The organism is Streptomyces sp. I05A-00742, from assembly GCF_013055795.1.
In the GTDB taxonomy this organism is placed as follows: domain Bacteria; phylum Actinomycetota; class Actinomycetes; order Streptomycetales; family Streptomycetaceae; genus Streptomyces.
In genome coordinates this window covers 1-101,400 of sequence record NZ_JABETO010000023.1, presented here as the reverse complement: position 1 = coordinate 101,400, position 101,400 = coordinate 1, and the positions used below count along the sequence as shown (strand labels likewise).

General features: G+C 72.4%; 85 protein-coding genes and 1 pseudogene. 46 read left to right on the top strand and 40 right to left on the bottom strand.

Annotated elements, in window-relative coordinates; translation table 11 throughout:
* Positions 1-180 (bottom strand): annotated as a pseudogene (locus HN013_RS32430) (hypothetical protein); the annotation flags it as partial.
* 2,254 nt (positions 181-2,434) lie between these two features.
* Here HN013_RS32430 and HN013_RS21425 point away from each other — a divergent pair.
* From HN013_RS21425 to HN013_RS21415, 3 genes are all read left to right on the top strand, one after another.
* Positions 2,435-3,421 carry a carboxymuconolactone decarboxylase family protein gene (locus tag HN013_RS21425; RefSeq protein WP_171168644.1) on the top strand — a complete coding sequence of 329 codons (987 nt, stop codon included), beginning with the start codon at positions 2,435-2,437 and terminating at the stop codon, positions 3,419-3,421.
* 21 nt (positions 3,422-3,442) lie between these two features.
* A complete protein-coding gene (locus tag HN013_RS21420) occupies positions 3,443-4,087 on the top strand; it encodes an MBL fold metallo-hydrolase (RefSeq protein WP_171168650.1) in 645 nt (214 codons plus the stop codon).
* A gap of 73 nt (positions 4,088-4,160) precedes the next feature.
* A complete protein-coding gene (locus tag HN013_RS21415; RefSeq protein ID WP_171168642.1) occupies positions 4,161-4,940 on the top strand; it encodes an exodeoxyribonuclease III in 780 nt (259 codons plus the stop codon).
* A 57-nt stretch (positions 4,941-4,997) separates the two neighbouring features.
* Here HN013_RS21415 and HN013_RS21410 read toward each other — a convergent pair whose 3' ends face one another.
* Positions 4,998-6,863 (bottom strand): SGNH/GDSL hydrolase family protein, encoded by a 1,866-nt coding sequence (locus tag HN013_RS21410; protein WP_171168640.1) that lies wholly within the window; start codon positions 6,861-6,863, stop codon positions 4,998-5,000.
* A 149-nt stretch (positions 6,864-7,012) separates the two neighbouring features.
* Here HN013_RS21410 and HN013_RS21405 point away from each other — a divergent pair, with 149 nt between their 5' ends.
* Complete coding sequence (locus HN013_RS21405) at positions 7,013-7,453, top strand: DUF6278 family protein (protein ID WP_171168638.1); 441 nt, start codon at positions 7,013-7,015, stop codon at positions 7,451-7,453.
* An 87-nt stretch (positions 7,454-7,540) separates the two neighbouring features.
* On the opposite strand, the gene HN013_RS21400 is transcribed toward HN013_RS21405, so the two are convergent.
* Positions 7,541-8,323: a GntR family transcriptional regulator gene (locus HN013_RS21400; RefSeq protein WP_171168636.1), complete on the bottom strand. Its 783-nt coding sequence runs from the start codon at positions 8,321-8,323 to the stop codon at positions 7,541-7,543.
* Between the two features lie 220 nt (positions 8,324-8,543).
* Between HN013_RS21400 and HN013_RS21395 the strand changes: the two genes are divergently transcribed.
* Genes HN013_RS21395 through HN013_RS21380 form a run of 4 tightly spaced genes read left to right on the top strand, consistent with a single transcriptional unit; the run spans position 8,544 to position 11,729 of the window.
* On the top strand, positions 8,544-9,287 hold the full coding sequence (locus tag HN013_RS21395; RefSeq protein WP_171168635.1) for an amino acid ABC transporter ATP-binding protein: 744 nt from the start codon (positions 8,544-8,546) through the stop codon (positions 9,285-9,287).
* A 14-nt stretch (positions 9,288-9,301) separates the two neighbouring features.
* The gene (locus HN013_RS21390) at positions 9,302-10,219 is read left to right on the top strand and encodes a glutamate ABC transporter substrate-binding protein (protein WP_171168633.1); all 918 of its coding nucleotides are present in this window, start codon (positions 9,302-9,304) and stop codon (positions 10,217-10,219) included.
* Positions 10,216-10,860, top strand: a complete 645-nt coding sequence (locus HN013_RS21385; protein WP_171168631.1) for an amino acid ABC transporter permease — start codon at positions 10,216-10,218, stop codon at positions 10,858-10,860. The genes HN013_RS21390 and HN013_RS21385 overlap by 4 nt, the downstream gene beginning before the upstream one ends.
* Positions 10,857-11,729 carry an amino acid ABC transporter permease gene (locus tag HN013_RS21380; RefSeq protein ID WP_171168629.1) on the top strand — a complete coding sequence of 291 codons (873 nt, stop codon included), beginning with the start codon at positions 10,857-10,859 and terminating at the stop codon, positions 11,727-11,729. Before HN013_RS21385 ends, HN013_RS21380 begins: the two co-directional genes overlap by 4 nt.
* Before the next feature lie 27 nt (positions 11,730-11,756).
* Here the strand turns inward: HN013_RS21380 and HN013_RS21375 are convergent, their stop codons facing one another.
* The 4 genes from HN013_RS21375 to HN013_RS21360 all read right to left on the bottom strand — a co-directional run bounded on the left by HN013_RS21375 (position 11,757) and on the right by HN013_RS21360 (position 15,829).
* The gene (locus HN013_RS21375) at positions 11,757-12,947 is read right to left on the bottom strand and encodes a globin domain-containing protein (protein WP_171168627.1); all 1,191 of its coding nucleotides are present in this window, start codon (positions 12,945-12,947) and stop codon (positions 11,757-11,759) included.
* Between the two features lie 147 nt (positions 12,948-13,094).
* Complete coding sequence (locus HN013_RS21370) at positions 13,095-13,544, bottom strand: Rrf2 family transcriptional regulator (protein WP_171168625.1); 450 nt, start codon at positions 13,542-13,544, stop codon at positions 13,095-13,097.
* A gap of 78 nt (positions 13,545-13,622) precedes the next feature.
* Positions 13,623-15,161 (bottom strand): glycosyltransferase family 39 protein, encoded by a 1,539-nt coding sequence (locus HN013_RS21365; protein ID WP_171168623.1) that lies wholly within the window; start codon positions 15,159-15,161, stop codon positions 13,623-13,625.
* 203 nt (positions 15,162-15,364) lie between these two features.
* Entirely contained in the window at positions 15,365-15,829 is a 465-nt protein-coding gene (locus tag HN013_RS21360) for a hypothetical protein (protein WP_171168621.1), read from the bottom strand.
* A gap of 85 nt (positions 15,830-15,914) precedes the next feature.
* Between HN013_RS21360 and HN013_RS21355 the strand changes: the two genes are divergently transcribed.
* The 3 genes from HN013_RS21355 (at position 15,915) to ggt (ending at position 19,354) form a co-directional block, all read left to right on the top strand.
* Positions 15,915-16,139 (top strand): hypothetical protein, encoded by a 225-nt coding sequence (locus HN013_RS21355; protein WP_171168619.1) that lies wholly within the window; start codon positions 15,915-15,917, stop codon positions 16,137-16,139.
* Positions 16,140-16,564: 425 nt separating this feature from the next.
* The gene (locus tag HN013_RS21350) at positions 16,565-17,455 is read left to right on the top strand and encodes an SGNH/GDSL hydrolase family protein (protein ID WP_171168617.1); all 891 of its coding nucleotides are present in this window, start codon (positions 16,565-16,567) and stop codon (positions 17,453-17,455) included.
* 81 nt (positions 17,456-17,536) lie between these two features.
* Positions 17,537-19,354, top strand: a complete 1,818-nt coding sequence (ggt, locus tag HN013_RS21345) for a gamma-glutamyltransferase (RefSeq protein ID WP_171168615.1) — start codon at positions 17,537-17,539, stop codon at positions 19,352-19,354.
* A 101-nt stretch (positions 19,355-19,455) separates the two neighbouring features.
* Here the strand turns inward: ggt and HN013_RS21340 are convergent, their stop codons facing one another.
* Positions 19,456-20,007: an isochorismatase family protein gene (locus HN013_RS21340; protein WP_171168613.1), complete on the bottom strand. Its 552-nt coding sequence runs from the start codon at positions 20,005-20,007 to the stop codon at positions 19,456-19,458.
* A 169-nt stretch (positions 20,008-20,176) separates the two neighbouring features.
* Here HN013_RS21340 and HN013_RS21335 point away from each other — a divergent pair, with 169 nt between their 5' ends.
* From HN013_RS21335 to HN013_RS21320, 4 genes are read left to right on the top strand one after another with little or no spacing between them, the layout of a single operon-like run.
* Positions 20,177-21,019 (top strand): nitrilase-related carbon-nitrogen hydrolase, encoded by an 843-nt coding sequence (locus tag HN013_RS21335; RefSeq protein WP_171168611.1) that lies wholly within the window; start codon positions 20,177-20,179, stop codon positions 21,017-21,019.
* Entirely contained in the window at positions 21,016-22,344 is a 1,329-nt protein-coding gene (locus HN013_RS21330) for an aspartate aminotransferase family protein (RefSeq protein WP_171168609.1), read from the top strand. Before HN013_RS21335 ends, HN013_RS21330 begins: the two co-directional genes overlap by 4 nt.
* Positions 22,341-23,741 (top strand): dihydropyrimidinase, encoded by a 1,401-nt coding sequence (hydA, locus tag HN013_RS21325; RefSeq protein ID WP_171168607.1) that lies wholly within the window; start codon positions 22,341-22,343, stop codon positions 23,739-23,741. The genes HN013_RS21330 and hydA overlap by 4 nt, the downstream gene beginning before the upstream one ends.
* Before the next feature lie 28 nt (positions 23,742-23,769).
* The gene (locus tag HN013_RS21320) at positions 23,770-24,771 is read left to right on the top strand and encodes a TIGR03842 family LLM class F420-dependent oxidoreductase (protein ID WP_171168605.1); all 1,002 of its coding nucleotides are present in this window, start codon (positions 23,770-23,772) and stop codon (positions 24,769-24,771) included.
* Positions 24,772-24,836: 65 nt separating this feature from the next.
* On the opposite strand, the gene HN013_RS21315 is transcribed toward HN013_RS21320, so the two are convergent.
* From HN013_RS21315 to HN013_RS21285, 7 genes are all read right to left on the bottom strand, one after another.
* Positions 24,837-25,547 carry a hypothetical protein gene (locus HN013_RS21315; protein WP_171168604.1) on the bottom strand — a complete coding sequence of 237 codons (711 nt, stop codon included), beginning with the start codon at positions 25,545-25,547 and terminating at the stop codon, positions 24,837-24,839.
* Positions 25,548-25,598: 51 nt separating this feature from the next.
* The gene (locus HN013_RS21310; protein ID WP_171168602.1) at positions 25,599-26,309 is read right to left on the bottom strand and encodes a type I-E CRISPR-associated protein Cas6/Cse3/CasE; all 711 of its coding nucleotides are present in this window, start codon (positions 26,307-26,309) and stop codon (positions 25,599-25,601) included.
* A complete protein-coding gene (cas5, locus tag HN013_RS21305; RefSeq protein WP_212764637.1) occupies positions 26,306-27,163 on the bottom strand; it encodes a CRISPR-associated protein Cas5 in 858 nt (285 codons plus the stop codon). Before cas5 ends, HN013_RS21310 begins: the two co-directional genes overlap by 4 nt.
* 47 nt (positions 27,164-27,210) lie before the next feature.
* A complete protein-coding gene (locus tag HN013_RS21300; RefSeq protein ID WP_171168598.1) occupies positions 27,211-28,575 on the bottom strand; it encodes a type I-E CRISPR-associated protein Cas7/Cse4/CasC in 1,365 nt (454 codons plus the stop codon).
* Positions 28,572-29,165, bottom strand: coding sequence for a type I-E CRISPR-associated protein Cse2/CasB (casB, locus tag HN013_RS21295; RefSeq protein ID WP_171168596.1), 594 nt, complete (start codon positions 29,163-29,165; stop codon positions 28,572-28,574). Before casB ends, HN013_RS21300 begins: the two co-directional genes overlap by 4 nt.
* Positions 29,162-30,757: a type I-E CRISPR-associated protein Cse1/CasA gene (locus tag HN013_RS21290; RefSeq protein ID WP_171168594.1), complete on the bottom strand. Its 1,596-nt coding sequence runs from the start codon at positions 30,755-30,757 to the stop codon at positions 29,162-29,164. Before HN013_RS21290 ends, casB begins: the two co-directional genes overlap by 4 nt.
* Positions 30,758-31,353: 596 nt before the next feature.
* On the bottom strand, positions 31,354-31,524 hold the full coding sequence (locus HN013_RS21285; RefSeq protein ID WP_171168592.1) for a hypothetical protein: 171 nt from the start codon (positions 31,522-31,524) through the stop codon (positions 31,354-31,356).
* A 202-nt stretch (positions 31,525-31,726) separates the two neighbouring features.
* Between HN013_RS21285 and HN013_RS21280 the strand changes: the two genes are divergently transcribed.
* Positions 31,727-35,107, top strand: coding sequence for a hypothetical protein (locus HN013_RS21280; RefSeq protein ID WP_171168590.1), 3,381 nt, complete (start codon positions 31,727-31,729; stop codon positions 35,105-35,107).
* A 576-nt stretch (positions 35,108-35,683) separates the two neighbouring features.
* Here HN013_RS21280 and HN013_RS21275 read toward each other — a convergent pair.
* Complete coding sequence (locus HN013_RS21275) at positions 35,684-36,697, bottom strand: ABC transporter substrate-binding protein (protein ID WP_171168588.1); 1,014 nt, start codon at positions 36,695-36,697, stop codon at positions 35,684-35,686.
* Between the two features lie 136 nt (positions 36,698-36,833).
* On the opposite strand from HN013_RS21275, the gene HN013_RS21270 reads away from it, so the two are divergent.
* The 3 genes from HN013_RS21270 to HN013_RS21260 are packed head-to-tail and all read left to right on the top strand — an operon-like array spanning position 36,834 to position 39,752.
* A complete protein-coding gene (locus tag HN013_RS21270) occupies positions 36,834-37,898 on the top strand; it encodes an iron ABC transporter permease (RefSeq protein ID WP_171168586.1) in 1,065 nt (354 codons plus the stop codon).
* Positions 37,895-38,950, top strand: a complete 1,056-nt coding sequence (locus tag HN013_RS21265) for an iron chelate uptake ABC transporter family permease subunit (protein ID WP_171168584.1) — start codon at positions 37,895-37,897, stop codon at positions 38,948-38,950. Before HN013_RS21270 ends, HN013_RS21265 begins: the two co-directional genes overlap by 4 nt.
* Position 38,951: 1 nt before the next feature.
* Positions 38,952-39,752, top strand: coding sequence for an ABC transporter ATP-binding protein (locus HN013_RS21260; RefSeq protein ID WP_171168582.1), 801 nt, complete (start codon positions 38,952-38,954; stop codon positions 39,750-39,752).
* A gap of 91 nt (positions 39,753-39,843) precedes the next feature.
* On the opposite strand, the gene HN013_RS21255 is transcribed toward HN013_RS21260, so the two are convergent.
* Positions 39,844-40,899: a biotin/lipoate A/B protein ligase family protein gene (locus tag HN013_RS21255; RefSeq protein WP_171168580.1), complete on the bottom strand. Its 1,056-nt coding sequence runs from the start codon at positions 40,897-40,899 to the stop codon at positions 39,844-39,846.
* A 216-nt stretch (positions 40,900-41,115) separates the two neighbouring features.
* Here HN013_RS21255 and HN013_RS21250 point away from each other — a divergent pair, with 216 nt between their 5' ends.
* From HN013_RS21250 to HN013_RS21240, 3 genes are all read left to right on the top strand, one after another.
* Positions 41,116-41,937, top strand: a complete 822-nt coding sequence (locus HN013_RS21250) for an inositol monophosphatase family protein (RefSeq protein WP_171168578.1) — start codon at positions 41,116-41,118, stop codon at positions 41,935-41,937.
* Positions 41,938-42,021: 84 nt separating this feature from the next.
* Positions 42,022-43,500, top strand: a complete 1,479-nt coding sequence (locus HN013_RS21245) for an NAD(P)/FAD-dependent oxidoreductase (RefSeq protein ID WP_171168576.1) — start codon at positions 42,022-42,024, stop codon at positions 43,498-43,500.
* Between the two features lie 142 nt (positions 43,501-43,642).
* Entirely contained in the window at positions 43,643-44,101 is a 459-nt protein-coding gene (locus HN013_RS21240) for an RICIN domain-containing protein (RefSeq protein WP_171168574.1), read from the top strand.
* A gap of 138 nt (positions 44,102-44,239) precedes the next feature.
* On the opposite strand, the gene HN013_RS34185 is transcribed toward HN013_RS21240, so the two are convergent.
* Complete coding sequence (locus HN013_RS34185) at positions 44,240-44,818, bottom strand: Clp protease N-terminal domain-containing protein (RefSeq protein WP_171168571.1); 579 nt, start codon at positions 44,816-44,818, stop codon at positions 44,240-44,242.
* A gap of 5 nt (positions 44,819-44,823) precedes the next feature.
* On the bottom strand, positions 44,824-45,048 hold the full coding sequence (locus HN013_RS21230) for a hypothetical protein (protein ID WP_171168569.1): 225 nt from the start codon (positions 45,046-45,048) through the stop codon (positions 44,824-44,826).
* A gap of 114 nt (positions 45,049-45,162) precedes the next feature.
* On the opposite strand from HN013_RS21230, the gene HN013_RS21225 reads away from it, so the two are divergent.
* Both HN013_RS21225 and HN013_RS21220 read left to right on the top strand, forming a co-directional pair.
* Positions 45,163-46,635 (top strand): AlkA N-terminal domain-containing protein, encoded by a 1,473-nt coding sequence (locus HN013_RS21225; RefSeq protein WP_171168567.1) that lies wholly within the window; start codon positions 45,163-45,165, stop codon positions 46,633-46,635.
* A 577-nt stretch (positions 46,636-47,212) separates the two neighbouring features.
* Entirely contained in the window at positions 47,213-47,755 is a 543-nt protein-coding gene (locus HN013_RS21220) for a methylated-DNA--[protein]-cysteine S-methyltransferase (RefSeq protein ID WP_171168564.1), read from the top strand.
* A gap of 7 nt (positions 47,756-47,762) precedes the next feature.
* Here the strand turns inward: HN013_RS21220 and HN013_RS21215 are convergent, their stop codons facing one another.
* From HN013_RS21215 to HN013_RS21205, 3 genes are all read right to left on the bottom strand, one after another.
* Positions 47,763-48,494: a Sir2 family NAD-dependent protein deacetylase gene (locus tag HN013_RS21215; RefSeq protein ID WP_171168563.1), complete on the bottom strand. Its 732-nt coding sequence runs from the start codon at positions 48,492-48,494 to the stop codon at positions 47,763-47,765.
* 77 nt (positions 48,495-48,571) lie between these two features.
* A complete protein-coding gene (locus tag HN013_RS21210; RefSeq protein ID WP_171168561.1) occupies positions 48,572-49,882 on the bottom strand; it encodes a radical SAM protein in 1,311 nt (436 codons plus the stop codon).
* Positions 49,883-50,107: 225 nt separating this feature from the next.
* Positions 50,108-51,052: a MerR family transcriptional regulator gene (locus tag HN013_RS21205; RefSeq protein ID WP_171168559.1), complete on the bottom strand. Its 945-nt coding sequence runs from the start codon at positions 51,050-51,052 to the stop codon at positions 50,108-50,110.
* Positions 51,053-51,185: 133 nt separating this feature from the next.
* Here HN013_RS21205 and HN013_RS21200 point away from each other — a divergent pair, with 133 nt between their 5' ends.
* Positions 51,186-51,686 (top strand): hypothetical protein, encoded by a 501-nt coding sequence (locus HN013_RS21200; RefSeq protein WP_171168556.1) that lies wholly within the window; start codon positions 51,186-51,188, stop codon positions 51,684-51,686.
* A 30-nt stretch (positions 51,687-51,716) separates the two neighbouring features.
* Here the strand turns inward: HN013_RS21200 and HN013_RS21195 are convergent, their stop codons facing one another.
* Complete coding sequence (locus tag HN013_RS21195; RefSeq protein ID WP_171168554.1) at positions 51,717-53,411, bottom strand: BCCT family transporter; 1,695 nt, start codon at positions 53,409-53,411, stop codon at positions 51,717-51,719.
* Positions 53,412-53,551: 140 nt separating this feature from the next.
* Here HN013_RS21195 and HN013_RS21190 point away from each other — a divergent pair, with 140 nt between their 5' ends.
* Positions 53,552-54,676: a glycerate kinase gene (locus tag HN013_RS21190; RefSeq protein WP_171168552.1), complete on the top strand. Its 1,125-nt coding sequence runs from the start codon at positions 53,552-53,554 to the stop codon at positions 54,674-54,676.
* 256 nt (positions 54,677-54,932) lie between these two features.
* Here the strand turns inward: HN013_RS21190 and pssA are convergent, their stop codons facing one another.
* The 7 genes from pssA to ccrA all read right to left on the bottom strand — a co-directional run bounded on the left by pssA (position 54,933) and on the right by ccrA (position 62,700).
* On the bottom strand, positions 54,933-55,787 hold the full coding sequence (pssA, locus tag HN013_RS21185; RefSeq protein WP_171168550.1) for a CDP-diacylglycerol--serine O-phosphatidyltransferase: 855 nt from the start codon (positions 55,785-55,787) through the stop codon (positions 54,933-54,935).
* Positions 55,774-56,430: a phosphatidylserine decarboxylase gene (locus HN013_RS21180; RefSeq protein WP_171168548.1), complete on the bottom strand. Its 657-nt coding sequence runs from the start codon at positions 56,428-56,430 to the stop codon at positions 55,774-55,776. The genes pssA and HN013_RS21180 overlap by 14 nt, the downstream gene beginning before the upstream one ends.
* A gap of 191 nt (positions 56,431-56,621) precedes the next feature.
* The gene (locus tag HN013_RS21175) at positions 56,622-57,827 is read right to left on the bottom strand and encodes an acyl-CoA dehydrogenase family protein (RefSeq protein WP_171168547.1); all 1,206 of its coding nucleotides are present in this window, start codon (positions 57,825-57,827) and stop codon (positions 56,622-56,624) included.
* Position 57,828: 1 nt separating this feature from the next.
* Complete coding sequence (locus HN013_RS21170; protein WP_171168648.1) at positions 57,829-58,341, bottom strand: MaoC family dehydratase; 513 nt, start codon at positions 58,339-58,341, stop codon at positions 57,829-57,831.
* Positions 58,342-58,346: 5 nt separating this feature from the next.
* Positions 58,347-59,339 (bottom strand): CoA ester lyase, encoded by a 993-nt coding sequence (locus HN013_RS21165; RefSeq protein ID WP_171168544.1) that lies wholly within the window; start codon positions 59,337-59,339, stop codon positions 58,347-58,349.
* On the bottom strand, positions 59,336-61,363 hold the full coding sequence (locus HN013_RS21160; protein ID WP_171168542.1) for a protein meaA: 2,028 nt from the start codon (positions 61,361-61,363) through the stop codon (positions 59,336-59,338). The genes HN013_RS21165 and HN013_RS21160 overlap by 4 nt, the downstream gene beginning before the upstream one ends.
* On the bottom strand, positions 61,363-62,700 hold the full coding sequence (gene ccrA / locus HN013_RS21155; RefSeq protein ID WP_171168540.1) for a crotonyl-CoA carboxylase/reductase: 1,338 nt from the start codon (positions 62,698-62,700) through the stop codon (positions 61,363-61,365). The genes HN013_RS21160 and ccrA overlap by 1 nt, the downstream gene beginning before the upstream one ends.
* Before the next feature lie 417 nt (positions 62,701-63,117).
* Here ccrA and HN013_RS21150 point away from each other — a divergent pair, with 417 nt between their 5' ends.
* On the top strand, positions 63,118-63,546 hold the full coding sequence (locus HN013_RS21150) for an Rrf2 family transcriptional regulator (protein WP_171168538.1): 429 nt from the start codon (positions 63,118-63,120) through the stop codon (positions 63,544-63,546).
* 106 nt (positions 63,547-63,652) lie between these two features.
* Positions 63,653-64,849: an MFS transporter gene (locus tag HN013_RS21145; protein WP_171168536.1), complete on the top strand. Its 1,197-nt coding sequence runs from the start codon at positions 63,653-63,655 to the stop codon at positions 64,847-64,849.
* Between the two features lie 88 nt (positions 64,850-64,937).
* Here HN013_RS21145 and HN013_RS21140 read toward each other — a convergent pair whose 3' ends face one another.
* The 7 genes from HN013_RS21140 to HN013_RS21110 all read right to left on the bottom strand — a co-directional run bounded on the left by HN013_RS21140 (position 64,938) and on the right by HN013_RS21110 (position 72,189).
* Complete coding sequence (locus HN013_RS21140) at positions 64,938-66,587, bottom strand: TlrC/CarA/OleB/SrmB family ABC-F type ribosomal protection protein (protein ID WP_171168534.1); 1,650 nt, start codon at positions 66,585-66,587, stop codon at positions 64,938-64,940.
* A 263-nt stretch (positions 66,588-66,850) separates the two neighbouring features.
* Positions 66,851-67,126: a hypothetical protein gene (locus HN013_RS21135; protein ID WP_171168532.1), complete on the bottom strand. Its 276-nt coding sequence runs from the start codon at positions 67,124-67,126 to the stop codon at positions 66,851-66,853.
* A 93-nt stretch (positions 67,127-67,219) separates the two neighbouring features.
* The gene (locus HN013_RS21130; protein ID WP_171168530.1) at positions 67,220-67,954 is read right to left on the bottom strand and encodes a hypothetical protein; all 735 of its coding nucleotides are present in this window, start codon (positions 67,952-67,954) and stop codon (positions 67,220-67,222) included.
* Positions 67,955-67,966: 12 nt separating this feature from the next.
* Entirely contained in the window at positions 67,967-68,272 is a 306-nt protein-coding gene (locus HN013_RS21125) for a hypothetical protein (protein WP_171168528.1), read from the bottom strand.
* Positions 68,273-68,290: 18 nt separating this feature from the next.
* Positions 68,291-69,118: a hypothetical protein gene (locus tag HN013_RS21120; RefSeq protein ID WP_171168526.1), complete on the bottom strand. Its 828-nt coding sequence runs from the start codon at positions 69,116-69,118 to the stop codon at positions 68,291-68,293.
* Between the two features lie 250 nt (positions 69,119-69,368).
* Positions 69,369-70,226 carry a TetR family transcriptional regulator gene (locus HN013_RS21115; protein ID WP_171168524.1) on the bottom strand — a complete coding sequence of 286 codons (858 nt, stop codon included), beginning with the start codon at positions 70,224-70,226 and terminating at the stop codon, positions 69,369-69,371.
* Between the two features lie 121 nt (positions 70,227-70,347).
* A complete protein-coding gene (locus tag HN013_RS21110; RefSeq protein WP_171168522.1) occupies positions 70,348-72,189 on the bottom strand; it encodes a 3-hydroxyacyl-CoA dehydrogenase family protein in 1,842 nt (613 codons plus the stop codon).
* A 373-nt stretch (positions 72,190-72,562) separates the two neighbouring features.
* Here HN013_RS21110 and HN013_RS21105 point away from each other — a divergent pair, with 373 nt between their 5' ends.
* Positions 72,563-73,198, top strand: a complete 636-nt coding sequence (locus HN013_RS21105) for a HEAT repeat domain-containing protein (protein WP_171168520.1) — start codon at positions 72,563-72,565, stop codon at positions 73,196-73,198.
* Here HN013_RS21105 and HN013_RS21100 read toward each other — a convergent pair.
* Positions 73,168-73,692 (bottom strand): GNAT family N-acetyltransferase, encoded by a 525-nt coding sequence (locus HN013_RS21100; RefSeq protein WP_171168518.1) that lies wholly within the window; start codon positions 73,690-73,692, stop codon positions 73,168-73,170. The genes HN013_RS21105 and HN013_RS21100 overlap by 31 nt on opposite strands.
* 162 nt (positions 73,693-73,854) lie before the next feature.
* On the opposite strand from HN013_RS21100, the gene HN013_RS21095 reads away from it, so the two are divergent.
* Complete coding sequence (locus HN013_RS21095) at positions 73,855-74,322, top strand: SRPBCC family protein (RefSeq protein WP_171168516.1); 468 nt, start codon at positions 73,855-73,857, stop codon at positions 74,320-74,322.
* Between the two features lie 190 nt (positions 74,323-74,512).
* On the top strand, positions 74,513-76,972 hold the full coding sequence (locus HN013_RS21090; protein WP_398980436.1) for an MFS transporter: 2,460 nt from the start codon (positions 74,513-74,515) through the stop codon (positions 76,970-76,972).
* 107 nt (positions 76,973-77,079) lie between these two features.
* Here the strand turns inward: HN013_RS21090 and HN013_RS21085 are convergent, their stop codons facing one another.
* Positions 77,080-77,784 (bottom strand): TetR/AcrR family transcriptional regulator, encoded by a 705-nt coding sequence (locus HN013_RS21085; protein WP_171168512.1) that lies wholly within the window; start codon positions 77,782-77,784, stop codon positions 77,080-77,082.
* A 167-nt stretch (positions 77,785-77,951) separates the two neighbouring features.
* Between HN013_RS21085 and HN013_RS21080 the strand changes: the two genes are divergently transcribed.
* The 4 genes from HN013_RS21080 to HN013_RS21065 all read left to right on the top strand — a co-directional run bounded on the left by HN013_RS21080 (position 77,952) and on the right by HN013_RS21065 (position 86,680).
* Entirely contained in the window at positions 77,952-79,736 is a 1,785-nt protein-coding gene (locus HN013_RS21080; RefSeq protein ID WP_171168509.1) for an ABC transporter ATP-binding protein, read from the top strand.
* The gene (locus HN013_RS21075) at positions 79,733-81,496 is read left to right on the top strand and encodes an ABC transporter ATP-binding protein (protein ID WP_171168507.1); all 1,764 of its coding nucleotides are present in this window, start codon (positions 79,733-79,735) and stop codon (positions 81,494-81,496) included. The genes HN013_RS21080 and HN013_RS21075 overlap by 4 nt, the downstream gene beginning before the upstream one ends.
* Before the next feature lie 85 nt (positions 81,497-81,581).
* A complete protein-coding gene (locus HN013_RS21070) occupies positions 81,582-83,114 on the top strand; it encodes an MFS transporter (protein WP_212764626.1) in 1,533 nt (510 codons plus the stop codon).
* A 908-nt stretch (positions 83,115-84,022) separates the two neighbouring features.
* Positions 84,023-86,680 carry a LuxR C-terminal-related transcriptional regulator gene (locus HN013_RS21065; protein WP_171168503.1) on the top strand — a complete coding sequence of 886 codons (2,658 nt, stop codon included), beginning with the start codon at positions 84,023-84,025 and terminating at the stop codon, positions 86,678-86,680.
* A 219-nt stretch (positions 86,681-86,899) separates the two neighbouring features.
* Here the strand turns inward: HN013_RS21065 and HN013_RS21060 are convergent, their stop codons facing one another.
* Positions 86,900-88,201: a phenylacetate--CoA ligase family protein gene (locus tag HN013_RS21060; protein WP_171168501.1), complete on the bottom strand. Its 1,302-nt coding sequence runs from the start codon at positions 88,199-88,201 to the stop codon at positions 86,900-86,902.
* A 359-nt stretch (positions 88,202-88,560) separates the two neighbouring features.
* On the opposite strand from HN013_RS21060, the gene HN013_RS21055 reads away from it, so the two are divergent.
* The 11 genes from HN013_RS21055 to aroA are packed head-to-tail and all read left to right on the top strand — an operon-like array spanning position 88,561 to position 101,277.
* The gene (locus tag HN013_RS21055) at positions 88,561-89,895 is read left to right on the top strand and encodes a salicylate synthase (RefSeq protein WP_171168499.1); all 1,335 of its coding nucleotides are present in this window, start codon (positions 88,561-88,563) and stop codon (positions 89,893-89,895) included.
* Between the two features lie 58 nt (positions 89,896-89,953).
* A complete protein-coding gene (locus HN013_RS21050) occupies positions 89,954-90,973 on the top strand; it encodes a ketoacyl-ACP synthase III family protein (RefSeq protein ID WP_171168497.1) in 1,020 nt (339 codons plus the stop codon).
* On the top strand, positions 90,970-92,631 hold the full coding sequence (locus tag HN013_RS21045) for a (2,3-dihydroxybenzoyl)adenylate synthase (protein ID WP_171168495.1): 1,662 nt from the start codon (positions 90,970-90,972) through the stop codon (positions 92,629-92,631). The genes HN013_RS21050 and HN013_RS21045 overlap by 4 nt, the downstream gene beginning before the upstream one ends.
* Before the next feature lie 20 nt (positions 92,632-92,651).
* Entirely contained in the window at positions 92,652-92,951 is a 300-nt protein-coding gene (locus tag HN013_RS21040) for a phosphopantetheine-binding protein (RefSeq protein ID WP_171168494.1), read from the top strand.
* Positions 92,948-94,450, top strand: coding sequence for an amidohydrolase family protein (locus HN013_RS21035; RefSeq protein ID WP_171168492.1), 1,503 nt, complete (start codon positions 92,948-92,950; stop codon positions 94,448-94,450). Before HN013_RS21040 ends, HN013_RS21035 begins: the two co-directional genes overlap by 4 nt.
* Positions 94,447-95,235 (top strand): 2,3-dihydro-2,3-dihydroxybenzoate dehydrogenase, encoded by a 789-nt coding sequence (locus tag HN013_RS21030; RefSeq protein ID WP_171168485.1) that lies wholly within the window; start codon positions 94,447-94,449, stop codon positions 95,233-95,235. Before HN013_RS21035 ends, HN013_RS21030 begins: the two co-directional genes overlap by 4 nt.
* A 42-nt stretch (positions 95,236-95,277) precedes the next feature.
* Positions 95,278-95,928 (top strand): isochorismatase family protein, encoded by a 651-nt coding sequence (locus tag HN013_RS21025; protein ID WP_171168483.1) that lies wholly within the window; start codon positions 95,278-95,280, stop codon positions 95,926-95,928.
* A complete protein-coding gene (locus HN013_RS21020) occupies positions 95,925-97,892 on the top strand; it encodes an anthranilate synthase family protein (protein ID WP_171168481.1) in 1,968 nt (655 codons plus the stop codon). Before HN013_RS21025 ends, HN013_RS21020 begins: the two co-directional genes overlap by 4 nt.
* Positions 97,889-99,337, top strand: a complete 1,449-nt coding sequence (locus HN013_RS21015; RefSeq protein ID WP_171168478.1) for a class II 3-deoxy-7-phosphoheptulonate synthase — start codon at positions 97,889-97,891, stop codon at positions 99,335-99,337. Before HN013_RS21020 ends, HN013_RS21015 begins: the two co-directional genes overlap by 4 nt.
* A 24-nt stretch (positions 99,338-99,361) precedes the next feature.
* A complete protein-coding gene (locus HN013_RS21010; RefSeq protein ID WP_171168476.1) occupies positions 99,362-99,991 on the top strand; it encodes a transketolase-like TK C-terminal-containing protein in 630 nt (209 codons plus the stop codon).
* Positions 99,991-101,277 (top strand): 3-phosphoshikimate 1-carboxyvinyltransferase, encoded by a 1,287-nt coding sequence (aroA, locus tag HN013_RS21005; RefSeq protein ID WP_312018674.1) that lies wholly within the window; start codon positions 99,991-99,993, stop codon positions 101,275-101,277. The genes HN013_RS21010 and aroA overlap by 1 nt, the downstream gene beginning before the upstream one ends.
* Positions 101,278-101,400 lie beyond the last annotated feature (123 nt).

Genomic DNA, 101,400 nt, shown 5'->3' with positions numbered 1-101,400 from the left:
CGCCACCCCGCCCCCGCTGCCCGACCCGGCCGTCGGCGACGCCCCGACGGCGCTGCTCCCGCCGATCCTGGGGGACGGACCCGTACCGTCCGCCACCCCCGCCGCGGCACTGGCCGAAGGCCCGCCCGCCGGCTGGCCCCCGCCCCAGGGCGTCTTCGGCCCGCCCCCCGGCGACGGCATACCGGCCTCCTCCACCCCCGACCTGCCCCCCTTCGGCGCCCCGCCCGAACCCTTCGCCACCGACACTCCCCAGCGGACCGGACCCTTCCCGGCGCCCGGCGGCCCTCTGTTCCCCGGCCCGGACGCGATGGTCCGCAACGGAACCGTCAGGGCCGACGTCTTCGGCCCGGTCCCCTCGCCCGTCAACAGCCCCTACGCGGACGCCGCGCCGGGCGCGCGGCCGGATGGTGAGGGTACGGCGGCGCCGGCCGGCGCGGATGTCCCAGGGGCGGACGCCCTGGCTGTGGAAGGAACCGGCACGGGGGCCGGAGCGACCGCCGGCTCGGCGCCGCACGGGGGTGCCGTCGGCGGGGACACCTTCCGTATCGGCGCCGCCCGGGACTCCGGCTCCGGCGCGGGGCCCGTCGCCGGGACCGGCGCGCCCGTGGGGCGGGCCCCGGACCCCGCCGGTCCGGGGCGCGGCGACGACGCCGCGCGTCCGACGCCGGTTTCCGGGTCCGGCACGCCCGACGCGGACGCGCTTCCGGGGCGGGCCCCTGCCGCCCCCGCGCCCGGTATCGGGCGCGCGACCCCGGATATGGCCCAAGTCCCGTCCAAAGCCGGACAGTTCGGAGCCGCGACCGTCTCCGGTCCGTTCCCCACCGGCACCGCTTCCACGGCGGGGGCACCTTCCGTGCGGGAGCCCCGCGAGGGTGGGCCTGCCGCGCCCGGCCCTGTCAACGCCCCGCGCCCGGGGGCCGGTTCCTTCGCCGAGGAGGGTCCGAGCCGAGCCCGGGTGGACGTGCCGACGACCGACATGTCGGCGGTGAGCGCTCCCGGTTCAGTGGCAGGTTCCGGTGTGGAGGCGCGGCCGTCTTCCGTGCCGGGCGGTGGCGGGTCCGCCGCTGGTGTGGCGCGTGTGGATGTGCCGACGACGGACATGGCGGCCGTGAACGCCCCTGGAGCGGCGGCAGGTTCCGCTGGGGAGACGCATCCGTCCTCCGTGCCGGGCGGTGGTGTGCCTGATGCCGGTGCGGTGCGTGCGGATGTTCCGACCACGGACATGACGGCTGTGAGCGTGCCTGGTTCGGCGGCGGGGTCCAGTGCGGAGGCGCGTCGGGTCCCCCCGCCCGACGCCGGTGAGCCGACCCCCGACATGTCGGCGGTGCACGTGTCTGCTCCACTGGCAGATTCCGGTGCGGAGGCCCGCCCGCCCTCCGTGCCGGACGGTGGCGAGCCCGCCGCCGGTCCGGTCCGTGCGGACGTGCCGACCACCGACATGACGGCCGTGAACGTGCCTGGCCCGGTGTCCGGGTCCGGGTCCGCGTCCGGTGCGGGTGCCCGCCAGGTTGCTGTGCCGGGCGGTGGCGGGTCCGCCGCTGGTGCGGTGCGTGTGGATGTGCCGACGACGGATATGTCGGCGGTGAACGCCCCTGGAGTGGCGGTAGGTTCCGGTGCGGAGGCGCATCCGTCCTTCGCGCAGGGCGGTGGTACGCCTGCCGCTGATGCGGCGCGCGCGGATGTCCCGATCACGGACATGTCGGCGGTCAACGTGCCTGGCCCGGTGTCCGGGTCCGGTGCGGGTGCCCGCCAGGTTGCTGTGCCGCGCGTCGACGCGTCTGCCGATGGTGCGGTGCGTGCGGATGTGCCGACGACGGATATGTCGGCGGTGAACGCCCGGGGAACAGCGGTAGGTTCCGGTGCGGAGGCGCATTCGTCCTTTGCGCCGGGCGGTGGTACGCCTGCTGCCGGTGCGGTGCGTGCGGATGTGCCGACGACGGATATGTCGGCGGTGAACGCCCGGGGAACAGCGGTAGGTTCCGGTGCGGAGGCGCATCCGTCCTTTGCGCCGGGCGGTGGTACGCCTGATGCCGGTGCGGTGCGTGCGGATGTCCCGACGACGGATATGTCGGCGGTGAACGCCCGGGGAACAGCGGTAGGTTCCGGTGCGGAGGCGCATCCGTCCTTTGCGCCGGGCGGTGGTACGCCTGATGCCGGTGCGGTGCGTGCGGGTGTCCCAATCACGGACATGTCGGTCGTGGATGTGCCTGGTTCGGCGGCAGTTCCCAGTGCGGAGGCGCGTCAGGTCTCCGTCCCCGCCGCCGGCGCGGCCGGCGCGGATGTGCCGGCCACTGACACCTCGCCGGTGAACGTCCCTCACCCGGCGCCCGGTGCCGGAAGCGGCGCGGGAACTCCCGTCGGCGGTGCGGCCGGTGCGGGTACGCCCCCGCCGTCCGCCCCGGGCGACGGCAAGCCGGCCGCTGGTGCGCCGCGTGTGGACGTGCCGTCCCCCGGCACGTCGTCCGGCGCCCCCGGCAGGCCGGGCATCGGCGTGGGCGTGGGCCGTGAGGCGGCCTTCGGGGCGGGGGCGCGTCGGGTGCGGGAGGAGGCCGAGGGGGTGCGGTCGCAGGGCGGTGGGGCGAAGGGTCCGGTGGACGTGCCGACCGCGGACATGGTGGCGGTGTCGGCGGCGGCCCGTGCGGAGGCCGGTGCGCGGGGGCGCCGGCAGGAGGAGCGTCCGGCCGGGGCCGTCGGCCCGGGCACTGCGGATGATGGGGAGCCGGAGGCCTGGCCCGGAGGCACTGCCCCTTCAGGCACGGGCGCCGACGGCCCGTCCCCGGAGGAGCGCACCGGCCGGGGCGACGTCGAGCGCAGGGCCGTCCCGCCCGTCGGCGCGGCGCCGCTGACGGCCGTCCGTCCCGACACCCGCCCCGCGGCGGCCGCCCACGGGACGTCGCGGGCCCGGCACCGGGCGGGCGGGGCGTACTCCGCGGACGCGCTGACCGTGGTCGGCCCGGTGCCGGGCGCCGACGGGGTCCCGTCGGGACAACTGGACGTCCGGCGGCGGGTGCTCGGGGAGGCCCACGGCGAGACGGCAGGGGCGGATCCGTTCACGCGGGAGTTCGAGGACTTCGCGACCCGCGTCACGTGGGACGAGGCGTGGTCCCGCCCGGGGCTGGATCCGCGGACGCGGGCGCTGCTCACCCTGACGGCGCTCACGGTGGGCGGGCACCTGCGGGAACTGCCCGCGCACGCCAGGGCGGCCCTGCGGCTGGGGGTGACCCCGGGCGAGATCCAGGAGACGCTGCGGCAGACGGCCCTCTACGCCGGGCTGCCGGCCGCGAGGGCCGCCTTCGCGGCGGTCCGGCCCGTGGTGACGGGCCACCCGGACGAGCCGGACCAACCGGACCACAAGGACCAACAGGACCGCACCGCGGAGGGCCACGAGGGCGCGCCCGGTGCGCCCGAGGCGCACCCGTAGCACCATGGAGACATGGGGATCATGAAACTCACCAAGTACGGTCACGCCTGCGTCCGCCTGGAGAAGGAGGGCCGCACCCTCGTCATCGACCCCGGCGGGTTCAGCGAGGAGGACGCGGCCGTCGGGGCGGACGCGGTGCTCGTCACGCACGAGCACCCGGACCACTTCGACGGGAACCGGCTGCGGGCGGCCCTGGAGGCCAACCCGGCGGCAGAGCTGTGGACGCTGCGCAGCGTCGCCGAGCAGGTGTCGGCGGCCTTCCCCGGCCGGGTGCACACCGTCGGCGAGGGGGACGCGTTCACGGCGGCGGGCTTCGAGGTGGAGGTGCACGGGCAGTTGCACGCAGTGATCCACCCGGACATCGCGCGGATCACCAACGTCGGCTACTTCGTGGACGGCACGGTCTTCCACCCGGGCGACGCCCTCACCCTCCCCGGCCGGCCGGTGGACACGCTGATGGTGCCGGTGATGGCGCCGTGGAGCAGGGTCGGCGACGTCATCGACTACCTCCGCGAGGTGGCCCCGCGCCGGGCGATCGACGTCCACGACGCGCTCCTCACGGACCTGGCGCGGCCCGTCTACGACCGGATGCTGGGCCCGGACGGGCCGGGTGTCGGAGGGGCGGAGCACTCCCGGCTGGCGGCGGGGGAGAGCGTCGAGCTCTGACGCCGGCCGCCCCCCGCCGCCGCCCCCGCCGGAGGACGGGGCGTTGTCGGACCCTCCCGTTAGGGTGGGCCGCATGCGCATCGCCACCTGGAACGTGAACTCGATCACCGCCCGTCTGCCCCGGCTGCTGGCCTGGCTGGAGAGCAGCGGTCCGGACGTGCTCTGCCTCCAGGAGGTCAAGTGCGCCGAGGACGCGTTCCCGTACGAGGAGCTGCGCGGCCTCGGCTACGAGGCCGCGGTCAACGCCACCGGCCGGTGGAACGGCGTGGCCGTGCTCTCCCGCGTCGGCCTCGCGGACGTGGTGACGGGCCTGCCCGGCGGCCCCGACTTCGAGGGTGCGCAGGAGCCCCGGGCGATCTCCGCCACCTGCGGGGCCGCCCGCGTCTGGTCGGTCTACGTGCCCAACGGCCGGGACGTCGAGCACGACCACTACGGCTACAAGCTCCGCTGGTTCGAGGCCCTGCGCGACGCCGTGGCCGCCGACGCGACGGGCGGCCGCCCGTTCGCCGTCCTCGGCGACTACAACGTCGCGCCCACCGACGAGGACGTCTACGATCCGGCCGTCTTCGAGGGCGCCACCCACGTCACCCCGGCCGAGCGCGCAGCCCTCGCAGCCCTCCGCGACACGGGCCTGTCGGACGTCGTGCCCCGCCCGCTCAAGTACGACCGCCCGTACACCTACTGGGACTACCGGCAGCTGTGCTTCCCTAAGAACCGGGGCATGCGCATCGACCTCGTCTACGGCAACGCGGCGTTCGCCGGAGCGGTCAAGGACGCGTACGTCGACCGGGAGGAGCGCAAGGGCAAGGGCGCCTCGGACCACGCACCGGTCGTCGTCGACCTGGACGTCTAGCCGCCCGGCCGGGCCGGGGATGTCCCATCAGGGCGTCCCCGGCCCGGTCCCGCCGCGTCAGCCCAGCTGCCGCAGATCCACCGCGTCCGAGAACGCCTTCATCCCGGCGTCGTTCGGATGCAGATGGTCGCCGCCGTCGAAGCGCGGCAGCATCCGCTCGGGGTGCTCCGGGTCCCGGATCGCCGCGTCGAAGTCGAAGACCGCGTCGTACACCCCGCCGTTCTCCCGGATGTGCCGGTTGATCGCGGCCCGATGGGCCTCCGCCGTCGCCGTGCAGTCGTGGAAGCCGCCGCACGGCGCGATGGTCGCCGCGACGACCCGCAGACCGCGCTCGTGCGCCCGCTCCGCGATGGACCGCAACGCGGCGATCACCTGGGTGGCCGTGGTGCCGGAGCGGATGTCGTTGACGCCCTCGAAGACGATGACCGTCCGGGCCGAGGTTTGCGCCAGCACATCGCGTTCCAGCCGGTGGCCGGCGCTGACGCCGCTGAGGGTGGTGCTCGGCCCGCTGCCCTGGTAGCGGTCGTCCACCACGCGGTTGCCGGAGATCCCGCTGTTGAGCACGCCGTACGCCGGCACGGCCTGCTGGGCGCGCAGCCGCCGCGCCAGCAGGTCGGGCCAGCGCCCGTTGGTCTCGGGCGTGGACCGTTCGCCGTCGGTGATCGAGTCGCCGAGGGCCACCACCGACCCCGGCCCGCCGGCGACGTCGACGCCGGTCAGCAGCGGCCAGGTGGCGAGCGTCCCGGTGTACGCCCCCTCCGCCTTGTCGGCGGTGCGGTCACCGCTGCCGTCGGCGGTCAGGAACGAACGCTGGTTGGTGTAGTTGTGCACCGGCAACGCCCGTACGGTGCCGGGCAGATGGATGCTCACCAGCAGGCTGGTGTCCGGCGGCACCCGGAACCCCAGCGGATCGCTGAACTGCTGCGCCCCCGCCGGGACATCGGCCGCCTGCCGTCCCCCGAACGTGAGCGTCCGGGGGCTGCCCGCGGCCGCCGCGCCCTTCCGCTGCACGGCGACGGTCGCGTGCCCGATCCGCACCGGCTCGGCCGCGAACGTGTTCTCCAGACGGATCCGGGTCAGCGGACCGCCCGCGCTGCTGTGCACCACGAGCCGCAGGGTCCGGTCCTTCCACGGCCCGACCGCGGTGTACCCGGAGGGAGGAGCCGCCCAGCTGCCGGTCCACCCGTTCGAGGGAGCGCGCAGTGCCATGGAGAAGACGTGCAGCTGGACGGCCGCGCGGGCCGACTGCGGCAGGACGACGGACTCCACCTCCCGCCCGCGGGCCACCGGAACGGTCACGGCGTGCAACCGGGTGGTTTCCGTGCGGCGCCCGGTGTGGGTGTTGAGGTGGGGGAGGGCGACGGCCTTGGTGGTCAGCAGGCCGCGCCGCCAGTCCGGGGCGGTCAGCCGGTACGTGGTGCGCGAGCCGTCGCGGTAGCGGACGGTCCCCGTGCCGCTGACGTCGCCGCCCGGGCCGGAGACGGCGCTGCCGGCGACCAGGAAGGAGAGCGCGTCGCCCGTGCCGCGCAGCCGGACCACCTGTCCGGCGGCACGGACGTTGTCCGGTTTGCCCGGCGCCGAGCGCGGCCAGCGCAGCCGGGAGCCGTCGATCGCGAGCTCGCGGCCGGGCGTCCAGCCCGCCGCCGCGAGGTCCTGGGCGGAGAAGGAGCCGCCCGCCCCGTCGAAGTCCGCCTCCCGGGGCCGGGCGTCGTCGCTGACGGCCGTATTGTCGAAGAGCCGCTCCAGGGGGAGCGGCTCCTTCGCGGCCGGTGCCGCGGGCCCGGCGAGCGCCGGGGCGTTCGCGAGCGTGACGGTGCAGACCGCCCCCGCCACGACGGCTCCCGCCGCTCTCCACCGTCTGTGACGCCGTTCGGGTCTGTGACGCCGTTCCGTGAGTGCCGTGCCGTGCGATGTCCGGAGCATGCTTCTCATGCCTCCCGTGATTCCCCACGCTGAATGTGGCGGGATGAAGCTAGGGAGACGGCCGGGCAACGTCAAGGAGGCCACCGGGTCACGTCGTCCCGCCGCGTGCGGGTGGTGGGGCCATCTGCACGAGTGCGATCCTTGCCGGTATGAACATTCCCTTTTTGGACGGCTGGCGCAGGCGGCACGACGCGGCACGCGGGGTCGCCGTGCACAGTACGGCCGACTGGGACCCCGAGGGCCTGGCCGAGCTGCTGTCGGAGTGCGAACTGCTGCGCGCCCAGGCGGAGTCGGCGGGCGTGGCGCTCGACGACGGGCCGTCCTCCCTGGAGGAGCTCGACCAGCTGCAGCCGCGCTGGCGCGGGGACGAGGACCTCCAGTCCTGGCTGGGCAACGACGCGGGGCTGTACCTCGGCACGGTGCTGGTCCGCACGGTCACCGGCGCGGCCTGGCACATCCGGCCCGACGGCCAGCCGGTGGTCCGGCTCGCCGGCGGCCGCGAGGTGGACGTGGTCGAGACCGGCCACGCCTGGGCGGAGGACGGCGCTCCGGAGCTCTCCCAGGTGTACGCCGAGCTGTCCGAGAACTGACCCCCGCGCGGGCCCGGGAGTGCGGCGGCTCTCAAGCGGGAGCTCTCAAGCGGGAGCTCTCAAGCCGCGACTCTCAAGCGTCGACTCTCAACTCGTGAACGGGATGGTGTACTCCAGCCGCCAGCGGTCCGCGCGCACCACGATGTCCGAGGTCTCCACCGCCCGGTCGTCCCCGTCGAAGTGGGTGCGCTCGACGACCGTGACGCACTGCCCCGCCGTACAGCCGAGCGCCTCCGCCTCTGGCGTCGTGGCCGGCCGGGAGCCGACGAGCTCGCGGGCCCGGACGACCCGGACGCCGATGGCCGCCAGCCGCCCCCGCACCCCCCGGCGGGCGTACGGCCCGCGCTCGGGGTGGACGACGTCGGTGCCGGCCGTGACGGTCAGCGGCTCCCAGCTGGTGGCGAGCTGCACCGGGTGGCGGTCGGCCAGGTACTCGTACTCGGTACGCAGGACGGGCTCGCCCGGGGCGATGCCGAGCCGCTCGGCGATCGGCGCCGGCGCGGGCGTCTCGCCGGCGGACGCCTCCCAGGTCAGGCTGGTCCCTCCGGAGGGGCGGCCGCACGGCAGGCCGTTCCCCCGGGCGGTGTGGATCTCCGCCGCGAAGGGTGTGTCGACCGCGCCCGTGGTGCGCAGCAGCGTGCCCAGCGGCGCCCGGTCGGTGACGAACACCCCGCGCCCGAACTGCCCTTCGGCGTACCCCGCGGCCTTCAGCACCCGTACCGCCCGGTCGACGGTCTGGTCGCTGGCCGCGTAGACCCGTTTGAGCTCGGAGCGGGAGGGGATCCGGGCGCCGACGGTCAGGAATCCGTCGTCGATACGCCGCCGCAGGTCGTCCGCGATACGCAGATATACGGGCCTGCTGTCGCCCACACCGGGCTCCCTTCCCCCTGGTTCCCCCATCCGGACCCACAGGCTAGGTACCCAGGCTGAGTCTGTGTACCTAGGAACACCCAGGTGGACGGCCGGGCCCAGGGGGAAATGTCGCTCAAGTCGCCCCTTGCACGCGTGTCGCCGGTGAAGTCCGTGATGCCCTGGATAGGTTGCTCCGACTGGCCGGTCCGGGACAGGGCGAGAGTGAGTTGGGCAGAGCATGGCCGTCGATCCGTTGATCGAGCTGCGGGGCGTCAACAAGCACTACGGGGCGTTGCACGTCCTCCGGGACATCGACCTCACGGTCGGCCGGGGGGAGGTGGTGGTGATCATCGGCCCCTCGGGATCCGGGAAGTCCACGCTGTGCCGGGCGATCAACCGGCTGGAGCCCGTCGAGTCCGGGACCATCACCCTGGCCGGACAGCCGCTGCCCGACGAGGGCCGGCCCCTCGCCAAGCTGCGGGCCGAGGTGGGCATGGTCTTCCAGTCCTTCAACCTCTTCGCCCACAAGACGGTGCTCGCCAACGTCTCCCTCGCCCAGACGAAGGTCCGCGGCCGCGGCCGGGAGGAGGCGGACCGGCGCTCCCGCGAGCTGCTGGAACGGGTGGGGCTGCTGGCCCACGCGGAGAAGTACCCGGCTCAGCTCTCGGGCGGTCAGCAGCAGCGGGTGGCCATCGCCCGGGCGCTGGCCATGGATCCCAAGGTGATGCTCTTCGACGAGCCGACCTCGGCCCTGGACCCGGAGATGATCAACGAGGTGCTGGAAGTGATGCAGCAGCTCGCCCGGGACGGCATGACGATGGTCGTCGTCACCCATGAGATGGGCTTCGCCCGCTCCGCCGCCAACCGCGTGGTCTTCATGGCCGACGGCCGCATCGTCGAGGACCGCACCCCCGAGGAGTTCTTCACGGCCCCCGAGAGCGACCGGGCCAAGGACTTCCTCTCCAAGATCCTCAAGCACTGAGCGGGGTGACGCACATGGCACGCCGTATCGCCGCCCTGGCCCTCGCCGCCCTGGCCCTGCTCGCCGCCGGCTGCGGCAAGGAAGGCAGCCCGCCGGTCAAGGGGCCCAAGCCCGGGGACCTCCCCGCCTACCACGTCGCCACCGGCTTCGACCTGCCGGCCTCGCCCACCTGGCGGGCGGCCAAGGGCCGCGGCCACCTCACCGTGGGCGTCAAGGAGGACCAGCCCTACCTGGGCGAGAAGGACCCCGCGACGGGCGTCTACTCCGGCTTCGACATCGAGATCGCCCGGATGATGTCCGCCTCCCTCGGCTTCGACCCGAAGACCCTCGCCTTCCGGACCATCGCCTCCGCCAACCGCGAGACGGCCCTCCAGAACGGCCAGATCGACTACTACGTGGGCACCTACACCATCAACGACCTGCGCAAGAAGCAGGTGGGCTTCGCCGGCCCGTACTACATCGCCGGGCAGTCGCTGCTGGTGCGCAAGGACGAGGACGACATCCACGGCCCCCAGGACCTCGACGGCAAGCGGGTCTGCTCGGTCGCCGGGTCGACCCCCCTCCAGCGCATCCAGCGCGAGTTCCCCAAGGCCCAGGCCGTCGCCTACGACACGTACTCCATCTGCGTCGACAACCTCCTCAGCCTCCAGGTGGACGCCGTCACCACCGACGACACCATCCTCATGGGCTTCGCCGCCAAGGCACCGGACGAACTGAAGGTCGTCGGGAAGCCGTTCTCCAAGGAGCCCTACGGCATCGGCGTCCCGCGCGGCGACACCGCGCTGCGCCTGGCGCTCGACGACGCCATCGAGGAGCACGAGCGGAACGGCGACTGGAAGAAGGCGTACGACGCGACCCTCGGCCGGTCCGGCGTCCCCGCGCCGCAGCCGCCCGCCGTCGACCGCTACGGCACCGGGAGGTCCGCACCGTGAACGTCCTGACCGACAACCTCTCGCTCTACGGCGAGGGACTGCTCGGCACCGTCGAACTCACCGTCTACGCCTCGCTGCTGGCCCTCGTCCTTGGCTTCCTGATGGCGTCCTTCCGCGTCGCGCCCGTCGCCTCGCTGCGCGCCTTCGGCACCGTATGGGTGACGGTCCTGCGCAACACCCCGTTGACGCTGCTGTTCTTCGCGGTGCTGCTGGGCCTGCCGCGCTTCGGCGTCGTCCTGCCCTTCCAGGTCTTCGCGGTCCTCGCGCTCGGCTGCTACACCTCGGCCTTCATCTGCGAGGCCGTGCGCTCGGGCATCAACACCGTGCCCGTCGGCCAGGGCGAGGCCGCGCGCAGCCTGGGCATGACCTTCGGCCAGACGCTCGGCGTGGTGATCCTGCCGCAGGCGTTCCGCTCGGTCATCCCGCCGATCGGCTCCACCCTGATCGCCCTCGCCAAGAACTCGGCCATCGCCGGCTCCTTCAGCGTCACCGAACTGCTCGGCACCTACAAGACGCTCAACGAGCTCGGCTACAGCATCATCTGGACCTTCGTCTGGATCGCCGTCGGCTACCTGATCGTGACCCTGTCCATCAGCGCGGTCTTCAACGTGCTGGAGAAGCGCTATGGAGTGGCCCGTTGACCGGCACCGCCCTGTACGACGTCCCCGGCCCGCACGCCCGGCGGCGCCACCGCCTCTACGGGATCCTCGCGACCGCCGCGATCCTGGCCCTGATCGCCTTGGTCGTCCATCTCCTCTTCGCCACCCACCAGTTCACCGCCCAGAAGTGGACGCCCTTCGAGTACCAGGGCATCCAGGAGATGCTGCTGCGCGGCCTCGGCAACACGCTCCGGGCCTTCGGCTACGCCGCCGTCCTCTCGCTCGCCCTCGGCGGGGTGCTCGCGGCCGGACGGCTCTCCGACCACCGGCCGGTGCGCTGGGTGGCCACCCTGGTCGTGGAGTTCTTCCGTGCCATGCCCGTGCTGGTGATGATCTTCTTCGTCTTCGTCGCCCTCAAGGTGCAGCCCCTCCCCGCCCTCGTCACCGGCCTCACCCTCTACAACGGCTCGGTGCTGGCGGAGGTCTTCCGCACCGGCGTCGACTCCGTCGAGCGCGGCCAGCGGGAGGCCGCCTACGCGCTGGGCATGCACAAGACGCAGGTCATGACGTACGTCCTCGTCCCGCAGGCGGTCCGCGCCATGCTGCCGACAATCATCAGCCAGCTCGTCGTCGCCCTCAAGGACACCTCGCTGGGCTTCCTCATCACCTACGAGGAGTTCCTGCACGCGGGCAAGCTGATCGCGGGCAACCTGGACTACGGGCTGCCGTTCATTCCCGTCGTCATGATCATCTCGCCCGTGTACATCGGGATGTGCATGCTGCTGTCCTGGCTGGCGACCTGGGTCGCCAAGCGCCAGCGGCGCAGCGTGAAGACGGAGGCGGTGGAGGTGGCTCCGGCGGAGCCGGGGACGCTGCTGCCGGGGCCGGCCGGGCACCACCAGGCGCCGTAGCGCCCGGCCGGCCCCCGCGGGCCGTCGTCAGGCGTCCGCGCCCAGCCACAGGTCGGGGCCGAACACCTCGTAGTGGATGTCCGCCGGGGCCACCCCCGCGTTGAGCAGCTGCGCCCGGACCGCCCGCATGAAGGGCAGCGGCCCGCACAGGTACGCCACGGCGTCCGCCGGGACGTCGATCGCGGACAGGTCCGCGAACCCGGTCCGCTCCACCGGCCAGGCGCCCGCGGGCCGTTCGTACCAGACGTGCGCCTCCGCGGCGGGCAGCTTGGCGACGAGCTGCCGCAGGTCCTCGCGGAAGGCGTGGTCAGCCTCACTGCGGTCGGCGTGGACGGCGATCACGCGACGGGCCGAACCGGTGGCCGCCAGGTGGGCGAGCATGCCGGTCATGGGGGTGCAGCCGATGCCGGCGGACGCGAGCAGGACCGGCCGGTCGCCGTCGTCCAGGACCACGTCGCCGAAGGGCAGGCTCACCATGAGCTCCGTGCCGGCGTCCACGTGGTCGTGCAGGTGGTGGGAGACCTCGCCGGCCGGGTCGCCGGCGACGCGCTTGACGGAGAACTGGAGGGCGTCGTCGGGCCGCCCGGAGAGGCTGTACTGGCGGATCTGGCGGGCGCCGTCGGGGAGGGCGACCTGAACGGAGACGTACTGGCCGGGCCGGGCCGCGGGGAGCGGCCGGCCGTCGAGCGGGCGGACGACGAACGTGGCGACGTCGGCGGTCTCGCGGTGGCGGGCGACGACGCGGCAGGGGACGAAGACCTCGCCGGCCGGGACGCCCGCCCCCGCGTAGAGGCGGGCCTCCAGGGCGATCAGCGCGTTGGCCATCAGCCAGTAGACCTCGTCCCAGGCGGCGGCGACCTCGGGGGTCACGGCCTCGCCCAGCACCTCGGCCATCGCGGCGAAGAGATGACGCCTGACCAGTTCGTACTGCTCCGCGGTGACGCCCAGCGCGGCGTGCTTGTGCGCGATGCGGGAGAGCATCGCGTCCGGCCGTACGTCCGGGTGGTCCACGAGCGCCGTGGCGAACGCGGCGATGGCGCCCGCGAGGGCCTGGCGCTGGGAGCCGTTGGCCTGGTTGCCGCGGTTGAACAGGTCCCGCAGCAGCTCCGGGCGGTCGGCGAACAGCTTGTCGTAGAAGAGCGGGGTGATCTCACCGATGGCCCCGCCCACGGCGGGCAGGGTGGCACGGACGGTCTCGGTCGACTTCGGGGACAGCATCGGCGACTCCTTGCGGTCGTGCCCCGGACGGAAAACTTGCATCCAGGACTCGTATTTCAGGGTGTGGCGTCGCCCTCGCGGGCGGCACCGGTGGTGTCGGTCCGCGGGCCGTGGCGTCGGTCCTCGGGGCGTGGCGTCGGTCTGGTGTCAGTCTTGGGGGCGGGCGGTCAGGCCCAGCAGGACCGGTCCCGTCGGCCGTTCGACCAGGTCCTGCACGGTGATCGGGTCGAGGGACGCGAAGAACGCCTCCTGCGCGTCACGCAGCGCGCCCCGCAGCCGGCAGGCGCCGCGCAGCGGGCACGGCGGCTCGTCCTCACACCCGACGACGTCCCCCGCGCCCTCCAGCGCCCGCACCAGCCGGCCGACCGACCCGGTCAGCCCCGCGGACGTGAGCGCCAGTCCGCCGCCGCGGCCCCTGCGGGTCTCGACGACGCCCAGGTGCGTCATGCGGCTGACCACCTTGGCCGCGTGCGTGTACGGCACGCCCACCGCGGCCGCCACCTCGCGGGTGGTGGGAGCGGCGGGTTCGGTGCCGGAGGTCACGGCCAGGCGCATGGCGATGCGCAGGGCGATGTCGGTGCTCTTGGTCAGTCGCACACCAGTACCTTAGCTAATTGGATTTCTGGAGTCCGATTAGGGGGTGGGTTGTGCGGGCCGAGGCTGTGACGCGCTGCTTCAGTCGGCGGGGCGTTGTTCGATGGTGATGTCCATGCCGCGGGCCTTGTGGTGGTGGATCGGGGAGAAGCCGGCGCGGGCGAGGGCCTCTTTCTGGGCCGCGGCGGTGCGGGTCGCGGCCTGGCGGGCGTCGCCGGAGAGGTGGGTGCAGGTGATGTGCCAGACGCGGCGCGTGTGGGCCAGCCGCTGCCGCAGGAGGTCCGGGTCGGCGGGCAGGTTGTCCAGGGCGCCGGCTTCGGCGGCCGTCCGGGTCCTGCCCACGTCGGGGCGGTTCGTGAACGCCAGCTCGAAGGCGTTGGCGATCAGTCCGCACCGGGCGCCGCTGAAGAGGACGGCGTCGCCGGGGGCGTCGCGGGTGCTCAGGGACCAGATCACGGCGTGGGTGTCCCACGGGCGGCTGTCCGGCTGGCGGATGGCGAGGTGGGACGCGACGAGAGGGACGGCCGGCAGGACGACGAGCAGCAGGCGCAGGGGCGAGGGGACGACGGTGAAGGCCGTCGCGAGCAGCAGGGCCAGGGCCGGCAGGCAGAACAGCAGGTAGCGGTAGGCGAAGAGGGGGTGGCCCAGGGAGACGGCCATCAGGAGCAGCGGCGGGACGGCCAGCCAGGGCACGCCGACGGCGAGGGCCAGGGACGGGGCCCTGTGCCGGCGCATCACGAGGAGGGCGAGGGCCGCGAGGGCGGTGAGGATGAGCAGGAGTTTCGGTGCGGTGGGGAGGGTGTCCTGGCCGGGGGTGAGGAGCCAGGTGAAGTAGTTGAGCGGCGTTCCGGCGGTGACCGGCGCGGCCTCGCCCACGGCGGAGCTCTGGCGGGAGCCGAGGATCAGCAGCGGGACGACGGCGGCGATGCCCGCGGCCTGGGCCGCCAGCAGATGGATGGTGACGCGGCGGCCGGGGCGCAGGAGGGCCACGGTGACGGCGTGGGCGGCCACCAGCAGCAGTCCCAGCACGTTGAACCAGCCCAGCAGGGCGATCAGTACCGCGTGGGCCACCAGCCACCTGCCCCGCGTCCGGCTGGACAGGACCTTCACCAGCGTGCCCGTGGCGAGCACCGCCACCGCCATGACGAAGGCGAACGAGCGCGCCTCCTGCGCGTACCGTGCCGCGGTCGGCAGAACGGCGAGCAGCAGCCCCGCGCACAGCCCGAGCCGCGGCCCGCCGAGCAGCCGTCCCAGCCAGGTCAGTCCGGCCACCGCGACGGCCACCGCCACCGCGGAGGGCACCCGCGCCGTGTACTCGTTGAGCCCTCCGAACGCCTGCCCGACCAGGTGCATCAGTACGTAGTGCAGGCCGTGCACCGCGTCGACCTGCCCCAGCAGCTCGAACATCTGCGGCCAGGACCGCCGCGCCACGTCGATGGTGACGATCTCGTCGGTCCACGCGGAGGGTTCCCTGTTCCCCCATATCCCGAGGCCGAGCCCGACGGCCGGCGACACCCACCCGGCCGCGCGCAGCAGGCGGTCACGGCCGGCGGACGCGCCGGGTGTGACGGGCGTGGCGGACGTGCCGGACGTGGCGGGCTGGGGCGAGGTGGCTGTCACGGTGCTGCTTTCGTCGCTGGCACTCCCGCACCGGGCGGTGCTGGGACAGGCGGTGCTGGGACGGGCGGTGAACAGCGTCGTGTGTGATACAGAGCAGGATCCACCCCCCACGTTCGGAACATTATGTGCAATACGGACTTGTGGCCAAAAGGGTGGCGTCCCTGAGCGCGGACTCGGCCGGGTGGGCCGGACAAAGCACTCGGTCACGGCCCGCTTCCGGCGCGACGTCGTGCGTCGAGGGCCGCGGCTCCCGCGCATACGGCGGTGGCCAGCGCGAACCCCAGCGCGGCCGGGTTGACGTAGCCGGGGACGGACTCCGGGTCGTAGCTCCCGCCGCCCGTCGTCTCGCAGAGGAACCGGAGGGGCAGGTAGTCGACGCCGTAGCCGACGACGGCCGAGGCCCGCTCCTCCTGTCCCGGCGTCCGGCAGGACGGGGATGGGGACGAGCCGGCGCCATGGTCCTCCGCGTCCCAGACCGCTACGGCGACATGGAGCAGGCCCCACGTGTACAGGGCCACCGCGCCGGCTCCCAGGACGGCGGTGCCGCTCCGGAGCCATCTCCCGCGGTCGGCACTGCGGAGACCGGCCTGGCCGAGGGTACCGAGGCCGTAGCCGGCGAGGGCGAAGACGAAGATCAGCCCGGCCGGGACGAGGAAGAGGAGCGCCATCTGCCGAGCCCATCAGGAGGTGATGGCGGCAGCTGTGGCGGAGGCCACAATTCCTGCAACGGAGGAGCCACGAACAACCGCGGGGGTGTCCGTCCGTGACCGCCGCGCCGCCGCGGCCGGTGGGGCCGCGCAGGGGAGGCGGCCGGGCAGGGACGCGTACAAGGAACGGACGTCCCTCGCCGGTGAGTTGGAGGACGACGGCCGCGACGCGGCCGGCCGTCCCGCCGGCATCGGGGCTCGGGTCCCGGCGTCGTTGACGGACGTGGTGTCGCTGACGGACGTAATGTCGTCCGCCCGGCGCGGCCGGTGATCCGGGCTGTGGCGCCGGGTGGTTCGTCGTCCCGGCCGCCGCCGGCCGGGGACCGCCGGGGACGGTTCCGGATCCTGGTCCGGGGTGCGGAGGGCCGTGGGGCCCTCCGCCCGTGGGGAGTCGCTGTTCCGACGCCACGGGAGACGGCCGGACCCGGGGGGNGGGGGGGGGGGGGGGGGGGGGGGGGGGGGGGGGGGGGGGGGGGGCGGCACAGTGCCACGACCCGATGCGCCAACAGCCCGGACAACCCCGGTCGATGCCCTCCGGCGAGTGACGTCTGGTGCCAGTGATACGGGGAATGAGCCGTGAGATTGACAGACGGTCATCACGCGGCGAGTCTGGCAGCCGTGATCGACAGCGACCGGTGACATGACCCGGGACGCGGTCGGCCGAACCGAACCATCCCCGACACTCCGGAGGCAGTAGTGGCAGACGCAGGCGCACACGGCGGGCGGTACGGCAAGGTGCTGGCGGCGATCGGCGCGGCCACGGCCCTGGCGGCGGGTGCCGCCGCCCCCGCGACCGCCGCCGCCCCGGCCCGCGCAGGCGAGCGCTACGTCGCCCTCGGCGACTCGTACACCTCCGCACCGGGCGTGCCGCAGCAGAGCGGCGGGGACTGCGCGCGGTCGAGCGTCAACTACCCGGCGCTCACCGCGAAGGCGCTGCACGTGAAGTCCTTCAAGGACGTCAGCTGCAGCGGCGCCAAGACCGACGACATGTGGCGCGCGCAGGGGGCCAACGGCCCGCAGCTGAACGCCCTCGGCAAGAAGACCAGGCTGGTCACCGTCGGCATCGGCGGCAACGACATCGGCTTCGGCGAGATCATCGGCACCTGCGCCAAGCTGTCCGTCTCCGACCCGGCCGGCGCCCCCTGCCGCAAGCAGTACACCGCGGCCGACGGCGGCGACCTGCTGAACAAGCGCATCGCCGACGCCGCGCCCAAGGTCGCCCGCGTCCTCAAGGCCGTGCACCAGCGGGCCCCGCACGCCCGCGTCGTCCTGGTCGGCTACCCGGCGATCATGCCGGACAACGGCGTGGGCTGCTTCCCGTCCGTGCCGATCGCCGCCGGGGACACCCCCTACCTGCGCGACACCGAGAAGAAGCTCAACACGATGCTCCGGCAGCAGGCGCGGAAGGCGCACGTCCGGTACGCCGACACCTACCGCGCGACCGTCGGCCACGACGTCTGCCGCCCGGAGGCCGACCGCTGGATCGAGGGCGCCCAGCCCACGCGTCCGGCCGCGCCCTTCCACCCGAACGCCGACGGCGAGCGGGCGATGGCCAAGCCGGTGATCACCCAGTCGCGGGGGCGCTGAGCCGCAGTCGTCTGGCGCCCTGTCGGCGGACCTGTCCTGCGAGTAGGGTCCGGGGCCTCTCAGCCGACAGGGAGGTAACCCATGTCAAGGTCACCAGGACACCGGCGAACCACCGTGCTCTGTGCGACGGCCGCGCTCGTGGCGGGGCTCGGGATCGTGCCGGCCGCCGCCCAGGGCGCGGCCGGCGCGGACCGGGCCCCCGCCAAGACCCCGCTGGCCGTCGGCCGCGGCGGGGCTGTGTCGAGCGTCGACGCCGACGCGTCCGCCGCCGGCATCGAGGTGCTCAAGGGCGGTGGCAACGCCGTGGACGCGGCGGTGGCCACCGCCGCCGCCCTCGGCGTCACCGAGCCGTACTCCGGCGGCATCGGCGGTGGCGGCTACTTCGTGTACTACAACGCGAAGGCCCGCAAGGTCTTCACCATCGACGGCCGGGAGCGGGCGCCGCTCAGCGCCGGCAAGGACCTGTTCGTCGAGAAGGGGCAGGCGATCCCCTTCGACGAGGCGATGACCAGCGGACGGAGCGTCGGCGTCCCCGGCGCGCCCGCCACCTGGGACGCGGCGCTGCGCTCCTGGGGCAGCAGATCGCTCGGCCAGGTGCTGAAGCCCGCCGAGCGCCTGGCCCGCAAGGGCTTCACCGTCGACGAGACCTTCCGGCAGCAGACCGCCGACAACGAGAAGCGCTTCCGCGACTTCCCCGCCACGGCGAGGCTGTACCTGCCGGGCGGCAAGCTCCCGGCCGTTGGAGCGACGCTCAGGAACCCCGACCTCGCCCGCACCTACGAACTGGTGGGGAAGCGGGGCGTCGGCGCGATGTACGGCGGCGAGCTCGGCCGGGACGTGGTCCGCACCGTCCGCAAGCCGCCCGTCGCCCCCGGCACGCACCGGGTGGTCCGCAGCGGCGACCTCACCGACCGTGACCTGCGGGCGTACGCGGTCAAGCGGCCGGGCCCGACGCACACCACCTACCGCGGGCTCGACGTCTACGGGATGGGCCCCTCGGCCTCCGGCGGCATCGCCGTCGCCGAGGCGCTGAACATCCTGGGCCGGAGCGACCTCCGCAAGCTCGACCAGAAGACCTATCTGCACCGCTACCTGGAGGCGAGCCGGATCGCGTTCGCCGACCGCAACCGGTGGATCGGCGACCCGGCGCAGGAGAAGGTGCCCACCGCTGCCCTGACGTCGAAGCGGTTCGCCGACTCGCGGGCCTGCCTCATCAAGGACAGCCGGGCCCTGACCAGCCCGCTCGCCCCCGGTGACCCGCTGCACCCCAAGCCCTGTGCGACGACGGGCCGTTCCGCGCCCACGCCGTACGAGGGGCAGCAGACCACCCATATGACGGTGGCCGACAAGTGGGGGAACGTCGTCGCGTACACCTTCACCATCGAGCAGACCGGCGGCAGCGGCATCACCGTGCCCGGGCGCGGCTTCCTGCTCAACAACGAGCTGACCGACTTCTCGTTCACCCCCGTCACCCCGGGCGTCCACGACCCGAACCTGCCCGGTCCCGGCAAGCGTCCGCGGTCGTCGATCTCGCCGACGGTGGTCCTCGACCACGGCCGGCTGAAGTTCGCGCTCGGCTCGCCGGGCGGGGCGACGATCATCACCACCGTGCTCCAGACGCTGCTCAACCACGTGGACCGCGGCATGCCGCTGGTCGACGCGATCGCGGCGCCGCGTGCCAGCCAGCGCAACGGCGCCACGACGGACGTGGAACGGGCGCTGTGGGACAGCGAGGTCCGCGGCCAACTGGAGGCCAAGGGCCACGCGTTCAAGCTGAACCCGTCCTTCATCGGGGCGGCGACCGGCGTCGAACGGCTGCCCGACGGGCGGTGGCTGGCCGCCGCGGAGAAGGTGCGGCGCGGTGGCGGTTCCGCGATGGTGGTCCGGCCGGGGCGGTGAGCGTGGTGTGGGGCGCCGTACGGGCTCGTGCCCGGTACGGCGCCCCACACGTCGGTGCAGGGCGGGCGCCGCGGCCGGCCGGTCAGCCGGTCATCGGCCGCTCAGCCGAGCAGGCGGATGATCGCCTCTGTGGTGTCCGTCTCCGCCAGCCGGGGGAACACCTTCTCCACACAGTTCCGGTGCACCTCCGGGTCGAGGTCCGTGACCGCGTCCGTCGCCACGGTCACGTGGTACCCGTGCTCGTGCGCGGCGCGGGCCGTCGACTCCACGCCCATGCCGGTGGCGACGCCGCCGAGGACGATCTGCGTCACGCCCCGGCGGCGCAGCTGGAGGTCGAGGTCGGTGCCGTGGAAGGCGCCCCAGGTGTGCTTGGTGACCACGATGTCGCCGTCCCGGCGGCCGAGTTCGGGCCGCAGGTCCGCGAAGTCGGCGGGGGTCTCGCCACCGCGGTGCCGGGCCTCCGTGCGGCCGGGCGCCGAGCCGACGACGCGCACCAGGACGACCGGGAGCCCCCGGGCGCGGAAGGCGTCGGCCAGCTCGGCCCCGCGGGCGACGATCCCGTCCATGGGGTGGACGGAGGGGAGGGCCGTGATGCCCTTCTGGAGGTCGACGAGGACGAGCGCGGTCTGCGGATCGAGTGTGGTGGCAGGCATGGCGGCAGCCTAGCGAAAGCACAGTGAAACTTGCAAGCTTTCCTGTTTATTGGATCCGGCATCGGATCGCCGCGTCGGTCTTGCCTCAGCGGATGGCGGGTCATACGGTCGCAGGCACACGCGGATCTTCGCGCGTAGCCCGGCACACGCCCCGGCAGAGGAGCAGCTCATGGCCAATGTTGTGCGCGCCGCACTGGTCCAGGCCAGCTGGACCGGTGACACCGAGTCGATGATCGCCAAGCATGAGGAGCACGCCCGCGCCGCCGCCGCGCAGGGCGCCAAGGTGATCGGCTTCCAGGAAGTCTTCAACGCCCCCTACTTCTGCCAGGTCCAGGAGAGCGAGCACTACCGCTGGGCCGAGCCCGTCCCCGACGGGCCCACCGTGCGCAGGATGCGCGAACTCGCCCGGGAGACGGGCATGGTGATCGTCGTGCCGGTCTTCGAGGTCGAGCAGTCCGGCTTCTACTACAACACCGCCGCCGTCATCGACGCCGACGGCAGCTACCTGGGCAAGTACCGCAAGCACCACATCCCCCAGGTCAAGGGCTTCTGGGAGAAGTACTACTTCAAGCCCGGCAACGTCGGCTGGCCCGTCTTCGACACCGCCGTCGGCCGGGTCGGCGTCTACATCTGCTACGACCGCCACTTCCCGGAGGGCTGGCGGCAGCTCGGCCTCGCCGGCGCCCAGCTCGTCTACAACCCCTCCGCCACCTCGCGCGGCCTCTCCGCGCACCTCTGGAAGCTCGAACAGCCCGCCGCCGCCGTCGCCAACGAGTACTTCGTCGCCGCGATCAACCGCGTCGGGCAGGAGGAGTACGGCGACAACGACTTCTACGGCACGTCGTACTTCGTCGACCCCCGCGGACAGTTCGTCGGCGACGTCGCGAGCGACACCAAGGAGGAACTCGTCGTCCGCGACCTGGACTTCTCCCTCATCGACGAGGTCCGGCAGCAGTGGGCGTTCTACCGGGACCGGCGCCCCGACGCCTACGAAGAGCTGGTCCGGCCGTGACCGGCCGGCTGCACGCCCGGCACCGGGCCGTGCTCCCCGCGTGGCAGACCCTCTACTACGGCGAACCGATCGAACTCACCCACGGCGAGGGCCGCCACGTCTGGGACGCCGACGGCCGGCGCTACCTCGACTTCTTCGGCGGCATCCTCACCACCATGACCGCCCACGCCCTCCCCGAGGTCACCAAGGCGGTGGCCGGGCAGGCCGGCCGGATCCTGCACACCTCGACCCTCTACCTCGACCGGCACATGGTCGAACTCGCCGAGCGCATCGCGGCGCTGAGCGGCATCCCCGACGCCCGGGTCTTCTTCACCACCTCCGGCACCGAGGCCAACGACACGGCCCTGCTCCTGGCCACCACCCACCGGCGGTCCAACCAGATCCTGGCCATGCGCAACAGCTACCACGGCCGCTCCTTCTCCACCGTGGGCATCACCGGCAACGCCGCCTGGTCGCCCACCAGCCTCTCGCCCCTCCAGACGCTCTACGTGCACGGCGCCGTGCGGTCGCGGGGCCCGTACGCGCACCTCTCCGACGCGGAGTTCACCGCGGCGTGCGTACGCGACCTGGAGGACATGCTCGGCCAGGCGCACGGGACGGTGGCCGCGCTGATCGCCGAACCGGTGCAGGGCGTCGGCGGGTTCACCGCACCGCCCGACGGGCTGTACGCGGCCTTCCGCGAGGTCCTGGACCGGCACGGCATTCTCTGGATCAGTGACGAGGTGCAGACCGGCTGGGGGCGCACCGGCGACCACTTCTGGGGCTGGCAGGCCCACGCGGAGAACGGCCCGCCCGACCTCCTCACCTTCGCCAAGGGCATTGGCAACGGCATGTCCGTCGGCGGCGTCGTCGCCCGCGCCGAGGTGATGAACTGCCTGGAGGCCAACTCCATCTCGACATTCGGCGGCAGCCCGGTCACCATGGCGGCCGGCCTCGCCAACCTCACCCACCTCCTGGAACACGACCTCCAGGGCAACGCCCGCCGCGTCGGCGGACTCCTCACCGAACGGCTCCGCGCCATCGCGGCCGGGCTGCCCGTCGTCCGCGAGGTCCGCGGCCGGGGGCTGATGATCGGCGTCGAGCTGGCCACGGCCGAGGCGGCCGGCCTGGCCCTCGAACAGGCCCGTGAACACGGCCTGCTGATCGGCAAGGGCAGCCGGGAGGGGACCGTCCTGCGCATCGCCCCGCCCCTGTCCCTCACCGTCGCCGAGGCGGAGGAGGGCGCCGCGGCGCTGGAGGAGGCGCTGCGGCACGTCCAGCACGAGCACGCGGCGGAGGAACACGCGGTGGGGAACCACGCGGTGGAGAAAGCGGATCGCTCATGACCAGAACCCTCATCAAGGGCGGCCTCGTCATCACCGCCGCCGAGGAGACGTACGCCGACGTCCTCGTCGAGGGCGGCACCGTCGCCGCGCTGGCGGCGCCCGGGAGTTCCGCGGCCCAGGGCTGGACGGCCGACCGGACCATCGACGCCACCGGCAAGTACGTCATCCCGGGCGGCGTGGACGCCCACACCCACCTCGACTTCCCCTTCGGCGGCACCTCCTCCTCCGACACCTTCGAGACCGGCACCCGGGCCGCCGCCTGGGGCGGCACCACGACGATCGTCGACTTCGCCGTACAGTCCCGGGGCCGCGCGCTGCGCGACGGACTCGACACCTGGCACGCCAAGGCCGAGGGGCAGTGCGCCGTCGACTACGCCTTCCACATGATCCTCTCCGATGTGACCGAGGGGTCGCTGAAGGAGATGGACCGGCTGGTGGACGAGGGAGTGACCTCGTTCAAGCTGTTCATGGCCTACCCCGGCGTCTTCTACAGCGACGACGGACAGATCCTCCGGGCCATGCAGCGCGCCGCCGGCAACGGCGGGCTCATCATGATGCACGCCGAGAACGGCATCGCCATCGACGTCCTCGTCGAACAGGCCCTCGCCGCGGGCCGGACGGACCCCCGGTACCACGGGGAGGTCCGCAAGGCGCTGCTGGAGGCCGAGGCCACCCACCGCGCGATCCAGCTCGCCCGGGTCGCCGGCAGCCCTCTCTACGTCGTCCACGTCTCCGCGGAGGAGGCGGTAGCCGAGATCGCCGCTGCCCGGGACAAGGACCTGCCGGTCTTCGGCGAAACATGCCCGCAGTACCTGTTCCTGTCGACCGACAACCTGGCGGAACCCGGCTTCGAAGGCGCCAAGTACGTCTGCTCGACGCCACTCCGCCCCCGCGAGCACCAGGCCGCCCTCTGGCGCGGACTGCGCACGGACGACCTCCAGGTCGTCTCCACCGACCACTGCCCGTTCTGCTTCTCCGGCCAGAAGGACCTCGGCCAGGGGGACTTCTCGAAGATCCCCAACGGGTTGCCCGGGGTGGAGAACCGCATGGACCTCCTCCACCAGGCGGTCGTCGACGGCCACATCTCCCGCCGGCGCTGGATCGAGATCGCCTGCGCCGCGCCCGCCCGGATGTTCGGCCTCGCCCCGAAGAAGGGCACCATCACCCCCGGCGCCGACGCCGACCTCGTCGTCTACGACCCGCGCGCCCAACAGACCATCTCCGCCGCGACCCACCACATGAACGTCGACTACTCGGCCTACGAGGGCAAGCAGATCACCGGACGGGTCGAGACCGTCCTCTCCCGCGGCGACATCGTCATCGACGACCGGCGGTTCACCGGCCGCACCGGCCACGGCCGGTACGTGCCCAGGACCACCTGCCAGTACCTCGCGTAACGCCCCTGACCCGTAAGGAGCATGTGCCTTGGACTTCGGCCTCGTCCTGCAAACCGACCCGCCCGCCGGCGCTGTCGTGGAACTGATGCGCCGCGCCGAGCGGTGCGGCTTCCGCTACGGCTGGACGTTCGACTCCGCCGTCCTGTGGCAGGAGCCCTTCGTCATCCACAGCCGCATCCTGGAGCACACCGAACGGCTCGTCGTGGGGCCGATGGTCACCAACCCCTCCACCCGCACCCCCGAGGTCACCGCCTCCACCTTCGCCACCCTCAACGACATGTTCGGCAACCGCACCGTCTGCGGCATCGGCCGCGGCGACTCGGCCATGCGCGTGGCCGGCCGCCCCCCCAACACCCTGGCCGCCCTCAGCGAATCCATGCGCATCATCCGCGACCTCGCCGAAGGCCGCGAGACCGACGTCGGCGGCACCCCGTTGCGCCTGCCCTGGGTCCGCGACGGCCACCTCCCCGTCTGGATGGCCGCCTACGGCCCCAAGGCCCTCGCCCTCGCCGGCCGCGAAGCCGACGGCTTCATCCTCCAGCTCGCCGACCCCTTCCTCACCGAATGGATGATCAAGGCGGTACGTGAAGCCGCCGAACAGGCCGGTCGCGACCCCTCCACCCTCACCATCTGCGTCGCCGCCCCCGCCTACATCGGCGACGACCTCACCCACGCCCGCGACCAGTGCCGCTGGTTCGGCGGCATGGTCGGCAACCACGTCGCCGACCTCGTCACCCGCTACGGGGCTCATTCGGGGCTGGTGCCCGAGGCTCTGACCTCGTACGTCGAGCGGCGGGAAGGGTACGACTACAGCCATCACGGGCGGGCGGGCAATCCGTCGACTGATTTTGTTCCCGACGAGATCGTGGACCGCTTCTGCCTGCTGGGCCCTGTTGAGGCGCATATGGAACGGCTGGAGGAGCTGCGGGGGTTGGGGGTGGACCAGTTCGCGGTGTATGCGATGCACGACGCGCGGGAGGCGACGATCGACGCGTACGGGGAGCGGGTGATTCCGGCGTTTGGGGGGTGAGAGGGGCCTGGGCGGTCTGCGAGGGCGCCCGACCATGCCGGAAGGCACCAAGGCAGCCCATGCCGTCAGGGGAAGTCCGGGCACTCCTCGGCAAAGCCCTGCGAGACGGGCTGCCATACGCCGTGGTCCTCACGCACGCTCAGCCGATCCGCTTCCTCCGCGGTCTCGATCAGCTGAGCGGTGGTCAAGGGGACGGCCGTCGCGAAGACCCGTCCGACGTGGTGGCAGTGCAGCAGCGGGCGGAGTTCCGCCGAGTACGGCTCATCGGCGACCGCGAAGAGATCGGGCAGGGTCCAGCCCAGTGGGCCTGCTACGGCAGACAGCTGCTGCTTGCGGTGCGGACTCGCGTCCCAGCGCCACACCATTCCGTGCAGTGTGCTGAGGGACAGTCCCATGAACGGCAGTTCGCGGATGCCGAAGCCGCGATTGCGGATCAGTGCACCGAGCACGGCGGCCAACCTGGTCTCGGCGGGACGGCGGCCCGGCCACACCGGCTGCACGAAGGGTTCCGGAGCGGCGACGCGGGGCAGCGAGCGGACGAAAGCCTCCAGTGCGGCGAGCCGCGAGTGGTCGCAGTAACTGACGCGGTATGCGAACTGCCTCATGACCTCGGCGTCGCGCTTCGGGGGAAGGAGTTCCGCCGGTACCGGGTGGCCTGCGACCACGAGAAGATCGGCGGCCGGTATGCCTAGTTCGGCGGCACGTTCGGTGACTCGCTGCGGGGTGGTGTCAGTTCCACTCGCGGCGAGGCTGCTCAGGATGATGGCCCGTTCCATGTGAGGAAGGTAGCGGGTGGGCTGCCAGGGCAGCCCGGGCGCCGCATGAGGTCAGCGCGTCAGCACCAGCCCGCAGCTGTACGCCCGGGCATGGCCGATGCCGTCCGAGAGCGCGGTGACGAACGCCGCAGGGTCGACGACGGTGAGGGAGCCGCGCAACTCGGCGCGGGCGATCTTCAGACCCTTGTGCGGGGCCGGGCTCGAGACCGCGGGCAGCATCCGCACCGCCACGGTCTCGGAGTCCGTGGTGACACCGGCCCGACTGGGCTCCGGGCCGCCGCCCAGGTGGCGTACGACCCACTTCCGGACTCCGGCGGGCGTGGTGTGAGCCACCCGCTTGCCCCGCCGCATCCGGCCGTCCGGTCCTGACTGCGGCTTCACGTAGGTGGGGTTCACGACCGTCCGGAATCCGACGCTGTCCCCCGTGCGGAACGTGCGGTCGACGGTAAGGAGGTGCGGCTCGTCCCGCAGCGCCGCCTTGGGCAGGTGGCTCCAGTCGCCCGGGACCCTGGACTGCACGACCAGCACGAGGGCGGCGTTCTTCAAGTCGACGGTCCAGGTGGAGAGAATGCCCATCTGGGCACGGGGGTCCCGACTGCCGTCGTCGACCCACCCCTTGAAGCCGCTCATCACCGTGCGGTGCATGTCCTGGGCGTCGACGAGCGACTTGGCGACATAGGGATGCCGCGCGTCCAGGGTCAGCACGGAGTGGGTGGCGACGAACCGGGCGGTCGCGGTACGGGTCTGCGCGGGATCGTTCACGGGATGATGTCTTTCCACTCGGCGGCGTCCGGGTCGATCGTGATGCGCCGACGGACCTCCCAGCGGGTGGTGTGCTCGGGCCGCAGCGCGTCGAAGCTCACCGGCTGGTCCTGGACGGGTGTGGCGCCGCGTTCGGAGGGCGGGACCTGGAACCACGCCCAGGGCCTGCGGCGTGCCGGGTCGGTGGTGTCGTCGGGGCCCGGCAGGCGCCGGTGGGTGCGGAACGCCGTGTCCAGGTCGCCCGGGACGACCCCGAGGCCCAGGGTTCCGCAGGGGGGACAGGATTTACGCCCCAGCCACAGCAGACGTCGCGGGTGTTCCAGCGCCTGCCGCACGGTGTCCAGAATGTCCGCGCTTTCATGCTGGAGCCCCACGAGAAACGTCGCGTCCGCGAGGTACCACCGCTCGGTGATGAGGGCGGAGCGGGTCAGCTCCCCGGAGACCAGCACGCCGGAGTGCGGATCCGCGGCGATCTTCTTGGGCGCTCCGTACCAGTCGGTGAGCGTGTGGTGGCCGAACCGGTCGCCGGTGGCCGCGTCGAGGCTCGCCGAGACAGCGGCGGCCCGCCGGTGATCGGTGATGAGGTCGCGTGGCCGGAGCGGATAGGTACCCGCGCCGACGGTGTGGTAGTCCCGGACGGGGATGCCGGGGTGGTCGGCACGCACCGCGAAATCGGCTCGGGCCAGTTCCCCGAAGAGGGTGAGCTTCCTGGGCTCCTCCGCCCCCGTCGGCTGCTCGGGCTCCTCCAGTCCCATGGACCTCGGAAGTCCCAGAGCAGCGGCGCACATCCCGATCACAGCCGACTTGGAGGGCCGGCTGTGCGAGTCGCGGCGCGCGGCGAAGCGGGAGGCCATGCCCCACGACTGCAGAGGCCCGGCGAGCCGGATGAGCAGGACGTGCGTCACGAGATCAGCCCTTTGACGGTGAGCACCCGGCCCGCGTCCAGCGTGTCGAGCTCGCCGAGGACCTCGTCGAGGAGCGTGTCGACCTGCGGGTCGTATGTGAGCAGGCGGGACGTACGGATGTCCGGACGGCGCTTGTCCACGTACGCGTGGTGGCTGAGCAGCCGCTTCACCCCGGCGAGCCCGGCCGGTCCATCGCCGCCCTTGTCCTCCGGGTTCTCGTCGACGGGCTTCTGGAAGGCGGCGGCGTAGTTGTACGGGCGGTCGCCCTCGAAGGCCAGCACCAGGGCGGGCAACGAGCCGGTGGAGGCGGTGGAGTTCTTCTTCGCTTCGGGGAACGCCTCCACGAAGGCGGTCACGAACTCCTCCTCGGCGGCGGCGACCGCCTCCACCGCTTCCTGCTCGGACATGCCCGCGGCCCGGAGGTTGACCTCCAGCTGGCGCCGGTCGAGCACGGCATGCCGGTAGAACGTGCCCGAGATGAGCGACTGGTACCCGGTCATGCCGGCGCCCGCGTCGTCCGCCGCGTCCAGGAAGTCCAGCGCGTTCTTCTTCCGCTCCAGCTTGGCGTCGTCGGCGGCGGCGTAGAAGTCGTCCACCTGCTCGGCCTCGTGGATGGTGAACGAGTGCGCGCTCTGCACGGCGCCGTCCACGTTGGGGGAGTCGGCGATCTCGGCGAGGAACCGGCCGTACAGGGCGATGTCGATGGCGTCGCGGGGGGCGAGCGCGGTGAGCACCGCGGCGCGTGTCTCCCGGGGCAGTGGGGGCAGGTTCTTGGCCGCGGCCGCCTCGCCGTCCCCGTTCTCCGGCTCCTCGGCCGCCGCCTTGCGTGTTCCCCGCTTGGGCTTCGCCGCGGTGGCCTGCGCGGCGAGGTACTCGTCCCGCCACCTGAGCAGCCCATCGGTCCCGGCGGCGATGTGCGCGGCGATCCGCTCCCCGGTGTCGGCGGGTGCGAACAGCAGCACCTTGGTGAGGTTGGCGACGGTCTTCTTCGACGGATCGCCGAACTTCAGCCCTGTGGCCTCCAGTACGGCCCGGGCCATCGCGATCGCCTCGTCCCGCTCCCAGCCGTGGGCGGACTCCAGCACCCGCGCCGTGAGCAGCGCCCACTCCCGGGTCCGCAGACCGGTGGTCCGCCCGGCGAGCGGGCCGACTCCGGCGTTGGCCCGGTTGCGGGCGTGGACGCGTTCGGCGCGGCGGCGGGCCTGGCTGGTGATCATGTGGCGTTCGACGCCACCATAAACGATGGATTTGGGCGAATTGTTCTCGTCGCGCACGGGCAGTACGGCGACGAGCGTCTCCAGCAGGTGGAGCGAGAGGAACTGACCGCGCGATGCGGGGACGGGCGCGGGGACATCGGTCACGAACTGCTGCCCTTCTGAGTGGTTTTCCTGCCGGTGTCGTACGGTGCGTGGAAGTCGACCGCCCACTGGTAGGCGATGCGGGCCTTCCGGTCGTGCCAGAGCATGAGGTCGTCGACGAGTTGGGTCCAGGACGGCGGCACCTGTTCGCAGGCACGCAATCGGGTGATCGCGTGCTGGAGGTGCCGCCAGGGGACGCGACGGCTGGTCACGACGCGGTCGAGCAGTCGTGAGGCGCCTGGGTCTTGAGGGCCGCGCCCCATGGGGCTGCCGATGCGGCGTGCTGCCGTCCCGAGGCTGCCGTGTCCGGACACGGGCCTGCTCACACCCCGGTGGTACACCGCGAACAGGAAGGCGACCTGCTCGTAGACCTCCCTGCCGCCTGTCTCCCTCGCGGATTCCGGCACGTACCAGCCGGCGATGATGTGCGCGTTGGTCTGCCCTCCGGTACGCCGGAGCTGGGCGAGTTGACCGTAGTCCCGGTTGCGCACGAGAGAGGTGAGCCAGGCCGCGAGCCGGGCGCTGCCCGTCTGGTCGTCGCCCGTCTGGTCGTTGCCCGTCGCCACGGCTCCTGGCTCGGTCGCGCTGCTCATGCTTCCCCTCTCTTGAGGTCGTCCGGCGCCTGAGGCCCTCTGACCTCGGTGTCGAAGCGCTGCAGGGCCGCTGCGCGGGCCCGCAGACCCTGGGCGTTCCGGGGCAGCGAGTCGAGGCGCTTCTCCAGGGCGTCGCGGGCCATCGGGACGAGCCGTTCCACGTACTCGTCCATGCACTCGGTCACCAGGTACCCGTCGGCGACGTCCAGGAGCATGGTGTGGAAGGGCTCTTCCGTCGCCTTCCACTGCTCGCCGCGGGCGTCGAAGCGGGCCAGCTGGGCTTTCTTGTCGGCCGGTTTGGGGTTCGGGTAGGCGATCTCCCAGGCCGCGTACGCCGCCTTGTCGAGGCTGCGGGCGATGTGCTCCGCCACCTGGGAGCCGCGCGACGACGCCTGGTAAAGGACCGGTGCGAGACCGGGAGCGAAGGGGAAGACGCTGCTGACCCAGCTGATGGGCGTGGTCTTGTTGGAGACGAGACCGACGGCCAGCAGGTCGATGGAGTGACGCTCGGGCTCCTTGGCCCTGGGCAGCCTTCCCAGTCGCGTGTACAGCCCGCCGGCCTTCTCCTCGACCGCGGCGTAGAGGGCATGGGCCTCACGCCACAGGTCGCGGGTGGCGGACGGCCAGAGGGGCTTCTTCTCGCCCGCGCGTGTGACCGACATGACGGCGTCCTGGAGGTGCAACTCCGGATCGAGCGCCAGCAGCTCACCGGCGCCGATGAGGACCCGGTCCACGGCCGCCGCCTCACCGTCGCGGCCGGGAACCGGTCTGACGAGGATGGACCGCCCCAGGTAACTGTGCATATCCGCGAGCCCCGTGACCGCACGGCCCTGCGGCTTGGCGGCGAAACCCCGCCGCTCGACGGGGCCTTCGGTCCAGGTGAGGTTGAGGACCCCCGGTTCGTCGGTGGTCGGGGTGAGGTTGAGGCGCAGGGTGTCGCCGAGCGTCGGCCCCAGCGCCAGAACCCGGATCCGGCCGGCGAGCCGCCCGGTCGCCAGGTTGGTGATGGCCGGCCCCAGCGTCGCCTTGCCGGAGATCCGGGCACGGCCGGAGAGGCCGAACACATGCTGGGTCAGCATGGCCCGGAAGGCGTCGGCCGCGGGGAGTGGGTCGGGGTGTTCGAGGTGATGGTGGTCGGCGAACTGGTTGTAGTCACCGACGCGTTCGATGACGAGCTGGGCCGGTCCCGTCCCGTGCTTCTCCAGGAATTCGCCCAGGAGGATGTTCTGCCCGAGGGGGCGGGTGGGGCTGAAGAGATCCCAGCCGTCGTCCGGTTGTTGCGCGAGCCACGACGCGGCCTTCTCGAGCGAGTGCTTCCCGAGGACCCACTGCGTCCACTCGTCGTCCGAGGACGGGTAGGTGCGCGACGCATAGCAGATGGCGAGAAGGTACTCGATGAGAGCGACCTTCTCCCCGGGTGTGAGCCCTCCTACGTCCTTCAGCTCCTCGGCGTTCGCGAGCAGCTCCACGAGGTTCTGCCCGGTGACTCCGCCGTCGAGCGACAGAGCGCGGACGCAGGCGTGCTTGCGGGGGTCCCAGTGGGGGCGGACGGCGCCGCCACCGGGTCTCGGGGGTAAGCCGGCCAGGTGCATGCGTGTGACCTCGGTGTCTCGCGAGCTGTGTGGTGCCGCACTTCGCGGGTGCTCGTCCCCGGCATCGCGGGGAGTGGCGCAGCAGATGCTTCCGACGGTGCACCCCTGACAGCGCAGGGAGTACCGGTTCCGGGCCGCTGGCGTCGGGTATTGTCCAAGAGCCGGCCCGAAGGCTGCCATGCCCTCAGCGTTGTGCCTCCGCAACCGGACGCAGGGCTGTTGGGTGTGGCATCAGGCGGTCGCTCCCGACAATTGCGGTGTCGGGAGCGACCTCCCTAAAGGAGAGTCAGGATGTGCGATGCCGCTGCCGAGGCGGCGGACTCGATCAACAGCCGTGCCACGTCACCTCGGTGTCCCCATAACCACCTCCTTGCGTTAGTACCGCGCGTCCTCAGCCGGTTCCACAGCTCTTCGTCCATAGCTCGCGTTCCTCCTGCGCCGCGTGCCCTGCACCGGCTGTCCAGGGCACAAGGCTGCGGGAGGAACGCTGACCAGCCGTGGGGAGCACTGTCTCATAGGGCTGGTCCGTGAGGGGCGTGTTCTGGCCACAAGTCACCACGGAAGCATCCGAGTTGAGTGCCTGCCCGGCCCTTGGGTCACCGCGACGGCCGCCGCCGCACCAGGATCGTGAGCGTGGCCCGGGCGTCGCGGCGGCGGTCGGGGTTGCGGGAGACGACCGAGACGAGCGCGACGGTCAGCAAGGTCGCGGTGTAGGTGAGGCCCGTGGCGGCGGCCAGTGCGGTGGCGTCGGTCAACAGGGCGGGCATGGTGGTTTCCTCCTCGATGAACCGTCCGGCAGGGCTTGTTGTCGGCGGTGGAGATGACACTGGTCCATCCGGGGGGTTCCAGCGATGCGGGAGTGGCCAGGCGGCTAGCTTCTTCGCTGGTCAGAGGGCCAGACAAAGATTCCAGGGAGTTCCAGGGAGGGGATGTATGGAGGACAGGGACGCAACCCGAAACCTCGGGAGGATGCTGAAAGGTCTCTATCGGCGGGTCCGTGCCGTTCACCGATTTGTCACGTACCGAATGCTGGCCGGCAAGGCCGGGGTTTCCCTGCAGACTGTTGGCGCGTGGATGAACGGTGATCAGGCACCTGATGGTGAACGCGTCCTGGCGTTCTTGAAGATCGTTAGGTACCTGGAAAGCCTGAGTTCCGAACCGCGGCTGCCCCCAGGGGTGTGGGAGAGGGCTGTCAAGCGGGCTCAGGACGAGGCTGATCGAAGGCAGGGCACGCGCCAGCCGCAATCAGAGGCCGCTACTCCGGCTCTGTCCCGAATCGTTCACAGCGCTCCGGCATATCTGGCGCGAAACCTCTCCGATCGGCGGCGGGAACTCGACGAACTGGCCGAGCGATCCCGTACCGGACCGGGCTATTCGGCGCTGATCGCGCCGCCTTGGGCCGGCAAGACCGCGCTGCTGGCCGCCTTCGTGACCGCTCACGTGCCCAAAGACGTGGATGTGGTGAGCTACTTCGTCCGTCACCCGTCCAGAGCGGACACCGCGCAGGACTTCCTCGACACGATGGTGGCTCAACTCGGCGAAATGATCGGTGGCAAGCGACCGCGAGTGGCCGACAAAGCAGTTCTTTTCGCGCTGTACGAGAAGGCCGCTCAGAGAAGCCTGTCCCATGGTCGCAGCGTCCTCCTGGTGGTCGATGGCCTCGACGAGGACGCCGGTGCCGGCCTCGGCCGTCAGAGCATCGCCTCCCTCCTGCCGAAGGTGCTGCCGCCGGGCTTGCGGGTACTGGTCAGCAGGAGGTGGCATCCTCCCGTACCGGCCGATGTGGACGACGACCACCCGCTGCGCGAGGCCGACGTCATTCCCAATTTCCGCCCGTCGCCTGCCGCGCAGCGTCTGCGGGAAGCGGCGCTCCAGGATCTGACCGCGTTGTTGACACAACCTGTCGGCAAGGAGGTCGTCGGGTTCCTCGTCCTGGCCCGTGGCGGTCTCGGCTATGGCGACCTGGCCGAACTGCTCGAGTGCGGTGGGCACGTGCCGGCACCGGACCCCTTCGACCTGAAGCGCATGCTGCGCAACGTGGCGGGGCGGGGGCTGACGAACGAGGATCTGGACCCGGACACCTATGTCCTCGCGCATGAGGAGTTGTACAGCACGGCTGTGCGGGAGCTGGGCAACCGCAGGCTCGACTCTCTGACCCAACGGCTGCACGACTGGGCCGACAGCTACCGCATGAAGGAGTGGCCTCCGGACACTCCCCTCTACCTGCTCAACGGTTACCAGGAACTGCTCCGCACCACCGGTGACATCCCCCGATACCTCACCTTCGCCCTGGATCACCGCCGCCAGTTGCGTCTCGCCAACCTCTACCGAGCCGATCTCGCCTTGGCCTCGCTCGACGAAGTGGCGCGTTTGAAGCCGACGCCCGAGGTGCTGGCCCAGGTGGCCGCCTCGCGGTATTTCCTGGAGCGTGAAGACCGGGCAGCACCGCGTGCCGTCTTGCACGCCCTGGCGCTGGTCGGGGACACGGCACGGGCGAGGTCGCTCGCCCTCACCCCGAAGGACCCCGCCTCGAAGGCGGTGCGGCTGATGGCCGTGGCACAGGAATCGCTCGGCCGGGATGAGAAGGCGGCGGCCGAACTCGCTTGTGAGGCCGCGAGTTGGGCCGGTAGGGCCCGCTACCAGAACGCGTTGCGGGCGCCGGCCGAGGAACTCGACGCCGAGGGGATCGTCTCGCGGGCGGGCGCCCTGCTTGCGGCTGTGGGGAGGCCGGACGAGGCGGTCCGGCTGCTGGACACCGTCGACGTCTGCCACCCGAGCCACTTCCCGGCAGCGGCGGAAGCGGCGTCCAGATTGCTCGGCTCCCACCCTGACCGTGCCGCCGAACTGCTCGACGAGTTGACTGATGAGGCCGACTATCTGGCGTTCGCGGCGGAGGAACAACAGGGCGTCGCCGTGGAGATGTGGATCGCTGTGGCCACCGCCGACCCCGCAAGGGCCGAGCTGCTGCACCGTCGGATGACGGAGTTCGCCCTTACGGCGTCCGTGGAGGCCGTCGGGCCGACGGCTGTCGACTGCGCTGCGCTGGCTGCTTCGGCGCTCGCGGGGGTCCGGCCGGAGGACGCGCGGGCGCTCGCGGACGTTGCACATGACAGGATGCGGGCGCTCCTGGCAGGCCCGGTGGACGACCGTACGGGCGAGACGCTGCCGAGAGTGGTGCGGAGTCTGCTCGACGTCGACGGTTCGCCGGACCGGGCGCGCCGACTCCTCGACGAGGCACCTGCGGAGATCACCACCAGGGCGCGGATCGTGCTCGGCGGGCACCCCGACGAAGCGAACGAGACGGACCGGCTGCTGGCGGAGATCAGACATCACGCCGATCGCGGTGCGGGCCCCGAAGCGCGGGACTGTCTGGCCCGGCTCTTCAAGTCGTCGCGGAGGGAAGGCGGTGAACAGGCCATCACCTGGCTTGCGTTCCTCTCCGAGGCGCTGGTTCTCGACGGTGAGCAGGGTGCGGCGGAGGTCCACGCCCTGGCGGCCGGGGAACCGGACTCCGCCGTGCGCGTCCGGATCCTCACCAGCGCCGCCCTCGCGCACGCCGACGTGGGGCGGCTCGACGAGGCGTCGCGGTGTGCGGAGGAGGCGGAGTCCGTAGCACGAGGGATCGGCGTCGTGAACGAGGAGGCCGTCCGCGTACGGGGACTGGTGGCGCAAGCCTTCGCTCACGCGGGATCGGCCGAACGGGCGCAACAGTGGGCCGCATCGGACACGAGCAGGAGGACGAGCGGCTGGGAACGGGGCTACCGACGGCGAGTGGCTTTGGCCGTCGAGGTGGGCCTCGCCCCGGAGGCCATCGTCTCCGGCGTCGGGCGGCCGCGCCTGCTGGGTGCCTATGGTGCCCATATCGCCGGCGCCTTGCTCCACGTCGCGGCCGGAACGTCGGTCGACGCCGAGCTGCTCACCGCCGAGGACGAGGCGCGGGCGCGCGGCGGCACCGAGCCCGTCCTCGTCACAGGGCTCGCCTTGCTGCATGCCGCGCGGGGTGACGTCGAAAGCTCCCGACGCGTAGTCGATTACCTGACGGATCCGGTGCAACGAGCCACGGCCATGACGGCGGTGGCCGCCCACCTGCTGGGCGTCCCGGCCCACCTGGACGTGGCCGCCACTGCGGACGACGAGTGGGCGGTCTCCGTGCTCCGCGTTCTCGCCCAGTACCTCCTGCCTGTTACCGGGGGCGACCAGGCCACCGCGAAGGACATCGTGCGCGATGTCCTCGGCACGGGCGGCTGGTACCAGGTCCTGCCGGTGCTGTCCCGAAGAGCACCCGACGCCGTGCATCCGGTTCTCGACGTCCTCGACCATCACCGGCAGGTGCGGCAGACAGCGTCGTGAACGACCGGCGGACGCCGCACGGAGCCGGTGTGGCCCGGCGGCTCGGGGACATGTCGCACTCTCGCTGCCAGGCCGGCGGCTGGGCCTGGTGAGCGGGCGCGGCGCGGTCGAGGAATACGGGAGCGGTGATCCCCGCCCTGCGGGGGGCCGGCTGAGAGGCCCCCCGGACCTTCACCCTGCCTGCTTCCCGCCAGCCGCAGCCTCGTACCCCTCGTGTGCGTCCAGCAGTTCGTCCCCGTGCTCCTGGGCCCAGGTGCAGGCGGCCTCCATCGGGCCGAGCATGCTGCGGCCCAGTCCGAGTGGAGGCCGGCGAGCCGGCGTCGTGACCGCGGCCGTCGAGCGGCTGGCCGCCGGCCACGACGCCGTTGTCTCCGCGGCCGTTGAGCTGTCCGGGTCCACGCGCAGTGATCCCCAGGACCGGCTGCCCGACGCGGGCTTCGCGAAGGGGGTGCTCGACGAGGCCGACAGGGCCGGGCGACAGGGTGCGGTGATCATCGGCTGGGTGCGAATGCCGCCCGGGCTCCGCTGTCGTCCCGTCCCGTCCCGGCCCCCGGCCGGTCGCGCTTCAGACGCGGGTCACTTGGCGGGGTCGACCTTGAAGGTCTTCGCCAGGTCGTCGAGGACCAGGTCGGCGCCCTGGAGTGAGACGGAGGTCATCCAGGTCGCGTCGTCCACCTCGTGGACGTTGCCCTTCTGGACCGCGTTCAGACGCTTCCAGAGCGGGTTCTCCATGAACTTCTTCTTCCGCTCCTCGCCGCCCGAGAAGGTCGTCAGGAAGATGTGGTCGGCGTCCGCCTGCTGGATCTGCTCCTCGCTGATCTCGATGTTGAACTTCTCGCCGTCCCGCTGGTTCTCCGGCCGGGTCAGGCCCATGTCGGCGAGGATGGTTCCGCTGAAGGTCTTGGTCAGGTAGATGCGCGTGGGTCCGTCGACGAAGCGCGTGACGGAGATGGTCGGCTTGCCGCCGTCCTTGCCGCCGCCCTTGGCGTTGATCGCGTCACCGATCTTCTTGGCGCGGGTTTCGTACGCCGTGAGCTTGGCCTTGGCCTTCTCCTCCTGGCCGAGCGCCTTGCCGAGGAGAGTGATGTTCTCCTTCCAGATCGGGCCGGTGGTCTTGACGAAGACCGTCGGGGCGATCTTGCTCAGCTGGCCGTAGAGGTCCTCATGGCGGACGGTGGCCGAGACGATGAGGTCCGGCTTGAGGGCGGCGATCGCCTCCAGGTTCGGGCTGTCGAGCGGGCCGACGTCCTTGGTCTCCTTCACCGCGTCACCGAGGTAGGCGGGGAAGCCCTTCTGGTCGCGGTACGAACCGATGCCGCCGACGAGCGGGGTGTCCAGCGCGACGACGGCCTCGACCAGGCTGTTGTCCAGCGCCACCACACGCTTCGGCTTCGTCTTGACCTCGGTCTCGCCCTTGTCGTGGGTGATGGTGCGCGGGAAGGCGGAGCCGGACGCGGCGGTTTCACCCGAGGCATCGGTGGGCTTTTCGTCGTCGCTGCCGCCACAGGCAGCCAACGAGAAGGCCAGAGCTGCCGTGAGGAGGGCAGCGGCGATCCGGCCGGGCCGTCGACGCTGGGCGAAGGTGTTCATCGGGTGTCTCCAAAGGGATGACAAAACTTAGGTAAGGCTTACCTCATGCGGGGGGTGTGAGAATAGCCTATGCATGGCTGGATCTGTACAGGGGGTGGCCGGATAGCCCGGGTTAGGGATGCCTTAGCTTGTAGGCGTGCCCCTGAAGCCCGTCATCGACGGGGTGGCCCCGACGGCCCGCCCCGTCCCGCCGCCCCGGCAGCGTGTCGCAGCGCGCACCACGGTGGCAGCCCTCCTCCTCGCCGCGGTCGCCGCCGCCGTCTGTGCCTCGCTCGCGATCGGTACCAAGTCCGTACCGCTCTCCGACGTGTTCGCCGCGATCGGCGGCGGGACGGACGGTGACGCCGCGGTCGTCCGCGAACTGCGTATGCCACGCACCTTCCTGGGCCTGCTCGTCGGCCTGGCCCTCGGAGCGGCCGGAGCCGTCGCCCAGGACATCACCCGCAATCCGCTCGGCGACCCCGGCCTCATCGGCATCAGCGCCGGAGGCGCGTTCGCCGTGGCCGTGAGCATCGGAGCGCTGGGGCTGACCAGTCCGTACCAGTACATCTGGTTCGCCTTCCTCGGCGCGGCCCTCGCCGGGCTGCTCGCCTACGCCGTCGGCGGGACCGGCTACGGCGGGGCCACCCCCGCCAAACTGGCGCTGGCCGGGGCCGCGGTGACGGTACTGCTCGACGCGGGGACCAACACGCTCGTCCTGCTCGACGTCCGCACCCTGGATCAGTACCGCTTCTGGGCGGTCGGTTCCCTCGCGGGCCGCGACGCCGGTCTGGCCCTGCAGCTCCTGCCCTTCGTCGTCGCCGGACTCCTGCTGGCCGTCGGGCTCAGCGGCCGGCTCAACGCCCTCGCCCTCGGTGACGACCTCGCCAGCAGTCTCGGCACCAAGGTCAGGACGACCCGCGCGCTGGGCGCCGTCGCGGTCATCCTGCTCGCGGGCACGGCCGTCGCCGCGGCCGGTCCGGTCACCTTCGTCGGTCTCGTCGTCCCCCACGTCATACGGGCCTTCACCGGGCCCGACGCCCGCTGGCTGGTGCCCTGTTCGGCCCTGGGCGGCGCCGCCCTGATGCTGGGCGCCGACGTCGTCGGCCGGATGGCCGTCCGCCCCGGGGAACTGGAGGCCGGAGTGGTCACCGCCCTGCTCGGCGCTCCGTTCCTCGCCCTCCTGGTCAAGCGGGGCAAGCTCAAGGAGCACACCCGATGAGGGCCCTGCGTGTGGAGTTCGGCCCGTTCGGGGCCGTCGTGCGGCCCCGGGTCGCCGTCGCGGTGCTCGCCTTGGTGGTGACGGGCTTCGCGGGACTCATCGCCTCCGTGTCCCTGGGCACCTACGCCATCCCGGTGGACGAGGTGCTCGGCGCGGTCCTCGGCACCGGAGACGGTGCCGCGGACCTGATCATCCATCAACTCCGGCTTCCCCGCGCGCTGACCGCCCTGCTGGTCGGGACCGCCTTCGGCCTCGCCGGCGCGGTCTACCAGGCTGTCACCCGCAACTCCCTCGCAAGCCCCGACCTCATCGGCATCACGGCGGGCGCCGGGGCCGGCGCGGTCGGCTCCATCCTGATCGGCGGGGTCACCGCCGCCGGGGCCGGCACCTTCGCCGCGGTGCCGTTCGGCGCGCTCGTGGGCGCCCTCCTCACCTCCGCCGTGATCTACCTGCTGGCCTACCGCGACGGCACCATCACCGGCTACCGCTTCGTCCTCGTCGGCCTCGCCGCGAACGGCGCCCTCCTGGCCCTGACCCGCTGGATGCTCGCCCGCGCCGACATCGACCAGGCGTCCCGCGCCATGGTCTGGCTCACCGGCAGCCTCAACGGCCGCGACTACGAACACGTCCTGTGGGCCGGGATCGCCCTCGCGATCCTGATGCCCCTGACGCTGGCCCTGGGCCGCCCGTACCAGTTGCTCCAGTACGACGACGACACCGCGCGCAGTCTCGGAATCCCGCTGCGGTACTCCAGGATCGCGCTGTTGGTGCTCGCCACCTGCCTGACCGCTCTGGCGACCTCGGCTGCCGGCCCGATCGGTTTCATCGCGCTCGGTGCCCCGCAGATCGCCCGCCGGATGACCGGCACCGCGGGAATTCCGCTGGTCACCAGCGCGCTCACCGGCGCGGTGCTGCTGGTCCTCGCCGACCTGGCCGCCCGCCTCGTACTGGCCCCGACCGAACTGCCCGTGGGCGTACTCACCGGCGCGGTGGGCGCCCCCTACCTGCTACTGCTCCTCGCCCGGGCCAACCGGGCCGGAAAGGGAGGCTGACATGACCGCCGCACTGCACGGGAACGGCCTGCGCCTGGGCTACGGCGAGCGGATCGTCGCCGACGACCTGGACCTGCCGATACCGGCGGGCCGGGTCACCGCCCTGGTCGGCCCGAACGCCTGCGGCAAGTCGACCGCCCTGCGCGCGCTGGCCCGGCTCCTGAAGCCGGCCGGCGGAACCGTCCTGCTGGACGGCGAGGACATCGCCTCGCTCTCGCCCCGGGACTTCGCCCTGCGCCTCGCCCTGCTGCCGCAGACCCCCAGCGCGCCGGACGGCATCACCGTACGGGACCTGGTCGCGCGCGGCCGCACCCCGCACCAGCGCTGGTGGCGTCAGTGGTCCTCCGCCGACGAGACCGCCGTGGACGACGCCCTTGAGGCCACCGGCTCGGCGGAACTCGCGGATCGTTCCATCGACGAGCTCTCCGGCGGCCAGCGCCAGCGCGTGTGGATCGCGATGGCCCTCGCACAGGACACCTCCGTGCTCCTGTTGGACGAGCCGACCACCTATCTCGACCTTGCCCACCAGGTCGACGTGCTGGAGCTGGTCGCGGAACTCAACCGGTCCGAGAGCCGCACCGTCGTGATGGTCCTGCACGAGCTCAACCTGGCCTGTCGGTACGCGGATCACCTCATCGCGATGCGCGACGGACGCATCGTGGCCGCGGGCCCGCCCACCGAGATCGTCACCCCGGAGCTGGTCCACGAGGTCTTCGGCCTGCGCGCCGCGGTCATCGCCTGCCCCGTTGCCGGTACCCCCCTGGTCATTCCGGAGGGCGGCCGCCGGACCGAGACGGTCTGACCGCCTGCCGGGAGCCGGGCCGGCCCGGGGGACAGGGGCCGTGCGGAGGGACGGCACGACGAGGCCGCCCGTCCCAGGGGCACGGTGACGCTCAGGGCACCCGGGCCGTCCACTCCGGGGTGCTGAACTTGGTCTGCGCCAGTTCGACGGCCCGGGCCATCTCCTCCTCCGTGACCGACCCCTCCGTCAGCCCGTACCGCCCCCGGAAGGATCCGATCATCCGGTCGATGACGGCGTCCCGGGGGAGGCCGGTCTGGCGGCGGATGGGGTCGACGCGCTTCTTGGCGCTCTTGGTGCCCTTGTCGGAGAGCTTTTCACGGCCGATGCGGAGGACGTCGAGCATTTTGTCGGCGTCGATGTCGTAGGCCATGGTCACGTGGTGGAGGACGGCGCCGGCGCCGGAGACGACGCGCTTCTGGGCGGCGCCGGCGATCTTGCCGGAGTCGGTGGCGATGTCGTTGAGGGGCTGGTACCAGGCCTTGACGCCCATGTTCTCGAGGGCGCCGAGGACCCAGTCGTCGAGGTAGGCGTAGCTGTCGGCGAAGGAGAGGCCCTGGACGAGGGCGTCGGGGACGCAGAGGGAGTAGGTGATGGTGTTGCCGGGCTCGATGAACATGGCTCCGCCGCCCGAAATGCGGCGTACGACCGTGATGTCGTGTAGGGCGGCGCCCGCCGGGTCGACCTCGTTGCGGAGGGACTGGAAACTGCCGATGACGACGGCGGGGGAGGCCCACTCCCAGACCCGCAGGGTCGGGGGGCGGCGGCCGGCGGCGACCTCCGTCGTCAGGACCTCGTCGAGGGCCATGTGGAGGGCGGGGGACTGGGGGCCGTCGTGGATGAGCTGCCACTCGTAGTCGGACCAGTCGGTGGCCTGGGCCAGGGCGCGGCGGACCGCGATGCCGACGGCCTCGGAGGTGAAGCCGAACAGGATCGCGCCCTCGGGGAGGGCCGCGTCGATGCGGGAGGCGAGCTGGGGGGCGGGGAGGTCGGCGGGGGCGCCCTCCAGGGCGCGGTTGATGTCGAGGAGGGCCTCGTCGGGTTCGAGGAAGAAGTCACCGGCGACGCGGACGTCGCGCAGGACACCCTCCCGTACCTCCAGGTCCACGACGACGAGCTTGCCGCCCGGCACCTTGTACTCACCGTGCACGACGCATCCTCCACAGGCTGTCTCCGGGCCGGCCCCGCGGCCGGTCGCCCCGTCAACGGTAATGGGGTGTTCATTCGACCTGGCGTCCGGCCGGGTCCGCGTCGGTCGGTGACACCTGCCCCACCCGCACATCGGCCACCGCCCCGTTCACCTCCCCGTCTCCCCGAGGCCACCTCCCCGCCCCCGATTGTCGGAGGGGCATGGTTCGATGGCTGTATGTTCGATGACTTTCTCGCAGGTGACCTGACCGATGTCGAGGAGGCGGTGCGCAAGGCCGCCGCCACCGAGATCATGCCGCGCTTCCGCCAGCTCGCCGCGCACGAGATCGTCGAGAAGAGAGGGCCGCACGACCTGGTGACGGTCGCGGACCGGCAGGCGGAGGAGTATCTGACGGGTGCGCTGACGGCGCTGCTGCCGGGGTCGCGGGTGGTCGGTGAGGAGGCGGTGCACGCCGACGCGTCGGTGCTGGAGGCGCTGGGCGGGGACGAGCCGGTGTGGATCGTGGACCCGGTCGACGGGACGCGGCAGTTCGTCCACGGTGACCCGGGCTTCGCGACGCTGGTCTGCCTCGCGCACCGCGGTGAGCTGCTGGCGTCCTGGACGTACGCGCCCGCGCTGGAGCTGATGGCGACGGCCCGGCGGGGAGCGGGGGCGTTCCTCGACGGGGTGCCGCTGCGGCCGGGGCCGGCCGCGCCCGGTGCGGATCTGCGCGTGGCGATATCGCACTACGACTTCACCACCGACGAGGAGAAGCGGATGCTGGCCAAGCTGGACGTGGCCGGGGTGGCGCCGCGGCCCTGCGGCTCGGCCGGGCTGGAGTATCTGAACGTGGCGCGCGGGCTCCTGGAGGCGACGGCTTTCTCGTGGCCCAATGCCTGGGACCACGCCGCGGGGCTGCTGCTGGTCGCGGAGGCGGGCGGCGCGAGTGCGACGGTGGCGGGGGAGCCGTTCCGTATAGGCGGCGGCAACACGATGCCGTTCGCGGCGGCGCGGGACGCGGGGACGCTCGGGCATATCCTGGGCCTGCTGGCCGCCTGACCGGGGCGCGCCGGGCCGATCGGACCGGCCCAGGGCCGGCGCACGAGGACCGGCCCAGGGCCGGCGCACGAGGGGAGTCCGCCGGTGACCACCATGCTCGACGCGGTCGTCGTAGGGGCCGGCCCCAACGGGCTGACGGCCGCGGTCGAACTGGCCCGCCGGGGGCTGGCCGTGGAGGTCTTCGAGGCGGCCGGCGCGGTCGGCGGCGGCGCCCGCACCGAGGAGCTGACGCTCCCCGGCTTCCGGCACGACCCGTGCTCCGCCGTGCACCCGCTGGGCGTCGGCTCCCCGGCGTTCGAGGCGATGCCGCTCGCCCGGCACGGCCTGGAGTGGCTGCACCCCGGCCTGCCGATGGCGCACCCGTTCCCCGACGGCTCGGCCGCCGTCCTCTCCCGTCACGTCGGCGAGACGGCGGCCTCGCTCGGGCCGCGCGACGCCGGGACGTACCGCCGGCTGGTGGAGCCCTTCCGGGGGAAGTGGGAGACGCTCGCGCGGGACTTCCTGCGCACGCAGTGGGACGGGCTGCCCGCCGACCCGGTCGAATACGCCCGGTTCGGTCTTTCGGCCGGGCTGCCCGTGGCCCTCTACGTGCGCCGGTTCCGTGACGCCAAGGCGCGGGCCCTGTTCGCCGGGCTCTCCGCGCACGGGATCGCGCCGCTCACCGGCCTCGGCACGGCCGGCATGGCCCTGATCTTCGCGCTCGCCGCGCACGAGCGCGGCTGGCCCGTGCCGCGCGGCGGTTCGCAGGCCATCGCCGACGCCCTCGCCTCGTACCTGCGGGAGCAGGGCGGCGAGATCCACACCGACTTCGAGGTCAGACGGCTCGACGAACTGCCGCCCGCCCGCGCGTACGTCTTCGACACCTCGCCGACCGCCCTCGCCCGGATCGCCGGACTCGGCGACACCTACCGCGGGTTCCGCTACGGCCCCTCCGTCTTCAAGATCGACTATGCGCTGTCCGGGCCGGTGCCCTGGCGGGCGGAGGCCGCGCGGCGGGCGGGCACGGTGCACGTGGGGCCGACGTACGGGGAGATCCGGGACGCGCTCGGGGCCGCCGTCCACGGCCATGACCCCGCCGTTCCCTTCCTCATCACCGCCCAGCCCAGCATCGTCGACCCCAGCCGCGCCCCGGAGGGCAAGCACACCTTCTGGGTCTACGGTCATGTGCCCAACGGCTGGCGCGGCGACGCCACCGAGGTGATCGAGCGTCAGATCGAACGCTTCGCGCCGGGCTTCCGTGACCTCGTCCTGGCCCGTGCCGTCGCGGGCCCGCCGCAGCTCGCGGCGCGCAACGCCAACTACGTCGGCGGGGACATCGCCTGCGGCTCCGTCGCCGGCCTCCGGCTGCTCGTCCGCCCCAAGCTCGCCCGGGTGCCCTACGCCACCGCCCACCCCGCCGTCTTCCTCTGCTCCTCGGCGACGCCGCCGGGGCCGGGGGTGCACGGGATGTCCGGGTACCACGCGGCGCGGGTGGTGTGGCGGAGGCTGGGGGGAGCCAAGAGGCGCCGGGCGGAGGAAGTGTCAGGAGCAACGAACGGCGTATTGCCGCCAGTACAGCCGTAAGCGGAGTGATCTCGGGGCGTACGGGCAGATCTGCGGCGCGTGATTGCTCCGCGCACGCCGGTTGCCGGCGGGGACGCGGAGCCGTCCGGGGGAGGCGCCGACCGGCGTTCTCCCAGGGGCACATGAGAGAAACGAGTCCTTGATGAGACGAGCACTCGTGGCGGGGGCACTGGCGCTGGGGATGGCCGCGGCCGTGCCGGTGATGACGGCCACTCCCGCTTCCGCTCTGAACGCCTTCGAGATCCGGAACGACCGCAACGGCAAGTGCCTGACGATCAACGGGGACAACGTCGAGCTGCGCACCTGCGGCCTCGGCTCACGGCAGTGGTGGCTCTGGGAGGGCAAGAAGCTCCGCAGCCTGGCCAACATGCACTGCCTCGACGTCCGCCACGGCGGCATCAACGAGGCCGTCCAGGCGGTCGGGGACTGTCACGGCAACGCCAACCAGCGCTGGTTCTTCTGGAACCGCGAGCTCCACACCGATGTGAACGGACAGGTCGCCCAGCTCCAGCGGGCGGACGACACATGGGACGGCGCGGGGATCAACATGCGCGACCCCAACGGGGGTTCCTGGCAGCACTGGTACACCGTGGACGTCTGATCCGCCGACGGCGTCACCGGAGGCCCGGCACGCTCCTCCCGGGCGAGCGCGCCGGGCCCCTCCGCTGTCGGACAGCTGATCCGGCCGACCTTCGGCCGGCCCCCGGCCGCCGTTGGCTGACCGACCCCCGGCCGGTCGTCAGGCTGCCGGCCGCAGATCCGCCAGGACGCTGCCGCGCAGCGCCACGGGATCGGTGCCGAGGGCGTCGAGGACCCGGACCGTCGCCGGATCGCCGCCGGAGAGGACGCCCAGCAGGACGTGCTCGGTGCCGATCCAGTTCTCCTTGCGGGCCAGGGCAGCCCTGAGCGACTGCTCCAGAGCCCGCTTGGCGTCCTTGGTGAACGGGATGTGGTGCCGGGGGCGCCTGGGGGCGCGGCGGAGCAGGCCGCCGAACCGTGTCCCGTCCGGCTGCCGGTCCAGCGCGCCCGGCCCGAACGCGCTCTCCGCGCGGGCCCGTACGGTGTCGAGGTCGATGCCGAGCGACCGCAGGGCCTCGGCGTCGCCCTCGTCGAGCGCCCCGGCCGACCGGATCGCCTCGCGGCATGCCTCGGCCGTGACGCCGAGCCGGGTGAGGGTGGCGGTGCCCGGTGCTCCGGGGCGGGCGGCGACGGCGAGGAGGAGGTGTTCCGCGCCGATCCAGGAGTGGCGCAGGGACCGGGCCTCCTCCTGTGCGCAGACGACCGCCAGCCGCGCGTCCTTGGTGAACCTCTCGAACATGTCGTCTACCTCCTGGCGTGCTTCTTGTGGACCGCCTGCCTGCTGACGCCGAGTTGGGCACCGATCTCCTCCCAGGACCAGCCACGCCTCCGGGCGTTGTCCACCTGGAGTGCCTCAAGTCGTTCGACCAGCCGCCGCAGTGCGGCGACGGCGCGCAGCCCCACGCGGGGGTCGGTGTCCATGGCGGCCTCGGTGGTGCCGACCGCGTCCTTCGCGTCTGTTCCGGCCATGTGTCAACCATGGATGACATACCGTCGTGGCGTCAACTGTCATTGACAGACCGGTCGACGCCCATGTCGGATTTCCGCCAGCCCCGGACGTCTCCGCCGTCGATCCTTGTCTCCATGCACACCGACTTCGACCGTTGCGTACGGGCCGCGCGGTCCAAGGACCCCCGCTTCGACGGCTGGTTCTTCATCGCCGTCCTCACCACGCGCATCTACTGCCGTCCCAGCTGTCCGGCCGTCCTGCCCAAGGACCGGAACATGAGCTTCTACCCGAGCGCGGCCGCCGCCCAGCAGGCCGGCTTCCGTGCCTGCAAGCGCTGCCGGCCCGACGCGAGCCCCGGCTCGCCGCAGTGGAACGAACGCGCCGACGTCGTCGCCCGGGCGATGCGGCTCATCGCCGACGGCACCGTGGACCGCGAGGGCGTGCCCGGTCTCGCCGCCCGGCTCGGCTACAGCGCCCGCCAGATAGAACGCCAGCTGCTCGCCGAGCTCGGCGCCGGGCCGCTGGCCCTCGCCCGCGCCCAGCGCGCGCAGACCGCCCGCGTCCTCATCGAGACCAGCGACCTGCCCATGGCCGACGTCGCCTTCGCGGCGGGGTTCTCCTCCGTCCGCTCCTTCAACGAGACCGTGCGCGCCGTCTTCGCCCTCACTCCCACCGGCCTCCGCGCCCGCGCGGCGCGCGGCCGGCCGCCGGCCACCCCCGGCGTCCTCACCCTGCGCCTCCCGTTCCGCACCCCCTTCACCCCCGACAACCTCCTCGGCCATCTCGCCGCCACCGCCGTCCCCGGCGTGGAGGAGTGGCGCGAGGGCGCGTACCACCGCACGCTGCGCCTGCCCTACGGGCACGGCACGGTCACCCTCCGCCCCCGGCCCGACCACATCGCCTGCCGCATCGCCCTCTCCGACCAGCGCGACCTGGCCGGGGCCATCAGCCGCTGCCGCCGCCTGCTCGACCTGGACGCCGACCCGGAGGCCGTCGACGCGCTGCTGCGCACGGACCCGGTCCTTGCCCCACTGATCGACAAGGCGCCGGGCCGCCGGGTGCCGCGCACCGTGGACGCCGAGGAGCTGGCCCTGCGGGCCGTGCTCGGGCAGCAGGTCTCCACCGCCGCCGCCCGCACCCTGGCCGCCCGGCTGGTCACCGCCCACGGCACACCCGTAGAGACCTCCGGCGGACTCACCCATCTGTTCCCGTCCACCGAGGCCCTGGCCGCCCTCGACCCGGCCTCCCTGGCCATGCCGGCCGGCCGGCGCGCCGCCTTCACCGGCCTCGTCGCCGCCCTCGCCGACGGCGGCCTCGACCTCGGGGTCGGCAGCGACTGGACCCGCACCCGCGCCCGGCTCGCCGCCATGCCCGGCATCGGGCCCTGGACCGCCGACATCATCGCCATGCGCGGCCTCGGCGACCCGGACGCCTTCCTGCCGACGGACCTGGGGGTGCGCAGGGCGGCGGCCGGACTGGGCCTGCCCGGCACGCCCGGCGCGCTCACCCGGCACGCGTCGGCCTGGCGGCCGTGGCGCGCCTACGCCGTCCAGTACCTGTGGTCCACGGACGACCATCCGTCCGCCCGGATGCCGGCGGAGCCGTAGCGTCGGCGGGGCGGCGCAGCGTGGTGTGGCGCGGGGGCGGTGCGGTGCCGGGCGCCCGGCGTTGCTCCGGGCGCATCTGCCCCCGCACCCGGCCACGTGGCGGCGTTGCCCCGGGGGCTCGGGGGATGCCGGAAGCCGGCGATGTGACATGTTCCGGATCCGGTGCGGGGGGTGGTCGGGGACCGGCAGTGCGGCGCCCGCCTCGCCCTGGGGCCGACGCCCGGCCCCGGGACGTGCCGCCCGACGCCGCCCCGCCCCGACGGCGTACCCTCCGGCCTTGACGGCGCCACCCGATACCCCGATCACGGCCTTACCCGATACGCCGACGTACGCTCGGCGGCCACCCCCGGCCGCTGTCCCCGCCGGGAGCCCACCCCCGGCACCCGCCCCGCCACCACTCGTCCGTCGTCCCCCGCCGGGAACCGCCTCCAGAGCCGGCCCCCCCGGCACCCGCCCCGGCGCTTGCCCACCCGAGCCGCCGCTCACCAACCGCTCACCAACCGCCCACCTGCCGACCGACCGCCCACCCACCGCCTGTCCGCCCACGGACACCGAACGGAAGCGAACGGAACACCCCATGTCCGCCGTGTACACCGTCATCGAGAGCCCCTACGGCCCCATCACCCTCGTGGCCGCCGACGGCACCACCCTCTCCGGCCTCTACATCCTCGACCAGCGGCACCGGCCGGCCGACGAGAGCTTCGGCCGCCCCGACGACAGCCCGTTCGCCGAGGTCACCCGCCAGCTGGCGGCGTACTTCGCGGAGGAGCTGACGTGCTTCGACGTCCCCCTGGACCTGCGCGGCACCCCGTTCCAGCGCCGGGTCTGGAACGCGCTCCTGGAGATCCCCTACGGGGAGACGATGTCCTACGGGGAACTGGCCCGCCACATCGGCGCACCCAACGCCTCACGGGCGGTCGGGCTCGCGAACGGGAAGAACCCCGTGTCGATCATCGTCCCCTGCCACCGGGTGATCGGCTCCGACGGCAGCCTCACGGGCTACGGCTGGGGAGTGGAGCGGAAGCGGCGGCTGCTGGAGCTGGAGGGCGTGGAACTGGGGAGGGTGGGCAAGCAGGACGCGGGCAGGCAGGACTCGGGAAAGCAGGACTCCCTGTTCTGACGGCCTGTCAACTCCCTTCCCACCGCCGCAGCAGTGCCGGCAGCGCCGTCCCGATCGGCTCCCGCAGCACCTCGTCCGCCCGGTCGTCGTACGGCGTCGGCTCCGCGTTGACGATGATCAGCCAGGCGCCGTGGTCGGCCGCCACGCCCGCGAGCGCCGCCGCGGGGGTGACCATCAGGCTGGTGCCGACCGCGATGAAGACGTCGCACGCCTTCGTCACCGTCAGTGCGTCACCCAGGACGGCGGGGTCGAGGGCCTGACCGAACATGACCGTCGCCGACTTCAGGATGCCGCCGCACGCCTCGCAGGCCGGGTCCGGGTCGCCCGCCGCCACCCGCTCCAGGGCGGCGGCCATCCCCGAGCGCGCCCCGCACTCCGTGCACACCACCGACCGGGCGGAGCCGTGGAGTTCGAGCACCTTCCGCTCGGGCAGCCCGGCCGCCTGGTGCAGCCCGTCCACGTTCTGCGTGATGACGCGGACCGGCGTCCCGGACCGCTCCAGCCGCACGATCGCCTCGTGGGCCGCGTTCGGCCGGGCGCGCAGCGTGGGGGCGTCGCGCCGCATCAGCCAGGAACGCCGCCGGATCTCGGGGTCGCGCATGTAGTACTCGTAGGTGACGAGCTTCTCGGCCTCCGGGTCGCGCCGCCACAGGCCGTTGGGCCCCCGGTAGTCGGGAATGCCGGAATCCGTGGAAATTCCCGCACCGCTGAGAATCGCCACCAGAGGTTTCTTCGCCATGCCGCGAGCGTACGCAGCACCGCTCCGCCCGGCGAACGGAATTCGGGCCGGGGGAGCGGTGTGGTGGACCGCGGTACTCAGTCGTCGGCAGGCAGGCTGTCCATGAACGAACTCACCGAGAACACGGCCCGTCCCGGCCCGGCAGGACCGTAACCGGGCGGCGAGGACAGCCCGTACGCGTCCATGGTCGCGCGGTAGGTCTCCAGCAACCGGATGTGGTATTCGAGCGGCGCGCCCGCCGGATTCGAGCGGCCGAGCGGCGTCGTCGGCTCGGGGCACCACGTGGTGAACCGCGGGGTGATGCCGCGGGACATGAAGAACCGCAGCCCTTCCTCCGTGGAGGCGATGGCCTCGTCGACCTTCGTGAACCCCTCCGGCGCGGCCATCTCCACGCCCGCCACGAAATTCGGGATGACGTTCCGCGGCCCGAACACCTCGGCCGAGTCCAGGATCCTGCGGTGCCATTCGTCGCGGCCGACGTAGCGTTCCTTGCCGGGGCAGTAGAGCTCGAAGAGACGCCGGTCCCACACCTCGTAATTGGGGTGGTAGATGCGGATCCCGTAGTCGTGGAAACGCTGGACGTCCGCCCGGGGCAGGGCCTGGGCGACGACCTTTCCGGTCCAGCGGCCGGGGAATCGCTCCTCGATCGCCTGTGCGTAACGGCCGTAGAAATCCGCCTCGGTGAGGCCGTTCACCCGGGAGGTGATGGAACCGCCGGTGAGCGTATAGGCGCGGGAGGCGCCGGCCGTGTCGTGCTTGTCGATGATTTCCAGTGCCTCCAGCACTTCCTCGACCGACTTCACCCCGGTGTACGGGCGGCCGGCCGCCTTGTGCTGGCGCCAGTTGTGGTTGATGTCGCAGTACTGGCACTCCTCCTTGGCGCCGAAGTACTGGCAGACCCGGAAGACCGTCAGGTAGATGAGATAGCCCCACTGGATGGTCGGGGCGACCTCCATCACGGATTTCCCGTTGGCCAGCGCGTGCCGGTAGTAGTCCGGCATCGGCGGCAGGCCCACGTCGGCGATGTGCTTCCCGTCGAGCAGGAGGCCGAGCGTTCCGTCGGGGGTGACCCCGACCCGGTAGGGGGACTGGGGGTTGACGCGCACCGAGACGACCGTGCGCCGCAGCCCGTAGGGGCCCCCGGTGAGGACGATCTCCTCCGGCGGGCGGCGCAGGGCCGCGGCGCCGAGCTCGGGGAGGGTCCGGTGGTCGAAGGAGAAGATGAAGTAGGACTTCGGTTTGACGTCGCCCGCCTCGTCGCCGGTGAGCGCGGATTCGTCGAACGCGATGCCGCCGCGCAGCAGGTCCTCCTTGATGACGGCTTCCCGCGGCACCCCGGGGAAGCGCGCCATCAGGCCCTCGACCTCTTCCGTACGGCTGCTTCCCATGACCGCTCCCTCTCCGTCGCCCGTGCGTCGTCACCGCCCGGTCCCGGGCGGAAGGTGCCGCCCCGGCGCGGGCAACGACGCACAACGGAGTGCGCCGGGGCGGCACTTGTGTCGCCCGGGAACCGGGCGATACCCAGCCGATGCTAGCGCGAGGGTGCGGGACGTCCGGGACCTAGGTCTATCGGCGGATACCGGACACTTCGCCACCCCGCCCGGGGCCGCACCTCAGAGAGGGTGCCGGCGCAGCCAGCCGAGGACCTGCTCCGCGTGCCGGTCCGGCGGGAAGACCGGGTAGAAGACGTGCTCCACCGCACCGTCCAGGACGACCAGGGTGAGCCGCCGGAACAGCCGGCGCCCGCCCGCCTCGAAGGTCGGCAGCCTCAGCTCGTCCGCCAGCCGGAGGCCCGGGTCCGAGAGGATGGCGAACGGCAGGCGCAGCCGCTCGACGACCTCCCGCTGGTAGTCGGTGTCCTGGCCGGACAGCCCGAAGACCCGGGCCGCCCCCGCGGCGAGCAGGTCCTCGTGGTGGTCGCGGAAACCGCAGGACTCCGGCGTGCAGCCGCGGGCCCCCGGAATGGAGTTCCAGCCCTCGGGCAGGTCGGTGCCGGGCCGCCCGGTGAGCGGGTAGAGGTAGATCACGGACCGTCCCGGCCCCAGGGCGTCGAGGCGGACGGTCCGGCCGTCCGTGCCCCGCAGCTCCAGGGCGGGCAGGGCCAGTCCGGGCAGGGTGTCGCAGGCGCCGTCGTCCTCGGGGACGGGCAGGCCGGCGGGCAGGGTGGCGAAGTCGTGCATGGGATCTCCCGGTGGGACGCTGCTGTTGCGGTGGGCGGCCTCGTGCAGGTGGGCGGTCAGTACGGCCCGGCGGGCGCTCAGGGCGTCGATCCGCCGGGTCAGGTCGTCGATCGCCGCCCGGTAACCGGCCAGCGAGGCCGGGCAGTCGTCGGCGTGCGGCCGGCCGGCCGCCAGACAGTCGAGGAAGGGACGGGTGTCCTCGACGGGGATCCCGAGCCGGCTGAGGGCCTTGATCTCGCCGATGACCCGGACGTGGTGTTCGTCGTAGTCGCGATAGCCGTTCGCCAGCCGGACGGGCTCGACCAGCCCCAGCGCTTCGTAGTACCGCACCGCCTTGACGGTCACGCCCGCCCGGTGGGCGACGTCGCCGATCCGCATGCCCCTCGCCTCCGCTCCTGTCCCACGGAGGCTAAACCCTGCCCCAAGGGGCAAGGTCAAGCGGGCGCGGGGGAGGGGCAGGCCCGTAAGCCATCCGTCCGGTCAAGTGGCCCTGGTGGATAGGTTGTTCGACATGTCACTCAAGAGCTGCTACGAACTGGAGTTCCGCGTCGCTCCGGGCGGATCCCGCAAGGACACGCACTACGTGCGGGGCACCCTCGACGAGATCAAGGCCGATCTCGCGGACGAGCTCGCCGAGGCGATCAACCTGTACCTCCTGTGCTGGTACGGCGCGGACCTGACGCTGCACGTGTACCAGCACGACGAACTGGCGCGGTCGATCGATCTCCACCCCTTCCTCACCATCGCGGTCGACGGCTACCCGGAGATCACCTTCACCGGGCCGGGGGAGCCGGCCGGCTACGACTTCGCGGCCGACGAGGACGTGGACGACCCGTCGGCCACCCTCTCCGGCCGGATGTTCTGCGACGAGCTCGGTGACGGAGTCTCGTGCGCTGTCGACTGGGACCGGGCCGGGGTGCCGCCCCTGGCCGGCGACGTCGCGACGGCCGGGGACGCCACCGCGTCCATGACCGTCGGCCTCCCGTACGGCCACTCGGACGGTGAGCTCTGACCTGCCTCAGCCCCTGCCTCGGCCCGTGTCTCAGCCCTGGGCGCCCCCGTCGTCCCCCTCGCCCCGCTCCCGGGCGCTCTCGGCGACCCGCCGCAGCCGGGGGTGCCGGACCGGGCCCTGCTCGGTGATCGCGTCGCCGACCATCGTGCGCAGGGCGTCCCGCAGCCCGTGCAGCGCGTGGTGGCGGGCGGGGCCCGCGCCCGGGTCGGTGCGGAGTTCGGTCAGCAGCGACCAGCACAGGGCCAGCATCACCAGGACGAACGGCAGGGCGACGAGGATCGTCGCGGACTGGAGCGACTTCAGGCCGCCCGCCACCAGCAGGACGGCCGCCACGGCCGCCATCAGCACGCCCCAGGTGACGACCAGCCAGTCCTTGGGGTGCAGGGCGCCGCGGCTGGTGAGGGAGCCCATGACCAGGGAGGCCGAGTCCGCGCTGGTGATGAAGTACGTCATCACCAGCGCCATGGCGACCCAGGAGACGAGAGTCGACAGCGGCAGCGTGTCGAGGAGGGCGAAGAGCGACGCCTCCGCGCCCTGGGTGACGGTCCCGGCCATGTCGGCGGCGCCGGTCATGTCCAGCCGGAGGGCGCTGCCGCCCATGACGCAGAACCAGACGACCGTGGCACCGCTGGGCACGAGCAGCACGCCCACGAGGAACTCGCGGATGGTCCGGCCGTGCGAGATGCGGGCGATGAACGTGCCGACGAACGGCGCCCACGAGAGCCACCACGCCCAGTAGAACACCGTCCAGGCGCCCAGCCACTTGGAGTCCGTGAAGGCGCCGGTCCGGGTGGCCAGGGTGACCAGGTCGTGCAGGTAGCCGCCCGTGGAGGCGGGGACGGTGTTGAGGATGAAGACGGTGGGGCCGAGGAGGAAGACGAAGAGCATCAGGCAGGCGGCCAGCGCGATGTTGAGCGTGCTCAGCCATTTGACGCCCTTGTGCAGGCCGGAGAAGGCCGAGAGCACGAAGGCGGCCGACAGGGAGGCGATGACGATGAGCTCCAGGGAGGTCGAGTCCTTGACCCCGGTGGTGATGTTCAGCCCCTTGGACACCTGGAGTGCGCCCAGCCCCAGACTGGTGGCCGTACCGAAGACCGTCGCGAAGACGGCGAGCAGGTCGATGACCCGGCCCGGCCAGCCGTCCGCCCGCTCCTTGCCGAGCAGCGGTACGAACACGGAGCTCAGCCGGTTGCCGCGGCCCTTGCGGAAGCCCGCGTAGGCGAGCGCGAGGCCGGCCATGCCGTAGATGGCCCAGGGGTGCAGCGTCCAGTGGAAGAACGAGTACTCCAGGGCGGTACGGGCGGCGGCCGGGGTGCCGGGGTCGACGCCGCTGCCCGGCGGCGGTGCGACGAAGTGCTGGAGCGGCTCGCCGACGCCGTAGAACATCAGGCCGATCCCCATGCCGGCGCTGAACATCATGGCGATCCAGGCCAGGTTGCTGAACTCCGGCTGGGAGTCGTCCGCGCCGAGCCGGATCCGCCCGTAGCGGCTGACGGCGATAACCGCGCACAGCACGAGAAACACATCGGCGGCGATGACGAACAGCCAGGCGAAGTTCGACAGCACCCAGCCGAGGGCGTCCGTGGAGACCCGGTCGAAGGAGCTCTTGCCGAGCGCCGCCCAGGCGACCACCGCCAGGACGGCGACGGCGCCGATGGCGACCAGGGGCAGGTCCGGGCGTTCGTCCCGCGGCGAGGGGGACGCGTCGGTGGTCTCGGTGCTCATGACGCCCCACTATGGCCGGATTGGTGGCTATTCCACGGGCTGGCACGCCGCCGGAGGGATGGGCGGCGCCCCCATGCCACGGATAGGGTTCGGCGCGGCGCGACGGGGCACCGGACGACACCTGGACAGAGGGGCAGCAGATGACCGACGCACACGTGCTCATCGCCGCGGACAAGTTCAAGGGCTCGCTGACGGCCGTCGAGGTCGCCGACCACCTCACCGCCGGGATCCGCCGGGCGGCGCCCGGCGCCACCGTGACCGCGCTGCCCGTCGCCGACGGTGGCGACGGCACGGTGGACGCGGTCGTCTCCGCGCGGAACGCCGGCTTCGAACGCCGCACGGCCCGGGTGGCCGGGCCGCTCGGCGAACCCGTCACGGCGGCCTGGGCGCTGCGCGGCGACACCGCCGTGGTGGAGATGGCCGAGGCGTCGGGCCTGCGCCGGCTGCCGCCGGGCCGGTACGCGCCGCTCACCGCCACCACCTACGGGACCGGGGAGCTGCTGCGCGCCGCGCTCGACGCCGGCGCCCGGACCGTCGTGCTCGGTGTGGGCGGCAGTGCCACCACCGACGGCGGTGCCGGCATGCTCGCCGCGCTCGGCGCGCGCTTCCTCGACGCCTCCGGGCGGCCCCTCGGCCCCGGCGGGGCCGCGCTCGCCGCCCTCGACCGCGTCGACCTCTCCGGGCTCGACGAACGGCTGGCCCGCACCTCCGTCGTCCTCGCCTGCGACGTCGACAACCCCCTGACCGGGCCCTCGGGCGCCGCCGCCGTCTACGGCCCGCAGAAGGGCGCCTCCCCGGGCGACATCGCCGTCCTGGACGCCGCTCTCGGCCGCATCGCCCGTGCTCTGGACCCTGCCTTGGCGGACGCGCCGGGCGCGGGCGCCGCCGGTGGGCTCGGCTACGGCGCGCTCGCCGGGCTCGGGGCCGTGTTCCGGCCCGGCATCGAGGTGCTGCTCGACGTCGTCGGGTTCGCCGAGGCGCTGGAGCGGGCCGATGTGGTGATCACGGGGGAGGGGTCGCTCGACGAGCAGACGCTGCGGGGGAAGGCGGTTGCGGGGGTGGCGGCGGTGGCTCGGGGGCGGGGGGTTCGGGTGGTGGCTGTTTGTGGGCGGTTGGGGTTGGAGTGGGAGGATTTGGTGGCGCTTGGGGTTGGGCGGGCGTACGCGCTTTCCGAGCTTGAGCCGGATCCGGAGCGGTGCATGGCGGAGGCGGGGGCGCTCCTGGAGCGGGTGGGGGAGCGGATTGCTCGGGAATGTCTCGGCTGAGCGCCTAGGGGGTGCCCCGGTCCCACCCTTTCACCGTTTCTGCGGGAGGGCCCGCAACCCCTTTGAAAGCGGCTTCGCCGCTTGTCCTCAAACGCCGGACGGGCTGGATTTCGGCCCGGGCGCACACTTCAGCCCGTCCGGCGTTTGAGGACAACCGCGCGGAGCGCGGTTTGGGGGGGTGCGGGGGCTCGCCCCCGCAAAAACGATGAGGCCCCGAGCTCTCGCTCGGGGCCTCGTACGGGCACGCACCGCGGGATCACGGCAGCTGCGCCGCCCGCGCCTCCCGCCGATTGTCGCGGAAGGTGTTCACCCGCCGCGCGGTGGCGAACAGCGGAATGACCGCGCCGAGGACGACCTGGAGGGCGCACCCGGTCTGGAGCATGAGCTCGCCGCCGGGGGCGTCGAAGGCCCAGGCGGCCAGGAGGCCCATGGTGGAGACGATCCAGCCGAGCATGGCGACGGCGAGCCGGCCCCGGGGCTTGGGGTACTCGACGCGGCTGACCATGAGCCAGGCGACGCCGACGATCGCGAGGAGCGTCGGGACGAAGGGGAGCTCCAGCAGGACGACGGAGACGACGGTGAGGGCGCCGAAGGGGCTGGGCATGCCCTGGAAGACGCCGTCGCGCATGGGGACGCAGGAGAACCGGGCGAGCCGGAGTACGACGGCGAGCAGGACGACCACGGCCGCGACGGCGGAGACCTTCTGGTGGGCGCCCTGGGCGACGACGCCCCAGACGACCACGAAGTAGGCGGGGGCGAGACCGAAGCTGATCAGGTCGGAGAGGTTGTCCAGCTCCGCGCCCATCGCCGAACTGCGCAGCTTGCGGGCCACCAGGCCGTCGAACAGGTCGAAGACCGAGGCGAGCAGCATCAGCATCACCGCGGTGGCGGCGCTGTTGCGCGCCATGCCGCCGTCCTCACTGTTGGTGAGGTGCGGGATGAGGATGCCGGTGGTGGTGAAGTACACCGCCATGAAACCGCAGATCGCGTTGCCCAGGGTGAGGGTGTCCGCTATCGACAGCCGTGTGGAGAGCGGCATGTCGTCGACGTCGTCCTCGGGCTCCGCCTCCGGGACCCAGGTCGCCTGTGTGTCGGGATCAATCACGGTCAAGGCGGGTCACTCCTGCTGTAGTGGCCTGGCCCACCTCGACAGCCGCCTCCACGCCCTCCGGCAGGTAGATGTCGACGCGCGAGCCGAAGCGGATCAGGCCGATGCGCTCGCCCTGCTCCACCTTGGTGCCCTGGGGCACGTAGGGGACGATGCGCCGGGCCACGGCACCGGCGATCTGCACCATCTCGATGTCGCCGAGTTCGGTGTCGAAGTGCCAGACAACGCGCTCGTTGTTCTCGCTCTCCTTGTTGAACGCCGGAACGAACCCGCCGGGGATGTGCTCGACCGACGTCACCGTGCCGGCGAGCGGCGCGCGGTTGACGTGGACGTTGAGCGGGCTCATGAAGATCGCGACGCGGGTGCGGCCGTCCTTCCAGGGCATGATGCTCTGCACCACGCCGTCGGCGGGCGAGATGACCCGGCCCTGGGCGATCTCGCGCTCGGGGTCGCGGAAGAACCACAGCATGCCGGCCGCCAGCGCGGTCGAGGGGACGGCGAGTGCGGCCCAGCGCCCGGAGCGGCGGGCACGGGTGAGGCTGACGGCCGCCGTGGCGACGGTCGGCAGGAGCCACGGCGAAGCTCCGCGCGCGAGGCGCACGCCGAGACGGCTATCGCGTGGTGCAGAGGTAGAGCTGTGGGGCATGGGTGACCTTCGTAGCGGAGGGTGCCGCGTAACGATCGGGGGACGGCGGCTTTCCGGCGATGCTATCGGTTGCGAGCGGCAACTGGCTAAGCGCCGGGGCCAGTCGGTGGCCGGACATCGATGACAGAGTGTGATCTACTTCTCGACAATTCCTCTACGAAAGTCTCCCATTTCGGACAATTCCCCCCGGTTTACCCCTGGATCCGGTACTCCTCAAGGAGTCGACGGCCGATGATCATTTTCTGGATCTCTGCCGTTCCTTCCCCGATCAGGAGCATCGGGGCCTCCCGGTAGAGGCGCTCGATCTCGTACTCCTTGGAGAAGCCGTAGCCGCCGTGGATGCGGAAGGCATCCTCGACCACCTCTTTGCAGTACTCGGAGGCGAGGTATTTGGCCATCCCGGCCTCCAGGTCGTTGCGCTGACCGGAGTCCTTGGTGCGGGCTGCCCTCACCATCATCGCATGGGCCGCTTCGACCTTTGTCCCCATTTCGGCCAACTTGAACTGAATGGCCTGATGCTGGGCAATGGCCTTACCGAACGTGTGACGCTGCTGCGCGTAGGCGACGCCCAGTTCGAACGCACGCTGTGCGACGCCGCAGCCACGGGCCGCGACGTTGACGCGGCCGACCTCGACGCCGTCCATCATCTGGTAGAAGCCGCGCCCGGTGGTCCCGCCGAGCACCCGGCCGGCCGGGACGCGCAGCCCATCCATGATCAACTCGGTGGTGTCGACGCCCTTGTAGCCCATCTTGTCGATCTTGCCGGGGATGGTGAGACCCGGTTTGACCTGCCCGAACCCGGGCTCCTTCTCCACCAGGAACGTGGTCATCGACTTATGCGGCGCCGACCCCTCGGGCAGCCCCTCGTCGGTCCGGCACAACACCGCCACCAGCGTCGACGAGCCGCCGTTGGTCAGCCACATCTTCTGGCCGGTGAGGACGTAGTCGTCCCCGTCCCGCACGCCCTTCGACGTGATGGCCGACACATCGGAGCCCAGCCCCGGCTCGGACATCGAGAACGCGCCCCGGACCTCGCCGGCCGCCATCCGCGGCAGGAAGTGCTCCCGCTGCTCCTGCGTCCCGTGCTGCTTGAGCATGTACGCGACGATGAAGTGTGTATTGATGATTCCCGACACACTCATCCAGCCGCGGGCGATCTCCTCGACGCAGAGCGCGTATGTGAGAAGCGACTCACCGAGCCCGCCGTACTCCTCGGGGATCATCAGCCCGAAGAGACCGAGTTCCTTGAGGCCCTCGACTATCTGGGTCGGATATTCATCGCGGTGCTCAAGTTCCGTCGCGACCGGAATGATTTCCTTGTCGACGAAATCACGGACCGTGGCGAGGATCTCCCGCTGGACGTCCGTCAGTCCTTCGGTCTGCGCGAGGCGGCCCATCTCACTTCTCCCGGGCGATCGGTTCGGGGCGGCCGGGCTGCTCGCCGCCGCGCTCCTCGATGTACGTGGCGGTGGGCACCATCACCTTGCGCCGGAAGACGCAGACCAGGGTGCCGTCCTGCTTGTAACCGCGGGTCTCCACATGCACGATCCCGCGGTCGCTCTTCGACTTCGACGGCGTCTTGTCCAGGACGGTCGTCTCGCCGTAGATGGTGTCGCCATGGAACGTCGGCGCGACGTGCTTCAGCGACTCGACCTCCAGGTTGGCGATCGCCTTCCCGGAGACATCGGGAACCGACATGCCCAGCAGCAGCGAATAGATGTAATTGCCGACGACGACGTTCTTCCCGAAGTCGGTGGTCCGTTCCGCGTAGTTGCTGTCCATGTGCAACGGGTGATGGTTCATGGTGAGCAGACAGAAGAGGTGGTCGTCGTATTCGGTGACGGTCTTCCCGGGCCAGTGCTTGTAGACGTCGCCGACGGTGAACTCTTCGTAGGTCCGGCCGAACTGCATGGCGGTCATGCCTCCGGGATCTCGAACTTGGACGTACGGGACATGCCGGCCGCGCGGCCCTTGCCCGCGATCACCAGCGCCATCTTCCGGCTGGCCTCGTCGATCATCTCGTCGCCGAGCATGGCCGAACCCTTGGCGCCGCCCTCCTCGGAGGTGCAGTACGCGTAGGCGTCGAGGATCAGCTCGGCGTGGTCGTAGTCCTCCTGCGAGGGCGAGAAGATCTCGTTGGCGAGCGCCACCTGGTCCGGGTGGAGCACCCACTTGCCGTCGAAGCCCAGCGCCGCGGCGCGCCCCGCGACCTCGCGGTAGCCGTCCGCGTTGCGGATCTGGAGGTAGGGGCCGTCGATCGCCTGGAGATCGTGGGCGCGGGCAGCCATCAGGATGCGCATCAGGATGTAGTGGTAGGCGTCCGCGCCGTAGCCGGGCGGCTGCTCGCCGACGACCAGGGACTTCATGTTGATGGAGGCCATGAAGTCGGCCGGGCCGAAGACGATGGTCTCCATGCGCGGCGACGCGGCGGCGATGGCGTCCACGTTCACCAGGCCCTTGGCGTTCTCGATCTGCGCCTCGATGCCGATCCGGCCGACCTCGAAGCCCATGGTCTTCTCGATCTGCGTCAGCAGCAGGTCCAGGGCGGCGATCTGCTGGGCGTCCTGCACCTTGGGCAGCATGATGCAGTCCAGGTTCGGGCCCGCGCCCTCGACGACCGTGATGACGTCCCGGTACGTCCAGTGCGTGGTCCAGTCGTTGACGCGGACGACCCTGGTCTTGCCGGTCCAGTCGCCGTTGTTGAGCGCGTCCACGATCTTGTGGCGCGCGCCCTCCTTGGCGATCGGCGCGCAGGCGTCCTCCAGGTCGAGGAAGACCTGGTCCGCCGGGAGGCCTTGAGCCTTCTCCAGGAAACGCGGGTTGCTGCCGGGGACGGCGAGGCAGGAGCGGCGGGGGCGGAGCCGGTTGACGGGGACGTCAGGGGTGCCGGTGAGGGGGGTGCCGGTCATGCGGAGACCTCCAGGGGGTCGAGCGCGTTCGCTGTGCGGATCTCGTCGACGATACGACCGATGATCTCGGTGATACCGAAGTCCTTCGGGGTGAAGACGGCGGCCACCCCCGCCTCCCGCAGCGCGGTGGCGTCCGCGGACGGGATGATGCCGCCCACGATCACGGGCATGTCACCCGCGCCCGCCGCCCGCAGCCGGGCCAGTACGTCGGGCACGAGCTCGGCGTGCGAGCCGGACAGGATGGACAGGCCGACACAGTGCACGTCCTCCGCGACGGCGGCCGCGACGATCTGCTCGGGGGTCAGCCGGATCCCCTGGTAGACCACCTCGAAGCCGGCGTCGCGGGCGCGGACGGCGATCTGCTCCGCGCCGTTGGAGTGCCCGTCGAGACCGGGCTTGCCCACCAGCAGCCGCAGCCTGCCGCCGCCCAGTTCCTCCGCGGTCCTGGCGACCTTCTCCCGGACCGCGGCGAGCGGCGTGCCCGCCTCGGCGGTCACGGCCAGGGGCGCGCCGCTGACGCCCGTCGGGGCGCGGAACTCGCCGAAGACGTCGCGGAGCGCCCAGGCCCACTCCCCGGTCGTCACACCGGCCCGTACGCACTCCAGGGTGGCCGGCATCAGGTTCTCCGAGCCCGCCGCCGTCTTCTTGAGGACCGAAAGGGCCTCCTGGGCGCGGAACTCGTCGCGGTCGTCGCGCCAGGAGTGCAGCGCGGCCACGACCCGCGCCTCGTTGGCGGGGTCGACGGTCATGATGGCGGTGTCGAGATCGGCGGTGAGCGGGTTGGGCTCGGTGGTCTCGAAGCAGTTGACCCCGACGATCTTCTCCTCGCCCGACTCGATCCGCGCCCGGCGCTCGGCGTGCGAGGAGACCAGCTGGGCCTTGAGGTAGCCGGACTCGACGGCTGCCATCGCGCCGCCCATCTCCTGGATGCGGTCGATCTCCGCCAGGCTCTCGGTGACGAGCGCGGCCACCTTCTCCTCGATGACGTGCGACCCGGCGAAGATGTCCTCGTACTCCAGCAGGTCGCTCTCGTGCGCCAGTACCTGCTGGATGCGCAGCGACCACTGCTGGTCCCAGGGGCGCGGCAGGCCGAGCGCCTCGTTCCAGGCGGGCAGCTGGACGGCGCGGGCGCGGGCGTCCTTGGAGAGGGTGACGGCCAGCATCTCCAGCACGATGCGCTGGACGTTGTTCTCCGGCTGGGCCTCGGTCAGGCCGAGCGAGTTGACCTGTACGCCGTAGCGGAAGCGGCGCTGCTTGGGGTTCTCGATGCCGTAGCGCTCCCGGGTGATCCGGTCCCAGATGCGGGAGAACGCCCGCATCTTGCACATCTCCTCGACGAACCGGACGCCCGCGTTGACGAAGAAGGAGATGCGGGCGACGACGTCGCCCCTGCGCTCCTCGGGGATCCGGCCGGAGGCGAACACGGCGTCCAGCACGGCGATCGCGGTGGCCATCGCGTACGAGATCTCCTGGACCGGGGTGGCCCCCGCCTCCTGGAGGTGGTAGCTGCAGATGTTGATCGGGTTCCACTTGGGGATGTGGTTGACCGTGTACGTGATCATGTCGGTGGTCAGCCGCAGCGACGGGCCCGGCGGGAAGACGTGCGTCCCGCGCGAGAGGTACTCCTTGACGATGTCGTTCTGCGTCGTCCCCTGGAGTTTGGTGATGTCCGCGCCCTGTTCCTCCGCGACCACCTGGTACATCGCCAGCAGCCACATGGCGGTGGCGTTGATGGTCATGGAGGTGTTCATCTGCTCCAGCGGAATGTCCTGGAACAGCCGCCGCATGTCGCCGAGCTGGGAGACCGGGACCCCGACCCGGCCGACCTCGCCGCGGGCGAGGATGTGGTCGGGGTCGTAGCCGGTCTGCGTCGGGAGGTCGAACGCGACCGACAGGCCGGTCTGGCCCTTGGCGAGGTTGCGCCGGTAGAGCTCGTTGGACGCCTCGGCGGTGGAGTGGCCGGCGTACGTCCGCATGAGCCAGGGGCGGTCCTTCGCCCGTCCGCTCTTCTCCTCGGTGCCCATCAGACGTTCCGGAAGCGGTTGATGGCGTCGATGTGCCGGGCCCGCGTCTCCTCGTCGCGCACGCCCATGCCCTCGTCGGGGGCCAGCGCGAGCACGCCGACCTTGCCCTGGTGGAGGTTGCGGTGGACGTCGTACGCGGCCTGGCCGGTCTCCTCCAGCCGGTACGTCTTCGACAGCGTGGGGTGGATCTTCCCCTTGGCCACCAGCCGGTTGGCCTCCCACGCCTCGCGGTAGTTGGCGAAGTGCGAGCCCACGATCCGCTTCAGCGACATCCACAGGTAGCGGTTGTCGTACTGGTGGTCGTAGCCGGAGGTGGAGGCGCAGGTGACGATGGTGCCGCCCTTGCGCGTGACGTAGACCGAGGCGCCGAACGTCTCGCGGCCGGGGTGCTCGAAGACGATGTCCACGTCCTCGCCGCCGGTCAGTTCGCGGATGCGCTTGCCGAAGCGCTTCCACTCGCGGGGGTCCTGGCTGTGCTCGTCCTTCCAGAACCGGTAGTCCTCGGCGGTCCGGTCGATGATGGCTTCGGCGCCCATCCGCCGGCAGATCTCCGCCTTCTGCTCGCTGGAGACGACGCAGATCGGGTTGGCGCCGCCGGCGAGGGCGAACTGCGTGGCGTACGAGCCGAGTCCGCCGCTCGCGCCCCAGATGAGCACGTTGTCGCCCTGCTTCATACCGGCGCCGTTGCGGGAGACGAGCTGCCGGTAGGCGGTGGAGTTGACCAGGCCGGGGGCGGCGGCCTCCTCCCAGCTGAGGTGGTCCGGCTTGGGCATCAGCTGGTTGGACTTCACCAGCGCGATCTCGGCCAGGCCGCCGAAGTTGGTCTCGAAGCCCCAGATGCGCTGCTGCGGGTCGAGCATGGTGTCGTTGTGCCCGTCGGCGGACTCCAGCTCGACGGACAGGCAGTGCGCGACGACCTCGTCGCCCGGCCGCCAGGCGTTCACCCCCGGGCCGGTGCGCAGCACGACGCCGGCCAGGTCGGAGCCGATGACGTGGTACGGCAGGTCGTGGCGGGCGGTGAGCGGGGAGAGCCGGCCGTAGCGCTCCAGGAAGGTGAAGGTCGACACGGGCTCGAAGATCGAGGTCCACACCGAGTTGTAGTTCACCGAGCTGGCCATCACGGCCACCAGCGCCTCGCCGGGCCCGAGTTCGGGCACCGGCACCTCCTCGACGTGCAGGGACTTGCGGGGGTCCTTCTCCCGGGTGGACAGCCCGGCGAACATCTCCGCCTCGTCCTTGTGCACGGTCACCGCGCGGTAGGACTCGGGGATCGGGAGGGCTGCGAAGTCCTCGCTCGTACTGTCCGCGGCGAGGATGGCGTCGAGTATCTGGTTCACGGTAGTGCCTCCGGCGAAGCGCGTTCTCGGGAAACGGGCTTGAGGGAACGTCGGGGGATGGTGCCGTCGGTTCGGTGGGTGGCGCGGGACGCGCGGGGTGGCCGCGCAGGCGGTACGTGTGCCTGGTGACGCAGGCGGTCCGGGCGCACAAAGGTGCTTGCGGGGACAGCCGGCGCGCGACGGTTGGGTCTGCGCGCCGGCCGCCCGGACGCCATCAAGGTATGGCACGGCGTGCCACTCGACAAGACACTGGGTGCCAGGAATTTGAGACATCTGTCACCGGGGGTTCACAGATGAGCGGTGACGGGAGAGGTTTCAGGTTGCTAACGGGGCTGGACGTGCGCGAGCTGTCGTAACAGAATGAGTTACGACAGGCTGCCCGCAGGTCGGCCGCGCCGGATGGTGGTGGGAGATTTCATGAGTGTCAGCAGTCGCACGACCGTGGCCGCGCACGCCCTCGCGTGGATGGCGCTGGTCTGTCCCAAGCGCCCCGACGGTATCGTCACCTCCGACCAGATCGCCGACAGCGTCAACACCAACCCCGTCGTCATCCGCCGCACGCTCGGCAGCCTGCGCGCGGCGGGGCTGGTCGACTCGCAGCGCGGGCCGCGCGCGGGCTGGAGACTGTCGCGCGCACCGGAGTCGATCACCCTGGCGGACGTCTACATGGCCGTCGAGCCCGAGCCGCTCATCGCCCTGCACTCCACGCCGCCGAACCAGCTGTGCCCCGTCGGGCGCGGTATCCCCCCGGTGCTGCGGAAGGCGTACAACCGTGCGGAGGAGTCGATGAAGGCCGAGTTGTCGGCCGTCACCGTCGCCGATGTGCTGAGGGAGACGATGGCCTGAGTTCTGACCGAGAGGCGGTCCCTGTCGGCCGGCCCCCTGTGGGCCGGCCTCTTTTCGGCCCACTGTTGTAACTGCTTTTGTTACGTCTACATGGAGGTCCCTCCTCGTGTACCGATCACTCGCCGTGCTCGCCGCCGGCATGTTCGCCATCGGCACCGACAGCTTCGTCATCGCCGGCATCCTGCCGGACGCGGCCGACTCGCTCGGCGTCTCCGTCGGCACCGCGGGCTGGCTGCTCACCGCCTACGCGTTCACGTACGCCGTCCTGGGCCCCGTCATGGCGGCCTTCACCACCCGCTGGCCGCGCCGCACGCTGTTCGTCAGCGGATTCGCCATATTCACCGCGGGCAACCTCGTGACGGCCTTCGTCCCCGACTTCGGCGTGGCCCTGGCCGGGCGGGCGCTCGCCGGGCTCGGCGGCGCCATGGTCACCCCGGCCGCCGTCGCCGCGGCCGCCGCGCTCGCGACTCCGGAGCGCCGGGGCCGCGCCATCGCCACCGTCATGACGGGCCTCAGCGCCGCGACGGCGCTCGGCTCCCCGATCGGCACTGTGATCGGCAGCGTCAGCGGCAACTGGCGCGCCACCATGGTGTTCGTCTCCGCGCTCGGCGTGCTCGCCGCCGTGGGGACCGCCCTGCTCCTGCCCGCGGTCCCGACACCTCCCGCGGTTCCGCTGCGCACGCGCGTCGCCCCGCTCGGCGACCGGCGCATCGGCCTGACCCTGCTGACGACCCTCCTCGTCTACACCGGCCTGTACACCGTCTACTCCTACATCGGGGAGAGCCTCGACCGCGCCACCGGCGGCAGTGGCACCACCCTCGCGGCCCTGCTGGTCGTCTGGGGCGTGGCGGCCACCGTCGGAACGCTCGGCTCGGGCGGTCTGACCGACCGCGTCGGCGGCCGCCGCGTCATCAACACCGCCATCGTCGTGGCCGCGATCAACTTCGCGCTGCTGCCGTGGACGAGCTCGAACCTGCCCGCCACCGTCGTGGCGCTCCTGGTGTGGGGCGTCTGCGGCTGGGGGCTCCTGGCGCCGCAGACCCACCGTCTGATCACCGCCATGCCGGCGGCGGCCCCCCTGCTCACCGGCCTCGGCTCGGCGACGGTCTACGTCGGCGTGTCGATCGCACCCCTCGTCGGGCAGGCCGGAATGGCGTGGCACGGCGCGCACTGGCTGGGCCCCGTGGGCGCCGTGCTGATCGTGCTCGGGCTCGGGACGGCGGAGGCGGCGCACGCCGTCATCAGCCGGCGGGCGTCGGACGGTGCGCGGTCGGCCCAGGCCGAACCGCTGCCCACCCCGTAGCGCGGCACCGGTCTCCTGAGCCCGGCCGGCGCGCGGCAGAGGATCCGCGCGCCGGCCGGCATCACCGCGTGTGCCGACGGGAACCGGCTCAGCCCACCCCGGCCTCCTGGAGCTGGACGACGCGGCCGGCGTCCAGCTCCACGTGCGTGCCGGTGAAGCGCGACCGCATACGGCGGTCGTGGGTGACGACGACGACCGCGCCCTCGTAGTCGGTCAGGGCCCCCTCCAGCTCCTCCACCAGGGCGGGGGAGAGGTGGTTGGTCGGCTCGTCCAGCAGCAGCAGGTCGACGGGGTCGCTGACCAGGCGGGCCAGTTCGATCCGGCGCCGCTGGCCGTAGGACAGCTCGCCCACCCTCAGACGCAGGTCGGCGGGGCTGAACAGGCCGAGGGACAGCAGGTGGTCGGTGTGCTCGTCCAGGTCGCCGCCGCGACCGTGGGCGAACGCCCGGGGGACCGTCAGACCGGGCGGCCAGGGTGTCTCCTCCTGCCTCAGATGCCCCACCCGGCCCCGCGTGCTCACCGTCCCCTCGTCGGGCCGCAGTTCACCGGCCAGCACCCGCATCAGGGTTGTCTTGCCGGCCCCGTTGGGCCCGGTGATCAGCAGCCTTTCCGTGCCGCCGATCCGCAGGGACGGCACGTGCAGCCGGTCACCGACCCGGATGCCGGTGAGCTCCGCCACGGCCTGCGGCGTCCGGTCCTCGGTGGTGGCCACCCGGGCGGCGAACACCAGCGGGTCGGGCGGCGGCGCTACGGGACGCTCCGTGAGCCGCTCGACGCGTTCCTTCGCGTTGCGGATGCGGCCCATCGCCCCGTGCCCGCGGCCGCGGGTGCGGAAGGCGCCGTGGCCGAACACCGCGAACGGCAGCTTGCGCGGGATCGCGTCCAGCCGCGCCACGTTCGTGGCGGCCAGCCTCCGGTTGCGGGCCAGCTCGGCGCACCAGTCCTCGTACTCCTGGAGCCGGCGCCGCCGCTCGGCGGCCTTGGCGGCGAGGTAACCGTCGTAGCCGTCGCCGTAACGCCGTACGCGGCCCTCGCCGACCTCCAGGATCGTGCTGGTGACGCGCTCCAGGAACACCCGGTCGTGAGTGACCACGAGCACGGTGCCGCGATGTGCCCGCAGGTGCGCCTCCAGCCAGCCCACCGCCCGGTCGTCCAGGTCGTTGGTCGGCTCGTCCAGCAGCAGCAGCTCCGGCTTGGACGCCAGCGCGGCGGCCAGCGCCAGCCGGGACCGCTCGCCGCCGGACAGTGTGCCCAGGGCCCTGGCGCGGTCAAGGCCCGGCAGGCCGAGCCCGTGCAGGGCGGTGTCCACCCGGGCGTCCGCCCCGTACCCGTCGCGCGCCTCGTACCGGGCGACCAGGCGGGCGTAGGCGTCCAGCGCGGCCGTGAGCGCGGCGTCCGTCAGGCCCTTGAGCCCGGCCTCGGCCCGGCGCATCCGGGCCTCCAGGTCGCGCAGCTCGGCGAGGGCGGCGTCCACCGCGTCCTGGACGCTCGCCTCCGGGGGCAGCGCCAGGGACTGGGCGAGATGGCCGACGCCACCGGGCGCGACCACGGTCAGCTCGCCGTTGTCGGGCCGGTCCTGCCCGGCGATCAGCCGCAGCAGGGTGGACTTCCCGGCCCCGTTGTCGCCGATGATGCCGGCCTTCTCGCCGGGCTTGACGGTGAAGGAGACGTCGTCCAGCACGATGTGGTCGTCGTAGCGGCGGGTGACGTTCTGGAGAGTGAGTTGTGCGGTGGTCATGGAGAAGCCCCCTGTTCTCGGCCGGGGCCGACAGGAACGGGTGATGGACGCATCCGCGCACGCCTGCACACCCCGTGGCACGCCGGACGGGCGGCATCACGGGAGGGGCGAAGCGGGGATGAGAACGCGCGACGGCGGAGCGAAGCTCAACGCGGTCGCGCGGGGACTGTCACAGGGAACCCATGCATCACACCGTACGCCGGAGTCCCCGTGCCGACAAGCCCTTATTTCGGCGATGGCGGCACGGGCGGCCCGGCCCGGCGTCAGAGCGATTTGATCAGCCTCGCCGCCACGGCGATCGGCAGGGAGGGGTACGTCCGCTGGAGCTGGAGCAACGCCGCCGCCGTCCCCCGCTCGTCCCGCGTCCGGCGGAGAGCCGGCTCGTCCACGGCGGCGCGCAGCTCCTCGAAGGACGCGAACGTGCTCTCGTACCATTCGCGCTTCCGTCTGCGGTCCTTGTACACCTCCGCCGCTCCCAGGAACACGGTGCCGAGGACGACGCAGCAGCCCAGGAGGACCGGGGTGCGACGGATGGGCACGGCCAAGACGAAAGTGACAACGGCGGCTGCCCAGAGCGCCAAGCGTGCCGGATACATGAACGGTCCTCCGATGCTGTTCCCCGTTTACGGGGCTCAGGCGGTGGCCACCGGCCACTTGCCGCGGGGGAAAGCGCGGTTGTCCACGGCCTCACCCTTCACCGTGGTCAACTGCTGTCCCTGGAGGCCCAGCGCGGCCACCAGGAGGGAGACGGTGGTGATGATGAGACCGGCCTCAATTTTCGCCGCCGTGACGATGCTCAAGATGCCCGCCCAGGAGAAGACCACGGTCGCCGATGCTGCGATCGCGGCGACCGTGGCGACGATGAGCTTGACCAGGATCACCCCCAGGGAGACGTAGAAGGCGAGGCCCGCGACGGCGCAGGCGCTCATCGCCGTCACCACCTTGTCGGCCATGGTGGCGATCTGCGTGGCCGCGGTGGGCTGCATCTTCGTCGCCGAGGTGTAGGCGGTGGCGCCATCGCCCTTCCAGTTCTTGGGGGCCTGGAGCGCATCGGTCGTGACGTTGCCCACGACGTCGGTGGCAGGGCCCCGCACGTCGGTCTGCCATGTCACGCCGTACTTGAAGGCGGTGATGGGTATCGCGGCGCCCTTCAGCAGCTCGCTGATCTTGCCGATCACCCACTTCCCGAGCGACACCATCTTGTTCACGCACCAGACCAGCGCCTTGCCGACGGGTCCGGGAACGAACCACTTTCTGGCGACGGACTTCGCCTTGTCGACCAACTGGTTGAGCTTTGTCGTGAGGGAATCCAGGCCGGAATCGATCTTGGTCACCGTTGCCTGGTACTGCGCGGCGTTGAATGCCATGACGCCCCTGTCTCAGTAAGCGTTCTCGATGCTCTTCGTGGTCTCCGCCTCGTGGTTCTCGTACGCCTTGGCGTTCTTGACCAGGGCGTCCGCGACCTCCTTCGTCCGGTCCCTGCCCTCGCCGACGCGGGAGGAGATCTGGTTGATCGCGTCGGTGTAGGCGATCACGAATACGGCGAAGAGACCGGCTTCCAGCTGGCTGAGGCGAAGACCGTCGACGGCGTTGCGGATTCCGCCCAACGTGCCGCTCTGGGCGTCCCACATGCGCGCGTCGGTGCGGATGCCGTCTGTAATGACCTTGAGGTCGGGGTCACCCATCAGTCAAGCCCCCTGGATTCAACCGGCATGACGTGCCGGGTCGTTGAGAATGGCCAATGCCTCCTTGAAGAGGCCGTCCAACTGCTCGGTGGAGACGCCGCGGCCGTCGTCGGGGCCGCGCTCCCCGAGCTTCCCGCGGGCGTCGGCCAGCGCCTCGGCCAGCGCCTGGTTCAACCGGACGGCCGACCGCCCGGCGGCCCAGCCGGGGTCCACCTCGCAGGAGATCAACGCTCCCTCGGCCACGGTGATGTGCACGTTCCGCGCCGCTGCCACGCCCGTGACCTGTCTGGCATCCTCGGGCGCCGCGTCCGCCGGCCCACCCGGGGCGAAGAGCGAGAGCATCTCCTCCGCGACCTCGTCGAGCGGCCGGGGAACGACATAACGCAGGTCGAATTCCGGTACGTCCGTATGGGCGGCGCGTTGTCGCGCCACTTCGTCGCCGGCCGGTCCCGCGAATGTGCTCCGCGCTCCGGAAAACGATTCGCCAAAGGCCGGTGACACGTCGTCCGGTGTCGGAAATTCCGCGTCAAACCGCTCGGCCCGGCGCTCCCAGTCCGAATCGGCCAGGGAACGCTCCCAGACCTTCAGCCGCTCGTTCAGGGCGGTTTCGTACGCCTCGACCACGGCTGTTCCCAGGCCGTCCGCCCGCAGTCGCACCTGCCAGTCCGTCACGACGGTGACACGCTCCGGCAGACCGTCGGCGGCCAGTTTCAATGTGACGACGCCGTCGGCATCCGTCCCGGTGACGTCCTGCGGTACTTGTTCCCGCATGTCCGACATCAGTTGCTGAAGTTCCCGTACATGCCGCTGGAATCGCTGCATATCTTCCAAGGGATCCAGAGTCACGCTTTCCCCCACTTGCCGTCCGGGCCGACACGTCGTGCACGTTAACACGTTCCATACGGGGGATTAAGAAGTGTGGGTGATGCGATGTGAGAAGACCTTTCGGACAAGCAGGATTTGGTGTGACTCTTCAACTGCCTTATGCGCAGGGGGTCCTGTTACCGTCGGCAATGGTCCGGCCGCAGATAGCGGAGACTGGGCGGATACGTCCCGGAGGACGGACCCGCCGGGAAGCCCCGGGCGGCGCCCGCCCCTACCGCTGCCGCAGCACCTTCTCGATCGCCTTCATCACTTCGCCGAGCGGCGCGTCCGTGCGGGCCACGGTGACCAGGACCTCGCCCTCCGCGTGCACGGTGGCCGCCGGGCCCTCCGGCAGGGGCGCGCGGCCCGCGCCGATGCCCTTGCCGAAGGTCTCGCGGACGATGGCGAAGGCGTGGTCGAGCTGGGTCTCGACGTCGCCCTCGCCGCCGCTGCGCAGCCAGCGCCGCAGGACGTGGTTGTGGGCGGTGACGACGGCGGAGGCGGCGACCTCGGCGAGCAGGGGGTCGTCGTCGTGGTGGGTGCCCTCCTCGAAGTGGCCGAGGAGGTAGCGGGTGAACAGCCGCTCGTAGCGGGCGACGGAGGCGATCTCGCGCTCGCGCAGGGCCGGGACCTCGCGGGTGAGGCGGTAGCGCTCGACCGAGACGGCGGGGGAGGCCGCGTACATCCGCATGACCTCCTTGATGCCGCGGCACACCGTGTCGAGCGGGTTCTCGTGCGCGGGGGCGGCGTCGAGGACCCCGGCCGCGCGGACGAGGGTGTCGTCGTGGTCGGGGAAGATGGCCTCTTCCTTGGAGCGGAAGTGGCGGAAGAAGGTCCGGCGGGCGACCCCGGCCGCCGCGGCGATCTCGTCGACGGTGGTGGCCTCGTAGCCCTTGGTGGCGAACAACTCCATCGCGGCGGCGGCGAGTTTGCGGCGCATGGTCAGGCGCTGGGCGGCGGCGCGGCGGGTGCCGCCCGTCTCGGGTCCTGCGGCGGACTGCGGCGGACGCGGGCCGGACGGGCCGGACTCCTCGGAACCCCTGGTGGCGGTCCCGCGCGGGGGGCGGACGGACTTGGCGGGCTGGGACATGTGGGGAACGTAACACGCGTCCGCGCGGCCGTGCCGGGACGGACGGCCGACCGGTTCCAGCAGTCCGCCCCAGCCCGCCGCGCCGCCCCCTCCGCCGGGGCCGCCGGTGCCACCGGCACCGTCAGGCCCGCGCATACTCGCGGAAGCCACGTCCCGTCTTGCGCCCGAGGCAGCCCGCCGCCACCAGGTGCTCCAGCAGCGGCGCCGGGGCCAGGCCCGGGTCGCGGAACTCGCGGTGCAGCACGCGCTCGATGGCCAGGGAGACGTCGAGGCCGACGACGTCGAGGAGCTCGAAGGGCCCCATCGGGTAGCCGCCGCCGAGCTTCATGGCGGTGTCGATGTCGTCCGGCGAGGCGTAGTGCTCCTGCACCATCTTCACCGCGTTGTTGAGGTACGGGAACAGCAGCGCGTTGACGATGAAGCCGGCGCGGTCCCCGCAGTCCACCGGGTGCTTGCGGACGGCGGCGCAGATCTCGCGGACCGTGGCGTGGGCGTCGTCGGCCGTGAGGACCGTCCGCACCACCTCCACCAGCTTCATCGCGGGCGCCGGGTTGAAGAAGTGCATGCCCACGACCGACTCGGGGCGGGAGGTCGCCCGGGCGCAGGCGATCACCGGCAGCGAGGACGTGGTGGTGGCCAGCACGGCGCCGGGCCGGCAGACCTTGTCGAGCGCCGCGAACAGCTCCTGCTTGACCCGGAGGTCCTCGGCCACCGCCTCGACGGCCAGGTCCACCTCGGCGAAGGCGTCGAGGGAGCCGGCCGGGGCGATCCGGTCCAGCGCCGCGTCCCGCTCCCGGGGGGTGACCCTGCCCTTCTCCACGGACCGCGCCAGCGACTTCGCGACGCGGGCCTTGGCCGCCTCCGCCTTGTCCGACGAGCGCCCGGCCAGCACCACCGGGAAGCCCGCCCGGGCGAAGACCTCGGCGATGCCGCTCGCCATCGTCCCCGTCCCGACGACGCCGACCGCCCGCACCGGACGCCCGGCGGACCGGGCGGCGGACGTCCCGCCGGGGGTCTCCGCGTCGTCGACGGCGACCGCGGAGCCGGGGGAGGCGTAGGTGTAGAAGCCGCGTCCCGCCTTGCGGCCGGTGAGGCCGGCCGCGGCCAGCTGGCCCAGGATCGGCGCGGGGGCGTGCAGCCGGTCGTGCGAGGCCGCGTACATCGCCTCCAGGACGGTCCTGGCGGTGTCGACGCCGATCAGGTCCAGCAGTGCGAGTGGTCCCATGGGCAGCCCGCAGCCCAGCCGCATCGCCGCGTCGATGTCCTCGCGGGAGGCGTACCGCGACTCGTACATCGCGGCCGCCTGGTTGAGGTAGCCGAACAGCAGCCCGTCGGCGACGAACCCGGGCCGGTCGCCGACCGGGACCGGCTCCTTGCCCAGCTCGCGGGCGAGCTCGGTGACGGCGGCGACGGCGGCGGGTGCGGTGAGCACCGAGGAGACCACCTCGACCAGCTTCATGGCCGGGGCGGGGTTGAAGAAGTGCAGGCCGAGGACGCGTTCGGGGCGCGCGGAGTCGGCGGCCAGCCGGGTCACGGACAGCGCGTTGGTGCCGGTGGCGAGGATCGTCGTGGGCGCGACGATCCCGTCGAGGGCGGTGATCACGTCGTGCTTGAGGGCGTAGTCCTCCGGCACGACCTCGATCACCAGGCCGGCCCCGGCCGCGTCGGCCAGCTCGGTGGAGGTGCGGAACCGGCCGAGCGCGGCCCGGCGTTCGTCCTCCGTGAGCCGGCCGCGTTCGACCGAGCGGGCGGTGGCGGCGGCGAGCGCGCCGGCGGCCCGTCCGGTCGCGTCGGCGCTGATGTCGATACCGACGACCTCGCGGCCGGCGCGCACCAGGACCTCGGCGATGCCGGTGCCCATCGTGCCGAGGCCGACCACGGCGACGGTCGTCAGGGGGATGCCGGGGGAAGACGAGCTGTCGGGGGAGGAAGGGGACGGCGGAACGGCGGACTGACGGTCCATGGCGGGACTCCAGAGGGTGTTCCCCGGGCACGGGGAGCTCAACGGGAGGCACCCCGGCGACGGTGCCGGGAGCGGGGTGCGCGACACGGCCCTGGCGGGCGCGGCGCCTTAAGGATTTCCGTGGACGGGTAGAGGGCGTCCACGGGGAGGGAGTTGTGCGACCGGCCGGCCCTGTCCCGGGGCCGTGCCGTACTGGAGTGCCGAACCGGCGGACGACATCGAGGGATGCCAGTGCCATGGCGGCTGCGTCACCAGACCGCCCGAGCCTTGGTGCGGCTCGTGCCGGGAGATTAACTCACCGGTAACCAAGAGCGCCAGGGGGCGCGGGCGCGACTTACCATGTGGTCCAGGCCACTCGGGGAGGAGAGCAGGAATGGAAGAGGAATTCCGCGTACTGCTGAAGCGGGTCAGGGCCGAACTGGTCTCCCCGGCCGAGTTCACGGCGTACGAGCGGCTGCTCGCCCTGGTGCGCACCGAGGGCCGGCCGGCCCGCGACGCGCTCGCCGAGGTCCTGGTCGCCCCCGAACAGCCGCTCTGGGCCCGCGAGATCGCCGCCTTCGCACTCGGCATCAAGGGCGACCGCCGGGCGTTCGAGACCCTGGTGCTCCTGCTCAACTACCGCGAGCCCGTGCGCTGCGCGACCGCGGCCCACGTACTCGCCCGCCTCCGCGACCCCCGCACCGCCCGCGCCGCCGCCGCCCTCGCCACCAACCCGCTGCGCACCGCCTACGCCCTCTACCCCGTCCGGCTGCTGAGCGAGCTGCGCGCCCCCGAGTCCGTACCCGCCCTGCTCTCCACCCTGGAACGGCTGCTGGCCGCCCGGGACCACTGCTGGCCGGTCGCCCGCGCCTGCGTCGAGGGGCTCGGCGTGCTCGGCGACCGCCGCGCCGAGGCCACCCTGGTCGCGGCCCGCGAACACGAACGGCTGCGTCCCGCGGCCATGGTCGCGCTGGCGCGGCTCAGCGGCCGGAGCGGCCCTCACCGTGCGCGCAACGGCTCCCGCACATAACGGACTTCGGTGACGGGGACGCCGTCCATCGGGTCGGTCGTCTCCGCGCCGTCCGGGACGAAGCCCGCGCGCCCGTAGAACCGGCGGGCGCGCGCGTTGTCCTTGAGTACCCAGAGCGCCATGCGCGCGTCACCGCGCTCCCGCGCGCCCTCCATCGCGGCGGCGCACAGGGACCGGCCCACGCCGGTGCCGATCAGCGCGGGGCGTACGTAGAGGGCGTACAGCTCACCCGCGGGCGCCGGCAGATCGTCCTCCCGGTACGGCCCGAAACAGGCCCAGCCCACGACCTCGTCGGAGGCTGTCGCGACCAGGTCCACCGACGGAGAGCCGGGCGTCGCCCGCCGCGCCCGGTGCCTCGCCGCGTCCGCCACCGGGTCCATGGCGTCGAGATACGTCCGCGGTACGAGCCCCCGGTACGCCGCACGCCAGCCGGCCACCCGGATCGCCGCCACGGCGTCCACATCGGCATCGGTCATCTTCCGTATGCGCACCATGAACGCACGTTAGCGGCACCGGGGCGCCCGCAGAGCGGAATTTATGTATGTACGCAGATCGAGCGCACCCCGATTTGGGCGGGTGTGGCGATGGTGATTGGCTTTGCCCGCACCCGCAGCATGCGCGACTGCTGCACTTATCGTCGTTCCGGAGGACAAGCCATGGGCCAGGTCGAGGCCACCACCGAGCGGATCATCGCGGCGGACCCGGAGGAGGTGTTCGACACGCTCGCCGACTACAGCGGCGTCCGTGCCAAGCTGCTGCCCGAGCACTTCAGCGAGTACGAGGTGCGGGAGGGCGGCGACGGCGAGGGCACGCTGGTCCACTGGAAGCTCCAGGCCACCAGCAAGCGCGTCCGGGACTGTCTGCTGGAGGTCTCCGAGCCGTCCTCCGGGCAACTGGTGGAGAAGGACCGCAACTCCAGCATGGTCACCACATGGACCGTGACCCCCGCCGGCGAGGGCCGCGCCAAGGCCGTCGTCACCAGCACCTGGACCGGTGCGACGGGCATCGGCGGGTTCTTCGAGCGGACCTTCGCGCCCAAGGGCCTCGCCCGCATCTACGACGCCGTGCTCGTCCGGCTCGCCGCCGAGGTGGAGAAGGGCGACGGGACGACCGGCACCGGCTGACCTGCGGCCTCACCTGATCGAGTGGTTTTCCCGGCCCCCCGCCGGACCGCCACTGTGCCTCCGACCGGCGGAAAGCCATCACGGCCGAACTCCTGGGTAAAACGTCGCGCTTGCTCCCCGTTGTCGCGTAATGCGAAAAAAGGGCGGCCGGGACAGGCGCGACGACGGGAGCAGACACGTGGGCGGGTCCATCTCCGAGGCCACCTTGGTGAAGAGCGGTCGGTCTCCCCTGCCCGCGGCCGGCCCCGCCCCACCGCCCGGCCGGGCGCCACGGCCGGGCCCGGGGCGGATCCGACTCATCTTCACGGCGCTGATGCTCACGCTGCTCCTCGCGGCGCTCGACCAGACGATCGTGGCCACCGCCCTGCCGCGGATCGTGGGCGATCTGCACGGCGTGGACCGGATGTCGTGGGCCGTCACCGCCTACCTGCTCACCTCCACCGTCGTCCTGCCGCTCTACGGCAAGGTCGGTGACCTCCTCGGCCGCAAGACGGTCTTCGTCTTCGCGATCGTCGTCTTCGTCCTCGGCTCGGGACTGGCCGGCTGGTCGCGCACCATGGACCAGCTCATCGCCTTCCGCGCGCTCCAGGGCATCGGCGCCGGCGGACTGCTGATCGGTGTGCAGGCGATCATCGCCGACATCGTCCCGCCCCGGGAGCGCGGCCGCTTCATGGGCGTCATCAGCGCCGCCTTCGGACTGGCCTCCGTGGCCGGGCCGCTGCTGGGCGGCTTCTTCACCGACCACGCCTCCTGGCGCTGGTGCTTCTACATCAACGTGCCCTTCGGGCTGGTCACCCTCGCCGTCGTCCTCAAGGCCCTGGACCTGCCCCGGCCGACCGCCCGCGGCCGGTTCGACGTGCTCGGCGCGCTGCTGCTCACCACCTCCGCCACCTGCCTGGTGCTGCTGACGAGCTGGGGCGGCACCGAGTACGCCTGGACGTCCCGGGTGACCCTCGGGCTCGCCGCCGGGGCGCTCGGAACGGCCCTGCTCTTCCTGGTCGTCGAGCAGTTCGCGGCCGAACCGATCATCCCGCCCCACCTCTTCCGCGACTCCGTCTTCACCGTCACCGGACTGGTCGGCGCGGTGGTCGGCGTCGGCCTCTTCGGCGCGGCAAGCTATCTGCCGACCTTCCTGCAGATGGTCGACGGCGCGGACGCCACCGAGTCCGGGCTGCTGATGCTGCCGATGATGGGCGGGGTCGTGGCCGCCTCCCTTGTCTCGGGCCAACTGGTCAGCCGCACCGGGCACTACAAGCTGCTGCCCGTCCTGGGCTGCGCCCTGTCCGCCGAGGGCATGTACCTGCTCTCGCACCTGGACGCCGGGACCGGACGGCTGGTCTACAGCCTCTGGATGGCCGTCCTCGGCGTCGGCATCGGACTGGCGCTGCCCGTGCTGGTCCTCGCCGTGCAGAACTCCGTCCACCCCGCCGACCTGGGCACCGCCACCAGCGCCAACAACTTCTTTCGGCAGATCGGCGGTTCGGTGGGCGCCGCCGTCTTCGGCACGCTCTTCGCGCACCGGCTGGCCGACCGGCTCGCCGGCGAACTCCCGCGCCGCGGCGGGGTCCCGGACGCCGACTCCCTCACCCCCGGCCTCGTGCACGCGCTGCCCGCGTCGCTGCGGGACGGCTACGTCCGGGCGTACGCGGAGGCCATGCCGCGGATCTTCCTCTACCTCGTGCCGGTGTTCGTCCTCGGCTTCCTGCTCGCCTTCCTGCTGAAGGAGAAACCGCTGGTGTCCCACAACGCCCCCGAAGCGCCCACCATCCCGCCCGCGCGCAGCGAACCGTCCTCGTGCGGTGAACCGCCCCCGCCGCCGCCCGCACCGCTGATCACCGAGCCGGACCCGCCGCGGGACGCATACGTCCCGGACGTCCCGCCCCTCACCGCGGGCGTCCCCGTCACCGGTGCCGTCCAGCACCACGACGGCACCACCGTCCCCCGGGCCGCCCTCACCCTGATCGACGTCCAGGGCCGGCAGATCGGGCGCGGCGCGAGCGGCGACGACGGCCGTTACGCGCTCAGCACCCCCGGCACCGGCTCCTACGTCCTCATCGCCGCGGCCGGCGGCCACCAGCCCCAGGCGGTCACCGTCACCGTCGGCGAACGGCCCGTCGAGCTCGACGTGATCCTCGGCGGCGCCGGCCGGCTCGCCGGAACCGTCCGCACCGCCGACGGCAGCCCGGTCTGCGAGGCGCTGGTGACCCTCACCAATGTGCAGGGCGAGGTCGTCTCCTCCACCAGGACCGGCCACGAGGGCGGCTACGTCATCGGCGAACTCGTGGCCGGCGAGTACACCCTCGCCGCCAGCGCCCCCGCCCACCGCCCCGCCGCCCTCCCCGTCACCGTCCAGTCCGCCCGCGAGACCCGCCAGGACATCGAACTCGCCGGCGGCGCCGTCCTCCGCGGAACCGTCCGCGCCGGCGGCGGCCGTCCCGTCGAGGACGCCCGCGTCACCCTCCTCGACGCCGCCGGGAACGTCGTCGACTCCGCGATCACCGGCGTGGACGGGACCTTCCGCTTCGTCGATCTGCCGGCGGGCGAGTACACGGTGGTCGCGGCGGGCTACCCGCCGGTCGCGACGGTGCTCCAGGTGGCGGGGGGCGGCCGGACGGAGCGGGATCTTCAGGTCGGGCACGCGGATCGGTGAGCGGGGGCCAGCCCCCGCACCCCCTGAGCGCGCCTGCGGCGCGCGGTTTCAGGGGGGATGCGGGGCACCCCCCGCAGAAACGGTGAAAGGGAGGGCCCGGGGCACCCTCACCGAGGCCCCGCCGAGAGCAGCGCCTCCGCGCCGTCGAGCGCTCTCGCCACCGTGAACGCGAAGAAGTCGGCGGCCATCTCCTGCGGCGTGCGCGGGTCCGCGGCCCTGGTCAGGACGTCGCTGCCGGCCGCGGCCAGCCCAGGCTGCTCCGTGTCGTCGTGGTAGGCGCCGAGGACTTCGGTCATCCGGGAGCGGGCCCCCGGGTTGGCCTCCTGTTCGTCCTCGGTGGCGACGAGCATGAAGGCGCTGTTGAGGAGGTACCGGTAGACGAGGGTGGCGTCCTGGCCGAAACCGGCGCGTTGCAGGACGCGCACCCCGCGGTCGATGGCGGGGAGGGCGGCGGGCACGGTGGGGCCGAGCCGTACCAGCCGCCGGGCGGTGCCGGGGTGGCGGCGGAGAACCAGTCGCCCGTCCACCAGGAACGCCTTGAACCACGGGCGCCAGGTGAGTTCGGCGGCGGGCAGGGGCATTTCGGTGACGACACGGTCCGTGACCAGGTCCACGACGGTCTCCCGGTCCCCGACGTGGTGGTAGATCACGCCGGGGTAGACGCCCAGGGCACCGGAGAGCTGCCGGATCGTCCAGCCCTCCAGGCCGTGTTCCCTGGTCAGGTCGAGGGCCGCGGTGATCACTTTCTCGGCGGTGATGGGCGGGAGCCCGGCCGCGGTCCTGGAACGTGAACGCACGGGGTGAGCAGTCATGCCGGGCACTTTAACCCAGCGTCGCGCCCGTGCCGTCGGACGCGGTCGCACGGACGTTCCCGGCACGGTCGCCCGAAAGCCCCTGCGCCGTCCGGTGCTTGACTTTTTCACCCGGGGGAGAGATAAGGTCGCCCTAAGCTCTTGAACGCTGTCTATCAGAGGCGCCGATGACCGCAGAACGTGCTGCACTGAGTTCCCTGCTCCGCCCCGTCCGGCGGCGCCTGACGGTCGCCATCGCCCTGCAGGCGGTCTCGGCGGTGGCCGGTGTCGTGCCCTTCGTCGCGGTGGCCGAGCTGGGCCGGGTGCTGCTCGATGACGACGGGATCGACCACGGCCGGGCGTGGACCGTCACCTGGCTCGGCGTGGCCGGCCTCCTGGTGCGCCTGTTACTCCTGGTGGGCGCGGGCGGCATCACCCACCTCGCCGACAACGATCTGCAACTCGACATCCGCCGCCGCCTGGTGGACCGCCTCGGCCGCCTCCCGCTCGGCTGGTTCTCGGCCCGCAACTCCGGCACCGTCAAGAAGACGCTGCAGGACGACGTGACCGCCATGCACCACCTGGTGGCCCACTCCCTGCTCGAACTCACCGCGGCCGTCGTCGTACCGGTCACCTCGCTGATCTACCTCTTCGCCATCGACTGGCGTATGACGCTGGTGACGATCGCCCCGCTCGTGCTCGGCCTGACGGCCTACCTCTGGACCATGGCCGGGATGAAGACCCAGCTCACCGCCTTCGACGAGGCGATGGGCCGGATCAACGCCAGCGCCGTCGAGTTCGTCCAGGGCATCTCCGTCGTCAAGACCTTCGGCCAGACCCGCCGGGCCCACCGGCGGTTCGCCGAGGCCGCCGACGGCTTCGGGTCCTTCTTCATGACCTGGGTCTCCTCGATGATCCGGCCCCGCGCCGCCTCCGAGATCCTGCTCTCGCCCGTCGTCGTCCTGCTCACCGTGCTCCTCGGCGGCGCCTGCTTCGTCACCGACGGCAGCCTCGACGCCGTCGACCTGCTGCCGTTCACCCTGCTCGGCGTCGGCCTGACCCAGCCGGTGCTCGCCCTCAGCTACGCCACCTACGAACTGCGCACCGCCCGGATGGCCGCCGAGCGCGTCACCGAACTGCTGGAGACGCCCGAACTGCCCGTCCCCGCCACCCCGTCCGTCCCCACCGGACACCGCATCGAGTTCGACGCCGTCCGCTTCTCCTACGACGGCGAGAACGAGGTGCTCAAGGGCATCGACCTCACCCTGGAACCCGGCACGGTGACCGCCCTCGTCGGCGCCTCCGGATCCGGCAAGTCCACCCTGGCCTCCCTGCTGCCCCGGTTCTGGGACGTGACCGGCGGCGCCGTCCGGCTGGGCGGGGTCGACCTGCGCGAGCTCGACCCCGAGGAGCTGTACCGCAGGATCGCCTTCGTCTTCCAGGACGTGCAGCTGCTCCGCGACTCCGTCACCGCCAACATCCGGCTGGCCGGGCCGGACGCCGACCGGGCCACCGTCGAGAAGGCGGCGCGCGGTGCCGCGATCCACGACCGGATCACCCAACTGCCGCGCGGCTACGACTCGGTGGTCGGCGAGGACGCCCGGTTCTCCGGCGGCGAGGCCCAGCGGGTCTCGATCGCCCGGGCCCTGCTGGCCGACACCCCGGTGATCGTGCTCGACGAGGCCACCGTGTTCGCCGACCCCGAGTCGGAGGCCGCGGTGCAGGACGCCCTGACCGAACTGACGCGGGGCAAGACGGTGCTGGTGATCGCGCACCGGCTGGCCACCATCGCGGGCGCCGACCGGATCGTCGTCCTCGACGAGGGACGGATCGCCGAGCAGGGCACCCACGAGCGGCTGATCGAGGCCGACGGGATGTACGCGCGCATGTGGCGGGCGCACGACGCGGCGGCCGTCCGGCAGCCGCAGGCCGCCCTCGCGGTCACGGCCGAGGCAGAGGAGCAGGTCCGATGATCCGTCAACTCTTCGCCGTGGTGGGCCCCGACCAGCGGCCGGTGCTCCGCCGCATGCTCATCGCGCTGTGCGCCGCCGCCGTGCTCCAGGGCGTCGCGTTCGCCCTGCTCGTCCCGGTGCTGCGGGAACTGCTCGGCAGCGACCCCGACCGGGTCTGGCCGTGGATGTGGACGCTGCTCGGCGCGTCCGTCGCCTACGGCGTCGCCCACTACGCCAGCCTGCTCACCGGCTACCAGGCGGGGGCCACCCTCTCGCGGAGCCTGCACCACCGCATCGGTGACCATGTCTCCGGCCTGCCGCTGGGCTGGTTCGGCCCGGAACAGGTCGGCCGCCTCGGGCAGTTGTCCACCCAGAACGTCATGGACATCATGGGCGTCCCGGCCCACCTGCTGCGCCCGCTGCTCACCGGCTTCCTCACCCCGGCCACGGTCGTCGCCCTGATGTTCGTCTTCGACTGGCGCCTCGCCCTGGCCGCCGTCCTCACCGTCCCCTTCATCGTCCTCGTCTACCGGTGGAGCGCCAACCTGGCCCGCAAGGCCGACGAGGTGCGGGACGGGGCGCGCTCCGAGGCCGCCAACCGCATCATCGAGTTCGTCCAGCATCAGTCCGTCCTGCGGGTGTTCGGCCGCGGGCCCGCGGGGCACCGCGCGCTCGGTGCCGCCCTGGAGAACCAGCGCGACCTCGGGCGGAAGGTACTGGTCACCGGGGTGCCGGGGATCATCGGCTTCACGCTGGTGATCCAGGCGGCGTTCACCACGGTCACCGTCGTGGGCACTTACCTGGCGCTCGACGGCGAGCTCTCGGCGGCCAAGCTGCTGGCCGTCCTGGTGCTGGCGGCGCGGTTCGTGGAGCCGATGGCGGAGTCCGCCACCCTGGGCTCCAGCCTGCGGATGGCGCGCAACGCGCTCGACAAGGTGGAGGAGCTGCTGAAGGTCCCGGCGCTGCCGGAGCCGGCCACTCCGCGCACCCCGCAGGGGGCCGGCATCGAGCTGGAGGGGGTGGACTTCGGCTACGACGGCCGGCCGGTGCTGTCCGGGGTGTCCTTCACGGTGCCCGAACGCACCATGACGGCGCTGGTGGGCCCGTCCGGCTCCGGCAAGACCACGATCACCCGGCTCATCGCCCGCTTCTGGGACGTGGACGGGGGCGTGGTGCGGATCGGCGGCACCGACGTCCGCGACATGACCACCGAGGACCTGATGTCCCGGATCTCGATGGTCTTCCAGGACGTCTATCTCTTCGAGGGCACCATCGAGGACAACATCCGGGTCGGCCGGCCGGACGCCGGTGCCGCCGAGGTCCGCGAGGCGGCCCGGCTCGCCCACGTCGACGAGATCGTGCGGCGGCTCCCGCAGGGCTGGGACACCAAGGTCGGCGAGGGCGGCACCGCGCTGTCCGGTGGGGAGCGCCAGCGGGTGTCCATCGCCCGTGCCCTCCTCAAGGACTCCGACATCGTGCTCCTGGACGAGGCCACCGCCGCCCTCGACCCGGAGAACGAACACGCGGTGCAGGCCGCCCTGTCCGCGCTCACCGCCGACCGCACGCTGCTCGTCATCGCCCACCGGATGCAGACGGTCATGGCCGCCGACCAGATCCTCGTCCTCGACGACGGCCGGATCGCCGAGCGGGGCACGCACGACGAACTCGTCGCGCACGGCGGCCGGTACGCGGCCTTCTGGTCCGAGCGCAGCCGGGCGAGGGGCTGGCAGCTGACCGGTGGCGACCGGCCGGGGCAGCACGATCCGCTGCCCACGCACTGACAGAAGGACAGGAGCGTCGCACGCCCCCGCGGATCCGTCCGGACCATGGATCCGCTCCCCATCAATGCTCTGGAGACAGCAAGTCATGCGCAAATGGTTGCCACTGCTGGCGATTTCCCTGAGTACGTTTATGCTGCTGGTGGATGTCACCATCGTCAGCGTCGCGGTGCCGGCCATGGCGAGCGGCCTGGGGTCGTCGTTCGCCTCCCTGCAATGGACCGTCGACATCTATGTGCTGGTGCTGGCCGCCCTGCTGATGGCGGCGGGCTCCGCCTCCGACCGGATCGGCCGCCGCAAGGTCTTCCTGATCGGTCTGGCCGTCTTCGCCCTGGCGTCGCTGGCCTGTGGTCTGGCCCCCGACTCCGGGACGCTGATCGCGGCCCGCGGGGTGCAGGGCATCGGGGCCGCGGCCATGTTCGCCACCAACGCGGCGCTGCTCGGCGCGACGTACGAGGGCCGGGACCGGGGTGTCGCGTTCGGCATCTGGGGCGCGGTCAACGGCGCCGCGGCGGCCCTCGGCCCGGTGCTGGGCGGTCTGCTCACCGAGCATGTGAGCTGGCGGGCCATCTTCCTGGTCAACCTGCCGGTCGCCGCGATCGCCGTGTTCCTCGGCATGCGGGTGCTGTCCGAGTCGCGCAATCCGAAGGCCGGCCGGATCGATGTTCCGGGCACCGTGGCCTTCACGCTCGCCGCCACGCTCCTCATCTACGGTCTCATCCGGGCCGGTGACGACGGCTGGGGCGACACCGCCACGGTCGGGGTGTTCATCGGCGCCGTGCTGGCGCTGATCGTGTTCGTCCTGATCGAGCGCGGCCGGCGGAACCCGATGCTGGACCTGTCGCTGTTCCGGCGCCCGTCCTTCTCGGCCCTGATGATCGGCGCCCTGGTGCTGAACGCGGCCGCGTTCGCCAACCTCGTCTACGTCTCCGTGTGGGCGCAGTCGATCCTCGGCCTGGAGCCGGTGAAGGCGGGCCTGGCGCTGACCCCGCTCAGCGCGGTGACCTTCGTGGTCTCCGGCGCGGCGGGCCGGGCCCTGGCCAATATGGCCCCGCAGATCTCCATCGGCGGCGGCCTGCTGCTGGTGGGCACGGGCACCCTGCTGGACATGCTGCTGGCCGCCGACTCCAGCTGGACCGTGCTGTTGCCGGGGCTGATCGTCACCGGTGTCGGCGTGGGCATGGCCACCCCCGTCCTGGCCTCCGCCGCGCTCCAGGCGGCCCCGCCGGAGAAGGCGGGCATGTCCAGCGGCGCGATGAACACCTTCCGGCAGCTCGGGTTCGCCCTGGGCATCCCGGTGTTCGGCACCGTGCTGACGGACCGTGCCAAGGGCATGCTCTCCGACAGCGGTCACTTCCAGGACCCGGGCGAGGCGGCCAAGGAGCTCACCGGAGGCAAGTCCGGCGAGCTCATCGCCCAGGCCCCGGCCCAGGCGCGGGACGCCGTGGAGCACGTGCTCCGCGAGGCGTTCGCCGCCGGGTTCGACCGGATCTTCCTCGCCGGCGGCATCGTGGCGCTGGTCACCGGGCTGGCCGTCATCGCCCTGGTCCGCAGGCCCCCGGCGCCCGCCCCCGCGGCGGCCGGCGCGGCCGCGGCCCCGGTGACGCAGACCGTCGAATAGCCGCTCCGAGCGTCGTTGCGCCCTCGCCCCCGTGGGGCGGAACGACTTCGGCGGTGCCCCGGTCCGGTGACGGAGAGTTTCCGTCCCGGCCCGGGGCACCGCCCTTGATCCGCCGCCCGCGTTATGTCCGTGTGAATTTTCCGGTACCGGTCCATGTCCACCCACGGAGTGCGATAGCCGGTTGTATCTCATTACCTCGTCCTATTGCGTGACCTACATCTCACGACCGGCTGGTTGACTGCTTTTGACCGAGATATCTACGCTTCTTTTCGTCGGAGCCGGTGCATGGTGTGACCTTTGATCCGTAACGGGGTTTCCGGGGCCACGGGGGAGGGATTGCTTTTGTGTCTGGACGGGGGGCCGTGAGAGTGCCCGTTTGTGTTCTGTCCGGTATTTTTCCTGTTCCCGGCGCCTTTTCCGCGGCGCTGCTCCGGGCGGGCGGCTGCCCATAGGCTGTCCATGGGCGCGACAGGAACCGCCGGCCCGGAGGTGGCGGTCGTCCACTGATTCCTCGTTCCCGGCCCAGAGCGGAACGCAGGTTTTCAGTCAATTATTCAGCCAAAATCAGCCGCACCGGGATTGTTTCCCGGGGGCGGTGCCGTCTTTCCTGTACGGAAGGGAAAACGGTCGTCCCCTCATGTGCGGGCCGATGTGCCCGCGCAGGCGCGACCTGCCTCTTCCAAGAGAAAGACTTCCGGGGGAATGTGCAAGTCAGGGGGAAGCACGCAGTGCGAACACACATGGCAGCAGCAGCCGAGAAATGCGTCCCGACAACGAATAGTAGCGGAATTTCCACCGGATGGGCCACAGTCCCTGAAGGAAACGGCGCGGAACGGTCCGGCAAAAGGTTAGGAAAAGACTGGAAAAACCTTTCCGGGGACCCGTTCGACGAGGCCGACAACTGGCCGATGGTGGGCCGTGAGGCGGACCTCGACGCCATCGGCGCCCTCCTGACCGCCGGCCGAGGAGTACTGCTGGCAGGGGATCACGGCGTGGGCAAGAACCGGCTGGCGCGGGCGGTCCTGGCCCGGATGGCCGGGGCCGGACACGAAGTGCGATGGATCCGCGCCGCCCGCGGCACCCGGGGGATGCCCTACGGAGCGCTCCTGGAATGGCTCGGCCCGGACCTGGTGGACCTGATCGCCGAACCCACCCGGATGGGCGCGGCCGTCGCGGCCCGGATGCGCGAACGCATCGGCGGCGGACTCCTCCTCGGCGTCATCGACGCCCACCTCCTCGACCCCGAATCCGCCGACCTCCTGCACCAGATGGTGGTCGTGGGCCGGGTCAACGTCATCGCCACCATCCACGCGGACGCCGTCGCCCCCGAGGGCGTCAACCGGCTCTGGGTGGAACGGCTGGCCGAACGCTACGAAGTGCGCCCCTTCGACCGCGCCGCGGTCTCGGTGCTGCTGAACGCCGCACTGGGCGGGGCGGTCGAGGAGCGCACGGTGGACCGGATGTACGCGGTCACCCTCGGCAACGCGCTCTTCCTCCGCGAACTCGTCTGCCACGCACTCGCCCAGAACAGCCTCCGCCCGATGGGCCGGGCGTGGCTCTGGACCGGACGGATCAACGCCTCCGGCCGGCTCCTCGAACTGGTCCGGGTCCGGCTCGGCGACCTCGACCCCGAGGAGACGGAACTGGTCGGCCTGGTGGCCCTGGCCGAACCCCTCGTCGCCGACCTGCCGCTGCTCCGGGAGTTCGCCCGCGCCGCCGAATCGCTCAACAAGCGCGGCATCCTCCTCGCCGAGGGCGAGGACCTGCGCCTGCGGCTGGCGTTCCCGCTCTACAGCGAGGTGATCGTGGCGACCATGCCCCCGCTCACCGCGCGCCGGCTGCGCACCCGGCTGGTGGAGGCGATCGAGGAGGCCGGCCCCCGGTTACGCGGCGACCGCATGCGGCTCACCGCGCTGCGCGCCGACGCGGGGCTGCCCGTACCGGCGGCCGAACTGCTGGACGCCGCCCGCGCGGCCGTCGAGCAGTTCGACTTCGTCCTGGCCGAACGGCTCTGCCGGTCGGCCCAGGCCGCGCAGGGCGGCAAGGGACCCGACCACGAGCTGCGGCTGGTCCTGGCCCGGGCCCTCACCGGGCTCGGCAGGCACGACGAGGCGGACGACATCCTCGACGTCGGCGTACCCGGCGTCCCCGACCCCTCGGAGAGCGCGGCCCCCCACTCCGCGCTCCCGGCCGTCGCCCGCGCCGAACTGGTCCGGGCCCGGGCGCTCAACCTCGCCAAGGGCCTGCGCCGGGTCCAGGACGCGCACGACGTCCTGGACGCGGCGCTGGAGACCCTGCCCGCCGAGGACACCGAACGGCTGCACGGCGCCCGGGCGTTGATGTGGACGATGGAGGGCCGGATCACCGAGGTCGCCGACGCCGGTCGGAAACTGCTGCCCTGCGAACCGCCCGAGTCCCGGCTCAAGCAGTCGCTGGTGCCCGCGGTGGCCATCGCCCGCACCGAGCTGGGCGACGCCGCCGGCGCGCTGGAACTCCTCGAACAGTGCGTGCCCGCACTGGACGTGTGGGAGGGCCGGGCGTGGCTCGACCACCAGGTGGCCACCACCATCGCGTCCTTCCTGATGGGCCGGCTCCCGGAGGCGGGCGAGGCGCTGGTGCGGCTGCGCCGCCGCTCGGAACGGGAGGAGTGGACCGCCGGGCTCACCCAGACGGCGATGCTCCAGGCCCGGCTGGACCGGGCGATGGGCCGGCTGCCCCGCGCCCTCGCCCTGCTCCAGAAGTCCGTCACCCTCCAGGGCGACCAGGACCTGTGCCTCCTCTCCCGGTCCTGGACCCTGGCCCGCATCGCCGGCGTGCTCGCCGAGATGGGACACCGGGCCCAGGCGCTGCGCACCCTCGCGGAGGCCCGCACCCTCCAGAAGGGCGACTCCTCCTACCAGCTCGTGGTCGGCGGAGTGGGCACCGAGACCGTCGTGGTGCACGCGTACGCGGGCGACCGGACCGGGGCCGTGCAGCACGCGCTGCGACTGGCCGACCGGTGCGCGGCCGGCGGCTGGACCGCCCGCGAGATGGACAGCCTGCACCTGGCCGCGCGCATCGGTGACCCGGTGGCCGTGGCGGAGCGCGTCGCCCGGCGGGCCCGCGGCGCCACCTCCGGGTATCTGCGGCTCCAGGCCGACCACGTGGCGGCACTGGCCACCGCCGACGCCGAGGCGCTCGCCGAGGTCGGCCAGGGGTTCCGCGCCGCCGGGCTGCTGCCGCTCGCCGCGGAGGCCACGGCCCAGTCGGCCCGCGCCCACCGGGCCGCCGGACGCAGGCGCAGCGCCGCGCGGGGCGAGGAGGCGAGCGCGGAACTCGTCGCGTCCTACGGCGGCCGGCTGCCGCCCTGGGCCGGGCCGTCCGCGCCGTCGCGCTCCGCGGCGGGCCAGGACCTGACGAGCCGGGAACGGGAGATCGCCGTCCTCGCCGCGTCGGGACTGGCGAACCGGGAGATCGCCGCCCAACTGGTGGTCTCCGTGCGGACCATAGAGAATCACCTCCAGCGCGCCTACGGGAAGCTCGGTATCGACAGCCGCGGCGACCTCGCCGAGGCGCTGGCGGCCTGACGGCGGTCTGTGCCCCGGTCCCTCCCTTTCACCGTTTCTTGCAGGGGCTGCGCCCCCGCACCCCCGGTGAGCGCGCCTGCGGCGCGCGTCCTCAATCGCCGGACGGGCTATTCAGCCCGTCCGGCGATTGAGGACCTCGCGGCGAAGCCGCTTTCACGGGGTGCGGGCCCTCCCGCAGAAGCGGTGAAAGGGCGGGACCGGGGCGCCCGTCCCCCCGGCTCAGTAGTAGAGGACGGCCCGGTCCCAGTCCTCGTCGGGCCCGAACAGCCCGCGCGGCTTGAGCACGTCCGGGTCGGACGTGAGCACCGACTCGGGCACCAGGGTGCCGGGGGCGACCCCGACGACCTCGGCCGGCACGTCCAGCCGCCGGGCCACGGCGGCGGCGAGCTCGCCGACGGCCTCCTCCCGCAGGTCGTCGGCGACCTCGAACTGCACCCGCAGTACGCCGGGTTCGGCCCTGGCGCGCCAGAACATCACCTCGTACCGGGCGGGGAGCGAGAAGACGAGGTCCTCCAGCTCGTCCTGGGTCACCCGGCCGGAGCCGACCGGGTAGGCGAAGGCCGACCGGCCGAACACCCGGACCGTGGGCAGGTGCCAGCCGCAGCCGCAGGGCGCGTACGAGACCTCGACGTCGTCCTCCAGGTTGTAGCGGAGCAGCGGCATCGCCTCGCGGTACAGCGGGGTCACCACCAGCTGCCCGCGCCCCTCCTCGGCGATCTCCCCGGTCTCCGGCGACCGCACCTCGAACAGGGCGCGGTCGGCCCACAGATGGAGCCTGCCCTCCGGGCACTGCCCGGCGAGGCTGCCGGTCTCCGTCGACCCGTACTCCTCGACGACCGGCACGCCCCAGATCTCGCCGATGCGCCGGCGCCGCGCCGGGCTCAGCGGCTCGCCGCCGACGAACAGCGCGCGCAGCGCGGGGAAGTCCTTGCCCGGCTGGTGGCCCGCGGCCCGCGCGGCGGCCGCCCACAGCAGCGTCTCCGTCGGGTTCGACCAGGTCAGCGTGACGTTCAGATCGTGCAGCACCCGCACCAGACGGGCGTGCGGCATCGCCGCCGACCGGCTGTCCGCGGGGACCACGGCCGCGCCGTGCGACCGGGCGGCCGCGTGCGCCAGATGACCGGTGATCATCAGGGCGTAGGGGGTGCGCACCAGGAAGGTGTCCTCGGCCGTGATCCCCACCCACTTGCGGGCGTAACGCTCGGCCAGGTCCTCCCAGTCCTCCGCCGTGTAGTAGGAGGCGGTCGGGGTGCCGGAGGTGCCGCTGGACTCGTGGTACGTGGCCAGCTCGGACCGGTCCACGGCCAGCAGCCCGAACGGGTACTGCTCGCGCAGGTCCTGTTTGCGCGTCGGCTCCAGCGTCCGGAACGTCTCCTCGGTCGGGGGAGCGCCGGCGATCCGCCGCGCGTAGAACGGCGACCGCCCGGCCGTGGCGAGCAACCGCGGCAGCCGCGACCGTTGCAGCGCCCGCAGTTCCTCGACGCTGCTCCACTGGCCCATCCGCGGTCGTGGCTCGGACATGGTTCTCCTCAACGGGGTTCCGGGGTGGGGGGTCCCTCTCAGGTGAGCACGCGGCGGCGCCCGCGCGCATGAGTAGGGGCTACTCACGTGCGGTCGCCGGACGGTGACGCGCGGTGGCCCCGGGGTGTGCCCGCGGCCTGCCGGGGGCGGGTCCGTAACACCCCCTCAGGCCGGAGAGTGAGTACCGGCTACTCATGCCCCCGGCCCGCCCGTCGTGGTCCGCTGGAGCAGCGCCGCCGGTGGCGCGGGGCGGCCCCGGGAGGGCCGCCGCGAGGTGTCGGCGGGCCGGGGGAGACCGACGCGGTCGCACAAAGCCCACGAGGTCCCCGAGAGGACCCGAGAAGAGAGGAACGCCCGCCATGAGTCCCACCCAGGGGCAGCACTACTTCGAGACGCAGAGCCGGCCCACGACGCACCCGCTGAGCGTCGCGGCCGCCCTCGCCGGGTCCGGCCTGCACCCGGACCACGTCGTCTACGAGAACGGCGGCAACTGGTCCTACGCGGGCGGCTCCATAGCGGACATCACCCTCGACCGCACCGGCGCCCGGCTGCGCCGGGGCGACCGGCCCGAGGTCCACCTGCCCTGGAGCGAGCGCCCGCTGGAGCTGGTGCGCGAACTCCTGGGACGCGTCGAGGTGCCCGAGTGGCGCGCCTACGGCTGGTCGGCCTTCGAACTGTCCTACGCCAAGGAGGGCAGCCTCGACCACATCGGCGACGGCCCGCTGCTCCGCCTCGTGATCCCCGCCGCCGAGGTCCGCCTCACCGATGGCCACGCCCACTTCCGCGCCGCCGACCAGGAGACCCTGGCCGCGCTCCTGGAGGTGGTGAACACGGCCGGAGAGGCCCCCGAGCGGCAGCCGCGGCCGCTCGACGTCCGCGGCACCGGCGAGGCCGACTACCGCGAGGCCGTCAAACGGGCCGTGGACGACATCAACCAGGGCGAGCTCCACAAGGTGATCCTGTCCCGGGTCGTCGACGTGCCCGACGACATCGACATCGCCGCCACCTACGTGGCCGGCCGCCGGGGCAACAACCCCGCCCGCTCCTTCCTGCTCCGTATGGACGGCCTGGAGGCCGCCGGCTTCAGCCCGGAGATCGTCGTACGCGTCACCGACGACGGCCGCGTCGTCAGCCAGCCGCTCGCCGGCACCCGGGCCCTGACCCCGGACCTGCTCGCCAACGAGCGGCTCCGCAACGACCTGCTGGCCTCCGCCAAGGAGGTCTACGAGCACGCGATCTCCGTGAAGGTCGGCACCGACGAACTCGCCGACGTCTGCGAGCCGGGCTCCGTCGAGGTCCCGGAGTTCATGACGATCCGCGAGCGCGGCAGCGTCCAGCACCTCGCGTCCCGGGTCGCCGGGCAGCTCGCCGAGGGGCGCAGCGCGTGGGACGGCTTCGGCGCCGTCTTCCCGGCCGTGACGGCCTCCGGCGTCCCCAAGGGCCCGGCCTACGAGGTGATCCGCCGCTACGAGCCGGAGACCCGCGGCCTGTACAGCGGGACGGTCATGACCGTGGACCACACCGGCGGGATGGACGCCGCCCTCGTGCTGCGCAGCATCTACCGCCGGGACGGCCGCACCTGGCTGCGGGCCGGCGCCGGGATCGTCGGCCAGTCCACGCCCGAGCGGGAGTACGAGGAGACCTGCGAGAAGCTCGACAGCGTGGCCCGCTACCTGATCCCGAAGGGCGAGTAACGGCAAGGGAGTTCACGGCGGCACGGACAGCGCGGACGACACGGAGAGAACGGGACACATGAAGGTCGACAACATCTACCTCGCGGGCGTGGGCAGCTGCCTGCCCGGCTCGGTGACCACCGAGGAGGCCGTCGCGAAGGGCTGGTACGACGCCGCCGAGCGCGAACGGTCCGGCATGGAGGCCGTGATCGTGGCCGGCGACATGCCCGCCCCCGACATGGCCGTCAACGCGGCCCGGACCGCCCTGGAGCGCTCCGGCCACACGCCGGACGACTTCGGCGCGCTGTTCCACAGCGACACCCACCACCAGGGCCCCGACGGCTGGTCGGCCCCGCACTACGTACTGAAGAACACACTGGACCGGCCGGTGATGGCACTGGAGCTGCGCCAGGGCTGCCTGGGCATGCTCGCCAGCCTGGAACTGGCCGTGCACCGGCTCACCACCCCGGGCACCCCCGACGCCGTGCTGCTGACCACCGGCGACAACTTCTCCACTCCGATGGTGGACCGCTGGACCGCCTCGAAGCTGTTCATCCTCGCCGACGGCGGTGCCGCCGCCGTGGTCTCCCGCCGCGACGGCTTCGCCAAGGTGCTGGCCATCGGCTCGGTCTCCAACCCCGGCATGGAGGAGCTGCACCGCGGCGGCGAGGTGATGTTCCCGCCGGGCATCACCATCGGCCGCTCCCTCAACTTCGAGGAGCGCAGCCAGTTCTGGCGCGACCAGTGGGCCAAGGGCATCACCCCGCCCATGGGCCACTTCGGGGAGAGCGTCGCCGACGCCGCCGAGCGGATGCTCGCCGAGGCCGGCCTCACCATGGACGACATCAGCCGCGTCTGCCACGTCGGCTTCGCCATGGGCCCGCTGAACGACATCTTCCTGGAGCCCCTCGGCATCGGCCTCGACCGGAGCGTCTGGGAGTGCGCCCGCAGGGTCGGCCACACCGGCGCCGCCGACATCTTCGTCGCCCTGGAGGACCTGCACACCTCCGGCCAGGTCGGCCCCGGCGACCGCGTCCTGCTCATCGGAGCCGCCACCGGCATGGAGGCCGGCTGCGCCGTCGTGGAGATCGTGCGATGACCTACGAACGCCCCACCTGGCCCGCCGAGTTCGCCGAGCGCTACCGGCGCGAAGGCCTCTGGCGCGGCGAGACCCTGGACGGCCTGCTGCGCACCTGGGCCGAGCGGTACGCCGGCCGCACCGCCCTGGTGCACGGCGAGCGCCGGTTCACCTATGAGGAACTGGACCGGCGGGCCGACCGGATGGCGGCCGGCTTCCGGCGCCACGGCATCGGGCCCGGCGACCGGGTCGTCCTCCAGCTGCCCAACGTCGCCGAGTTCGTCATCGTCTGCTTCGCGCTGTTCCGCGCGGGCGCCAAGCCGGTGTTCTCCCTGGCCTCGCACCGCGCCAACGAGATCCGCCACCTGTGCGAGCTGTCCGGCGCCGCCGGCTACGTGGTGCCGGGCGAGCACCGCGGCTTCGACCACACCGGGCTCGCGCTGCGGATGCTGGACGACGTCCCGACGCTGCGCCGCGTGTTCGTCATGGACGGGCAGGTGCCCGACGGAGCGGGCGACGCGGTGCTCCCGCTGGCCGCGGTGGACGCCGAGCCCCTGGCCGAGCCCGTCGTCAACGACCCGTCCGACACGGCGTTCTTCCTGCTCTCCGGCGGAACGACCGCCCTGCCCAAGCTGATTCCGCGGACGCACGACGACTACGCCTACCAGACGCGCGCCGCCGCCGAGGTCAACGGCCTCACCGGGGACGACGTCTACCTGGCGGCGCTGCCGGTGGAGTTCAACTTCGCCTGGGGCTGCCCGGGTGTGCTCGGCACCTTCCAGGCCGGCGGCACCGCCGTGCTCGCCGAGGACCCGACGGCCGAGGACTGCTTCGCCCTCGTCGCCGCCGAGCGGGTGACCTTCACCTCGCTGGTGCCCAGCGTGGCCCAGCTGTGGCTGGAGTCCGTCGAGTGGCTGGAGCCGGACCTCACGACCCTGCACACCGTGCAGATCGGCGGGGCCAAGCTCCGGCCGGAGCTCGCCCGCCGGATCGAACCGGCCTTCGGCGCCCGGCTCCAGCAGGTCTTCGGCATGGCCGAGGGACTGCTGTCCTTCACCCGCGCGGAGGACGACCCGGAGACGGTGTGGACCACCCAGGGCACCCCGCTCTCCCCGGCCGACGAGATCCGCGTCGTCGACGAACAGGGCGCCGACGTACCGCCCGGCGGTACCGGTGAGCTCCTGGCCCGCGGCCCGTACACCCTGCGCGGCTACTACCGCGCCGACGAGCACAACAAGCGGGCCTTCACCGACGACGGCTTCTACCGCAGCGGCGACGTCGCCCGGCTGACCGACGGCGGACAGCTGGTCATCGAGGGCCGGATCAAGGACGTCGTCATCCGCGGCGGCGACAAGATCTCGGCCGGAGAGGTCGAGGAACACCTCCTGGCCCTGCCCTCCGTGGCCCGCGCGGCCGTCGTCGCGGCGCCCGACGAGTACCTCGGCGAGCGCATCCACGCCTGGATCGTCCCGGCCGGCGAGGCCCCGAGGCTCCGCGAGGTCAAACAGGCCCTCAGCGCGAGCGGACTGGCCGACTACAAGCTCCCGGACCGGGTCGAGGCCGTCGCCGACTTCCCGCTGACCGGCCTCGGGAAGATCGACAAGAAGGTGCTCTCCGCCGCCGCGGCCGACCCCACCGCCCCGCGGCCCTGGAACGTCGCCCCCGACACCACGTCCTGACCAGAGAGGTTTCCCCCTTCATGCCCACGGAGAACACCGCCCAGGCCGCACCCGGCACGGGCCCCCTCACCGGCGACGACCTCCGCCGCGTCCTCGCGGAGACCATCGGGACGACGCCCGAGGAGATCGAGACCGACGTCAACCTCATCCACCAGGGCCTGAGCTCCCTCCAGATGATGCGCCTGGTCACCCGCTGGCGCCGCGAGGGCCTGGGCGTCGAGTTCCGCGACCTGGCCGCCGACCCCACCGTCGACGCCTGGGAACGCCGGTTCGCCGAGGCCTGGCAGGCCCGCACGGCCGACGGGACGGTGAACGGATGAGCACCGCGCCCAGCACCGGACTGCTGTTCAGGGACGGCTACGTCTACCCCGCCGACGCCGGCGCCCAGGTCCTCGCCAACGGCTCCGTGCTCGTCGTCGGCGACCGGATCGCCGCCGTCGGCACCGCCGCCGACGTCGACGCGGCCGTCGCCGCCCTGGAACCCGCCGTCCGCGACGGACTCCGCACCGTCGACGCCCGCCGCTCGATGATCCTGCCCGGCCTCGTCAACCCGCACTGGCACGAGCTGTTCGCCATGCGCATCCCCTTCAAGGGCGCCCTCCGCCCGCCGCACGACCGCGATGACGTCGCCGCGTTCATGGCCCTCGGCGGCGACCTGCGGCAGATCTCCGTCGTCTTCGACTCGTTCCACGACCAGCTCGACAGCCTCACCCCGGACGAGGCCGAGGCCATCGCCCGCTACTCCATGTGGACCCAGCTGCGCACCGGCGTCACCACGCTCGGCGACGTCGGCTCGTTCAACCGCCCCGACGCCATGGCCGACGCCGCGCTCGGCCTGGGCATCCGCTTCATGGCCAGCACCTGGGCCAGCGACGCGGTCTGCGCCCCCGGCGAGACCCGGTTCCGCCGCACCCGCGACGCAGACGGCGTCCTCGCCGGCGTCCAGGCGCTGCTCGACCGGTGCGCCGCCGACACCAGTGGCCGGCTGCGGGCCCGCCCCTCCGCCGTCTACGGCACCAACATGACCGACGAGCTCGGCCGCGGCTTCGCCGAACTCGTCGAACGGTACGACGTGCCGTTCGCCGCCCACATCGGCGCCCTGCGCAACGAGGCCGAGGTGATGAGCACCTACTTCGGCGCCACCCCGGTCCGCCGGTTCGCCGAACTCGGCCTGGTCACCGACCGGTTGATGTCCGTGCACACCGGCTACGCCGACGAGGAGGAGCGCAAGCTGCTGCTGGCGGCCGGCGCCCACCTCAACCACTCGCCCGCCAAGTACGGCGGCGCCGGCGAGACCACCCTCACCGACACCCGGATGATCCCCGAACTCCGCCGGGCCGGACTGGACGTCTCGCTGTCCACCGACGGCACCGCCCTGCCCATCGGCGGAATGGCCGAGGCCATGCGGGCCGCCTGGCAGATGTTCAACGAGATGTCCGGCGACCCCACCGAGGTCCTGCCCACCGACGCCCTGGCCATGGCCACCCGCATCCCGGCCAAGGGCCTGCGCTGGGACGACGAGATCGGCAGCCTGGAGCCCGGCAAGCAGGCCGACCTCGTCACCATTTCCCTCGACGACTGGCGCTACCTGCTCAACCCCCGCCCGCTGGAGAGCTTCCTCGCGCTGGGCGGCTCCATGGACATCGACACCGTGGTCGTCGCCGGCGAGGTGCTCCTGGAGGGCGGCCGGTCCACGCGCCTCGACGAGCGGCAGCTCAAGGACGACTACCTCGAAGCGCTCGGCTCCTTCTCGGTACGGAGCCTGGGCATCGCCCCGGACGTGGTCCAGGGCCTGCTGGCGAAGGAGACGACACGATGAGCACGCTGTACGGACTGCGCGGCACCGCGCTGGTCACCGGCGCCGCGGGCGGCATCGGCGAGGCCGTGGTCCGCGCCCTGGCCGCCGAGGGCGTCGCCGTAGCCCTCGTCGACCGGGAGAAGGACGTCCTGGGGGCCCTGGCCGCGGAACTGACCGCCGCGGGCCACCGGGTCCTCGCCCTGCCCGCCGACGTCACCTCCGGCAGCGAGGTCGAGGCGGCCGTCGACACCGCCGAGCGCGAACTCGGGCCCATCGACCACCTCGTCAACGGCGCCGGCATCCTGCGCTCGGGCAGCGTCCGCGACCTCACCGAGGACGACTGGAACGCCGTTCTGGGCGTCAACGCCACCGGCGTCTTCCACGTCAGCCGCGCCGTCGCCGACCGCATGGCCCCCCGCCGCTCCGGGGCGATCGTCACCGTGGCCTCCAACGCCGGCCGCACCCCCCGTATGAACCTGGCCGCCTACGCGGCCTCCAAGGCGGCGGCGAGCATGTTCACCGCCTGCCTCGGGCTGGAGCTCGCCGAGTACGGCATCCGGTGCAACGTGGTGGGCCCCGGCTCCACCGACACCGCCATGCTCACCGCCCTCTGGGACGACGCGGACGCCGCCCGGGCCCACTCGGTCGACGGCGTCGCCGAGGAGTACCGCCTCGGCATCCCCCTCAGGAAGGTGGCCCGCCCCGAGGACATCGCCGACTCGGTGCTGTTCCTGCTCTCCGACCGCGCCGCGCACATCACCCTGCACCACCTCACCGTCGACGGCGGAGCCACGCTCGGCGTCTGACGCCACCGCCGCACCGACGCCTCCCCCTCGAAAGGACGACCTGTGGCCATCCCGGCGATAGCCCCGTACCCCATGCCGGCCGCGGACTCCCTTCCGGAGAACACCGCGGACTGGACGATCGACCCGCGGCGCGCGGTCCTGCTCGTCCACGACATGCAGAACTACTTCGTGCGGCCGTTCCCCGCCGGACAGTCCCCCACCACCGAGCTCGTCGCCAACGTCACGGCCCTGCGCGAGCGCTGGGCGGCCGTCGGCGCACCCGTGGTCTACACGGCACAGCCCGGTGCGATGACCGACGGGCAGCGCGGCCTGCTCAAGGACATCTGGGGTGCCGGGATGCCCGCGGGGGAGGAGCACCGGGCGGTCATCCCCGAGGTGGCCCCCCGGGAGGGCGACGTCGTGCTCACCAAGTGGCGCCCCTCCGCCTTCTGCCGCACCGGACTACTGGACCTGATGCAGCGTCAGAACCGTGATCAGCTGGTGATCTGCGGCGTCTACGCCCACGTCGGCATCCTGATGTCCGCGCACGAGGCGTTCTCGAACGACATCGAGACCTTCGTCATCGCCGACGCCGTCGCCGACTTCACCGCCGAGTACCACCGCATGACCCTGGAGTACGTCGCGACGCGCTGCGCCGTGACCCTCCCCACCGCCGCCGCGCTCGCCGCCGTCACGCCGGAGCGGGTCGCGTGACCGCCCGGGAGCTGCTGGCGCGGGTGACCGGCCCGACGCCCCCGGACTTCGCCCTGCTGCACCGCGGCGGGGCGGCCGGCGGCGACCGGATCGACCTCCTCGTCGGCGAGACCACCGAGGTGGAGACCGTCGCCGACATCCCGCTGCCGCCGCCCGGCGGCCGGGACCGGCACGAGGTGCTGGCCGTCCTCCCGTACCGGCAGATCCGCGAACGCGGCTACGACTGCCCCGACGACGGCGCGCCGCTGCTGGCGATGACCGTCACCGGGCAGGCCGTGCTCTCCCGCGCGGAAGCGCTCGACGCGCTGCCCGACGGCCCCATCGACCTGCGCGGCGGCGACTTCGACCTCGACGACGAGCAGTACGCCGCCACCGTACGGAAGATCATCGACGAGGAGATCGGCCGCGGCAACGGCGCGAACTTCGTCATCAAGCGGTCCTTCGTCGCGGAGATCGGCGGCTGGTCCGTCGCCACCGCCCTCGCCTTCTTCCGCCGGCTGCTGGGCGGCGAGCCCGGCGCCTACTGGACGTTCGTCATCCACACCGGCGGCCGCACCTTCGTCGGCGCCTCGCCCGAGCGCCACGTCAGCCTCGACCGCGGCACCGTGGTGATGAATCCCATCAGCGGCACCTACCGCTACCCGCCGCAGGGCCCCACCCCCGCCGGCGTCCTGGAGTTCCTCTCCGACACCAAGGAGGCCAACGAGCTGTACATGGTGCTCGACGAGGAGCTGAAGATGATGGGCCGCCTCTGCGAGGGCGGCGGCCGGGTCGTGGGCCCCTACCTCAAGGAGATGGCCCGCGTCGCCCACACCGAGTACCTCATCGAGGGCCACAGCCGGCTGGACGCCCGGGACATCCTCCGCGGCACCCTGTTCGCCCCCACCGTCACCGGCAGCCCGCTGGAGAGCGCCTGCCATGTGATCAGCGAGTACGAGCCCGGGGGACGCGGCTACTACGCGGGCGTCGTCGCCCTGTTCGGCCGCGACGCGGACGGCGGCCGGGCCCTGGACTCGGCCATCCTCATCCGCACCGCGGACGTCGACGCCGGCGGCCGGATGACCCTCTCCGTCGGCTCCACCCTCGTCCGCGACTCCACCCCCGCCTCGGAGGCGGCCGAGACCCGCGCCAAGGCGGCGGGACTGCTCGCCGCACTGCGCGGCGAGAGCCGCCCCGGCGGCGGGACCGCCGCGGCCGGCGCCCTCGGCGACGACCCCGAGGTCCGCCGCGTGCTGGCCGAACGGAACACCCCGCTGGCCGACTTCTGGCTCGCGGACCCCGCCGGGCGGGTCCGCGCCCTGCCCGCCCTCGCCGGCCGCAGCGTGCTGGTGCTCGACGCCGAGGACACCTTCACGGCGATGGCCCACCACATGCTCGCCTCCCACGGACTCGACGTCACCGTGCGCCGGTTCGACGAGGACTACCGGCTCGACGGCCACGACCTGGTCGTCGTGGGCCCGGGACCCGGCGACCCCCGCGACGCCACCCACCCCAAGATCCGGCACATCCGCGAGGTGGCCCGCCGGCTGCTCGCGGGCGACCGGCCCTTCCTCGCCGTCTGCCTGGGCCACCAGGTGCTCAGCACCGTGCTCGGCCTGGACATCGTCCGCCGCGACGTCCCCAACCAGGGCGTCCAGCGGAAGATCGAGGCGTTCGGCCGGACCGAACTCGTGGGCTTCTACAACACCTTCGCCGCCTCCTGCCCGACGGACATCTTCCCCTGTCCCGAGCGCGGCGGCACGGTCCACGTCCACCGCGACCCGGAGAACGACGAGGTCCACGCCCTGCGCGGCCCCGGATTCGCCTCGGTGCAGTTCCACCCGGCGTCCGTCCTGACCCGCAACGGCGTCGAGTTCCTGGGCACGGTGATGAGCGAGCTGATGGCAGGGCACCGAACGCGGCACCACCCCGCACCCCCTTCGATCCGGTTCACTTCCGAGCAGAATCACGAGGCCACGACATGAACTTCCGCCCGACCGATCCGACGGCCGGCGCGGCCGAGCGGAGCCGGCAGCCGGACGGCTGGCGTTCGCTCCCCGCCGCCCAGCAGCCCACCTGGCCGGACGCCGCGGCCCTCGCCGGCGTCACCAGGGAACTGGCCGGCCTCCCGCCGCTCGTCTTCGCCGGCGAGGCCGAACGGCTCAAGCAGCGGCTGGCCGACGTCGCCCGCGGCGAGGCGTTCCTGCTCCAGGGCGGCGACTGCGCCGAGACCTTCGACGCCGTCTCCGACGACGCCGTCCACCGCAAGCTCAGCACCCTCCTCCAGATGTCCGCCGTGCTGACCTACGCCGCGGCCATGCCCATCGTCAAGGTGGGCCGGCTCGCCGGCCAGTACGCCAAGCCGCGCTCCAAGCCGGACGAGACCCGCGACGGCGTCACCCTCCCCGTCTACCGCGGCGACGCAGTCAACGGCTTCGACTTCACCGAGGCGGCACGGATCCCCGACCCCGCCCGGCTGCTCCAGATGTACCAGGCGTCCGCCAACACCCTGAACCTCGTCCGGGCGTTCACCGCGGGTGGCTACGCGAGCCTCAGCCAGGTCCACGAGTGGAACCGGGACTTCGTCGCCGGATCCCCCGCGGGCCGCCGCTACGAGCGGCTGGCCGACGGCATCGACCAGGCCCTCGGCTTCATGCGGGCCACCGGCGGCCGCCCCCAGGACTTCGACGACGCCGAGTTCTACGTCTCCCACGAGGGCCTGCTGCTCGACTACGAGGCCGCCCTCACCCGCGTCGACGCCCGCACCGGCGCCCGGTACGCCGCCTCCGGCCACATGCTCTGGATCGGCGAGCGCACCCGGGACCTGGACGGCGCCCACGTCGAGTACTTCTCCCGGATCAGCAACCCCGTCGCCGTCAAGCTCGGCCCCACCACCACCCCCGACGTGGCACTGCGGCTCATCGAACGGCTCGACCCCCAACAGGAGCCCGGACGGCTCTCGTTCATCATCCGCATGGGCGCCGGCAAGGTCCGCGACGTCCTCCCCGGCCTCGTCGAGAAGGTCACCGCCTCCGGCGCCCGGGTCGCCTGGATCTGCGACCCGATGCACGGCAACACCATGGAGGCCCCCTCCGGCCACAAGACCCGGCGCTTCGACGACGTCCTGGAGGAGGTCCGCGGCTTCTTCGAGGTCCACAAGGCCCTCGGCACCCACGCCGGCGGCATCCACGTCGAACTCACCGGCGACGACGTCACCGAATGCGTCGGCGGCGGCCACAACCTCGACTTCGACGGCCTGCACGCGCGCTACGAGTCGGTCTGCGACCCGCGCCTCAACCGCAGCCAGTCCCTGGACCTCGCCTTCCTGCTCGCCGAGGTCATGAACGAGACCCGGGCCGCCGTGCGGCCCGAGGCCGAGCTGGGCCCCCTGGGCGCCGGCATGTACGCACCGGCCACCCTGGCCGGCTGAGACAGGAACGGGCCACACACCGTCATGAGAACGCCACCCTCCCCCCACACCGGGCTCACCGGGACCGACCCGGACCGCCGCGCCGTGGAGACGGCGCGCGGCCCGGCCGTGGACGCGGCGGAGGCCGCGGGACACGGCCACCCCGGCACGGCCATGAGCCCCGCCCCCGCTGACGGCGTGGGCCGCGGCGGCTACGTCCTCGCCGAGGCCACCGGCGGCAGCCCCGCCGTGGTGCTCGTCGCGACCGGCGGCGAGATCCGCATCGCCCTCGACGCCCGCGAGATCCTCCAGGACGAGGGCATCCCGACCCGCGTGGTGTCGATGCCCTGCCCGGAGTGGTTCGAGGAGCAGGGCCGGGAGTACCGGGATGCGGTCCTCCCGCCCGGCGTCCGGGCCCGCGTCTCCGTCGGGGCCGGTACGGCCATCGGCTGGTACCGGCTGCTCGGCGAACTCGGCGAGGCCGTCAGCCTGGAGCGGTTCGGCGCCTCCGCGCCCTACAGCACGCTCTACGAGCAGGACGGGCTGACCGCCCAGCGCGTCGCGGCCGCCGCCCGGGCCGCCGCGGCCCGCGACGGCGACGGCGACGGTGACGACAAAAGCGACGGCGTCGGCGTCGGTGACGGCGACGGCGACGGCCGGAAGGACCGCGCGTGATCACGCGAGACACCGGCCTGACGGCCCGCATCCCCGGCTCCAAGAGCTGCACCAACCGCGCCCTGCTCCTGGCCGCCGCGGCCCCCGGCACCAGCGCCGTGCGGGCCCCGCTCGTCAGCGACGACACCCTCACCTTCCGGGACGCGCTGGCCGCCCTCGGGGCCGGGGTGAGCGCCACCCCCAACGACGAGTGCTGGGAGATCACCGGCCTCGGCCGCGGCCCGGCCGTCGGCGCCCGCGTCTGGTGCGCCGACGCGGGCACCGCGGCCCGCTTCCTCCCGCCCTTCGCGGCCACCGGCACCGGGGAGTTCGTCTTCGACGGCTCCGGCCAGTTGCGCGCCCGGCCGCTGTGGCCGCTCGCCGACGCCCTGGTCGGCCTCGGCGCCCGCGTCCGCACCGCGGCCGGGGAGGACGCCCTCATCCGGGTCACCGCCCAGGGCCTCGACGGCGGCGAGATCGGCCTGGACTCCTCGCTCAGCAGCCAGTACCTGAGCGGGCTGCTCATGGCGGCCCCGCTGATGCGCACCCCGCTCGTCGTCCGCGTCCACCGGCTCGTCAGCCGCCCCTACATCGACATGACGCTGGGTCTGATGCGGCGCTTCGGCGCCGACGTCACCGAGGACGCGGACGGCCGCATCGAGGTCCGGCCCGGTACCTACACCCCCGTCGACCTGGTCATCGAACCGGACGCGTCCACCGCCTCGTACGTCTTCGCGGCCGCCGCCGTCACCGGCCGGACCGTCACCGTCCCCGGCCTCGGCACCGGCAGCCTCCAGGGCGACCTCCGCTTCGCCGACGTGCTGCGGCGGACCGGCGCGGACGTGCGCATCGGCGTGAGCAGCACGACGGTCACCGGAACCGGCCGGCTCCGCGGCGGGTTCTCGGTCGACATGGGGGAGATCTCGGACACCTTCATGACGCTGGCCGCCATCGCCCCGCTCGCCGACGCGCCGATCACCATCACCGGCGTCGCCCACGCCCGGCTCAAGGAGTCCGACCGTATCTCCGCCGTCGCCGGCAACCTGCGCGCCTGCGGCATCCGCGCCGAGGAGGGCCCGGACTGGATCACCGTCCACCCCGGCGTCCCCCTGCCGGTGCGCGTCGCCTGCCACCGCGACCACCGGATCGCCATGGCCTTCTCCGTCCTCGGCCTGGGCGCCCCCGGCGTGATCGCCCTGGACGACCCCGGCTGCGTCGGCAAGACCTTCCCCGGCTTCCACAACGAGATGCGCCGGCTTTTCCCCGCGTACGAACTCCCGGTCCCGGGGGTCGGCGCGTGGCCGTGACGACGACCGGACCCGCCCTCACCACCACGATGACGCTTGAGGAGTTCCGTTGAGCAGGTTGCGCTGGCTGACGGCCGGGGAGTCACACGGTCCGGCCCTGGTGGCGACGCTGGAGGGGCTGCC

Coding starts and splice junctions, on each gene's coding strand:
- HN013_RS21420 (WP_171168650.1), top strand. CDS start 3,443: ATGAAACTCACCAAGTACGGTCACGCCTGCGTCCGCCTGGAGAAGGAG.
- HN013_RS21415 (WP_171168642.1), top strand. CDS start 4,161: ATGCGCATCGCCACCTGGAACGTGAACTCGATCACCGCCCGTCTGCCC.
- HN013_RS21410 (WP_171168640.1), bottom strand. CDS start 6,863: ATGCTCCGGACATCGCACGGCACGGCACTCACGGAACGGCGTCACAGA.
- HN013_RS21405 (WP_171168638.1), top strand. CDS start 7,013: ATGAACATTCCCTTTTTGGACGGCTGGCGCAGGCGGCACGACGCGGCA.
- HN013_RS21395 (WP_171168635.1), top strand. CDS start 8,544: ATGGCCGTCGATCCGTTGATCGAGCTGCGGGGCGTCAACAAGCACTAC.
- HN013_RS21390 (WP_171168633.1), top strand. CDS start 9,302: ATGGCACGCCGTATCGCCGCCCTGGCCCTCGCCGCCCTGGCCCTGCTC.
- HN013_RS21375 (WP_171168627.1), bottom strand. CDS start 12,947: ATGCTGTCCCCGAAGTCGACCGAGACCGTCCGTGCCACCCTGCCCGCC.
- HN013_RS21360 (WP_171168621.1), bottom strand. CDS start 15,829: ATGGCGCTCCTCTTCCTCGTCCCGGCCGGGCTGATCTTCGTCTTCGCC.
- ggt (WP_171168615.1), top strand. CDS start 17,537: ATGTCAAGGTCACCAGGACACCGGCGAACCACCGTGCTCTGTGCGACG.
- HN013_RS21340 (WP_171168613.1), bottom strand. CDS start 20,007: ATGCCTGCCACCACACTCGATCCGCAGACCGCGCTCGTCCTCGTCGAC.
- HN013_RS21335 (WP_171168611.1), top strand. CDS start 20,177: ATGGCCAATGTTGTGCGCGCCGCACTGGTCCAGGCCAGCTGGACCGGT.
- hydA (WP_171168607.1), top strand. CDS start 22,341: ATGACCAGAACCCTCATCAAGGGCGGCCTCGTCATCACCGCCGCCGAG.
- HN013_RS21315 (WP_171168604.1), bottom strand. CDS start 25,547: ATGGAACGGGCCATCATCCTGAGCAGCCTCGCCGCGAGTGGAACTGAC.
- cas5 (WP_212764637.1), bottom strand. CDS start 27,163: ATGGCCTCCCGCTTCGCCGCGCGCCGCGACTCGCACAGCCGGCCCTCC.
- casB (WP_171168596.1), bottom strand. CDS start 29,165: ATGAGCAGCGCGACCGAGCCAGGAGCCGTGGCGACGGGCAACGACCAG.
- HN013_RS21290 (WP_171168594.1), bottom strand. CDS start 30,757: ATGCACCTGGCCGGCTTACCCCCGAGACCCGGTGGCGGCGCCGTCCGC.
- HN013_RS21285 (WP_171168592.1), bottom strand. CDS start 31,524: ATGCCCGCCCTGTTGACCGACGCCACCGCACTGGCCGCCGCCACGGGC.
- HN013_RS21280 (WP_171168590.1), top strand. CDS start 31,727: ATGCTGAAAGGTCTCTATCGGCGGGTCCGTGCCGTTCACCGATTTGTC.
- HN013_RS21275 (WP_171168588.1), bottom strand. CDS start 36,697: ATGAACACCTTCGCCCAGCGTCGACGGCCCGGCCGGATCGCCGCTGCC.
- HN013_RS21265 (WP_171168584.1), top strand. CDS start 37,895: ATGAGGGCCCTGCGTGTGGAGTTCGGCCCGTTCGGGGCCGTCGTGCGG.
- HN013_RS21260 (WP_171168582.1), top strand. CDS start 38,952: ATGACCGCCGCACTGCACGGGAACGGCCTGCGCCTGGGCTACGGCGAG.
- HN013_RS21250 (WP_171168578.1), top strand. CDS start 41,116: ATGTTCGATGACTTTCTCGCAGGTGACCTGACCGATGTCGAGGAGGCG.
- HN013_RS21240 (WP_171168574.1), top strand. CDS start 43,643: ATGAGACGAGCACTCGTGGCGGGGGCACTGGCGCTGGGGATGGCCGCG.
- HN013_RS34185 (WP_171168571.1), bottom strand. CDS start 44,818: ATGTTCGAGAGGTTCACCAAGGACGCGCGGCTGGCGGTCGTCTGCGCA.
- HN013_RS21230 (WP_171168569.1), bottom strand. CDS start 45,048: ATGGCCGGAACAGACGCGAAGGACGCGGTCGGCACCACCGAGGCCGCC.
- HN013_RS21225 (WP_171168567.1), top strand. CDS start 45,163: ATGCACACCGACTTCGACCGTTGCGTACGGGCCGCGCGGTCCAAGGAC.
- HN013_RS21220 (WP_171168564.1), top strand. CDS start 47,213: ATGTCCGCCGTGTACACCGTCATCGAGAGCCCCTACGGCCCCATCACC.
- HN013_RS21215 (WP_171168563.1), bottom strand. CDS start 48,494: ATGGCGAAGAAACCTCTGGTGGCGATTCTCAGCGGTGCGGGAATTTCC.
- HN013_RS21210 (WP_171168561.1), bottom strand. CDS start 49,882: ATGGGAAGCAGCCGTACGGAAGAGGTCGAGGGCCTGATGGCGCGCTTC.
- HN013_RS21205 (WP_171168559.1), bottom strand. CDS start 51,052: ATGCGGATCGGCGACGTCGCCCACCGGGCGGGCGTGACCGTCAAGGCG.
- HN013_RS21200 (WP_171168556.1), top strand. CDS start 51,186: ATGTCACTCAAGAGCTGCTACGAACTGGAGTTCCGCGTCGCTCCGGGC.
- HN013_RS21195 (WP_171168554.1), bottom strand. CDS start 53,411: ATGAGCACCGAGACCACCGACGCGTCCCCCTCGCCGCGGGACGAACGC.
- HN013_RS21190 (WP_171168552.1), top strand. CDS start 53,552: ATGACCGACGCACACGTGCTCATCGCCGCGGACAAGTTCAAGGGCTCG.
- HN013_RS21180 (WP_171168548.1), bottom strand. CDS start 56,430: ATGCCCCACAGCTCTACCTCTGCACCACGCGATAGCCGTCTCGGCGTG.
- HN013_RS21175 (WP_171168547.1), bottom strand. CDS start 57,827: ATGGGCCGCCTCGCGCAGACCGAAGGACTGACGGACGTCCAGCGGGAG.
- HN013_RS21170 (WP_171168648.1), bottom strand. CDS start 58,341: ATGCAGTTCGGCCGGACCTACGAAGAGTTCACCGTCGGCGACGTCTAC.
- HN013_RS21165 (WP_171168544.1), bottom strand. CDS start 59,339: ATGACCGGCACCCCCCTCACCGGCACCCCTGACGTCCCCGTCAACCGG.
- HN013_RS21160 (WP_171168542.1), bottom strand. CDS start 61,363: ATGGGCACCGAGGAGAAGAGCGGACGGGCGAAGGACCGCCCCTGGCTC.
- HN013_RS21150 (WP_171168538.1), top strand. CDS start 63,118: ATGAGTGTCAGCAGTCGCACGACCGTGGCCGCGCACGCCCTCGCGTGG.
- HN013_RS21140 (WP_171168534.1), bottom strand. CDS start 66,587: ATGACCACCGCACAACTCACTCTCCAGAACGTCACCCGCCGCTACGAC.
- HN013_RS21130 (WP_171168530.1), bottom strand. CDS start 67,954: ATGGCATTCAACGCCGCGCAGTACCAGGCAACGGTGACCAAGATCGAT.
- HN013_RS21125 (WP_171168528.1), bottom strand. CDS start 68,272: ATGGGTGACCCCGACCTCAAGGTCATTACAGACGGCATCCGCACCGAC.
- HN013_RS21115 (WP_171168524.1), bottom strand. CDS start 70,226: ATGTCCCAGCCCGCCAAGTCCGTCCGCCCCCCGCGCGGGACCGCCACC.
- HN013_RS21110 (WP_171168522.1), bottom strand. CDS start 72,189: ATGGACCGTCAGTCCGCCGTTCCGCCGTCCCCTTCCTCCCCCGACAGC.
- HN013_RS21105 (WP_171168520.1), top strand. CDS start 72,563: ATGGAAGAGGAATTCCGCGTACTGCTGAAGCGGGTCAGGGCCGAACTG.
- HN013_RS21100 (WP_171168518.1), bottom strand. CDS start 73,692: ATGGTGCGCATACGGAAGATGACCGATGCCGATGTGGACGCCGTGGCG.
- HN013_RS21095 (WP_171168516.1), top strand. CDS start 73,855: ATGGGCCAGGTCGAGGCCACCACCGAGCGGATCATCGCGGCGGACCCG.
- HN013_RS21085 (WP_171168512.1), bottom strand. CDS start 77,784: ATGACTGCTCACCCCGTGCGTTCACGTTCCAGGACCGCGGCCGGGCTC.
- HN013_RS21080 (WP_171168509.1), top strand. CDS start 77,952: ATGACCGCAGAACGTGCTGCACTGAGTTCCCTGCTCCGCCCCGTCCGG.
- HN013_RS21075 (WP_171168507.1), top strand. CDS start 79,733: ATGATCCGTCAACTCTTCGCCGTGGTGGGCCCCGACCAGCGGCCGGTG.
- HN013_RS21070 (WP_212764626.1), top strand. CDS start 81,582: ATGCGCAAATGGTTGCCACTGCTGGCGATTTCCCTGAGTACGTTTATG.
- HN013_RS21065 (WP_171168503.1), top strand. CDS start 84,023: ATGGTGGGCCGTGAGGCGGACCTCGACGCCATCGGCGCCCTCCTGACC.
- HN013_RS21060 (WP_171168501.1), bottom strand. CDS start 88,201: ATGTCCGAGCCACGACCGCGGATGGGCCAGTGGAGCAGCGTCGAGGAA.
- HN013_RS21055 (WP_171168499.1), top strand. CDS start 88,561: ATGAGTCCCACCCAGGGGCAGCACTACTTCGAGACGCAGAGCCGGCCC.
- HN013_RS21050 (WP_171168497.1), top strand. CDS start 89,954: ATGAAGGTCGACAACATCTACCTCGCGGGCGTGGGCAGCTGCCTGCCC.
- HN013_RS21045 (WP_171168495.1), top strand. CDS start 90,970: ATGACCTACGAACGCCCCACCTGGCCCGCCGAGTTCGCCGAGCGCTAC.
- HN013_RS21040 (WP_171168494.1), top strand. CDS start 92,652: ATGCCCACGGAGAACACCGCCCAGGCCGCACCCGGCACGGGCCCCCTC.
- HN013_RS21035 (WP_171168492.1), top strand. CDS start 92,948: ATGAGCACCGCGCCCAGCACCGGACTGCTGTTCAGGGACGGCTACGTC.
- HN013_RS21030 (WP_171168485.1), top strand. CDS start 94,447: ATGAGCACGCTGTACGGACTGCGCGGCACCGCGCTGGTCACCGGCGCC.
- HN013_RS21015 (WP_171168478.1), top strand. CDS start 97,889: ATGAACTTCCGCCCGACCGATCCGACGGCCGGCGCGGCCGAGCGGAGC.
- HN013_RS21010 (WP_171168476.1), top strand. CDS start 99,362: ATGAGAACGCCACCCTCCCCCCACACCGGGCTCACCGGGACCGACCCG.